The organism is Mycolicibacterium iranicum (genome assembly GCF_002101705.1).
Classification (GTDB): Bacteria; Actinomycetota; Actinomycetes; order Mycobacteriales; family Mycobacteriaceae; genus Mycobacterium; species Mycobacterium iranicum.
The window spans coordinates 57,672-173,014 of the sequence record NZ_LQPC01000026.1; the positions used below are offsets into that span (position 1 = coordinate 57,672).

The 115,343-nt window shown below is 64.1% G+C and carries 100 protein-coding genes and 1 pseudogene (2 of these 101 cut by a window edge); 49 read left to right on the forward strand and 52 right to left on the reverse strand.

Features of this window, described 5'->3' with window-relative positions:
- Both AWC12_RS07750 and AWC12_RS07755 read right to left on the reverse strand, forming a co-directional pair.
- Window positions 1-1,203, reverse strand: the 5' portion of a protein-coding gene (locus AWC12_RS07750) for an HNH endonuclease signature motif containing protein (protein WP_085173399.1). Its footprint begins 27 nt before the window's first position; only the first 1,203 of its 1,230 coding nucleotides appear in the window; it begins with the start codon at window positions 1,201-1,203; the stop codon falls past the left edge of the window.
- Window positions 1,204-1,287: 84 nt separating this feature from the next.
- Window positions 1,288-2,358: a fatty acid desaturase family protein gene (locus AWC12_RS07755; protein ID WP_085173795.1), complete on the reverse strand. Its 1,071-nt coding sequence runs from the start codon at window positions 2,356-2,358 to the stop codon at window positions 1,288-1,290.
- Between the two features lie 386 nt (window positions 2,359-2,744).
- Here AWC12_RS07755 and AWC12_RS07765 point away from each other — a divergent pair, with 386 nt between their 5' ends.
- The 4 genes from AWC12_RS07765 to AWC12_RS07785 all read left to right on the forward strand — a co-directional run bounded on the left by AWC12_RS07765 (window position 2,745) and on the right by AWC12_RS07785 (window position 4,480).
- A complete protein-coding gene (locus AWC12_RS07765; RefSeq protein ID WP_085173401.1) occupies window positions 2,745-3,038 on the forward strand; it encodes a colicin immunity domain-containing protein in 294 nt (97 codons plus the stop codon).
- A 48-nt stretch (window positions 3,039-3,086) separates the two neighbouring features.
- On the forward strand, window positions 3,087-3,347 hold the full coding sequence (locus AWC12_RS07770; RefSeq protein ID WP_085173403.1) for a hypothetical protein: 261 nt from the start codon (window positions 3,087-3,089) through the stop codon (window positions 3,345-3,347).
- 336 nt (window positions 3,348-3,683) lie between these two features.
- The gene (locus AWC12_RS07780) at window positions 3,684-4,094 is read left to right on the forward strand and encodes a hypothetical protein (RefSeq protein ID WP_234813874.1); all 411 of its coding nucleotides are present in this window, start codon (window positions 3,684-3,686) and stop codon (window positions 4,092-4,094) included.
- A 2-nt stretch (window positions 4,095-4,096) separates the two neighbouring features.
- Window positions 4,097-4,480 carry a DUF6188 family protein gene (locus tag AWC12_RS07785; protein ID WP_234813875.1) on the forward strand — a complete coding sequence of 128 codons (384 nt, stop codon included), beginning with the start codon at window positions 4,097-4,099 and terminating at the stop codon, window positions 4,478-4,480.
- Between the two features lie 13 nt (window positions 4,481-4,493).
- On the opposite strand, the gene AWC12_RS07790 is transcribed toward AWC12_RS07785, so the two are convergent.
- Both AWC12_RS07790 and AWC12_RS07795 read right to left on the reverse strand, forming a co-directional pair.
- Window positions 4,494-5,192: a mycothiol-dependent nitroreductase Rv2466c family protein gene (locus AWC12_RS07790; protein ID WP_085173407.1), complete on the reverse strand. Its 699-nt coding sequence runs from the start codon at window positions 5,190-5,192 to the stop codon at window positions 4,494-4,496.
- Window positions 5,189-5,977, reverse strand: coding sequence for a maleylpyruvate isomerase family mycothiol-dependent enzyme (locus tag AWC12_RS07795; protein ID WP_085173409.1), 789 nt, complete (start codon window positions 5,975-5,977; stop codon window positions 5,189-5,191). Before AWC12_RS07795 ends, AWC12_RS07790 begins: the two co-directional genes overlap by 4 nt.
- Window positions 5,978-6,247: 270 nt before the next feature.
- Here AWC12_RS07795 and AWC12_RS07800 point away from each other — a divergent pair, with 270 nt between their 5' ends.
- The 3 genes from AWC12_RS07800 to AWC12_RS07810 all read left to right on the forward strand — a co-directional run bounded on the left by AWC12_RS07800 (window position 6,248) and on the right by AWC12_RS07810 (window position 8,873).
- Complete coding sequence (locus AWC12_RS07800) at window positions 6,248-7,489, forward strand: NRAMP family divalent metal transporter (RefSeq protein ID WP_085173411.1); 1,242 nt, start codon at window positions 6,248-6,250, stop codon at window positions 7,487-7,489.
- Window positions 7,490-7,560: 71 nt separating this feature from the next.
- A complete protein-coding gene (locus AWC12_RS07805; RefSeq protein WP_085173413.1) occupies window positions 7,561-8,349 on the forward strand; it encodes a putative hydro-lyase in 789 nt (262 codons plus the stop codon).
- Window positions 8,350-8,546: 197 nt separating this feature from the next.
- On the forward strand, window positions 8,547-8,873 hold the full coding sequence (locus tag AWC12_RS07810; RefSeq protein WP_085173415.1) for a hypothetical protein: 327 nt from the start codon (window positions 8,547-8,549) through the stop codon (window positions 8,871-8,873).
- Between the two features lie 32 nt (window positions 8,874-8,905).
- Here AWC12_RS07810 and AWC12_RS07815 read toward each other — a convergent pair whose 3' ends face one another.
- Complete coding sequence (locus AWC12_RS07815) at window positions 8,906-9,577, reverse strand: SIMPL domain-containing protein (RefSeq protein WP_085173417.1); 672 nt, start codon at window positions 9,575-9,577, stop codon at window positions 8,906-8,908.
- A 145-nt stretch (window positions 9,578-9,722) separates the two neighbouring features.
- Here AWC12_RS07815 and AWC12_RS07820 point away from each other — a divergent pair, with 145 nt between their 5' ends.
- Window positions 9,723-10,748 (forward strand): NADPH:quinone reductase, encoded by a 1,026-nt coding sequence (locus AWC12_RS07820; protein ID WP_085173801.1) that lies wholly within the window; start codon window positions 9,723-9,725, stop codon window positions 10,746-10,748.
- Between the two features lie 65 nt (window positions 10,749-10,813).
- Window positions 10,814-11,797: a hypothetical protein gene (locus AWC12_RS07825; protein WP_085173803.1), complete on the forward strand. Its 984-nt coding sequence runs from the start codon at window positions 10,814-10,816 to the stop codon at window positions 11,795-11,797.
- On the opposite strand, the gene AWC12_RS31550 is transcribed toward AWC12_RS07825, so the two are convergent.
- The 8 genes from AWC12_RS31550 to AWC12_RS07865 all read right to left on the reverse strand — a co-directional run bounded on the left by AWC12_RS31550 (window position 11,792) and on the right by AWC12_RS07865 (window position 23,817).
- Window positions 11,792-12,652, reverse strand: coding sequence for a hypothetical protein (locus tag AWC12_RS31550; RefSeq protein ID WP_234813876.1), 861 nt, complete (start codon window positions 12,650-12,652; stop codon window positions 11,792-11,794). The two genes, AWC12_RS07825 and AWC12_RS31550, sit on opposite strands and share 6 nt — an antisense overlap.
- Before the next feature lie 169 nt (window positions 12,653-12,821).
- Window positions 12,822-13,622, reverse strand: coding sequence for a hypothetical protein (locus AWC12_RS07835; RefSeq protein WP_085173419.1), 801 nt, complete (start codon window positions 13,620-13,622; stop codon window positions 12,822-12,824).
- On the reverse strand, window positions 13,619-15,286 hold the full coding sequence (locus tag AWC12_RS07840) for an NERD domain-containing protein (RefSeq protein WP_085173421.1): 1,668 nt from the start codon (window positions 15,284-15,286) through the stop codon (window positions 13,619-13,621). The genes AWC12_RS07835 and AWC12_RS07840 overlap by 4 nt, the downstream gene beginning before the upstream one ends.
- A 70-nt stretch (window positions 15,287-15,356) precedes the next feature.
- A complete protein-coding gene (locus tag AWC12_RS31030) occupies window positions 15,357-16,334 on the reverse strand; it encodes a hypothetical protein (protein ID WP_165762784.1) in 978 nt (325 codons plus the stop codon).
- Window positions 16,335-16,679: 345 nt separating this feature from the next.
- The gene (locus tag AWC12_RS07850; RefSeq protein WP_085173807.1) at window positions 16,680-17,678 is read right to left on the reverse strand and encodes a hypothetical protein; all 999 of its coding nucleotides are present in this window, start codon (window positions 17,676-17,678) and stop codon (window positions 16,680-16,682) included.
- Window positions 17,679-17,747: 69 nt separating this feature from the next.
- Entirely contained in the window at window positions 17,748-18,206 is a 459-nt protein-coding gene (locus AWC12_RS31555) for a hypothetical protein (protein WP_085173425.1), read from the reverse strand.
- Window positions 18,203-19,075 (reverse strand): ParA family protein, encoded by an 873-nt coding sequence (locus tag AWC12_RS07860; RefSeq protein ID WP_085173427.1) that lies wholly within the window; start codon window positions 19,073-19,075, stop codon window positions 18,203-18,205. Before AWC12_RS07860 ends, AWC12_RS31555 begins: the two co-directional genes overlap by 4 nt.
- Complete coding sequence (locus AWC12_RS07865) at window positions 19,072-23,817, reverse strand: PDDEXK-like endonuclease domain-containing protein (protein WP_272937879.1); 4,746 nt, start codon at window positions 23,815-23,817, stop codon at window positions 19,072-19,074. Before AWC12_RS07865 ends, AWC12_RS07860 begins: the two co-directional genes overlap by 4 nt.
- 558 nt (window positions 23,818-24,375) lie before the next feature.
- Between AWC12_RS07865 and AWC12_RS31560 the strand changes: the two genes are divergently transcribed.
- The 3 genes from AWC12_RS31560 to AWC12_RS07875 all read left to right on the forward strand — a co-directional run bounded on the left by AWC12_RS31560 (window position 24,376) and on the right by AWC12_RS07875 (window position 26,473).
- The gene (locus AWC12_RS31560) at window positions 24,376-24,597 is read left to right on the forward strand and encodes a hypothetical protein (protein ID WP_234813878.1); all 222 of its coding nucleotides are present in this window, start codon (window positions 24,376-24,378) and stop codon (window positions 24,595-24,597) included.
- A 254-nt stretch (window positions 24,598-24,851) separates the two neighbouring features.
- Complete coding sequence (locus AWC12_RS07870) at window positions 24,852-26,138, forward strand: hypothetical protein (RefSeq protein ID WP_085173809.1); 1,287 nt, start codon at window positions 24,852-24,854, stop codon at window positions 26,136-26,138.
- A gap of 68 nt (window positions 26,139-26,206) precedes the next feature.
- Complete coding sequence (locus tag AWC12_RS07875; RefSeq protein WP_085173811.1) at window positions 26,207-26,473, forward strand: GmrSD restriction endonuclease domain-containing protein; 267 nt, start codon at window positions 26,207-26,209, stop codon at window positions 26,471-26,473.
- A 102-nt stretch (window positions 26,474-26,575) separates the two neighbouring features.
- Here the strand turns inward: AWC12_RS07875 and AWC12_RS07880 are convergent, their stop codons facing one another.
- The 12 genes from AWC12_RS07880 to AWC12_RS07930 form a co-directional block, all read right to left on the reverse strand.
- A complete protein-coding gene (locus AWC12_RS07880; RefSeq protein WP_085173430.1) occupies window positions 26,576-26,953 on the reverse strand; it encodes a hypothetical protein in 378 nt (125 codons plus the stop codon).
- Between the two features lie 33 nt (window positions 26,954-26,986).
- Window positions 26,987-28,834 carry a DUF262 domain-containing protein gene (locus AWC12_RS07885; protein ID WP_085173432.1) on the reverse strand — a complete coding sequence of 616 codons (1,848 nt, stop codon included), beginning with the start codon at window positions 28,832-28,834 and terminating at the stop codon, window positions 26,987-26,989.
- 76 nt (window positions 28,835-28,910) lie between these two features.
- The gene (brxL, locus tag AWC12_RS07890; protein ID WP_085173434.1) at window positions 28,911-31,058 is read right to left on the reverse strand and encodes a BREX system Lon protease-like protein BrxL; all 2,148 of its coding nucleotides are present in this window, start codon (window positions 31,056-31,058) and stop codon (window positions 28,911-28,913) included.
- 11 nt (window positions 31,059-31,069) lie between these two features.
- Window positions 31,070-33,562: a BREX-1 system phosphatase PglZ type A gene (gene pglZ, locus AWC12_RS07895; protein ID WP_085173436.1), complete on the reverse strand. Its 2,493-nt coding sequence runs from the start codon at window positions 33,560-33,562 to the stop codon at window positions 31,070-31,072.
- Window positions 33,555-36,965, reverse strand: coding sequence for a BREX-1 system adenine-specific DNA-methyltransferase PglX (gene pglX / locus AWC12_RS07900; RefSeq protein ID WP_085173438.1), 3,411 nt, complete (start codon window positions 36,963-36,965; stop codon window positions 33,555-33,557). Before pglX ends, pglZ begins: the two co-directional genes overlap by 8 nt.
- Entirely contained in the window at window positions 36,965-38,329 is a 1,365-nt protein-coding gene (locus AWC12_RS31565; RefSeq protein ID WP_234813879.1) for a hypothetical protein, read from the reverse strand. Before AWC12_RS31565 ends, pglX begins: the two co-directional genes overlap by 1 nt.
- Before the next feature lie 7 nt (window positions 38,330-38,336).
- Window positions 38,337-40,385, reverse strand: coding sequence for a BREX system P-loop protein BrxC (gene brxC, locus AWC12_RS31570; protein WP_234813880.1), 2,049 nt, complete (start codon window positions 40,383-40,385; stop codon window positions 38,337-38,339).
- 55 nt (window positions 40,386-40,440) lie between these two features.
- Window positions 40,441-41,046 carry a DUF1788 domain-containing protein gene (locus AWC12_RS07910; protein ID WP_085173440.1) on the reverse strand — a complete coding sequence of 202 codons (606 nt, stop codon included), beginning with the start codon at window positions 41,044-41,046 and terminating at the stop codon, window positions 40,441-40,443.
- Window positions 41,047-41,048: 2 nt separating this feature from the next.
- Complete coding sequence (locus AWC12_RS07915) at window positions 41,049-41,648, reverse strand: DUF1819 family protein (protein ID WP_085173442.1); 600 nt, start codon at window positions 41,646-41,648, stop codon at window positions 41,049-41,051.
- Between the two features lie 955 nt (window positions 41,649-42,603).
- The gene (locus AWC12_RS07920; protein ID WP_207576394.1) at window positions 42,604-43,263 is read right to left on the reverse strand and encodes a GreA/GreB family elongation factor; all 660 of its coding nucleotides are present in this window, start codon (window positions 43,261-43,263) and stop codon (window positions 42,604-42,606) included.
- 520 nt (window positions 43,264-43,783) lie between these two features.
- A complete protein-coding gene (locus tag AWC12_RS07925; RefSeq protein WP_085173813.1) occupies window positions 43,784-44,725 on the reverse strand; it encodes a DUF732 domain-containing protein in 942 nt (313 codons plus the stop codon).
- A gap of 5 nt (window positions 44,726-44,730) precedes the next feature.
- Entirely contained in the window at window positions 44,731-45,831 is a 1,101-nt protein-coding gene (locus AWC12_RS07930; RefSeq protein ID WP_085173446.1) for a hypothetical protein, read from the reverse strand.
- Between the two features lie 83 nt (window positions 45,832-45,914).
- Here AWC12_RS07930 and AWC12_RS31575 point away from each other — a divergent pair, with 83 nt between their 5' ends.
- Window positions 45,915-46,415: a DUF732 domain-containing protein gene (locus AWC12_RS31575; protein WP_234813881.1), complete on the forward strand. Its 501-nt coding sequence runs from the start codon at window positions 45,915-45,917 to the stop codon at window positions 46,413-46,415.
- 3 nt (window positions 46,416-46,418) lie between these two features.
- On the opposite strand, the gene AWC12_RS07940 is transcribed toward AWC12_RS31575, so the two are convergent.
- Entirely contained in the window at window positions 46,419-47,228 is an 810-nt protein-coding gene (locus AWC12_RS07940) for a DUF1206 domain-containing protein (protein WP_085173448.1), read from the reverse strand.
- A 121-nt stretch (window positions 47,229-47,349) separates the two neighbouring features.
- Between AWC12_RS07940 and AWC12_RS07945 the strand changes: the two genes are divergently transcribed.
- Window positions 47,350-48,315 carry a DUF2293 domain-containing protein gene (locus AWC12_RS07945; RefSeq protein ID WP_165762786.1) on the forward strand — a complete coding sequence of 322 codons (966 nt, stop codon included), beginning with the start codon at window positions 47,350-47,352 and terminating at the stop codon, window positions 48,313-48,315.
- A gap of 100 nt (window positions 48,316-48,415) precedes the next feature.
- Window positions 48,416-51,355: a serine/threonine-protein kinase gene (locus tag AWC12_RS07950; protein WP_085173450.1), complete on the forward strand. Its 2,940-nt coding sequence runs from the start codon at window positions 48,416-48,418 to the stop codon at window positions 51,353-51,355.
- Here the strand turns inward: AWC12_RS07950 and AWC12_RS07955 are convergent.
- The 7 genes and pseudogenes from AWC12_RS07955 to AWC12_RS07985 form a co-directional block, all read right to left on the reverse strand.
- Window positions 51,348-51,965: an FHA domain-containing protein gene (locus AWC12_RS07955; RefSeq protein WP_085173452.1), complete on the reverse strand. Its 618-nt coding sequence runs from the start codon at window positions 51,963-51,965 to the stop codon at window positions 51,348-51,350. The genes AWC12_RS07950 and AWC12_RS07955 overlap by 8 nt on opposite strands.
- A gap of 82 nt (window positions 51,966-52,047) precedes the next feature.
- Complete coding sequence (locus AWC12_RS07960; RefSeq protein ID WP_085173454.1) at window positions 52,048-52,452, reverse strand: hypothetical protein; 405 nt, start codon at window positions 52,450-52,452, stop codon at window positions 52,048-52,050.
- Window positions 52,453-52,737: 285 nt separating this feature from the next.
- Complete coding sequence (locus AWC12_RS07965) at window positions 52,738-53,889, reverse strand: serine hydrolase domain-containing protein (protein ID WP_085173456.1); 1,152 nt, start codon at window positions 53,887-53,889, stop codon at window positions 52,738-52,740.
- A gap of 290 nt (window positions 53,890-54,179) precedes the next feature.
- Window positions 54,180-54,431 (reverse strand): annotated as a pseudogene (locus AWC12_RS07970) (MFS transporter); the annotation flags it as partial.
- Window positions 54,432-54,490: 59 nt separating this feature from the next.
- Window positions 54,491-55,933 (reverse strand): serine/threonine-protein kinase, encoded by a 1,443-nt coding sequence (locus AWC12_RS07975; protein WP_085173458.1) that lies wholly within the window; start codon window positions 55,931-55,933, stop codon window positions 54,491-54,493.
- 194 nt (window positions 55,934-56,127) lie between these two features.
- Entirely contained in the window at window positions 56,128-57,513 is a 1,386-nt protein-coding gene (locus AWC12_RS07980) for a WS/DGAT/MGAT family O-acyltransferase (protein WP_085173460.1), read from the reverse strand.
- A 147-nt stretch (window positions 57,514-57,660) separates the two neighbouring features.
- Window positions 57,661-58,323, reverse strand: a complete 663-nt coding sequence (locus AWC12_RS07985) for a TetR/AcrR family transcriptional regulator (RefSeq protein WP_234813882.1) — start codon at window positions 58,321-58,323, stop codon at window positions 57,661-57,663.
- 178 nt (window positions 58,324-58,501) lie between these two features.
- Between AWC12_RS07985 and AWC12_RS07990 the strand changes: the two genes are divergently transcribed.
- The 6 genes from AWC12_RS07990 to AWC12_RS08015 all read left to right on the forward strand — a co-directional run bounded on the left by AWC12_RS07990 (window position 58,502) and on the right by AWC12_RS08015 (window position 65,580).
- Window positions 58,502-58,927, forward strand: coding sequence for an MmpS family transport accessory protein (locus AWC12_RS07990; RefSeq protein WP_085173462.1), 426 nt, complete (start codon window positions 58,502-58,504; stop codon window positions 58,925-58,927).
- Window positions 58,924-61,809, forward strand: coding sequence for an MMPL/RND family transporter (locus AWC12_RS07995; protein WP_085173464.1), 2,886 nt, complete (start codon window positions 58,924-58,926; stop codon window positions 61,807-61,809). The genes AWC12_RS07990 and AWC12_RS07995 overlap by 4 nt, the downstream gene beginning before the upstream one ends.
- On the forward strand, window positions 61,806-62,105 hold the full coding sequence (locus AWC12_RS08000; protein WP_234813883.1) for a DUF732 domain-containing protein: 300 nt from the start codon (window positions 61,806-61,808) through the stop codon (window positions 62,103-62,105). The genes AWC12_RS07995 and AWC12_RS08000 overlap by 4 nt, the downstream gene beginning before the upstream one ends.
- Window positions 62,106-62,128: 23 nt before the next feature.
- A complete protein-coding gene (locus AWC12_RS08005; RefSeq protein ID WP_110808600.1) occupies window positions 62,129-62,572 on the forward strand; it encodes a DUF5078 domain-containing protein in 444 nt (147 codons plus the stop codon).
- A 551-nt stretch (window positions 62,573-63,123) separates the two neighbouring features.
- Window positions 63,124-64,758, forward strand: a complete 1,635-nt coding sequence (locus AWC12_RS08010; protein ID WP_085173468.1) for a fatty acyl-AMP ligase — start codon at window positions 63,124-63,126, stop codon at window positions 64,756-64,758.
- Window positions 64,759-64,779: 21 nt separating this feature from the next.
- Window positions 64,780-65,580: a GAF and ANTAR domain-containing protein gene (locus AWC12_RS08015; protein WP_085173470.1), complete on the forward strand. Its 801-nt coding sequence runs from the start codon at window positions 64,780-64,782 to the stop codon at window positions 65,578-65,580.
- Between the two features lie 12 nt (window positions 65,581-65,592).
- Here the strand turns inward: AWC12_RS08015 and AWC12_RS08020 are convergent, their stop codons facing one another.
- The 4 genes from AWC12_RS08020 to AWC12_RS08035 form a co-directional block, all read right to left on the reverse strand.
- Window positions 65,593-66,300: a GAF and ANTAR domain-containing protein gene (locus tag AWC12_RS08020; RefSeq protein ID WP_207576403.1), complete on the reverse strand. Its 708-nt coding sequence runs from the start codon at window positions 66,298-66,300 to the stop codon at window positions 65,593-65,595.
- 2 nt (window positions 66,301-66,302) lie between these two features.
- Window positions 66,303-66,509, reverse strand: coding sequence for a hypothetical protein (locus tag AWC12_RS08025; RefSeq protein WP_085173474.1), 207 nt, complete (start codon window positions 66,507-66,509; stop codon window positions 66,303-66,305).
- Window positions 66,510-66,536: 27 nt separating this feature from the next.
- The gene (locus AWC12_RS08030; protein ID WP_085173476.1) at window positions 66,537-67,742 is read right to left on the reverse strand and encodes a fatty acid desaturase family protein; all 1,206 of its coding nucleotides are present in this window, start codon (window positions 67,740-67,742) and stop codon (window positions 66,537-66,539) included.
- A 368-nt stretch (window positions 67,743-68,110) separates the two neighbouring features.
- On the reverse strand, window positions 68,111-69,262 hold the full coding sequence (locus AWC12_RS08035) for a glycosyltransferase (protein ID WP_110808594.1): 1,152 nt from the start codon (window positions 69,260-69,262) through the stop codon (window positions 68,111-68,113).
- A gap of 237 nt (window positions 69,263-69,499) precedes the next feature.
- On the opposite strand from AWC12_RS08035, the gene AWC12_RS31035 reads away from it, so the two are divergent.
- Window positions 69,500-69,637 (forward strand): hypothetical protein, encoded by a 138-nt coding sequence (locus AWC12_RS31035; RefSeq protein ID WP_165762787.1) that lies wholly within the window; start codon window positions 69,500-69,502, stop codon window positions 69,635-69,637.
- A 30-nt stretch (window positions 69,638-69,667) separates the two neighbouring features.
- On the opposite strand, the gene AWC12_RS08040 is transcribed toward AWC12_RS31035, so the two are convergent.
- The 9 genes from AWC12_RS08040 to AWC12_RS08075 form a co-directional block, all read right to left on the reverse strand.
- A complete protein-coding gene (locus tag AWC12_RS08040; protein ID WP_085173480.1) occupies window positions 69,668-70,123 on the reverse strand; it encodes a DUF5994 family protein in 456 nt (151 codons plus the stop codon).
- Between the two features lie 144 nt (window positions 70,124-70,267).
- Entirely contained in the window at window positions 70,268-70,471 is a 204-nt protein-coding gene (locus AWC12_RS08045) for a cold-shock protein (RefSeq protein WP_085173482.1), read from the reverse strand.
- Between the two features lie 113 nt (window positions 70,472-70,584).
- Window positions 70,585-71,091: a DUF5994 family protein gene (locus AWC12_RS08050; protein ID WP_085173484.1), complete on the reverse strand. Its 507-nt coding sequence runs from the start codon at window positions 71,089-71,091 to the stop codon at window positions 70,585-70,587.
- 295 nt (window positions 71,092-71,386) lie between these two features.
- A complete protein-coding gene (locus AWC12_RS08055) occupies window positions 71,387-72,160 on the reverse strand; it encodes a hypothetical protein (protein ID WP_085173486.1) in 774 nt (257 codons plus the stop codon).
- Window positions 72,148-73,389 carry a hypothetical protein gene (locus tag AWC12_RS08060; RefSeq protein WP_234813884.1) on the reverse strand — a complete coding sequence of 414 codons (1,242 nt, stop codon included), beginning with the start codon at window positions 73,387-73,389 and terminating at the stop codon, window positions 72,148-72,150. Before AWC12_RS08060 ends, AWC12_RS08055 begins: the two co-directional genes overlap by 13 nt.
- A 246-nt stretch (window positions 73,390-73,635) precedes the next feature.
- Complete coding sequence (locus AWC12_RS08065; protein WP_085173488.1) at window positions 73,636-76,029, reverse strand: CocE/NonD family hydrolase; 2,394 nt, start codon at window positions 76,027-76,029, stop codon at window positions 73,636-73,638.
- A gap of 263 nt (window positions 76,030-76,292) precedes the next feature.
- Complete coding sequence (locus AWC12_RS08070) at window positions 76,293-76,496, reverse strand: cold-shock protein (protein WP_024447725.1); 204 nt, start codon at window positions 76,494-76,496, stop codon at window positions 76,293-76,295.
- A gap of 140 nt (window positions 76,497-76,636) precedes the next feature.
- Window positions 76,637-76,777 (reverse strand): hypothetical protein, encoded by a 141-nt coding sequence (locus AWC12_RS31040; protein ID WP_165762788.1) that lies wholly within the window; start codon window positions 76,775-76,777, stop codon window positions 76,637-76,639.
- 114 nt (window positions 76,778-76,891) lie between these two features.
- Complete coding sequence (locus AWC12_RS08075) at window positions 76,892-78,235, reverse strand: cytochrome P450 (RefSeq protein WP_085173490.1); 1,344 nt, start codon at window positions 78,233-78,235, stop codon at window positions 76,892-76,894.
- 78 nt (window positions 78,236-78,313) lie between these two features.
- Here AWC12_RS08075 and AWC12_RS31580 point away from each other — a divergent pair, with 78 nt between their 5' ends.
- From AWC12_RS31580 to AWC12_RS08085, 3 genes are all read left to right on the forward strand, one after another.
- On the forward strand, window positions 78,314-78,529 hold the full coding sequence (locus AWC12_RS31580; protein WP_234813885.1) for a hypothetical protein: 216 nt from the start codon (window positions 78,314-78,316) through the stop codon (window positions 78,527-78,529).
- 57 nt (window positions 78,530-78,586) lie between these two features.
- On the forward strand, window positions 78,587-80,515 hold the full coding sequence (locus tag AWC12_RS08080; protein ID WP_337360668.1) for an MMPL family transporter: 1,929 nt from the start codon (window positions 78,587-78,589) through the stop codon (window positions 80,513-80,515).
- Between the two features lie 92 nt (window positions 80,516-80,607).
- Window positions 80,608-80,979, forward strand: coding sequence for an ATP-binding protein (locus AWC12_RS08085; RefSeq protein ID WP_234813887.1), 372 nt, complete (start codon window positions 80,608-80,610; stop codon window positions 80,977-80,979).
- A 10-nt stretch (window positions 80,980-80,989) separates the two neighbouring features.
- Here the strand turns inward: AWC12_RS08085 and stpK7 are convergent, their stop codons facing one another.
- The gene (stpK7, locus tag AWC12_RS08090; RefSeq protein WP_024447729.1) at window positions 80,990-82,753 is read right to left on the reverse strand and encodes a serine/threonine protein kinase StpK7; all 1,764 of its coding nucleotides are present in this window, start codon (window positions 82,751-82,753) and stop codon (window positions 80,990-80,992) included.
- Between the two features lie 302 nt (window positions 82,754-83,055).
- The gene (locus AWC12_RS08095; RefSeq protein WP_024447730.1) at window positions 83,056-83,271 is read right to left on the reverse strand and encodes a hypothetical protein; all 216 of its coding nucleotides are present in this window, start codon (window positions 83,269-83,271) and stop codon (window positions 83,056-83,058) included.
- A 112-nt stretch (window positions 83,272-83,383) separates the two neighbouring features.
- Between AWC12_RS08095 and AWC12_RS08100 the strand changes: the two genes are divergently transcribed.
- The 5 genes from AWC12_RS08100 (at window position 83,384) to AWC12_RS08120 (ending at window position 88,568) form a co-directional block, all read left to right on the forward strand.
- The gene (locus AWC12_RS08100; RefSeq protein ID WP_085173494.1) at window positions 83,384-84,070 is read left to right on the forward strand and encodes an HxlR-like winged helix-turn-helix transcriptional regulator; all 687 of its coding nucleotides are present in this window, start codon (window positions 83,384-83,386) and stop codon (window positions 84,068-84,070) included.
- A 173-nt stretch (window positions 84,071-84,243) separates the two neighbouring features.
- Window positions 84,244-85,833, forward strand: a complete 1,590-nt coding sequence (locus AWC12_RS08105) for an aldehyde dehydrogenase (NADP(+)) (protein WP_085173496.1) — start codon at window positions 84,244-84,246, stop codon at window positions 85,831-85,833.
- A 30-nt stretch (window positions 85,834-85,863) separates the two neighbouring features.
- Window positions 85,864-86,793, forward strand: a complete 930-nt coding sequence (locus AWC12_RS08110) for a 5-dehydro-4-deoxyglucarate dehydratase (protein ID WP_085173498.1) — start codon at window positions 85,864-85,866, stop codon at window positions 86,791-86,793.
- Between the two features lie 4 nt (window positions 86,794-86,797).
- Window positions 86,798-88,057, forward strand: coding sequence for a glucarate dehydratase family protein (locus tag AWC12_RS08115; RefSeq protein WP_085173500.1), 1,260 nt, complete (start codon window positions 86,798-86,800; stop codon window positions 88,055-88,057).
- Between the two features lie 40 nt (window positions 88,058-88,097).
- Complete coding sequence (locus AWC12_RS08120; protein ID WP_085173502.1) at window positions 88,098-88,568, forward strand: nitroreductase/quinone reductase family protein; 471 nt, start codon at window positions 88,098-88,100, stop codon at window positions 88,566-88,568.
- Here the strand turns inward: AWC12_RS08120 and AWC12_RS08125 are convergent.
- Entirely contained in the window at window positions 88,561-89,226 is a 666-nt protein-coding gene (locus AWC12_RS08125; RefSeq protein ID WP_085173504.1) for a TetR/AcrR family transcriptional regulator, read from the reverse strand. The two genes, AWC12_RS08120 and AWC12_RS08125, sit on opposite strands and share 8 nt — an antisense overlap.
- A 117-nt stretch (window positions 89,227-89,343) precedes the next feature.
- Between AWC12_RS08125 and AWC12_RS08130 the strand changes: the two genes are divergently transcribed.
- The 4 genes from AWC12_RS08130 (at window position 89,344) to AWC12_RS08145 (ending at window position 93,246) form a co-directional block, all read left to right on the forward strand.
- Window positions 89,344-90,021, forward strand: a complete 678-nt coding sequence (locus AWC12_RS08130; protein ID WP_085173506.1) for a hypothetical protein — start codon at window positions 89,344-89,346, stop codon at window positions 90,019-90,021.
- Window positions 90,018-90,827: an SDR family NAD(P)-dependent oxidoreductase gene (locus AWC12_RS08135; protein WP_085173508.1), complete on the forward strand. Its 810-nt coding sequence runs from the start codon at window positions 90,018-90,020 to the stop codon at window positions 90,825-90,827. Before AWC12_RS08130 ends, AWC12_RS08135 begins: the two co-directional genes overlap by 4 nt.
- Entirely contained in the window at window positions 90,824-92,233 is a 1,410-nt protein-coding gene (locus tag AWC12_RS08140) for a cytochrome P450 (RefSeq protein ID WP_024447739.1), read from the forward strand. The genes AWC12_RS08135 and AWC12_RS08140 overlap by 4 nt, the downstream gene beginning before the upstream one ends.
- An 89-nt stretch (window positions 92,234-92,322) precedes the next feature.
- Window positions 92,323-93,246, forward strand: a complete 924-nt coding sequence (locus AWC12_RS08145) for a LysR substrate-binding domain-containing protein (protein WP_024447740.1) — start codon at window positions 92,323-92,325, stop codon at window positions 93,244-93,246.
- 81 nt (window positions 93,247-93,327) lie between these two features.
- Here the strand turns inward: AWC12_RS08145 and AWC12_RS08150 are convergent, their stop codons facing one another.
- Together AWC12_RS08150 and AWC12_RS08155 are read right to left on the reverse strand one after the other, a co-directional pair.
- Window positions 93,328-94,845, reverse strand: coding sequence for an alkaline phosphatase D family protein (locus AWC12_RS08150; protein WP_085173510.1), 1,518 nt, complete (start codon window positions 94,843-94,845; stop codon window positions 93,328-93,330).
- Window positions 94,846-95,257: 412 nt separating this feature from the next.
- Window positions 95,258-97,987: an ATP-binding protein gene (locus AWC12_RS08155; RefSeq protein WP_207576404.1), complete on the reverse strand. Its 2,730-nt coding sequence runs from the start codon at window positions 97,985-97,987 to the stop codon at window positions 95,258-95,260.
- A gap of 333 nt (window positions 97,988-98,320) precedes the next feature.
- Here AWC12_RS08155 and AWC12_RS08160 point away from each other — a divergent pair, with 333 nt between their 5' ends.
- The 7 genes from AWC12_RS08160 to AWC12_RS08190 all read left to right on the forward strand — a co-directional run bounded on the left by AWC12_RS08160 (window position 98,321) and on the right by AWC12_RS08190 (window position 105,692).
- A complete protein-coding gene (locus AWC12_RS08160) occupies window positions 98,321-98,881 on the forward strand; it encodes a TetR/AcrR family transcriptional regulator (RefSeq protein WP_085173511.1) in 561 nt (186 codons plus the stop codon).
- 142 nt (window positions 98,882-99,023) lie between these two features.
- On the forward strand, window positions 99,024-99,467 hold the full coding sequence (locus AWC12_RS08165; RefSeq protein WP_133057319.1) for a nuclear transport factor 2 family protein: 444 nt from the start codon (window positions 99,024-99,026) through the stop codon (window positions 99,465-99,467).
- A gap of 9 nt (window positions 99,468-99,476) precedes the next feature.
- Window positions 99,477-100,118 (forward strand): sigma-70 family RNA polymerase sigma factor, encoded by a 642-nt coding sequence (locus AWC12_RS08170; RefSeq protein ID WP_085173513.1) that lies wholly within the window; start codon window positions 99,477-99,479, stop codon window positions 100,116-100,118.
- A 30-nt stretch (window positions 100,119-100,148) separates the two neighbouring features.
- Window positions 100,149-101,093: a DUF5996 family protein gene (locus AWC12_RS08175; RefSeq protein ID WP_024447746.1), complete on the forward strand. Its 945-nt coding sequence runs from the start codon at window positions 100,149-100,151 to the stop codon at window positions 101,091-101,093.
- Complete coding sequence (locus AWC12_RS08180) at window positions 101,090-102,706, forward strand: glutamate synthase-related protein (RefSeq protein ID WP_110808595.1); 1,617 nt, start codon at window positions 101,090-101,092, stop codon at window positions 102,704-102,706. The genes AWC12_RS08175 and AWC12_RS08180 overlap by 4 nt, the downstream gene beginning before the upstream one ends.
- A 32-nt stretch (window positions 102,707-102,738) precedes the next feature.
- The gene (locus AWC12_RS08185) at window positions 102,739-104,655 is read left to right on the forward strand and encodes a thiamine pyrophosphate-dependent enzyme (protein ID WP_234813889.1); all 1,917 of its coding nucleotides are present in this window, start codon (window positions 102,739-102,741) and stop codon (window positions 104,653-104,655) included.
- Window positions 104,656-104,687: 32 nt separating this feature from the next.
- The gene (locus AWC12_RS08190) at window positions 104,688-105,692 is read left to right on the forward strand and encodes a zinc-dependent alcohol dehydrogenase family protein (protein WP_085173517.1); all 1,005 of its coding nucleotides are present in this window, start codon (window positions 104,688-104,690) and stop codon (window positions 105,690-105,692) included.
- On the opposite strand, the gene AWC12_RS08195 is transcribed toward AWC12_RS08190, so the two are convergent.
- On the reverse strand, window positions 105,689-106,633 hold the full coding sequence (locus tag AWC12_RS08195) for a 2-hydroxyacid dehydrogenase (RefSeq protein WP_024447750.1): 945 nt from the start codon (window positions 106,631-106,633) through the stop codon (window positions 105,689-105,691). The two genes, AWC12_RS08190 and AWC12_RS08195, sit on opposite strands and share 4 nt — an antisense overlap.
- A 306-nt stretch (window positions 106,634-106,939) precedes the next feature.
- On the opposite strand from AWC12_RS08195, the gene AWC12_RS08200 reads away from it, so the two are divergent.
- The 8 genes in view from AWC12_RS08200 to gudD are tightly spaced (at most 29 nt apart) and all read left to right on the forward strand, a layout consistent with a single transcriptional unit that may run on beyond the window.
- Entirely contained in the window at window positions 106,940-108,499 is a 1,560-nt protein-coding gene (locus tag AWC12_RS08200; protein WP_085173521.1) for an ABC transporter substrate-binding protein, read from the forward strand.
- A 27-nt stretch (window positions 108,500-108,526) separates the two neighbouring features.
- The gene (locus AWC12_RS08205; protein WP_085173523.1) at window positions 108,527-109,456 is read left to right on the forward strand and encodes an ABC transporter permease; all 930 of its coding nucleotides are present in this window, start codon (window positions 108,527-108,529) and stop codon (window positions 109,454-109,456) included.
- Window positions 109,457-109,467: 11 nt separating this feature from the next.
- The gene (locus AWC12_RS08210; RefSeq protein WP_085173525.1) at window positions 109,468-110,457 is read left to right on the forward strand and encodes an ABC transporter permease; all 990 of its coding nucleotides are present in this window, start codon (window positions 109,468-109,470) and stop codon (window positions 110,455-110,457) included.
- 11 nt (window positions 110,458-110,468) lie between these two features.
- Window positions 110,469-111,530, forward strand: coding sequence for an ABC transporter ATP-binding protein (locus tag AWC12_RS08215; RefSeq protein WP_085173827.1), 1,062 nt, complete (start codon window positions 110,469-110,471; stop codon window positions 111,528-111,530).
- Between the two features lie 4 nt (window positions 111,531-111,534).
- A complete protein-coding gene (locus AWC12_RS08220) occupies window positions 111,535-112,539 on the forward strand; it encodes an ABC transporter ATP-binding protein (protein ID WP_085173527.1) in 1,005 nt (334 codons plus the stop codon).
- Between the two features lie 29 nt (window positions 112,540-112,568).
- Entirely contained in the window at window positions 112,569-113,291 is a 723-nt protein-coding gene (locus tag AWC12_RS08225) for a sulfite exporter TauE/SafE family protein (RefSeq protein WP_085173529.1), read from the forward strand.
- Between the two features lie 10 nt (window positions 113,292-113,301).
- Window positions 113,302-114,102 carry an IclR family transcriptional regulator gene (locus AWC12_RS08230; RefSeq protein ID WP_085173829.1) on the forward strand — a complete coding sequence of 267 codons (801 nt, stop codon included), beginning with the start codon at window positions 113,302-113,304 and terminating at the stop codon, window positions 114,100-114,102.
- A 17-nt stretch (window positions 114,103-114,119) separates the two neighbouring features.
- Window positions 114,120-115,343: the 5' portion of a glucarate dehydratase gene (gene gudD / locus AWC12_RS08235; RefSeq protein ID WP_085173831.1), read on the forward strand. Its footprint extends 126 nt past the window's final position; only the first 1,224 of its 1,350 coding nucleotides appear in the window; the start codon lies at window positions 114,120-114,122; its stop codon lies beyond the right edge, outside the window.

The following is a 115,343-nucleotide window of genomic DNA, read 5'->3' on the forward strand; positions in this document are numbered from 1 at the left end:
GTAGGGGTGGTACCACTTCCATTGGGCGCGTTCGCCGAGTGGCCCTCGGCAGGGCTCGACGATAGGTGCCGGAGTGGTGGGCGGCCGAGCCAGCGGACCGTGGGTGAGCACGTCGCCGTCACTGTCAGTGACCACGAGGGTATCGGCGGTCCCGCTGATCGTGATGGCGCCGCGGTGGTGTTCGCGATGGTGGTGTGGGCACACCAGCACCAGATTCCACAGCTCCGTCGGGCCGCCGTCCTCCCAATGCCGAATGTGGTGAGCGTGTAGCCCGCGGGTGGCGCCGCAACCCGGAACGACACAGCAGCGGTCACGGTATTCGAGGGCGCGCCGCAGCCGGCGGCTGATCGTGCGGGTGGTGCGCCCCGCCCCGATCAACTGGCCGTGGCGCTCCAACCACACCTCACAGGTTGCGTCGCACAACAGCAGCCGCCGATCAGCATCGGAGAGCACCGGCCCTAAATGCAGCGCAGCAGAATGCTTTTCCGGGTCAAGGTGCACGACAACCGTGGTGTGCGCGCCGTGGGGCCGGCGAGCCACATCGCTGTCCCATCCGGCTTCGACCAGGCTCATGAATGCGTCGACCCGATTCGGAAACGGCGGCTTCTGATCTCCCGTGTCCTCACCATGATCGCGCGTCCACTCGGCGATCACCTTGTCGTGATGTGACTGCACCGCCGTGTCGAACTTCGCGGCCTCCACCTTCGGCAACCGTATGCGGTAGGTCGTGTATTCGTCGTCCTCAGTTCGGCTGAACTCGCGACGCGGTTCGTGTTTCGACTCGGGCTCAGGTCGGGGTTCAAGTTTGACCGCCGTCCGCAGCTGGGCAACCGTGGCGACCGCGGCCAACTGGGCATAATGCGCATCGGACCCGTCGGCCGCCCGCTCGGCGATGACCCCTACCTGGTCCAGTGACAGCCGCCCCTCACGCATCCCCTGCACGCACTGAGGAAACTCATCGAGGCGGCGCGCAATGGCGACGACGGTCTCGGCGTTGCGTGCCGTCACTCCGGTCTTCCACGCCATCAACGCCGCCACCGAACGCGCGCCCGTCCCGCCCGCCAGTTGGTCTCGCTCGATCTCGGCAGCGATTTCCACAATGCGACTGTCGATAACATTGCGCTGACCGGTCAGCTCAGCCAGCTCGTCGAACAACCCCTCAAGACGCTCCTTCGGAGCCAATATGGTTGCCGTCGCGGACATAACGCCATTCTGCCGAAGAGGTCCGACAAATCAGTCCGTCCGCGGCCTGCTGCGGCCCGACATTCGGCAGGCCTGGCACGACGCTCAGCGATCGTCTGGAACCGCCAGCTCGTGAACGATTCGCTGCGTTCGAAACAGCTGCAGGGCAAGGGAACCGGTGTTATAGGGAAGATCGTACTTCTCGCACAACTCGCGCACGCGAACGCTGACTTCCGGCAGTCGTCTGCTGGGAAGGTCGGGAAACAGGTGGTGCTCGATCTGGTAGCACAGGTGACCGCCCGAGATGGCGAGCAGCGGGCCGGCGGTGAAGTTCGCGGTCCCCAGCAGCTGACGCAGGTACCACTCACCCTTGGTCTCGTCTTCGACCACTGCCGGGTCGAAAACCTCGACACCGCCGGGGATGTGCCCGCAGATGATGTTCACGTACACCCAGAGGTTGCGCAGAAGGTTCGCGGTGGCGTTGGCGGCGAGGGTGCGACGCCACCGGCGCAGGCTCAGGGCCGGAAAGAACAGGTAGTCCTTGCCGAGCTGGCGGATGATCTTGCCGCGTAATTTGCGCTTCGCGGAGCCGAACGCTTCCGGAGAATCAGTGCCGTCGCGCTCGGCACGGATGCCGTGCAGCGCGATGCCCCATTCGAATGTCGCTGCCAGGAACAGGTTTCGCAGCGGCGTGAACAGCAGCTGCCAGCGCCACGGTTGGTGCTCGGTCACCCGCAGCCAGCGGTAGCCGATGTCGTCGTCCATGCCGAGGACGTTGTTGTAGACGTGATGCCGGTAGTTGTGCGAGTGCCGCCACTGCGCCGAGTATCCGACCATGTCCCACTCCCAGGTGTTGGAGTGGATCTCGGGGTCGTTCATCCAGTCCCACTGACCGTGGGAGATGTTGTGGCCCAGCTCCATGTTCTCCAGCGACTTCGCGTAGGCCAAAGCCGCCGTCCCGAGCAGCCAGCCCTTCTTGGACCGGCTGCCGGCGATCAGCACGCGGGCCGACACGTCGAGCGCGCGCTGGAAGCCGATGACTCGCCGAATGTAGGCCGCGTCCTTCTCCCCGAGCGACTCCTCGACGTCACGGCGGATCACGTCGAGCTCGTAGGCGATCTCTTCGACGTCTTCCCTGCTGAGATGCAGGTAGGCGGGAACGTCGGTGATCGCCATCAGGGTGTCCTCGGGTGGGCGCGTCGGAATGCGGCGCATCCGGGCAACCGCGAGATCAGACCGCAGCGTAAAGGCTGGGAGTTACCTGGGGGTAATCGCGGATCGGCGATTGCGCGAAATGGTGGCGCAGATCACGCGCCAGAGGTTCTGACGTTGGCGTCAGCGCGAATTGGCGACACGACCCCCTCGCCGCAGCTTTTAGGCTGGAAGCGACTCAGTGACCGGCCGCACGAGGAAGCCATGCAACCACTGAAAGTAGATCCTGACGTCGCGTTCGACATCTCCCGCTCGGTGAGCAACGAAGCGGTCGAACTTCATCACCAGCTGGTAGGCCTGCAACGAGACTGGGACAACCTGGCACGAGGGTGGTCAGGCACGGCTAGTAGATGACGCAGGACGAACGCTTCGACATCGACTCCTATTTGATACTGATTGACCGATTCCTTGACGGTTCGATCACCGCGCCCGAATTTCAACTGTCATACCTAGACGAGATGAAGTCCGAACGCCGCATGCTTGATCAGCCGGTGTATCTGGTACTTCAGGAGTTGTTCGAGGACGCCGATGCCTACGTCGAGTCTCCCCATCTTCGCGACGCGCCCGAGGACCTCGACGACGTTCAGCTGCGCGAGTGCGCGAGCCGCGCTCGGCAGGCGCTTCGAGACCTCGGGTACACCTAGCAGTCCCTATTCGGTTGGCCTGTCTAGTGCATCCGGATGAGAATTCCCATGGATAGCACCTTTCGCTTTCTCGGCGCCGACGCGGCCGAGCTCCTTGACGAGTTTCTGGGCCGCCGTCACCCCGATTTGCGCGAACGTGTCCGGCGATCCGGCACCGTTCCGGCGTCTGATGCAGAGCTCATCATGGTGGCGCTGAGTGAGGAATTGACGAACAACCTCGACGAAGACTGGGAACCAGCCGGTTACGGACGGACCGTCAGTGCAGTGATGGCCGCGTTCAATCGCACGCGCATTGCGGAGTGGCCATGACGGTGCGGGCAGGGTGGCGGCCGATCTCCACGGAGGAGGAAGCCGTTATCCGAACCATTCTATGCCGAGCCAAGATTCGCGGAACCCGCGTCCTCCTTGACCAACTCGAAAGGGCAATGGTCTCGCACTCGACAGAGTGGGTTCTCAACGTGGCGGCCGCAGGAGGCAGTTCTGAGCTTCCGAGCGGGCCATTTCCCGCACGTACGCTTATCAAAAGCAGCGCGGGCTACCACGGCGAAATCATTGTCTGGATCACCGATGGCCTCGTGTCAGGCTTGGAATACGCCTGGATCGGTGACAAACCCCCAATGCGGTGGCCAAGGCCCGAGGAGATCGATGTGGTATCAGAAGCGGGCGGGATCGGAACGTGAGCCGGTGATCGACTACACAGCTCTGCCCGGCCTCGCTGGGGTCTATCTTGAAGACAGCTACGTACTCGAGATCAGCGAAAGCAGGGATCGGCTGGTCTTCGATCTCGATGCAGTTTTGACGCCAGAGCACGCCGCCTACCATCCCCCTCGCCCGGGCGAGCAATACTGCTATGCGCATGCGCGCCTCGTCTTTCCGGACGTTGAACTCGTTGAGTGGGTCACCAGATCGGCGTGTTGTTTCACCGACGCGACCGGAGAAGTGGATCTCGGGAACATCGACACGCTCACCGTCGACGGCAACCTCTTTGCTGTAGCAGGCGATTGGGGCATAGTGCGGATCCAGAGCACGCCACCGCGGATCGAACTTAAGGTGTAGGAGTGGCACGGGTAGATCTCTACCTAAACGGCCGACGGGTGCAATCGGTGCTGATCGAAAACTCTGTCGTCTTCGAACTGTCCGGCCATAGTTTCATGATGATCCAGTCGGCGATCAGATTCGAACGCGGAACCGACGCAATGACTTTGTCAGCCGAGGACGATCCGGACCAAGCACTTCAGCCGATCCGTGAGCTGGTGGGATCGACCATCGACGAAGCGACGGTGGATGCCGCCGGTGCGCTCCGTGTCGATTTCAGTGACGGAACACGCCTGGATGTGGAACCTGACGACGCCTATGAGGCGTGGAACGCGTCGGGGCCGGACGGCGCGCTGATCGTCTGTACACCCGGCGGCTCGTTGGTGACGTGGAGCAAGTACAGCTAGCTCAGCCGCTACCTCACCGAAGGTCGTCGAAGCCGACGACCTTGCCGCGGTTGATCGAAACCCAGTCCCTGGCTTCCAGATACGGACGGAACGTCTCGGCGATCGCCTGCTTGTCGGCGGCGGTCTTCGGTCGCTGAAGCTCGTACAGGTGCGGAAACTCCGTCCATGCGGTGACGGCGTCCCACAACCGCAGCGCCGCCGCACCGGTCGGCGGGTCGATGAGCACCGGGCCGAACAGGCACTGTCCGTCGGGGAAGAACAGGGTCGGGACGCCGTAGCCGCCGGCGTCGACGACACGGTTGTGGTCGGCCATTACCTCGTCGCTTGTCGTGGGGTCGGCGATCGCCTCGTCGACCAGTCCCGGATCGAAGCCCAGTTCTTCGAGAAGGTCTCGGGCGATAGACTTTTCGTGCGGCTTGTGCCCTTCGACGTGCAAGGCGCGCGCGGCTCGTTCGTACCACGCGTCGACGTCGGCCATCGACTGCCGGCGCAGCAGCGCGCCGATGCGCATCATCGACCAGCCGTAGGACCACTCCCGTTCCCAGGGGTGCTTCTTGCCCTCTTGGCGGTTGATCTCCTCAAGGCTGAAGAAGCGCCAGTTCACCTGCAGGCCGTTCTGGTCGCGTACGGCGCGGATCCACCGCGACGTCTGGTAGGCGTACGGGCACATGACGTCGAAGTGGAAGTCAACGGAGACAGGAGGATTCGTCACATCGTGAACCTCAAATTGCGGGCGGCACGGTCGCCGAGTTCGTCATCGCCGGTCCAGCTGATCTTTCCCGAGTCGATCTGCGCCTGCGGATCGATGCGCCCGCAGGCGAGTTGGATGAACGTCGTCGAGTCGGTGGTCACCACGACATCCGGGTTGTCGAGCCGGTCGACCTTGGCCGCTCGCCCATTGACGGCGACATGCAGTTGACGCGTGATCGGCCCGGTCAAATCGAAGGTGATGCTCTTGCCGTCGGGAACGCCGATCTTCTTCCCGACGATGTAGCCGATCGAGTTCTCCACCTGTGCCAGCGACAGCTCCGCGCCGATGCCGGAGTCATCGGTCGTGCGTCCAAGGGGCGTGGTGATGTCGCGCTCGTGGACCCAGAAGTCGAAGACGCGGATGGCCAGGAAGCCGCCGTAGGTGCCGGGACCGACGGGCGTCCAGGAGGGCCGGCGGAAGTCGTCGTCGGTCAGGGCCGCCAGGTCGCGACGCCGCGCGTCGAACACGGCGCGGACCTTGTCGAGGTAGGGCGAGGAGTCGGCGAGGAACTCCCCCGCGCGCTCGAACGGCGGCGGCGTGGTGGTGTCGTCCGGGAGCCAGCCGGCCATGGCGGCCTCGATGCTGGTGACGTGGTCGACGACGCCGCGGACCGTCCAGTCCGGGCACAGTGACTGGGTCTGCCATTCGTCCTCGCTGAGGTCGGCACACAGCGCTTCGTAGGTGTCGAAGCAGTGCTCCAGCGCGCCGCGCACCTGCGCAGCACTGGTGATGTCGGGGCTCGCCATGCGCGTTCTCCTTCGGTGTGAGCACAGGCAGTATCGCAAGCCGGTCGCTTTCAGCATCCAGGCTCGGCGGATTTGTGGCCACTGTGCGCCGGTGTGTCACACCCGATGAGCTGGTTCGGCGCCTCACGAAGGGTGTTGCGAGCGATTCGACGATCGGCTCCTCGGGTAACCGGGCACCGGGACGGAAGAGCCCGGCCCCGATGTGCTCGACGATCGGCAGGAAGCCAGAAGCAGGAAAGACCCGTTTCAGTCACGGTGAGGATGCGACACATGGCCACTCCCGAAGGACCACCACTCAACCCGTCCGTCGACACAACTCCGCAACCCTCGGAACCCGCCAAAACCGCTCTGCTCGGGGCGATGTTCCTGATGGCGACCAGCGCGGTCGGCCCGGGTTTCATCACCCAGACCACGGAATTCACCGTCGAGCTCGGTGCGGCGTTTGCGTTCGCGATCCTCGCGTCGATCGTCATCGATTTCGCGGTGCAGATGAATGTGTGGCGGGTGATCGGGGTGGCGGGGATCCGCGCCCACGAACTCGGCAACAAGGTCCTCCCCGGCATCGGCTACGCGCTCGCTGCACTGGTGGTCGTGGGCGGGCTGGTCTTCAACATCGGCAATACCAGCGGCGCGGGGCTGGGCACCGACGCGATGTTCGGGCTCGACCCCCGCATCGGCGGCGCGCTCTCGGCGCTCATTGCCATCGCGATCTTCCTGAGCAAGCGGGCCGGTATCGCCCTCGATCGGATCGTCGTGGTTCTCGGGGTCGCGATGATCGCGATGACGGCCTACACCGCGATCGTGTCGCGTCCCCCGCTGGGTGAGGCACTGCGTAACACCGTGCTGCCCGAGCAGATCAGCTTCCTGGCGATCACCACGATCGTCGGCGGGACCGTGGGCGGGTACATCACCTACGCCGGCGCCCATCGCCTCCTCGACACCGGCATCGCCGGACCGGAGAACGTCGGCCGCATCACCAGGGGGTCGACGTACGCCATCATCGTCACCGGCATCATGCGCGCGCTGCTGTTCCTGGCCATCCTCGGCGTGACCGCCAGCGGTGTCAGCCTCGCCAGCGACAACCCCACCGCCTCGGCGTTCGAGTACGCCCTCGGCGCTGCCGGCGGAATCATCTTCGGCGTCATCCTGTGGGCGGCGTCCATCACGTCGGTGATCGGCGCCGCGTACACCTCGGTGTCGTTCCTGACCAAGTCGACCACCCCGCGCCGCAGGCAGAACATCCTGACGGTTGGATTCATCGCCCTCAGCGCTGCCCTGTTCGTCATTCTCGGCGCCGCACCGGTGACGCTGTTGGTGTTCGCCGGCGCCTTCAACGGGCTCATCCTGCCGATCGGGTTCACCGTGGTGTTGTGGGTCGCCTGGGCGCGTCGGGACCTGTTGGGCGGCTACCGCTATCCGATGTGGCTCAAGATCGTCGGACTGGCCGTGTGGTTGCTGACGCTGTACCTGGGCTGGAACTCGTTGAGCGGCCTGTCCGCTCTGTGGAGCTGACCGACCCGCATGAGACTTCTCCCCTACGGCGCGCGGGCACTGCTGGTCGAAGTCGAAGTGGCAGGGCTGCAATGACTTCCGACGAGAGCGCAATCTCACCGGCGCAGGCGCGACGGCGTTTTCGTGACGGCTTGGTAACCCCGAACGCCGGTTGGTCGGCCGGATACGCGCAGGCGAATCTGATTGCGGTGCCACGGGATTACGCGTTCGACGTGCTGCTGTTCGCGCAGCGCAACCCGAAGCCGTGCCCGGTCCTCGACGTGCTCGAGCCGGGCCAGTACGCGGGTCCGCTGCTCCCCGGCGGCGACATCCGCACCGACATCCCGGCCTACCGCATCTACTTCGACGGCGAACTCGTCACCGAGACGACGGACGCCCGCGAGTACTGGACCGACGATCTGGTCGCGTTCCTGATCGGCTGCAGTTTCAGTTTCGAAGCGGCACTGGTGGATTCGGGCGTTCCAGTGCGCCACATCGAAGAGGGCGTCAATGTCCCGATGTACCGGACCGACCGGCAGTGCCGCTCGGCGGGGCGGATCGGGGGTCCGCTGGTGGTGTCGATGCGGCCGCTACCGCCGGAGCAGGTGGCTGACGCCGTGCGCATCACGTCCCGCTACCCGTCGGTGCACGGTACCCCGGTGCATGTTGGGGATCCGGCGGCGTTGGGCATCGCCGATCTGTCCGCGCCCGACTACGGCGACCCGGTGACCATCCGCCCCGGGGAGATCCCGGTGTTCTGGGCGTGCGGGGTCACCCCGCAGGCCGCAGTCATGCAGTCCCGCCCGCCGCTGGCCATCGGTCACGCGCCGGGCCACATGCTGATCACCGATCTGCGGGACAGCGAGCTCGTGGTGCCGTAGGGCACAAGGTCGGGGCCGATATTGCTGTGCAGCGTTCAGTAGCGTGATAACACCGGGCTTCCAGTCGGCGGCGTCGAAAATGTGGAGACGAGTGGCGGACTGCTTGCGGCACAACCTATTGTCCCAGGAAGGTGTCAAGATCTTGCAGTGCCGAGGCGGCAGCGCAACGAGTGCGGGGTTTCCACGGAAGGACATAGTTGACCAACTCCACCTACATTCCCGGCACCGATGTCCGCTACCACTTCTGCTCGGAATGGGACGGCGCCTTGTGCATCGTGGTCGATGAGCGCGACATCGATCTGACCGGTTGGCTCGTCGAGATCGAGGCACACGGCAAGGTTGACCGCCGTCAGTTCACCCGTGAGATGCCGTTCTTCTGCGTCAGCGGCGGCGAGCGGTGGAATGGCATCGGCGGGGGCGAGCTACGCACCCCGTGGTCAGCTGTCGCGGGTTTTGGATCGACGATCCTACGCTGGCTGCCCCCGGACAATGACCCGCCAGCGCCGACAACCAACGGCAACTGAGCCGTTCGCCTTCGCGCTACCCGCTCCGGCAGTCAGGAAGCCGCTGCGACGAATCGTGCGTCGACGGTCGCCGACACTCGAATATCCCTGGGCACGAGTTCGACCTCCGGACTGCCCGAGGTCGGCGCCCCTTCCGCCATGACGTTTCTCATGCCGCCGTCGGATTGCGTGTGACCGCCGAGCATCCCGGCGTCGGCGATCGCGACGGGCGCCACCGTTCCGAGCCCGACAGCATCGGCATAGAGTTGCGCGCGAGCCGCTGCATCCTGGACGGCGCCGGTGCGGACGCCCCTGATCAGATCGTCGCGGCTATCCGTGGTGAGCGACCAGTCCACGTAGGAGATTTCGAAACCCTCGGTATTCGTGACGTGCTCGCCGACCCAGCGCGAAAGTGCCGTCAGGTCTCGGAACTCCACCTCCACGCCCACCTTCGCAACATGGACAAGTGGCAGCTCGTCACCAACGGGATCTAGTGGTCGATGCGACCACGTGCGCAACTGCGCCGTGGACCAGGAAGCAACGGCGCCGCTGTCTCCGTCTTCGAGCCGCTGTATCGAGTGCTTGACGACGTCGAGGTCGCGGGCCACCTGGTCGTAGACCCAGTCCTTCTCGGGTCCGTGATAGCTGACGGAGGCATGAACAGTCCCACGCTCCGGCGCCCGGAATGCGGAGAACGAACCTCGGACGGTGATCTCAGTCGACATTGTGCCGACGTTAGCCGGGCGCACCGACAGCATCACCCGTCGACCATCGCCGACCAAGACTGCGATCAGGCTCCGACCGATGATGCTCGAGCGCCACGGTGCACCGGTGGGAACATGTGTCGCCGCGCCCCGCGTTGTGGGTCCCATGAAGGCAATCACCTACTCGCGCACAGGCGACAGCTCGGTTCTCCACCTGCACGACCGTGCGATTCCCGATCCCGATGCCGGGCAGGTGCGGGTGCGCATCGTGTTTTCCGGTGTCAACCCCACCGACTGGAAGCACCGGAAGGGCACCAGCGCGGGCCAGCAGCTGGAGTTCCCCGAGGTGGTGCCTCACCATGACGGCGCCGGAGTGGTGGACGCAGTCGGTACCGGTGTCACCGACTTCGCGGTGGGTGACCGGGTCTGGGTCTTCATGGCCCAGCACCAGCGTCCGGACGGGACCGCCCAGGAGTACGTCGTTCTGCCCGTCACGTCGGTGGTCCCGCTGCCCGACACCGTCGGTTTCGACGTGGGGGCGAGCCTCGGAGTGCCGGCGATCACCGCACACCGCGCGCTCACGGTGGCTGAGGGCTGGCCGTCGCGGCTGGCGCCCGGAGCGCTCGCCGGCGCGACGGTGCTCGTCGCGGGCGGCGCCGGAGCGGTCGGCCATGCCGCCATACAGCTCGCCCGGTGGGCCGGTGCCCGCGTCATCACCACGGTCAGCACCCCGGAGAAGGAGGCGCTGGCGGCCTCGGCGGGCGCCCACCACATCGTCAACTACAAAGCCGGTGACACTGCAGCGGCCATCCGCGAGGTCGCGCCCGACGGGGTCGACATCGTTGTCGAGGTCGCCCCGGGTCCGAACGCCGCGCTCGACGCGGCCGTGGTGTCGAACCGGGCGACGATCTCGATCTACGCCAACGACGGTGGCGCCAGTGTGGAACTCGACATCATCTCGAACATGTGGGTGAACGCCCGCTACCAATTCCTGGTGCTGTACACCGTCGGTGACGACGCGCTGGCGAACGGTCGCGAGGACGTCGCCGCCGCGGTCCGCGACGGGGCGATGGGGGTCGGCGAAGCCAATGGGCTGCCAGTGCAGTCCTTTCCGCTGGAGCAGACGGCGGCGGCCCATGACGCAGTCGAGAGCGGAGTGACGGGCAAGGTGCTCATTCGTGTGAGTGAGTAGCACGTGTGCCCGGGCGTCCTCGCGTGATGCCCATACTTGTCGGCGCCGACTCGTACCGTCTTTCCATGGCAACGCGGCGATACTCCCCACCGAGCGATGGCTCGGTGTTCTTGGGGATCCTCGGGGTGCTCTTTCTCGTCGGGTTGGTCATCAAGTACATCTGGTGGTTCGTCAGCGCAGCCGTCGTGGTGGGCGTGGGTGTCGCCGTGTGGGCACTGGTGCGCGAGGAGCAGAAGCGACGGCAACTCGCCGAGGACGAGGCCGCCGACCGGGAGTTCGAGCTGCAGCGCAAGGCCGACCGACAGCACCGTTGGACGCTGATGGGCGATAGCCGGGCCATTTACGGAGAGGCGGGTAAGCCTCCGAGGATGCCGATGGTTGACGCCGACGAGGCTGCGGCCGAGAGTGATCCGACGATCGCGCGAATGGCGACCACGCCGGCCGAGGTGGATGCCTTGGTGCGTGACAAGCCGCGGGGGTGGGAGCAGGCGCTGTTCGCGTCGATCTTGGTGCAGCGGCGCACTGCCGTGGCGGCGCGTCTGCGCGACAGCGAACTGGGGTTTTCAGCTGTTGTGACGGCGCAGGTGTTCTCGGGACGTGAAGTGGCCCGCTGCGTATTGGGTTTCGTCAACGAGATGCTGTCGACGATGCGTCAGATCGAGCGGTTCATGGGGGCGCCGGCATTCATGGGTGCGTTCAGTGGCGCCGACGACGAGTCGGAGGCAGACCCGGAGGCGATTGGGCACATCGCGAACCGCACCATGGATTTCCACGAGCGGTTGCTCGAGCTCTCGGAACGCTGCCGAGGCCTGTCCGTCCCGTTGCAGTACGAGGATGTGGTGGCCGACTGTGCGTTGCTGCTGGACGGTCAGTTGCAGAGCTTTCGGGAGTTCATCGATGACTTCGCCGATGTCGTCGAGGCGCTGCCGCGGGTCCTCGGGCATGCGACCGGCCCGGTGAATCTGGGCAACCTCGGCCTTTACCTGTCGGTGGACGACATGGTGCGGACGCGAATGTTCAAGCGAATAGACGAGATCAGCGGCTCATAGCCATTCGTGGTCGCAGGCGCCGCACCGCCACTTCTCGTTTTGGAGGCAGCAGCCGCCGATGCTGAGCCACGGTCCCCAGGACTCAGGATCTGCAGGCATCCCGTAGACGATGGCGTGTGTACGGGCGGCACCGCAGCGCGGACATTCCGGGTGTTGAGCGAAGCAGTAGTCGACGAAACTCCGGTAGCCGACGGTCTCAATCCGGCGATAGCAGGGACGGCAGAGGACGGCGGGCCAGTCTCGCGCCTGTTCGCGCAGGGACGCAAGGTGAGGCCGGCGCCGGCCGGATGAGTCGGGTGCTCGGATGGGCGGATCGGGGTCCGGCCTCGGTAACGGGTCGACCGTATGGACATGCACGTGGGATGCCGCGTCCTTGCTACCGAGATCCACAGGATCGTTGCAGCCGTCGCAGTAACCGTTGAACTGCAGCAGGTTCCGAGCCGCGACCACCGACGAGTGACCCCAGCGATATGGCGGCGCACCGTAGACCGGGCTTTCGTGCAGCGCGAGGATGACGCGCTCGGCCGCGTCGTCATCGAGGCGCCAGCTCGTGAACGCGTCCGGTAGGTCGAGGACCATTGCCAGAGTGGTCAGGTCGACGAGGTCGGCACGATGGCGGGCCAGGTCCACCGTGGCGCCGCCGAGCGATCCGCCGTCACCGACGCGGGCGAGAACGGTGAGCACCGAAGCAGGGTCGGTGCCGAGGACAAGCATTGCGTAGTCGCCCGGACGCGCCTCACCGAAGGAGTAGCGCCACGGCCGAAGCGGCGAGTCCGGGTTGAGCAGCGTGATGATGCCGGCCTTCCAATCGGCGGCTTCGAGAATGTGGAGACGACGGTGAATCGGTTGCGGCACAACCTATTATCGCAGTCGGGTACGACAACTTCGGCCGTCTTTCCGAGCTAGCCTGAGTCGTCAGAAATCCCTTCGGCGCCGGACATGTACTCAGTTCAGGGGCCCGCTCGACACCCTTCATCATCAATCGACACGCGTGTTACTCCGCATGCCGCCGACGTAATTGCATTTATGAGCCGTTTGGCTGGTCACTTTGAGAAGGTGGAGGCGGTGATGCACAGTTCGGATCGCTCTCCATCTCAAAGTGGTTCGCAGTAAACGTCAGCAGTGAGGGCTCCCCCAGTGCGGCGAGGATTTCGTCAAGGCACTCCCTCACCTCGGATGCGAACCGCCCAGACATGTCACTGGCCCCTACCTCATCGAGGCTCCACAACCGGAGGATCTCGAAGCCGGGCCGAATGTGGATCTGGCGTCTCACTGGTTGTCGGCTCAACCACATGTCGAAACTCTGTCGATCGTCGCGATCCGCGTATCGGCGTTCGAGAAGCCAGTCCCAGAACTCGTTACGTTCCACGTCTTCGCGCCTACATCCCCTAGCACGGTCATCGCGAAGGTCGTCGATCCACTGGTTCAGGTACTGCGCCCCCGTGAGGTGTCGGCGAGGGTACCAACGCATCGCGGGTGCCGAGAAGGGGAATGCCAGCTGGAAGTTGGGAAATATCTCCCAGCGTGACGCGTCTTCCGCCGCGATCAGCCGTTGGACCTTCCCGGGGTCGGAGTATACGGACGTGAACTGGCTCTTCAACTCTGCAGGCCACACCGCCAGGCGCACGTCGGCATCCTCAAGCCAGAGATTGACTCGTTCCACTGACGCGACACTCCCCGTTGGAAATTTGACCGAGGTGCTTGGTTGATACACCTGGCTCGACGTGGCATTTACCGATCCGGCCAGGTATTTGCCATCCAACCCGGTCGCTCGTTGGAGCACCGTGTGTAGGCGGTCGAGCGTCAGGGGGCTCGGCTCATTCATGACGAGACCTCATGTGGAATGTTCAGGCGCCGAGCCAGATCCGGACCACCGACCTCACGGAGGAAGTCTGGATCGCCGCAGACGACGAGTTGGTCGCGGGCGCGCGACAGTCCGACGTAGAGGCGTTCTCGTGAACGCTCGAACGCTGACTCTTCGTTGACCACGAGCACGACCGCGCGGCGCTCCAGCCCCTTGAATCCGAGGACGTGCCCGTAGAAGACCTGTTCGGCGTCCCAGAAGCTGTCCCAGTAGGCGGCACTCCCAGCGGCCTGCCGTTCGCGTTGTTCGGGGTGGCGGGTGCCGGTGGTCAGCAGCGCGACATCTTCTGGTCGCCAACCTTGTTCGAGAAGCAGTTCGACTTCGTCGTCGCCGGCATTCATCGCGTCAGCCGCCGTGCACGCGACGTATTTGACGGCAGGGCCTTCGCCGCCGAGGAAGCGCATCGGGTGGTCGACGAGCGGCTGGAACGCATTGGCGATTTGGCGGGTGTTGCGCAGGTTGTGGTCGAGCATCAGCGGGACGAGGGGCACCGGTGGTGAGCCGTGTCGGTTGAAGACGCGCTGTCCCTCGTCGGAGAAGACGTACAGTCCGCCGGTCTCCTCGTCTTTGAGGGCGGCCAGCAGCGGGTCCCACCAGGCGTCCGCGAAGTCCTGGGCTTCGTCGACGACGATCGCGTCGAACCGATGCCCGGTGTCGAGTTGCGCTGCCAGATTGGCCATTTGGGCGGGAAGATCGTGTTCCCAGAACTGGACGGTGCTGTCGTTCCGCAGTGACTCGTCGGGACCTTCGGGAGCGCCCCAGGTCTTACCCAGGTCGTGGAATTCGCCGACGTAGGCGGGACGTTGGCGCCGGTTCCAGGTCTCGGTGATTCGCTCGAGGTACGAGGCGAGGCCGTGCGAGTAGCAGACCAGCGCGACTCGCTGACCCGCGCGGGCGAGCCGGCGCGCTTGTTCCATGGCGAGGAACGTCTTACCGCTACCGGCCCCGCCGCGAACCTCCACGCGGTTCAGCAGCCGGACGGAGTCGAGGATGACCGACTGATGCTCGGTGAGAATATCTGCGGCGTCCTCGTTTTCGAGGGCACGGGCGACGACGCTGCGCTGCGGCAGTCCTCGTCCGCTCAGCGACTCGCCGAGTTGGGCGATCCCCTGGGCGTCGAGGAGCGGCCGATCGAGTTCCTGACTGTGCAGGATGTGGCGGAGCTTGACGACGATATCGGGGAGGTCGGTTCGGTCGATGACCTTCCAGCGCGGGCACTCGGGCAGCGCGAAGTCCTCGGGCAGATCGGTGTTCGGCAGGACGACGACGTGGTCCCAGCGCAACCGGCCTTGAGTCCAGCGCGGGTCTTTTTCGATGAAGTCGCGCAGCGCGTAGCAGGCTTCGCGGGCTTGGCGGACGGGATTGATCTTGTGCTCGTGGCCACGGCGCTTCTGCCACCAGGTCTCGCCGTCGTGCCAGAGCTCGCCGCCCTTGACCTCGATGCAGATGATGCCGGCGCCTTCGATGGCGACGAAGAAGTCGACCTCGTGATCCTTGAGGTGATCGGTGACGCGCTTGCCGGGGATGACCAGGTCGCCGGGCTCGAGCTGGTCGATCAGCAGCTGGTACACCCGACGCTCGGCGCCGTTGGCCAGGCGTGGTGTTTCAGCAACCGTGATCGTCATCCCCGACGTCTCCCCTCCGTCGAACGCGATGGTAGCGATTCAGTCAGCCGACCGGGATAACTCCGTTGCGTCAGTTCGCTGAGGAGCCGTTGTCCTGCGATCGGCGCGAAAGCTCGATGAGATCCCCCTTGATTGCCCAACCTGGACCGGCCAGTCGGGCCGGTGGTTCGACAGGAAGCAGTTCGCCGGCAATGCACCAGTGGTCAGCAGGATTCCATTTCACACCCGATCGGTAGGCAGAGACCAGACGCGGCTCAGTCCCCAACGCGGCCCAGTGCTGGTCCAGCAGCAGCCGACGGATCTCGTCGAGCCCTGCCGGGAGGTACGTCCCGAGACGCTGCACGACATCGTCGAGGCCTTTAGGGTCAGTGTGCGCCTGAAAGGCGCAGATCACCCCATCGAAGACCTCTTTGACGAGATTGCCCCAGACCGGCTCGCGTCCCTGCGGCGGACGAAGCTGGACTCGGACAGCGAAGGGCGTTGCAGGCGCCGCTGATTCGAACACTTCGATCTCACCTCGCGCAAGGGCTCGCGCGAGTGCCAGCCACACCTTCGCTTGTCTCTTCCCGCCGGCGAACCCGTCCAACGAGATCCAATCGAACGTCGCGAGCGTCCGCACTGGTTCCCAGTCGGTGAACGTGGCCGACCGTTCCCTGAGCGCGTACCGGTAGCGGTACGGACAGTCGGTGGCATCGGGGAACGGGCGTAAAGCGACACCGTGTTCGAACCGAATTCCGTTTCGGCCTGCCGCCTTGAACGAATCGATGTTGTACAGGACCAAGTTCTCGATGTCGGCGTTGGGGCGCTTGTCGCCCATGAACACGGCGTGCAGCACCTGCTCAGACGACGGTTTGAGCTGTCGACAGCGAGTCCTGATCTCGGTGCGCAGGTCGTCCTGCCAGCGCGGGCGACGCTCGAAGCGAATGTAGTCGTCGGACCACGCTTCAACTACTCCGTTGCCGTTCGTCGGTCCCTGAACGTCCCAACGGCCCTCCCTCAGCGGAGGTGATGACGCCTGCCGTGCTGCCGGGGCAGATGAAGCAGTCAAGGCTTGGAGTGTCCCGTGACAGGTTCGGCACGACAGGATCTGCTCTCTCACCTGCTTAGTCGGCCAGTGCGCGAGTTCAGCCAAATCCTGTGCACAACCTTTGACGTAGTGGCCCGTCAACCCGACACCTCGTGAGACCTGACTCGTGAGCCACCGGCAACTCGCGCGATGGAGACGGGCATCAGCCGAGCTGTAACCGCGCGCGATATTGATCACGTGGCCATCCGGATGAGCAGCAAGCCAATCCGCATAACCTTCATCGTCGTCTCGGAACTCAATCATGAATAACCCCCTCCCGCAGAGACGATAGCGAGAGACCCCGACATCCTTGATCCTTTGGTAGGGCTACCACTTTCCGTCGGTCACGACGGTGCCACCGCCGCTGCCGAGGGTGATCACCGTGTCCGGACCGACCGGGACAAACGGTTTCTTTTCAGCACCAAGCTTTTCTCCGACCGCCTTAACCGACGAGAGGATCTCCGATGGAGTGAGGTCATCCGCGTCGGCATTGTAGAAGTCGAACCAAGGGAGACCCGCGTGGACGTAGGCGTCCCGGTCGACCGGCGTGGGCGGCGGAACCTCGCCCGTTATGGCCGTCCACTGCTCCGCCGAGCACAGCTGTACAAAGACCCGAGAGCCTGCACTATGGTCGTAGTCCGCGAGGCCCCGATCATCGGCATAGACCTCTTGCCGCATCCGCCCGCCGGCTCCCAGCCCCATACTCGCGCCCATGGGCTCCGCACCCGTCGCACCGTCCGGCGCCCCGTACAGTTCGAACGCATCGCCATAGACCGGGAGCGACTGCCGCTGGGCAGCACGCCACTGCTCTAAAGCATCTTGGGTCAGACCAACCACCCGCAACTGAACTCCGCCGTGAATCTCTTCTCCGGTGACCTGCCCTTCGACTGTTGCACCGGATCCCAGCGGTACGGCAACAAATTGGCGGATGAAGCCGTGACCGGCGTTAATCCCGTCCAGCCATGGTTGTTCCGGAAGCGGCACGTAGTTTTGGGGTTCACCAATGAGATAGTCAAGCCACGGCAGGCCACTGATGGCGCAAACCTTTCCCACACCGACCTGAAGCGCGGACGGCTCAGAAGCATGAAACGACAGCCACATCGCCTCGCGCTGGTAGATAGGCAGCATGACCCCGCCACGGGTAAGCCACTCCGCCGGAGCCGTGTCCGGGTAGTCGGAGACCCGCCGCAGCGGAAACCGGCCCAGGCCCGGTGGCAGCGGATGCAACCCGGCCTCCGGGATACGCAGTGTCCGCTGGAAACTCACGGTCACCGAGCCCAGTTCCAGCTCGTCGCGGAAGATTCGCACTGGTGGGTCGTCTGTCATCACTGCCTCCATCTTGGTCAACGCAGATATGACTACCACTAAGCTGCGACAGGGCCGGTACCAAATCGGCTATGCGCTTCGGAAGGCGTCACCCTTGCCCGCTCGATCAACGACGCGTTCGACGATGCGACCGACAACTCTGTCGGCGGTCTTCCACCGCATCGCCTTTCCGTCGTGGTTCATGCCGTGCTCGGCGACGATGTCGCGAAGCTGCTCGAGCTCGAGCTCGTTAAGACGCTCCGTCAGACCCGTCTCCCCCACTTCTGCGTAGACCGTGTAGGGATCCCACGGTCCCGGGGCGCGACGCCCACGCTTCGGCTGCGGCTTCGCGGCCCCGGCCGTCGCGGGCCGGGCAATCGCTTCCGCCTCACCATCAACGGTTGCTAGCGGCCTACTGACGCCGAGCACTTCGCTCAGGCGAGCTCGAAAGCCGTTGTTGCGGGCCGCTTCTTCGGCAACCACTGTCGCCAGGTTGGCGAGGACCGCTGCAAGATCATCGTGCGCGACGCCGGCGCCGTTCGACGTCACAGCTGGGCCTCCGCTCGTTCGGTGAGTTCGAGAGTCAGATCCTGCAGTTGCCCATAGAGGCTCGTCGGCCGCCAGCGCTGCTTCAAAGTGTTGGTCGCGACGAACTCTGCCGCCTCTTCGATCGCGCTTCCGTACGGTATAAATGCACGAAACAGCTTGGGTACCTTACCTTCATCGACACCGCGGTGTAGTGAGCGAATCGTGTTCTCGTGAATCTTCACTCCAAGGCGATACATGTTCACCACGGTGCCGAGTGGCGTAACTCGACGGTCGAGGCTGTCCGCGAAGCCAGCGACGCGGTTCATGATCTGCGGTATTCCGTACGTGCTGAGGATGTCTGGCTTGGTGGGGATCACATACCCCTGCGACATTCGGAGACCATTCAAGGTGATGATGCCGAGATTCGGCGGGCAGTCGATCAGAACGTAGTCGTATTCCGGGACCAAGGCCGACGTCGCCTTGTGGAGTAGGTCCACCGGGCGGTCGGTGTGGAAACGACCACCACGAGCGGCGGCCAGATCATCCTGTACGTCGATCAGGTCCAGGCTGCTGGGCAGCAGATCCAGAGTTCGAACGGCGGCAATCGGGGATGCCTCTCGGTACAGCGTCTTATCGAGATCAAAGCGGGGAGCGTCGCGCTCAGGGCGGATGGAGTCCTGAAACAGCGGAGCCAACGTGTGACCGGCGTGGTTGGCTTCCCTCCAAGCGTTCTCTCCGATCAACATCGTCGTTGAATTCGTCTGCGGGTCAAGATCGATTACTAAGACACGTTTATCGAACTCGCCCGCAAGGATTTCCGCCATGGCGACGGTCGTTGTGGTCTTCCCCACGCCGCCTTTGAGGTTGATGATGCTGATTACGTAGGTCACAAAGTTCCTTCTGCAGGGTGGTCACTGGCGCGTTCAGTCTCAGGGTCCGGCAATGGGACCAGCATGATCGCCCGCGTCAGCACTGCTTTCGCGTTGTCGGTGAGTCTTTCGAGGCCGAATCGGTGAAGAACCCTGCGGAAGAGCTCTTCTACAGTGCTTCCGTGTAATTCGCGCGAAATCTCCGCGAGGTGGTGCGCTAGCTCTGCGGGAGGAACCGAACGGAGCGAGCGCGGCCCAAGCTCGCGGGGGACGACCTCGGGCTGGGACGCCAAGCGGAAGGTCTTCGGCTTGACGCCCGCATCGCCTAGCGGATTGTCGGAAACGATCATTCCTCGCCGCTCAGCGCTGGTGATGGCTTGGTTCAAAATCTGCGCGATCTTCTTGCCCACCACCTGGCCGCCTGCAGCTTTGGCATACGCCTGGTGCAGCCGTTCCCCTAGTACCGGTCCTTCGACAGCGACGATCTTCGCAATGTTCGTGGAGACGGTGTCGAGTCGGCTTTCGGCAATGCCGGGAAGCGGATCGTCGAACGTGGTGTATGCCTGAAGATTGAATGCACCATGCTTCGAAAACTGTTCTGCGACATAGTCTTCGGATAGGTCATCATTGAGTACGTTGTCATGGACCGGTGCCTCGAAGTCGGCAGCTGCGACTTCGCCGCCGGCAACTTCCGCACCCTCATCCGCAGTGGCTACCGAGGTCGAGGCGTTTGATGCATTGCCGACATCGCCGGTTTCCTCATCCTCGCCGTCGAACGCAAGATCCGGCTTGATATTGCCGACATCAGATGCCCAGATACGCTCGTCTCTTGCGGCTTCCAGATCCGCTGAGGCAACTTTGACGTCGTCAGGCAAGTCGCGATTGGCACCTGCGAGCCCGACGTCGACCACTGCCCGGGAGTCCTGGACCAGAGGCGCTTCGTCCGTCGGGATTGAGTCCGACTCGTCTGCTGTGATGGCAACGTCGACGGCGTGCTCATCCTCCTCGAAGTTCGGATCGATCCAATCGGCCGTTCGGATGTCGAGCTCGTCGAGCGTCTTCCACAGCTTGCCAAGCGAACCTGCCATGTCCGCGTAGAACAGTGATTCGCGGATCCGGAAGAACTCCCAGCCGCAGCGCTCCAACTCGCGTTGTCGCGCGAGATCTGCCTCGTATGCGTCGGGCCCATGCCAGAAGTCGCCGTCACATTCGACCGCTAACTTACCCTTCGCGCCGATGATGACCATGTCGATGTTGTATCCCTGTGCGGGGTATTGCGGATGGACGGTGTAGCCGCGGTCGACGATGCGGTTGTACACCCGCTGTTCGAATAATGACCCGAAGGGCGAGACAAGACGGTCTTCGGGGACGACGCCGAGCGTCGTGGTGTCGGCGTCCTTGCGAGTCCGATTGGCTACCCCGTAGCAATAGTCGAGAAGCTGATACCGCATGCACTCGGGATTCGTCAGATCTTCGCGAGCCATTGAGTGGTACACCCACATTTGATCTTTCGCGCGTGAGGCCGCGACGTTGTAACGCTGCACGTACTGTGTCGCCGTCAATGCTGTCATGCGGCGATCCTCGGACGGGGCTTTGACCATCGACAAGAACATGATGTCGCGTTCGGAACCTTGGAAGGCCGACGCGTCACCACAACGCAGGTCGCGGGCCTTCCACTCTTCCGGCGGTACCGCGTCGAGCAGCTTGTGCTCGATGAGTCTCGCCTGCTCCGCGCCCAACAGCGAGATGACGCCCATCGTTTTGCCGTCGTACTGCGGTTCGGCAATGCATTTGAGGATCTGGTCGACGATGGCTTCGGCTTCGACCACGTTGGTTTTATTGTCAGCCTCGTAACCGTTGGGCAGGTGGACAATACGGATGGGCTCCAGCCGTTCGGCGCCGAATTGGCGCACCGGTACGAGTCGGATGCCTTCGGGTTCGTAGGCCACTCGGTTGGAGAAACCGATGATCTCGGGCACGCAGCGTCGGTGCTCGACCAGCGTGATCTTGCCGCCGAACCGCATCGTCGCCTCGTCGAAGTAGCTCCGCTTCGGATTCATCCACGATGCGCGGAATGTATCGGTCGCGAGGAATTGATTGGCAAGATCATGCAGCTGCTGCTGATCGACTCCGACTGCCGAAGGCGACACCTGCTTGTCATCACCGATGACGACGATTTTGGGTGCCAGGTACTGAAGGAAAGTTGCCTCAAGACCGGCCTGCGACGCCTCGTCAACGATCACCACGTCGTACAGGTTCGGCTCGACGCGTACCTGTTCGGCTATGCGGTAGATCGGCATGATCCACACCGGAACCGAAGGGCGGCAACGATCCATCGCATCGGTGATCTCGGCGCGCTGCTTCGCCGCGTACTTGCCGGTCCCTTTCCCCAGTGCGGCAACGAGCTGAGCGTATTGGGTGAGATTGGCACGCGCCCGTCCGGTCAACCGTCCCGGCGCCACGGCGTGGCCCCATGCGCGTTCGGCTGCGAGGCGCTCCACTTCGTTGCGGATCTGACTGTCGATGTTGTTGAGCTTCACCTTGAGCGCATTGACGTCTTCGTCGTCCTGGGCGAGGACCCACCGGCTGGTCATCTGCCAATGCCAGGCCTCTGCGTAGGTGGCGAGGCGTTCGTCCCATTCGACGGCGTCAGGCTCCGCACGGATAGTTTCTGCGATACGCGGGGCCGATGCCATGAGCAGCGTGTGAATCCGGTTGCGCTCGGCGACGGTATCGGCCACTCGATGGAGATGCTCGAGACGGTGGCGAGCAGCGTTGAAGCCACTGAGGTCTCGATCAGACACTGCACGTACGAGCTCAGCAGTGATCTCAACTAGGTTGGGACGAGGTCGACCCTCGCAGATCGCGACGGCGAGCTGCTCGATCGGATGTGACGCCGCCGCGGCAGCGTCGCTGGCAGCGGCGGCTTCGACCAGGATGGCGTAGCGCCTGATCTCTTCGAGGTCGTTCCAGTTGGGGACGGGCAGGGAATTTCGTTGAAACCAGTCGCGTTCCAGTTCGATCTGATGGCCGAGCGCGAGGACCTTGTCAAGCTGCTTGACTTCTGTCCAGTGCCATTGGACTTGTTCTTCGAAAGTGTCCTCTTGCGGTATTTGCACCGATGCCGGCCACGCCTGATCCATGGCGGCGATGACTCGGCTCGCCTCCACCCATTCGACCACTGCGGCGAGCTGCTCCGCGGTCGTGGCCGGCACTCCGTTGACTTTGACATCCCGGAAGAAGCCGTCGCTCTGCTTCACAGCCTTCGGTGTGAAGGCTCCCAGCTTGGGTGTTCCGTCCGCCTGGACCTTGATCTTGCCGCCCGATTGAAGATGCGCAAGAAGCGTTTTGGCGATGTGCTGTTGGATGCTGACGTCGCCAGCCACCGCAACGGTCGTAGTTGGGCCGAGGCGCGCGATGATGGTCGAGGCGCCGGTAGCCAGACTCTTGATCTGTTGAGATCGCTTGATCCACGTCTGCTGGCGGCCGCTGCGTACGTCGCGTAGCGCTTCGTTCATCCAGCTCTCGTGGCGCTGCTCGAGCGCCGTCGCGCGTTCCGCGAGCGCAGAAACGCGTTGCCGAAGTTCATGCCTGAGCGCGGGATGAAGTGATCTTACGAAGTTGAACGTCTCGTGGGTGAGCAGGGCGCCGAACCGCTCCTTGGCCGCGATCGCTTGCTGTTCGCGAAGCACCATGGTCGTGAACACATCCGAAGACGGCACGAGGTGCAGCGACGGCAGTTCATCGACGGCTTCTGCTTCGTGCTCGATAACGTCTGGGTCGAGAAGGATTGCGCGCCAACGGTTGATCTCGGCGTTGGACACGGTTGTTCCGGAACCACTCGGGTCGACCTCATACTCGCGGATCCACCCTAAGCGGGGCTCGTCTTGAAGGCAGCGGTAAGCGATAGCCGTAAGCGTGCCTTCGGCTGGGCCATCGGTGCGCGTCTCGATTTCCAGCCTACGGACAGCCATGAGCCGCGCGTACGTCTCGGCGCGCTCGCGACGCAGCGCGTCGAGACGCAGATGGTGTTGTTCGATGGCCCTGCGCGATTGATCAGGCTCGAACTCGTCAGCGCGCCTGGAGATGCTGTCAACCGCGGTGCGCAATTCGGCCATGTCAGAACGTGATTGGCCGATCACGGACACTGCGAGGGAGCGGATCTCCTGCGGCAGTTTGGCACGCACTTCGCGCAGTGCGCGGTCCGTGTGGGCCGTGATCAGGACACGCTTGCCCTGGGCAAGCAGATGGGAGACGAGCGCGGCGGCCGTGTGTGTTTTGCCGGTTCCGGGCGGGCCCTGCACCACGGTCTGTGCCGTGGTGTCGACGCGGTCGATGATGCGGCGTTGCTGCTCGTTGACGGGTAGCGGAAGGAAGTCTTCGTCGTCGATGGTGACGACGGCGCCCGGGCCATCGCTGGTGTGTGCCTCGGGCTGCCGGTCCGGATCAATCAGGGGCAGAACACCTGAGGGGACCTGGTTGCTTTCTAGGATCTGCGCGACGATCTGCTGGTAGATCTGGACCAGACCGCGGTTCGTTCGGCGCCGAAGGATCAGTGCGGGCGCGAAGGCACCCTTGGGGCCAATTCCCGTAGGGGCGGCGACGACATCGTCGTACGCCGCATCGGGGTCAAGTCTCAGGATCAAGCGACGGCAGAGTTCACCGATCGCAGCGGCGTCAAGCACGTGACCCGAGTAGTCCGCGGCGTCTGCCCTGATTTCGTCGACAGCGGCAGGCGACGAGATCAGTCTGGGCTCGAGCATGTCGGTTTCGATGACCAGGGATTGCGGTGACGGCACCTGGGTGACGCTGAGCGTGCCGGACGCTTCGTTGAAGGAGATGGCAACCTGTGCGGTGGCCACGTGGCGCTGAACTTGGTCATGATTCTCGGGCCGCCACGCGAGACAACCGACGCCGACGACGAGCTCGAACTCCTCGCTGTGATCGGTTGACTTCAGGAACAGCGCAAATAGTGTCTTGTAGAGGTCACGCGCGACCAGGTCATGACGCTCCCGGTCGGCCCAGGCCTGCCAGGTGACCAGCCACTCGCCGAACGGTTTGGTGACTCCGATCGCTTCGGTGAGTAGTACACGCCGCGGGTCCCGTTCCTCGTCGGGCTGGTCGTCATCCGGCGAAGGCTCTGGCCTCCACCTTTGGGGCTCGTCGGTGAAGATCTCGTCGTGCAGTGTTGGTTGCTGATCGATGTCGTCGAATGGACCTTCTACCCACTCGATCAGCGAGCTGGGCACTGCCGGCGGATCAAGCCGCGGCACGCGGTCAACTTCCAGTAAGGGTTCCTCGGCAGCAAGGTCGGACATGCCGTGGCGACTCCGGACGGCGGGATGGGCCGGCATATCGCTAAACCAGACGGCTTCCTCGAAGCCGGCGACAGTGCGAATCGGCTTGACCAGCAGCTCTTGCGTGCGTCCGAGGAACGTGAACAGATTGACCGCCTTGCGGACCAGGACATCAACGTCCGACTGCTGGTCAATCGACATCAAGACACCCCTCGGCTAGCTTTAGAAGATCCCCACGCGATCTGATTGCTGGCAGCGTATCGGGCGGGAGTGTCCCAATTATGGGAGATAGGTATGACAGCTGACAAAAGTTTGCGGAGAGTTGGCGTCAGCCCGCACGGCCGGCTCGTCCTATCGCCAGAGCGCACAGAGCCACGTCAAGTCGTGACGAGGCGCCTGCGTTTGCCTCTGTGCCGTCGGTTCGCGAACGCTTCAAGGACACGCAGCTGACGGCGCGCAAAGCTTCACCTATGGTGGGGACGCAGACTGGGGAGGATGCGATGACTGAGACCGGGGGAAGTGTGGTGCCCGTGTGGACGTTGGCGACGCGGGATACGCCGCTGCCGGCGATACCTTTGGGCAATTCCATGACACCGGAGCGACTGGCCGAGATCCGGACAGTCCTCGCCGCGGTCGCAGATGCGCCGATCGCAACCTTGGACGCACGACCCGTCCCTGCAGATTTCGACCGCAGCTCAGGGTTAGCGCTTAGTAGCGCGAGCCCCCTGGCGACCCATCTGTCGCAGCTCGTGTCCTCGGCACCAAAGACGGGTGCAGCGGCGGCGGCTCTATCCGGCGAGACGTTGTATCGGATGGTCGTGCCTGCGAAGGTGGCCGGACAGCTCGGTACCAATATGGTGAAGCCGATGGCGTCCAAGGCGGTGGCCGGTGGTGTGCACAGCGCGCTGACGGGTTCTAAGGGCATCGTGGCGCAGGCGTCATTCGTGCCTGTCAAGGCCGGATCTGCGGCGGGCGCTGGGGTGGCGGCGGCGGGCGCAGGCGCGTTGACCGTCGCTGCACCCCTCGTGATGATGGCTGTCGCTGTCGGAGTCAGTGCGCACGCGGAGCACAAGCGGCAGCAGGCGATCGAGAACATCACCGCACTGCTCGAGAAGCTCCATAGCGACGCGCTCCAACGAGAGCGTAGCGCCCTCAACGGTTGTCGGGACGCAATCGAGAAGGCACAGGCAATCTTGTTAGATCAGGGCCGTGTCGGGGTTTCGTTGGGCCTCGATTCAGCCGTATATGCCATCAACACCGCCCTTGTCGAAGCAGAGGAGCGATTGAAGAAGTGGCTTGCTGGTCTCGACGAGATCGGCGATGCCCCCGTCGAAATTGCAAAGCTCAAAAAGACTTTCGCCGGAATCGACCAAGAGACAGGTGAGTTCTACGCGCACCTCGAATTGGCGCAGTTGGCCATTGCCTTGAAGAAGCGAGTAATCCTCATCCAGGCTGTGGAACACGCGCAACACGATCCGGCAAATCCGTTCGAAAACTTTGTGCAGACGCTCCGGTCCGATCAGCAGAAAGTATCCGATTTGGAGTCTGGCGTTGAGCAGGTGTTGTTGCGATTGTCCGACCTGCAGCTCGATCGGTCGAGGGGTATCCGCGACAAGGTCTTCTCGTCAGGCGCAGTGGACAACATGCTGCGCACGTCCCATCGGCTTCATCAGCTTGGTAACCGAGTTGCATTGCCGGGCAGGTCATCCGATGTCGAGATTGAGATGGTGCGCAGCCGTGACGGCTCGGTGGTGGTCCTGCCCGCGAGGCGGGTTGACGCGGCGTAGAGCTTCACCGTCAATATGTCTCAGTGCAGCTGAGATTCGTGGTACGCCGTTGATGAGAGGATTTGCAGTTGCCAGCGCTCTATAAAGACACCGGGTACACGCTGAACCACCTTGTGTTGGATATCGGCGCGGGGCGAATTGCTCTGCCGGATATCCAGAGATCGTTCGTGTGGTCTTCGGCGAAGGCACGTGACCTACTCGACTCCATGTACCGCGGCTATGCAATCGGCACCATCAGGCTGTGGGAGACGGGCGTCGAGACCGGAACTTGGAAAATCCGCGACGGCGAGGACCGCTCGCCGCAGCATCTGATCGTCGATAGTCAGCATGGTTGACCTCCTTATTTGAGACTGCCGCACGATCAGGTGACAGTGTGACCTGACCTACCGCTCGGTTCCAGATTGACAAGTTGTCACCTATTTGAACAGACCCCGGTATCAGCGACGTCCAAGCGCATCATGAGCTTTCCTCCCCAGCACCTTGACGGCCTCGACGCGATCAACTTGCTGAGCAGTGAGCACTCGTTCGGGGCGCATGAGACGTGCGATGTCATCTTGGGATGGATCGGATAGCTCGGCGACAAGGTCGCGAGCCTCCTCCACATCGATGTTCTCGAACGAGTACAAGCCGCCTTGCGCTCCCCGAAACTCCTCGGTCACGAACCAGTTGGCAATGAACACTCGGCTGCGAGGGACGAGTGTCCAGACCTTGTCTCGATCGATCGCCGAACGCGCCCCGGGTCGCGTGATCCCAAGCCATGCCAGCTCGCCGGCTTCCCCGATCACTTTCCAGAATTCGCAGTTCGGATTACTCACTCAGCCACTCCTCTGCTTCGATGCCCGTGTCATCTACGCTTCTGCAGCGGCGATGAGGTGGGCAGGGTTCCACACGCGCTTCGCAAGCTGCTTGTACAGTTCGCCACGCTCGTCGATATCGTCCGCCTTGAAGTCCTCATACGGGCGGAAATTGAGGCCCGTTGCCGAAACGAACTTTACGAAGCCCGGATTCTTCTCGTAGGAGAGTTGATTCAGACTGGCGGCTAGTAGGTTCTGCTTAAAGTAGTGCGGAAGTTTCTTGCCGAAGGTTGAGTCGTTGTAACTCGCGTTGAATGACTTCGGAAGTAGCAGTAAGCCACCGATACGGTTGCGGTGGCGTTCAAACGCGGCTTCGTGATCGAACTCGTCCTTGTGTCGGTTGAAGTGGTCCGCCCAGATGTGCTCTACCTCGTAGCGGATGCTCTTCTTTCCGTTGTTGGCTAGCTCGTCGTATCGCGTTTCTCCGCCGGACGACGTCTCGAGGTAGTCGGCGATGCGTGCGAGGAGCAGATGTATCCGAGATCTGTTCTGCTGATGCAGGATCAGATCATCGTTGGTATCGAAAGTCTCCGTTTCCTTCTTGAGTGTGTCGGTTAGCTTCTTCGCAAGCTTCGGCACATTCAAACCCCGGATATCTCGCATGACGTTGAACATCGCGTACGACATCGTCGAGTACGCCGTGCTTCGGTTGTTCCAGATCCGCCATGCAACGAGGATGTCGACGAACCGACCGACCAACTCGAACTTCCGATCGATCGTCGGCCCGTCATCGTCCGGTGTGAGCGGAGCCAGCAGCAGCTGATCCTGCAGTGTGAAGCCGAAGTCGGTGTTGTAGGAGATAAACCTCAGCGGAGACAGAGGGTCGATCAGGCTCTTCGATGCGTCAAGAATCCGCAGGTACTGGTTGGAGTAGAAGTCGAAGTCTTCGAGTATGAAGTCGAGGAATTCGGCCTTGCTTTTCAGACCAACGCGCGAGTGGTTCGATCGCAGCCAGCGGTGAAACTCGGTGCCAATTCGATCCCAGTCCTCGGGTTGTGCTGCCTTCTTGCGCTCGCGGATCTTGTCGGCGTATTGGCTACGGAGCCATGTCTTAAGAAAGTCAGCACCCGCGTCGTCGGCGAAGTCGTTCAACTCGCGGAGCCGCCTGCGCCACAGGTCGTTCGCCTTCAATCTCGGCGCACCGTCTTCGATGTTGGCAAGGAGGTAACCCTTGAGCATGTCCGCCGGCGTGAGTTTCAGACCGCGATCGTTCATCGTCTCGAAGATCGTGTAGGCGTCGTCGTCTGCGTAGGCCGTGATCTGCACGATCTGGACTCGGTTCTGCAGCCAGTCGATGAAGAACGGCAGCGCGGGCCCGCGCAGAGGCTCGGGAAAGATCCCGGCCAACTCGTCGTAGCGAGCGACAAGGGTGAGGACCGACTCGGGCGCTGCCTTCGGTACCTGGAAGGAACCCTTGTCGTACAGGGCGACCATGCAGTCGTAGCGGTCCTCGACGTCCAGGTTGAAGGACCGTTCTCCGTAGGTTTCCGAGAAGATGAGCTCGTCGATGTCGACCTTGTCAGAACGTCCCTCTTGTAGGCGACGCAGGAATGTCAACAGCAACGTCAGGCTGGTGAGCCGTTGTTGCCCATCGACGATAAAGGGTTCTCCGTCCTTCTCCGAGATGATGATCGATCCGAGGAAGTAGTACGGGTACTTTTCGACTTCCTTGCGCGCATGGGATGGATCCCAGGCTTGCTCGAACTTCGACGTGAGGTCGTTGATCAACTCGGCCAGTTGCTTTGCTTCCCAGCGGTATTCACGCTGGTAGTAGTCGATGGAGTACTTGTTACCCTTCAGGATGTCCCGTATCGATTTGGCAACGCCGTCGATCTTCTTCATACCCTCGCCCTCACGTTACTGGCATCTCGCAACCACGCTCTACCAAGAATGTTCGGCATCGCATTGCGGCAAGCCCTCATGACGAATCTTCTGTCTGACGGATGTATGTCACTCCGAACGCAACGACCTGCCTGAACTCCTGGCGGCGGGAGCCGATATCGAACTGGCTGCCGGAGCCCTTTTGAAAGATGTCGAGACCTCGGCCGAGGAGGATCTTCCAGCCGTTGTCTGCTCGTATAGACCTGTCGTGGATAGACTCGTCCCACTCGACATCGAACTTGATTCCGACCGAGGCAGCGCCATCTTGAATGGCCTTGAGCATCAACAGTTGCTGCTGCTGATACTCAGGTTTGTCCTCTTTAGTCACCAATTTCACGGCGATCTCTTCTGCGGGGTCCTTCGCTGACGCCAGCACAGCGAGAAGGTCGACGAGATTACGTCCTTGGTGCGGAGCCCGAATATAGGGGTCGATGACGGTAATCTCCGCTGCCCCGTGAAGGTAAGGCAGCAGCAGACTTTCGTAGGAGACGCCCTTCTGATTCTCCTGGAAGTCTCGATGCCCCTCGAACAGCGGCTTAGGCTTCGGCGGGTCATCTGAAGTCGTAGCGGCGGGAGCCTTGAGTTCCTCAGCATCTGAGGTGACGCGGCCGGCTTCCTCATCCGGTCGCCGACGCTGGTGATAATAGTTCGGGTACTCGTCCTCTTCAAGCGTTGTGACAGAACGCCATTCGCCGTCCTTGTTAAGATAGCCGAATTTGACGTCAGCCATTGTGGAGTCAATGCGGAGGATCTGGTCTTTGACGCGTTTGCGGCCCTCGATAGCAAACCGCAGGATCTCCTCGATCTCGTCGGTAGTCGCCTCGCCCTGTGGGTGAAGGATCTTCATGAGACCGGAGAAGGTCTTGTGGACGCCGTCTCGGTCACGTGTCGAGATTTCGGAGCCGAGCGTAAAGTGCTGCTGGTAGCGGTCGGAGAAGTCCGAGTCACGCATGGACTTGAGCACTTCGGCGATGTAGTCGACGACGAAACCGTATCCCTCGGAGAACATCTCACCACGGATGGTGTCGACCTCCCATCCGGGGATATAGAAGTGCAGGCGGTCGAGGTAAGCCGAGTCGTGGTAGCTCTCGGGGAGTTCATCGAAGAGATCCGAGTGCTTGAGCATGTAGGGCACGTTGTGTGATGTGTTGCCTACGAACACCATGGACGCTTCGGCACCCAGAGTTTCGACACCACGGGAGAACGATTTGTTGGCCATGTAGTTCTTCATGATGTCGACGAGCGCCTTGTCGGTGCGCTTCTTCTTGCCGGCGAACTCGTCGAATGCCACCACGTCCCAGTAACCAACCAGCCCGAGACGTCCGTTGGAGTTGTTCACGAATAGCTTGGCGACGGTGATCTCGCCGCCGGAGATGAGCATGCCGTGCGGCGAGAACTCAGAGAAGATGTGCGACTTGCCGGTGCCCTTGGGGCCCAACTCGACGAGGTTGTAGTTTCGCTCGACGAATGGGATTAGCCGTACGAGTTGGATGAGCTTTGCACGCCGGCCGAATAGTTCTGGATTGAACCCGATTGACTGGATTAGCAGGTCGATCCATTCGTCGGTTGTGAACTCGCGACGCGAGGCGACATAACCGTCGAAGTCGAAGTTGGAGAGCTGGATTGGTTTGATGGAGCCCAGAATCCACGGGACGACGCGGGCGTTGTCGCTGTGCTGGTATTCGATGTCGCAAATGCACCAGACGCCGCCGACCAGCAGCTTGGGGTGGGCCTTGATGGTCGCGGGCGCGACGATCACCTGCTTGATGCCGAGGTTTGCGAACTCGGCCTCATAGGTGTCGTCCTTTTCGTTGAGCTGGACTTGGACCTTGTCGATGGCGCGGTAGCGGCCCCTTTCGCGTATGTGAGACTTCACGAGTTCGGCTTGGTTGCGGTGCACGTAGTGGTCGGCGAGGATCTTGCGAACACTGTCGATTCCGGACTGGATAGTCGCCTCATCGTCAGAAGCCGCGTATTGGCCAAGAAGGTACTCCAGCACGAATGACGGCACGATTGCGTTGCCTTTGACGGCCTTCACAAGGTCCTTGCGCACCACAGCGCCACCGAAGACACCGTTGATCTTCTCGTCGAGTGCTGACTTCTTCGGCGGCGCTGCCGAGGACACGCTGGGTACGCCGTCCGAATGGCCGTCATCCGCTACGGCTAGGTCTGTCTGCTCGGTCATATCGTCACCCGCTAGAAGTCGAAGTCCGTCATGAACGAACGCTTGATGGTGTAGTTGGCTTTCGTGAACGTCTTCCATTGGTTCGTGTTGGGGATGCGGTCTTCAAGCCGCAGCTCCACGGCGCGATTGTTGACATCGTCGGCATCCTGCGTGAGGTACAGCGTTACCGATTGGTACCTTTCGCGCTGGTCAGCTGACGAACTGTCAAAGGTCAGCACCGGCTGGTCCGAGATCGGCGTCTCTCCTGCGTAGATACCAAGCCGCACTTGGCGTGGCTGGATCTTGTCGGTGATCGCCTCACGCTGAAGCAGCTTGACTGCGAGCTGGCCGGTCGTGATCTTGTCGGTCTCGGGCATAAGGTCGACCTGGACTGCACGGATGTCGCTCCTGCGCTTCTTGTTGACCGCGATGACTGGCACGACAATTTCCTGCAGCGACGCTCCTCCGTGGACGTATCGAGTTCCAGCGCCGGGTTGCGGGATTCGGTGTATGGACTTGGGGATTTGGATGTCAATGTCGCCGTCCAGTCCGGCCTGAGGTGAGGTGAAGGTCATGAATGAAGGCGAAGGTTTCAGAGACCTGCCCAGCACGTACCGGCGATTGGTCTTGGTGATCGCGTCCCCTTGCGGAGGCTCGGACACGTAGTACGCCTGTTCCAGCGGAATGTCTTGGTAGAGGAAGCCGTGGTCTGCGGTGATCACGATGTTTGTGGCATTGGCGTTCGTCCACTTCTTGACGAGTAGCACCAGTTCACGCAGGGTGTCCTCGGCCGCTTGGAACACCGTGCGTTCGGTGGCTGCTTTGTCGCCGACTGCGTCGATGCGGTCGTGGTAGACGTAGAAGATTAAGTGCTGCTTGTAAAGCTCGCGCAGTTCATCTCCGGACATCGCCATCACGTCTAAGGCGGAGATTGCATGGCCTTTTACCGCATGCAATATCTTGTCGCGGTTAGCAGTTCCGTTTGTGGGCTTGCCGTCGGCAAGTACTGGCAGCGCCTCTGGATGGAGCTCCAGCGCCGACTGTGGCAGCAGCGCTGCCATTCCAAGCTGTGTGTAGCTAGGGAGCATCCCGAGTACTGCCGAGAGCGAGGCGTCGAATCGATCCTCACTCCGGATCAGGGATGTCAGTTCGTCCGCTACCTCGTAACGCATGCCATCCGAGATGATGACGACCGCTTTGGTGCGGCCGTCTTTGACGATCGGAGCCACATGGTTATCGAAGAACGTGCTTTGGGGCGCAAGGGAAATTGATTTCCATTGATCAGTCGGCTCCAGTGCCTGCTGCCACAATCCACCGAAACTATGAAGGAACTTGTTGGCGTACTGCTTGTCAACCTCCGCTTTCAATGCTTCGAGGGGCTTCTGAAAGTCTGCGGTTTGGTAGGCGTATGTGAACCAGCGGTACTGCTGATCGATTTGGAACCACTCGGATTGGTATTGCTGTAGACCTGCGTCCATCGATGGGATCGTGCTAGGCAGGGCAGCGATGGATGCGAGGAGTTCGGAGGCGCTGCGCGTCGCCTCGTACAGCTTGGCGTACTTGTCTTTCCAGAGGCTGTCCTGGCGCTTCCGCACGATTTCGGCTACTTTGCGGGGTGTTACCGATTGAGTTACGACTGCGGCCGCGAGATCGACGATGACCTTGCGGTCGATCTCCTCGAAAATAGTGACTGAGACTAGTTCGCGGAAATCGCGGTGCTCGATCTTCGACTTCAGGTCGAGTGCGTCAGCCGCCCGCGACGCGAGCGTCGCCATCACGCCTTGGGTGCGGACGTCGTAGCGCAGGCTGTTGAAGTCGATCCGGATATTTCGGAACTCGCCAGGTGTTTCTGACGCGAAGTCGTCGATCGCTCGGCTGTACATCCACAGCACAAAATCGTCGATCGTTGGGTTGGCGGCCGAGTACTTGTAGATTTTCGCCAGACCATCCCAAAGGAATTGGTCGAGCCCGAAGGTCGCGAGGTCATCGAACTTCGCACGCTTGTTCACAGCGTTCTCGGTGAGGAGTTCGCGAATGATGTCGGTCAGCGTGTGTCCTGACGACTTGACGAGAACCTGGGACATCTTGGCGCACATCTTGGCAGCGTCGTCGCCCGGAGAAAGAAGCTTTGCCAGAGCGAGTCTGCGAGAGCTGGCGCCGAAGAAACTCTGGTGCTGCTCAATGACGGCAGCTAGCGCGGGATCGTTGATTCCGAATTCTTGTTGAAGCATGGATGCCTTGTCTGCGGTAAAGACCCCATAGGCTAACTCAAGGTCCAGTAGCCAGTTGCTCGTTCCCCGTGGCGCCTCACCCGAGCGATAGACAAGATGCTTGGTGACGTGATCAGTGAGGATCGCGCTCTTCACACCGAATTCGTTGCCGTGCACTCGAATGACGTTCACAGCGCCGAGTTCGAGCGCTTCGACGTCGGCGTCGTACTCGCCGGAAGGGTCGTGCCAAAATACGACTCGCTGCGCAGCCAGTAGGTTGTTGATGGCGTCCTTGACCGAGTTCAGCTCAGTCACCCGACGACTCCAACCCGGCGATCTTCCTTAGCGCCTCGCCGAGCTTTGGGTAGTTCACCTTCACACCGTCGTTGAGGTCGATGACGACGTTCTCGGATGCCTTCGGATAAAGCGTGTCGTGCTCATACTCGTTCAGTTCGACGAGAATCTTGCGCAGGCGGTCTGCTTCTTTGGCGTTGCCGGCGCGCTCCACCTGTTGAAGGCTCGATTCAAGCTTCGTCACGTACTCGCGCAGGTATGTCAGCACCGTTGAAGCGGTGGACGGCCTGTAGCGGTGCAGGTAGACCATCGCGTTGAACGATCCCTTGGGGCTTGAGAACAGCCAGTAGATCGGCCGCTTCTTGTACCGCTGAACATGATCGTCGTAGAACCTCGACCTTCCTGTCCTTGTGATGAAGTACTCGCGGAGATTCTTCACGCCGAGGGATTCGAGTACGAAATTGAGGTTTGCCTCGAAGTGCTGCTCTCCGAATGCAACTCGGAGAAAGTGGCGGAAGCTACCTGCGATGTCATCCTCGAACCAGTCGCCGTCGACAATTGGGATGACACTGTCAGCGTCCGGCGCATAAGTCGGGGATGGAACTCTGGCGAGGTAGTCCTGAAGTGATGAGTCCTGGTTGGCCAGAATTAATCCTGGTTCGTCTAGGCTGTAGCGCCCAAACATGCAGCCGACTGCAAACGACACCAAGTCGGCCATCAATGATGACGCCGAGGTCTGCCGCAGCGGCTCATCTTGCCTCGCATCGTCTGTTGCCTGCGTCGCTAAAAGTGCCCCCGCGAAGAACTCATCGTTCTCTCGTTCCAGCTGACGGATCTCCGCGTGAATCTCCGCCTCATTCTTTGTCGCGGCCTCCGCACTTAGGCGCAGGTCCCCAAGCACTTGGTCATCCAGGAGTATTGACTTAAGACCGGAGAATCCACGCGAAGTCTCCGAGCGGTCAAAAAGTAGTGTCGACAACTCAACTGCGCGATTCGCGATCTCTTCGATCCGCGCAGCGCTTAATGCACCCGTTGGAATCGGCAGCTGCGCAAGTGTTCCAACACCGAAGCCCTTGGGTGAGATGAGACGGGCTAGATGTTCAAACGAGTGGCTGTTCATCAACGCCAAGAGTTGCCCAATCGTGACCGGGGCGACCGGAAAGACCATCGAGTTTTTCTGATCGAAGATCGCGCCGGGTGCCACCGACCTTGCCTTCAAGGTTCCAGCCAGACCTCCGTACGAGAGACCCGGCCGAAAGTAGTACTGGGCGTTTCTCACTACGGAACTCCGATGGGCACGGATCTCGGCACCATCACGCAACCAGTCGAGGACCAGATCTTCGCGAGCAAACCACCGCGTCGGCGAACTCGATTTCACATACGGCACCCACCGCGCAAAATCATCTGCTCCACGGATCTGGCTCGCAGACACCTCGTACCACTGACGCAAGAATCGAACATTATCTCCTGTTTGCAGGCCAGTCCTGACGTCCGCGATAGAGTTCATAGTTGCGGCCGTTGCAAACGCATCGTGAGCCCGTTCGGAAGCTGCGTACGGAGTGAACACCTTTCCGGGAAACACGTCGAACCACTCAAGCCGGTGAGTGAATCGACGTTCTTCGTCGTGAAACTGAGCGATCTTCGCCTCTACCGTCGAACCTGCTGTAGCCGCTACGAACGTGGCTCTACTGTTGCCCGCAGCGACCCGTTGGAAGAGTGAAGCCGACACCTGTACAACTTCCCCCGCGATCTCGGGGAAGGCGCGCGGCCCCAGATGAAGGACGATTCGAGGGGCAAGCTTCTCGCGGATGACCTCCCGGAACGCCGCACACTCTACGTTGCCCAGCCAGCTGTCCATATTCAGCAAGCCGATATAGCCAGCCGGCCGAAGCAAGTTGCCAGCGCGGAGCGCGAATGCCAGGTCAAGCCCAGTAGATCCTGCGGGAAACTGCGCGAGCAGATGATCGTAGAGTGCCGGGCTCATGTTTCGTGCGTCCATGTAGGGCGGATTCGCGACCACCACCGAGTATCCAGGGCAAAGGTATTCGGCTTGCGAAATCCCTCGATGAGCCCTCGCTATCGCGTCGGCCCGGTACATGTCGCCACCGTCATCAAGGTCCTCGAGATGGTTGGCGAGGCGAAGGACGAGTGCCGGATCAGGCTTCACAAGCGATCCGAACGCATCAGCATCGGCAAACTGAGTCCAGAACGCCTCTTCTGCGAGCCGGTCTCCGTCGCTGGTGACCAGGTAGTCGAGCTCATCAGGACTGAACACGATCGGTTCGAGTACACAGATATTTGGCTCAAGCGAGTTCTTAAGGAAGAGCTTGCGCTTCGCCACGGCCTTCATGGTCAATGCGAATGCCGCGAGCGCTCCAGCGCGGGGGTCGATCTCGGTGCCGTAGAGGTTGTTGGTCAAGATCAATCCGGGAATGTCCGAGGGCGCATGGCCCTCCTCCGCATAGATCGCGTACAGGAGGTCGAAGGCGTAGGTCAGCATGTGCCCCGAACCGCACGCGGGGTCGATGACCTTGAGTTCCTCTGGCTTGGCGATCTTGAGGAAGTTGATTTCTTCTTCGACGGGAGCGATGTAGTAGTCCATCTGGTGGATAAGCCCAGAGTTGGGTCGATTGAGCATCCAGAGTCGACCGAGAGAGTTCTCAACGAGATAGCGCACAATCCAGTGGGGCGTGAATAGCTGTGTAGCGGCCGGGATTTCGTCAGCGCCAGCCTTTTTGTTCTTCTTGAATCCGGCGAAGACTTCGTCTTTGCGCTCCGAAATGTAGAACTGGTAGAGCCAGCCGATGACTTCGACGTCCTTACAGGCGTCTTCGCTCAGGACGTCAACCGAACGAGTGAGCACCGAGTCACCGGCCAACAAGTTGGCAGGTATCAACAGTTCGGTCAAATCGCCTTGACGCTCGAACATGAAGGGCATTGCCTTGTGCCAGAACTGGCAATAGGCCACAAGGAGCAGCGAGTAGGCCTCCACTTGGGCGTCGACTCCCGGGCGTGGCTGGCAAGTGCCGTTGAGCAGGCCGGCGATGGCGGCCGTGGTTCGATCGTTGGACACGACCTCTTGGTCGATCTGCCCACGTTTTGCGGCGGCAAGCACCTCCGGCTGTCCTACATGATTGGCGGCTGGCGAGACCACACCGATACCCGTGTATCCATTGGCATCCATGAATCTCAGGGCGATGATCCGGTTGAACCAGGTGTAGGCGACTTTGTCTGCCACGTGCGCCTTGCCTCTGTCGCCGCCTCCGCCAACGGCGACTGCTTTCTCCAGACTGTCGACTGCCGTGGGACTTTCGACTCGCTCCGGTGATCCTTGGGATAGGACGGCTGTGATCCGCGCGGTGACTTCGCGGATCAGTTCGGTGCGAGCTGACGTCGCGAAGGACTTGAGTGGTGCGGTTTCCATCAGTTTGCAATCCGGTTCTCTTTGATCGCCTGCACCAATGAGGCCCGAAGTGCCGCGAGGTAGGCGTCGACGTCGTCCTCGGTCTCGATAATGGCGGGGCCTCCCGCCGCCTTGATGCTCGCGACGGCGACTGTTGGCTTCTGGGCCTTGCCGCCGGTGTCGGCGGACTTGGTGAGTTGGTCGATCAGTCCCGGATAGGTGGTGGATTCGAACTGGCTACCCGCTTGGTGAACGACGGCGATGAGGTTCTGGCTGTCGAGGGTCGACAGAAGTGTGTTCACTGTGTCGACTGCCGCGTTTTGGGCGTCTGCCGATGCGGCTTTGTAGAAGTGCGCCTGCAGCAGACTCTCAAGCTTGGTCTCGACAGCGCTTCTTACCGCCGTGCGAGCACTCGTTACCTGGTCATCAAGCAGATTCTTGAGGATGTCTGACGCTGCCTTGAGCTGATTCATCTTGTTGCCGCGGAACGCATTCGGGTCATCGAGTAGCGACTTGATGTTGTCTCCGGCACCTTCAGGGAGGTAGGCCAGGTTTCCCGCATTAGCAGTGAGCAGTCCGACCGCTTCGTCGTAGATCTTGGCCTGCTGCCCTTTGAGGAAGGCCTTGATGGGATCGATTGTGTCCGCCTTGGCCTCGAGGAGTTCGTCGGCCGTGTTGAATTCGGCAAGGTACCAGTCGACGGGCTTGCCGGTGACTTGATCTAGAAGAGCTACGACTGCAGCGAGTTGGCTGATAAACGGGTACCGGCTGGTACTGATGAGTGCGTTGAGTTCCTCACGCTTAGCCGCGAGCTTGTCCTTGCCGAACCGAGCGAGTTCCGCGGGGTCGCTTGGCACTGCACCCTCGTCGAAGAATTCCGTGCAGAACTTCTTGAACGCTGCCACTTTGGTTGCGTCGTAGGCCTTTTGTGGAGCGGCGACCGTGTGTTGGTGCTTCGCGGTGTTCTTAATTAGGGCGGCCACTTCGGTACGCACTACCGGGGTGCCATCGATGCTGAGGGCTATCTTTCCGGTCCCGACCAGCCAGCCCAGCACGACTTCGATCGAGCCGAGGTTCCAGCCGTATGGCTTCGACTCGAAGCGGCCGACGATTTTCTTGACTGTTACCTGTTCGCCGAGGTTGGTCTGGGAGATGATCCACGACTCCATTTCGGCCCCGGGCGAGGTCAATATCGACAAGTTATCGACACCGAACAGGCCCTGGTCGCTCTGAACAGCCCCAGCCACCTGCTGCTCTGAGAAGGCTTTACCCCCAAGAAGTGCCAGGCTCGTGTAGGTGCGGCCGACAAGTTCCTGGAAGCCATCAGACACGCGCGCCAGTGCCTCCTGAGCGCTGGAGGTGATTTCGGAGGCATTGATGATCATTTGCGCGTCACCGACGGCCTGACGCAGCCTTTCGATGACGTTCCTTCTCGCGGTCGGCGTTGACTAGCTGTTTGGCTTGAAGGATGGCCAGCATCGACGGCGTGGCGCCGGAGTTTGTGCGCTGCTTGGTGTACTTCTCGGTCTTCACAAAGAGGCGAAGGTCGGCGAGCAACCGCTTGTCGCGACCGAGGAAGACGCGGAGCTCATCCTTGCCCGCGCTTTGCATTTTGATTTCGTCGTCGGTGTAGCTCGTCTCCGGGGTGATGAAGTGGACGGTCAACTCTCGCTGGTTGCCTTGGACGATGTCATCGAGCTTGTATCCGAAGGCGAAGTCCTGGCCGTTCTTCGCGTACTTTATTTTGTTGGTCTTGAGGATGTCGGACGAGAGGTACTTGAAGAGCTTGTTGGAGATCTCGGACGAGTCGATATCGACGCCCTTTATCTCTTTCTCAATTTCCTGTTCCTCGTTCGTGAGGTACTCGTAGATGTTGCCATTGCGCTGAACGTAGGACTGAGTCTCCAGCAGGTTGAGCGCCTCCTGCACCGAGTCGCCCAACGATTTGAGGTCCAGACCGAAGCGGTCGTAGACGAGCACGGTGAGGTTGCGCGGTGTGGCTTTGAAGGTGTCGACGTACTTGACCAGGAACAGTGCCTTGAGCAGGCGGTTCGCGAGAATCGTCACGTCGGAGCTGGGATCGGGAAGGTGTTTCTCCGCCTGAAGGATGGCACTCTGGGCTGCAGATTTCAGTGCTGCACTGATGCCGGCGAACATCTGATCAAAGGTGGCCAAGTACTTCACCTGTTCGCCGCCAATGAGTTTGGCTACCTCCTGGACCACACCGAGCATCGAACGCTCGCCAACGGAGCTGTTCTTTCCCTCAAACATGTTGTGGTCGGACAGGCCTTCGATGGCAGCCTGGAACATCGGAATCTGGTATGTGACAAACGGATAGGTGCTGATGAAGCGGCTTTCATCGATGTAGTTGCGGTACGTCTTTGCGCCGTCGACAAAGTCGAAGATCGTCTTGAAGTTCGCAGAGTCCTCTGCGTAGATCGCCCTGACGGCAGCTACACCCGCATCGTTCTTCTCCAAAAGGCGCTTGCTGATGACTTCTTCGACGTCTTGACTCGTGAGCTTCACCCTGGTGCTGAACCGGGCCTGGATCTTTGAGAAGTCGTTACCCTGCTGCTTGGTTCGGTCTCCGACGACCTTGTCCATGTCCTCCTGGGACGTGACGAAGACCCACGACTGTCCCTTGCACTTCGTGTTCAGCGACTCAGCAATGGTCTGCAGATTGAGCATGAGCTTCACGTCGTCGGCGATGAACTGACCGACCTCGTCGACGAAGAAATTGAGGCGGTAGCCAGGCTCCTGCAAGTCGATCCACGACTTGACCGAGGCGGCAAAGTCTTCGATTGACACGGCGTACGACTTTTGGTACTGGGCGATGATTCCTGGATTCGCACCACCGTTGATTTCGGAGAACGCTGCGTCGATGTGGTGCGCTTCGAGTGCTGTCTGCTCACGGCCCTGAGCCCAATCAATGCCGGCCAGCTTCTGAAACGCCATCTTGAACGCTTCATACTGGCCGCGCTTGTCGAGGTCTTCCTCAAAGCGAGCGACGGCACCGTCATTACCGAAGTAGCCGCGGCTCTCGTCAAAAACTTTCACGAAGACCTTGAGGAGCGCATCGGTCTGATCTTTGGCGATCAGCGTCGCCTTCTGATCAATGTTGAACAGTAAGCTCTTCGCCGGAATGGTCGCGGCCTTCTTGAACGACGCGGACAGCATCGCGTCGTCGGTCTTGCTGAGGAAGCTGTCGCTTACCTGTCCGCGGGGGAACGCTTGGCCCTCCACATCTCCGAGAAGGTGGGCGAGCATCTTCAGCAGATGAGACTTACCCGAGCCGAAGAAGCCGGAGATCCACACGCCATTTGCGTTGGTGTAGTTGGTGTATTCCTCAAGTAGCGGCCCGACGCTCTTGGCAGCGTCGTTGGTGAAGACGTACTCCTCGACCTCAACGCCGAGGTGATCGACGTCATCGGCCTTGACCACGCCCTCGATCGAGCGGTTGACGTCCTTGAGGAAAATTTCATTGAGTTTCATCGAGTCATGCTTCCTGGTCGAGGATGCGCTTGGCGCGGTAGAAGGAGTCGTCCTTGAGTTGGCCAAACAGAACGAGCGCCGAACCCTGAGTGGCCGACACGTCGTACTTGCCAGGGAAGAACATCAGCATCGGCCGGTCAGAGACGACGGTCTGCAAGTTGTTAAGCACCGTGTGCGAGCGCACGAACGGAAACACCTCTCCTACCCCGGTGAGGAACAAGATCTGGAATGTCTCGCTTTCGACGCGCGCTTTGATGGCGGGCGCAAGGTGCATCTGAGGGTCGAGCATGTTCTGCAGCATCTTGAGGAAGTCGGGCTTATCCATTGATGCCTCGGCCGCGAGGACACGCTCCCAGACGTTGCGTTCCTTCAGAAGTTCGACGCAGAGGTCATACAGGTTGATCTCGAAAATCTTTATGCCCTCTTCGGTTTCGAGCTTGGTCTTGATGCGCTTCTTCGCTTGCGCTACGTCAAGAGCCCAGGTTGGGTCGTAGTCATAGATGAAGTGGGCGACCTCATTGCCAAGGCCCTGCATTTTGAGGAAGCGCTCGCTCTTGAGAACTTGGAAGAGGTGCTCCTCGTGCTGTGCCAGGGTGACCCGGTTTGACATTGTCACAACGCCGCCTTCGTCGGAAAGAATCGGATATCGCTGGGGGTGCGGCGGCTTAGGCAGTCGGCGACACGCGCCGAAAGCGACGTCGGTTCGATCAAGTCCTGCTTCGTTAGCAGACCGGCATCAACCATCATCTTGAACACCACCTGCCGGATTTTCTTAAACGAGGTGTCTGTGATCGTGTCCAGCTCGTCGTGCCAAATGGCCTTGCTGCGATAGAAGGAGTCGAATTCCTCGTAGGTCACCGTGCCGGCCAGGGTGAGGAACCGTTCACGCAACACTTCTTCGGCGAACTCTCCAATCAGGTCGTACTGCCGGCACGCTGCAGCCCACATCAGGTGGCCCCGCTCAGTAGACGTTCCGTCTGCGATGATCTTTAGCTCGGCCTCGGTAAGCACTTGCAGCCGTGGAATAAGCGCACCCAGCAAGCGTGTGTTTGATCGCTCCACACGAGTCTGAAGCAGGTTCTCGTCTTTGATACGGGCGCGGGTCGTCGTCCAATCACCTTCGCGAAGGTAGATCGGTACAGCGATGAGGGCTTCTTGGGCCAGCAGCGAACCGCTGGTGAACGAAAGTGCGTATCGCTGGTTGGTCGTCATCGGCTCCCTCCACAGTCGCTGGCAAGTCGATTAGGATAGCGTGACGGACCGACAAGAAGCGGGTAGCAGCTACTTGGGACGGCTTGTTTCGCCCCCGTCTTCGTATTTGGCTTCGGATCGAATGCCCACCTTCGCTTGCCTGAAATCCCAGTCGCGGCCGACCTGAGCGCGGGCATCAGATTGGTCGCATTCCGTACATAGACCATGCCCGTCGAGACAACGACCGGTCTCCCCTCTCAACGCAGGACGGTATCGAGTTGAATCTGACACACGATGCTTTCAGTTCGCCAGCTTTCCTAGGGCAGAAGAAGCATCGTCAACCTTTCTAGGTCCTGGCGAATCTTGATTCGGGAACTACCGCATCTTGCGACATAAATGACTTTTAAGGGAATCGGGGAAGTCCCTCGCTTTCGAGGTCCGCCTACGTACGAGAGATCAAGGTTGCTCGCGCTGCTACTGCCAGACCGGTGGTCGAAGTCCGCCGGGGGGCGTCCCGCCGGCCTAATCGCGGTTGACGTCACTAACGGCGTCGGTGTTGCACGGTTCACTCGCTCCAAAGCAGATTCCCACTGTCCACGTCAAGCTGACTCCACTCCCGATATATGACCTCAACTCCCTTTTCAACAGAAGAGTGCTTCGCATGGCTCCCCAAAGATTCGAGCACGGCCGCCGTGGCGCAAATAGCGCGAAGGGGCGAGCTGGCACGCGTCGATCTTGGTTCGATTGCTAATGCGCTTGCCTATTGTTTTGACTATGTGGATGGCGCCGGTCGACGCTGACGACCTTGACGACGCTGGAGGACCCGCCCGGCCAATCGGACCGAGGCCCACTTGGAGCGACATCTATTGGATCACCGGTCAGAGCAACCACGCGACACAGCGCTGCGATCCATCAGACCTTGTATTCAAGCCTTTGTGAATGCGACGAGGCGAGGGAAACCTCGGTCTTCTGCTCGTTAGCCGAATTCAAAAGCTATACGTATCGCTCGGCTGCGTACTACGACCGTGACACTCAACATTCCGCCGCGCGGCGCTTTAATCGTCCGCGTCTCACCAGTGCATGCATCGATCAGCGCTGCCCCCAATGGAGACTCAACACTGACGAGTTCGGCTGAGTTGGGAGCGGAAACGAGATGATCATGACCGATGACAAACGAGTGCGCATCCTCCGGATCGCCGTCGAAATACACCTCGACGAAGGAGCCCGCCATTACGCGCTCATATCGCTTCGCAGCCTCAATGTGTCGACGAACCTCGTCCCGGCGACGCTGAGACGCTTCGGCGTAGCGTCGGCGTTCTGCGGCGCGCAAGTGTGCTGCCTCTGCAGCGCGTTGCCGCTTCCGCCTTTCTGCCAAAAGCTGGTCACCGAATGTCACTACTCTGCCGACGATGTCGTCCCTAGTGACCTCCGTACCCAGGGTCGCCTCGTGGGGCATCTCTCCGTAGTAGCGATAGCAGGCTAACCTCTCGCGCGCGGCAAACGCCTCAACAGCTTCGCTTTCACCTCGGGCAGCGGATGCCCAATCGCTAAAGCCCGCTGAAACCGTCCTGTCATCGTTGACACACAGCGCAGAGAGCACCGGTTCGGATTGAGAATTACACTGCTCGGACACCACTCGCAACGTCTCCCGCATCCAATTCCAGTAGCCCGGACCAGGTCGTCCAGTCTTTGCCTCTACAAGGGCGCCGAGGTCGGCTACATATATGACTGACCGAAATTGTTTCGCTGTGTCTATTAGAATCTTCCTTGCAGACTTGACCCAAAGCGGCAGGTAAGGCCCCAGGTGGGCGTCTCTGTCCTCCTGATTAATCCGCGGAGGTGTTCTCCCCGGCCACTCGTTGAAGGAGCGCTCCCGCGCTCGGCGCTCCATTCGCGCGCGCTCGCGAGCAGCCCGGGGACCAATCACGTCTCGGGGCTCATCCAAGAATCACCGCCTTCTCGGCCCGTCAATTTTCGAACGGTAACTCTAGAAGATGAAGTCGACAATCCCTTCTCGGCAGGTTGACGCGTGCATTCAAGATGCGCCGCACTGGTACCCCGGTTCGATAGTGGTTCGGTCGCCATGGTGATGCCGACGAATGACCTGGTGATCAGCAGGCGGCTTGCGTTACTTCTGACGTCCGCAGCGGCCGCCCTCAGCCCAGCACCAACGCAACCCCACCAGCGCGCAACTCGTCGAACGAGTAGCTCAACTCGCCCCGATCCCCCACCTCAACGACGTAGCGGTCCTGGCCCTCGGTGACGTCGAACGTAAACCCGAAGGTGCACATGTACCGGCCGCCTTTACCTTCTTCCAGGTAGGTCGTCGTGAGGATCTCACCCTTGCCGTTCTTCACCGTCACCGGCGTCCCCGGATTCACGTCCGAGTAGCCGCTTGCTCCCACGCAGGATGTCCCGTCGACCTCGATCGCCGGCGCGTACGGGTTCGGGTCGTCGTCATTCAGCGTGAAGCTGCCCGATATCGTCGCCGTCTCCAACACGTGGAAGCCTTCGGCGAACTGCGGGCAGAAGTACTGCACCGCAACCTCATCCGCTGGCATCCCCTGCTGCGCACCGCCGCCTTCCAGTTCGCGGCACACCTGCTTGCCGTGCGCGACGGCATTCGCGTCAGAGTTGAAGTCCGCCGAGAACCCCGCCTGCTTCAACGCTGTCAGGTACCGGTCGTCGACCGTCGTGCGGTCGCGATTGAGGTACACGTATGCTCCGATCCCTCCGCCCACCAGCGCGAGAACCGTCAGCGCCGCCGCCACCGCGATCCACACCCGGCGGCCCTCCCGAACCGGCTCTACAACCGAAACCTGCTCGGCGCCAGCCTGTTCCAGCTGCTGCTTACCTATTGGGTCGAGCGCCTCCACGCCGCCGTCTCGGATCAGGTCCGTGGGTTGGCCACCCACGAAGTACCGGCCTTCATGCCGGCCCGTCGGATCCGGCATCCAGCCCCCGCCAGCAGCGCTTCCGGATCGTCCGGGCACCCCGTACGCCGACTCGTGCCACGTCCCGCCCACGTTGACCGCGCCACACGACGTGCACTGCAAAGCGTCGGTCAAACCACCGCCGCAGAATACGCAGAAGCCCATCCCCATCACTTCCTGTACACCGTGGTGCCTTCGACACCAAAAAGGGAACTGACGAACTTGGCGAAGCAGTCGTCGACCCCCAAACCTTGGGAGTCACACCACCCGTTCGCGTCTGCCGGCGCCAGCTTTGGATTGCCGATCACCGTCACCCACCAGTCCGGAGCATTGAACGTCGTCCACTGGCCCGACGACACCAACCGCACGCCGCTGTACTTTTCGCGCAGCGCAAGATGATCTCGCAGGACGTCGGCGCTCGTCAGCGTCTTGCCGTCGACCTCGATCCCAGCCTTCTTCGAACTGATCTGCGGCACCCAGCGATTCGCGATCGAACCCGACACGTACGAGTAGTCCGCATCGCGGATCTCACGTAGCACCGCCTCGGCGACACCGTCGACACTGCCGTGCTCGGGCTTGGCGACCTCGTGCGCAACCACCCGGTCTGATGTCGACGACGAGACCGCGGCCGCGACAGCTGATTCGCCTGGATGAAACACCAGCTGCGGGGCGCCCGAGAACATCGTCGTTGTGCGCCAATATGTTCCGGCGGGAAAGACGAGCATTTTGCGTGCGGTTTGACCAGGCTTCATCGTCACCGGTGCGGCGGAGAAGTCGAACAGCCCTGCGGCGATGTCACGCTGACCGTCGGCGACGGTGATTCGCACGCCTGAGCCAGCTTCGGTGTTGCCACCCGGGCATTGCGACAGGAACGCGGCACTCACAATCAGCCCGTCTGACGACATGTCGACCGACTCAGCCTGCACCACGGGCGCTGCCGAGCACTCTGGCACCAGCAGCGCCGGATCCATCGTCGCCGTGGTGAAGACGCCGCGATCTGGTGCGCCCGCTTCGTCCGGTGAGGGGTTTCCGACCATCACGGCGACCAACGCAACAACGCCGATGAACACGGCCACCCCACCGAGCAGGCCGCCGATCAGCAGACCGCGGCGGCGGGGAGGCCGGCCGACCGCCGGCGCATCGTCGTCCTCCGGAAAGGACACGACGCCGATTGGTGAGCCGCATTCTCCGCAGAATTTGTAGTTCCAGGCGTTGATGTGTCCGCGCGGGCAAATCACAGTCGGCGATGCGCCGTCGAATTTCATGCTCATCGCAGACCTCTCGCCAGTGCGGCGGGTGTCGATTCGCCCGACGCACGCAGCCCTCCAAACCTCATCCAGCAATGATTCGACAGATGGCTGACAGAAGGAATCGGGGATACCCCTCGTCCTTTGCGATTGGAACCATCATCTGCACCTCCGACAACAAGGAACCCACGTGCACCAAGCAGTTCCCCAAATTTAGGGGGATCCCCGATTCCCTCCGCCCCGCCGATCACCGCACCATTGATCCACCGCGGCCGCCGGTCGTCGTAGACGAGCTCAAGGACAACGCCATGAAGCACCTCGGTCTGGTCGGGATTGCGTGCATGGCCGCCGCCATCGCGACAGCGGCTCCCGCGGGGGCCGCACCCCAAGATGCCGCGTTCTTGAACCGGCTCAACCAGGTCGGCATCACGTCGTCCAATCCGTATGCGACCTTCCTCGAGGCGTACGCCGTGTGTCGGCACCTCGATTTCGGCACGCCGCACTCCGGGGTCGTCGGCATCGTCCTCAGCAATAATCCCGATCTCGATTACGAGAGCGCGGCCGACTTCGTGGTGCTGGCGAATATGACGTACTGCCCGCCAGCCTGACGGCTACATCCGCGAATACCGCGTCAGCGCAAAGCTGTACAACCCGTAGGCCGCGAAGCCCGCCGCCGCGACGAGCAGGATCGTGTGCCCGAACCGCGCCTCCCCCAACGCTTCGACCGCGGCATCCAATCCCCGAGCCCGGGCCGGATCGTGCAACACCGACACCCCAGCGACGAGAATCCCCGCCGCGATCAGCACCAGCCCCTCGGCGACATGCCCCACGACTCCCAGCACGGTCACCAGCGGCCCCGCCGGCTTTCGCAGATCCCCGAGAAACCTCCGCCACGCGCCCTTGTAGACGAAGTAGCCGCCGAACGCGACGATCACCGCACCGACGGCGACCAGGACAGCCTTTCCACCGTCCGTCTGCATCAACCGCGCGCTCAAGCCCTCCGCCCGTTCCCCACCCTGGCGGCCCACCCCGAGCGCGAACTGCGCCGCCGTGAACGACAGCACCAGGTACACCAGCGCAAGCCCAAACGCTTTGAGCCGATTGACAAGTGGCACGTCACGGTGATGGGCGTTTGTGTGCTCTCCCGGGTGCAGTCCCACGATGGTCTCGGCCAGCCGCCACAACGCGAGCGTCAGCATGCCGAACGCGACGATCCACAACGTCCACGACCCGCCCGGTTGAGCCGCCAGCGTCGCCAGCGCACCCGTCTGGTCGGCGTCGCCGGTCAACCCGGACGCGATCCGCGCAATCGTGGACGCGATCAGCAGATGCAGTAGCCCGTTGACCGGATAGCCGATGCGGGCCAGCCACTCCACGGTGCGGCTTCCGGTTGCGCGATTCACCGCCCCCTTGAACGTCATATCGTCATTGCCGAGTCCAGCACCGGACCGTTCTACCCGGCTGCATGTTTGCGAAAACGTGGCTGGAGCAGCCAACGGCCGGTCGTCCCGGTTGTCGGAGGGCAGTCCTACCCTCGGGATCGTGACGGAAAGTCTCGAACCGCGCGTCGCCCGCATCGCTGAGGCCACGCTGGCCGATCAGCGGTTCGTCGCGCCCACCGACGTCCTGATCGGGTTGGGTTGGCTCGACGCGGCCAAGACCGATCTGTGGCGAAAGGGCTTCGTGACATCGCTGGACCGCTGCATCCGCGCCAAACCCGTCGAGGTCACCGACGCCCTCAAAGTGCTGAGCACCTGGGCTCTGGCCCGCGACTTGAATCCCTGGGCCACCGACTACGGCAACCTCGCATTCACCGCCGACCGCGATCCGCAGACCGAGCGTGCCTCTCGCATCCGTTGGGCGGCAACCGAAGATCCGGCGCCGACTCCCCCTCCGCCCCGCCCGAAGCAACTCAAGGTGTTCGCGTCCTGGCTCGTGTGGTTCTGCGCCAACTGCGGAGGCATTCACGATCTGATCCTGGATGACAGCGGCCTCTGCCGCGACTGCGCGGGGCTCGGCCACCTCGTGTTCCTGCCCGCAGGTGCCGCCGCACTAACGCGACGCACAGTGAAAGCGGCGAGTACGTCCGCCGTTGTCTTCCGTGCCAACACCCGCAACGTCCGTCACGGGATTCTTGCCGACCAGCGCGCCATCGAGCTGGCAGCACTTCAGTGCCTCCGCGATCAGCAGTATTTGAGTGGTGTTGGCGAGGAGATACGCCGCGACATCGCCGATGCGATCCGCGCCGAGTTCCCTGGCTGTCCACCGCCGCGCGCCGATGCCATCGCGTACGACGCTGCAGTGCGCCGACGCAACGCCCGCAGCGGCGCAAGGGATCCCGGCTACATCCACGAGATAGTCCAAGACTCCGTTCGCCGGGTCGACACCGAGTACGACGACCTGTCTTTGACGGGGCTTGACCGCGTCGAGGCTGAACGCAGGACTCAGGCCCAGGTCGACGACGCCCTCGATACGTGGCGCAGCGGCATCATCCTGCTGGACGGCTAGCCACCGCCGAGTCGAGGTGAAATCCCATTTGGGGCGCTTGGGGAGCCCCGGCTAGGTACGGTAAACGCACTACTCGCACTTCACCGGAGGACGTGAGGCGATGGCGGGCGAAATAGCGTATGAGCTGGCATCCGCCGGGTTCGTCGACGCCGTCGAAGTGGGCAGAGGCGGTGGCGGCGTCGTCTACCGCTGCCACCAGCAGTCACTCGGTCGCACCGTCGCCATCAAGGTCCTCGCCTCCAATCTGGACCAGGACGACCAGGAACGATTCCTGCGCGAGGGCTACGCGATGGGCGGCCTGTCGGGCCACCCGAACATCGTCAACATCCTGCAGGTCGGCATGACCGAACGGGATCGGCCCTTCATCGTAATGCCCTATCACGCACGGGGTTCGCTCGCCGATCAGGTGCGGCGGGAGGGCCGGATCCCGTGGCCGGACGTATTGCGCATCGGCGTGAAACTGTGCGGGGCGCTCGAAACCGCCCATCGGACAGGCACTTTGCACCGCGATATCAAACCCGCCAATGTGCTCGTCAACGACTATGGCGACCCGCAGCTCAGCGACTTCGGCACCGCGCGCATCGTCGGCGGGTACAAGACTGTCACCGGGTTCTTCACCGGCACACTGTCCTACACCGCGCCCGAGGTGCTCACCGGAAAGCCACCGACGGTCATGGCCGACGTCTATTCGCTGGGCGCCACGCTCTACGCGTTGATCGCAGGCAAGGCCGCCCACGAGCGCAACACCGACGAGGAACTGATCGCGCACTACCTGCGGATCACCTCGCAGCCGGTGCCGGACCTGCGCCACCTCGGGATCCCGTCCGATGTGTGCTCGGCGATCGAGAAGGCGATGGCACTCGATCCGGCCGAGCGGTTTGAATCGGCGGCGGAAATGGGTCGCGCGCTGCAGGAAGCTCAGCGGCACAACGGGTTGACCGCGGACGCGATGGCGATCAGTGAAGCACCCCCTCCTCCTCCGCAACCCGAAGGCACACAAGCACTTCCGCTGCCGGAACCGTCCTTCTCGTCCGTCGCGCCACCGATCCCGGTCAACGTGCCACCGCCACCGCCGCCGGCCCCGCCCCCACCCGACATGTTCGCTCGCAGCCCGTCGAATACACCGTGGAACCCCCCTCCCGTCACGCCGACGAAGGGCCGCCGAAAAACGGTGATCGCGCTCGCCGCCGCGGCGGCCGCGGTGCTGCTGGTGATCGGCACGGTCGTGATCGTGGCGGCGACCCGGGACACCGGCGGCGGTGGCGGCACGACGCCCTCGGCGCAGCCGACCACCCAAGCGCAACCCGGGTGGCGGCCGATCGCCGACGCCCGCACCGCGCTCGACGCGGCAGCGGCCACGCAGGCCGACGGCACCATCTGGATCTTCGGCGGCATGGGCGCCGACAACCGGGTCAGCGGCGCCCACGAGGGCTACGACCCCGCGATCGACAGCTGGAAGGGCGGCCAGGACCTTCCTGTTCCGGTGCAGCGGGCGATGTCGGTGACGTGGCAGGACACCCCCGTCGTACTCGGCGGCTGGCGCACCGAGGGCGCCAACACCGAGGTCGCCACCGACCAGGTGTGGCGGGTGGTCAACAGTCGCTGGGTGCAATTGCCGCCGCTGCTACAGCCGCGCGCCGCAGCGGCGGCCGCCGTGGTGGGCGACCGCATCGTCGTCACCGGCGGCGTGGACGCAGCCGGCAAGGTGCTCAACACGACCGAGGTGTACGACGGCAGCGGGTGGACGCCGGCCGCGCCGATGCCGACGCCACGGCAGCTGCTGGCTGCGGCGTCCGACGGCACGCTGGTCTACGCGATCGGCGGCACGAACGGGTCGGCGGACCTGGCAACCGTCGAGGCGTATGACCCGGCCGCCGACACCTGGACGTCCATGCCCGCGCTACCTGAGCCGCGCAGCGACTTCGGGGTCGCGGTCACCGACGCCCGACTCGTGGCGGTCGGCGGCACCGCCGGAGGGCGGCCCCTGAAAAGGGTTACCGCTCTGGATCTGACGACGTCGACGTGGTCCGACCTCCCGGACCTGGGCACCGCCCGCCGCGGTGCGGCCGTGGCGGCCGTCGGCAAGACGGTCTATGCGATCGGCGGGTCGACCGGCGCCGGCGAGGGCGAAGCCACGTCGTCGGCCGAAGCGCTGAAGCTGGCGCCGCGCACGCCCCAACCCGCGGCGCAGTGGCGCTCGCTGCCCGACGCGCCGACGGCTCGGTTGATGATGGCGGCAACCGTGCTCGACGACAAGATCTGGCTCATCGGCGGTATCCGCGAGGGCGAGACGCTGCAGACCGTCGAGACGTACGACCCCGCCACCAAACAATGGCAGCCGCAGCCGTCGCTGCCGATCCCGCTGAACCACGCAGCGGCGGCGACCTACCGCGGCGAGGTCGTGGTGGTCGGCGGCGCTACCGACACCGTCACGCAGGCCTCGGACAAGGTGTTCGCGCTCCGCGACGGCACGTGGGTCGAGTTGGCGAGCCTGCAGCACGCGCGGGCAGCACCGGCAGTGGCGGTGGTCGACGACAAGCTCGTCGTGGTCGGCGGGCAGAACGACAAACAGATCGTGCCGCAGACCGAGGTGTTCGACGGCCAGTCGTGGACCTCGGCGGCCGACATGCCAACTCCCCGTGAGCATCTCGCGGCGGTATCCGACGGCGTGTATGTCTACACCGTCGGCGGTCGGGTCCTCAGCGCCGACGAGAACTCGGCGGCTTTCGAGCGATTCGACCCGGCGTCCGGTAACTGGGAGACGTTGCCGGACATGCCGACTCCGCGCGGCAGCTACGGCGCGGCATACCTCGACGGCCACATCGTGGCCGTCGGCGGCGAGGAGCCGACGCGGGTGCTGGCCACCGTCGAGATCTATGACATCGCCAACCGCAAATGGAGCACCCAGGCGCCGCTCAACACGCCGGTGCACGGCCAAGCGGTCGCGGCGGTCGGCGCCACGGTGTACTGCATCGGGGGCGCCGACCGGCCGACCCACGAAGGACCGGTAGCCACGGTCGAGGCGCTGGACTTCACGTAGCGCCGTCGCGCAGCTGCGCGAGGGTGACCACGCCGCGGCGCAGCGCCTCGTTGGCCAGCCGGACACGGCGGTCCCCTTCGGCGGGGATGGCGAACTTGTCATAGAGGTTCTGCAGGTGCTGCTTGACGGCGGCCTCGGTGACAAAGAGCTCTCGGGCCATCGCCTTGACCGACGCCGGTTCGGGAAACGGGTCATCGGAAACCAACGGTCGGCACAAGGCCACGAGCACGTCGTCTTCGCGCCGGGTCAGCCGCGGCGGCGCCTCCACGGGTTGGGACGTGACGGTCTCCTCGTCGCGGCGGCCATCCGCGGAGTCGTGCACCATCCAGAAGATCAACCGCGACTTGCCCACCCGGACCTCGTCACCGGAGTGCAGGACGCGCTCGGCGGTGATCTTCTCGCCGTTGAGGTACGTGCCGTTGCGGCTGCCCATGTCGCGGATCGACCATGCGGCCCCGAGGTTTTCGAAGACGGCGTGCAGCCGGGAGACGGTGTCGTCGTGCTCGAGCGCGATGGCGTTGCTTGAAGCCTTCCCCAGCGTCACGCGCGGGCCGGCCAGCGGGACGAGCTCACGTCCGGTCGGTCGGAAAACCTCCAGGTGGGAAGACATGCGGACCTCCTCTGAAGGGCATTCTGGCGTACGACTGTCGGCCCGTCACCACTTCGGGGGACGGGCCGGGTCGCTGTTGCGGTCAGGGCTGGGCGAGGAGCGGCACGCGGTTGATCACCGGCGGTCGGACGGCGCCTCCGCGCTGGGGCTCCGCCGGTTCCAGGACGCTGCCGCTGTCGACCACCGGCGGCTGGAAGATGCCGCCGCCCGCGGGCCCGGTCGGCTGGAAAATGCCGCCACTCTGGGGCGCCGTCGTGATGGTGATCGTGCCGCCGCGGCAGCTGACGATCTTGCCGTCGACGAAGACGTCCTGGCCGTCGTCGATCGGGATCGGGTAGCCGTCCGCGTCGGTGTAGGTGCAGCTGCCGCTGGGCGTGGGCTCGTTGTCGACGGCGAAGGCGGTGGCCGGGGCGACGGCGAGAACGGCGAAGGCGCCGAGGATGGTTGCCGCGTACTTGACGCCCGTGCGGGTGGTCGATGCGCTCATGATGTTTCCCTCTCAGGTGGTGCGGGTTGTGTTGTTGAGAGGAATACTGCTGGTCAGAGCGCCCCGGCGTAATCGCCGGCAGGCCAGAGTCCGGTACAGGAACAGGAAGGATTTCCTATCCCGGAAGCAAGGGCCCTACGCAGTCGGCCACCGCGCCGTCCGACACCGTTCCCGCGACAACCGAGGTCGCGGCAGGCCAACTGGGCGAACTTGCGAGCGAGGGCGACGGCACCGGCGTTCCGTCCGCACGGGCTTCGACGGCGATGCCCATGGCGTCCTCACGCTCTAGGAGGCCGGCGCGCCGAGTTCTGCGTAGATCGCGGCCTCGAAGTGCAGGATCGTCTCGACCACCTTGTCGTCGAAGAACGGCAGGAGCTGAGTTGCGATCACCGCACCGATCCCCGCCTGGCGGTCGATCCAGAAGAAGCTGTTGAACAACCCTGACCAGTCGGCAGAGCCGGCGCTGCGCATGCCGGGCAGGTCGACCAGATATAGGTGGAATCCCAGGCCCCACCCCTGCGGCACGTCGAGCAACTCGACCGGCTTGGTCAGCTCGGGGATTGTCGGGTCCATCTTCTTCGGCAGCGGTGCCCCGTCGAGGTGGTCCCGCAACGCCAACTCGACGGTCTCCTCTTTGAGGATGCGCGTCCCGTCGAGCTCGCCGCCGTTGAGCCAGGCACGCACGAAGCGCCCGTAGTCGGCGACCGTCCCGTACGACCCGTGGCCCGCGGCGTCCCACTCCGGGGCGGCCGGCAGGTCGAGGGGAGTCGCCACCAGGGTGCCGTCCGGTGCCCGGAAGCGGACAGGCAGCAACCGCGCGCGCTGCTCCTCGGTCGGGTCGAACGTCGAGTCCGTCATGCCGAGCGGGCCGTAGACATGTTCTGCCAGGTAGTCGGCCAGTGTCTGGCCGCTGACGGCCTCGACGACCATGCCGAGCCAGTCGGTGCTGACGCCGTACTCCCACACCGTGCCGGGATCATGGACCAGCGGCGCACTGATGCTCTGCTTGATCCCCTCCAGCGGGTTGGGAAAGTTCTGATCGGCGCAGTAGGCGAAGAGCTTCTCGTTGAGAAAGTGGTAGCCACAGCCGGCCGTGTGGTTCATCAGCTGCCGGACAGTCGCCTGCGTCTTGGGTGCACGCAGGACCGGCTCACGGCCGTCGAAGTGGTCCAGCACCTGGAGTTCGCCGAACTCGGGCGCGATCGACGCGACGGTCGCGTCCAGATCGACGCGCCCCTGCTCGACGAGCTGCAGCGCCGCGGTGGTGGCGACAGCCTTGGTCATCGACGCGTTGCGGAACAGCGTGTCGGGCTTCGCCTCTCCCGCTGCGCCCTCGTAGAGGACACCGTCGCGGCCGACCACAGTCGCGGCGACGCCGTGCAGCGACCCATCGGCCGTCACGCCATCCAGAAGCTCGTCAATTCGTTCGAACCCCATTTCAAGCTCCTTTGCTTGCACCCGATGTACGAGCCATCATTGCACGGGGTGGGAGGTACGCCCAAGGATCCGGACGCCCATGCCTGCAGCACCTCCGCGAGTGTCGCCGGCATCCTAATTTCCCTCGGCAGCAACGGCATTCATGAGTTCGTCCCCACCGCTTCGGGGTGTCGGTACGCGCGAGCCTCCGCGCCGACTCTCGGTGGCCCGGTTGACCGCCAGCGCAGTAGCGGAACCCACCGAAATAGCAATGAGGGTCGTGATCGAGGGCAAAGCCACAGCCCTCAGCGCTATCTCGGCGCCAAAGCCCTTCTTGAGAAGAAGACGTACACGAACAGCGGCACACGCCCCTGCTCCTTGGCCGCCTGGTAGATCAGCGGGGCTGTCCCACCGAAGATCGAGTTCGCCAGCGCATACCCGACCCCGACACCCAGCGCCCGCACCCGCTGCGGGAACAGCTCGCTCTTCACCAACGCATTGATCGAGGTGTACCCCGGTCAAGATCACGTAGCCGACCGCCACCAACGCGAAAGACACCAGGGTGACCGAGTTTCGGGCGGGAATGTGGCGGTGTTCGCGGTCAACGGACGCCCTCCCACTGTCAGTTCGCCGAGCCGTACTCCAACGCCGGCTCTGCCGAATCCACCTTGCCACCACTGGAAATCGTCAACTGGTCCGGCTGCACGTCGTAGCGCGCCCCGTCCGAACCGGTCACCGTGAACCCGTCACCGGAACGGCGCGCTCCGTCGATCTCGCGGTTCGCGCCGTCGCGCAACCGCTCCCCGCGGTAGTAGAAGTCGCCCGAGTCCCGCTCGCAGATGATCGCCAACGACAGCGACGTCCGGATCAGCGCCGCCGGAGTGTCCCCGGAGTCGCAGCGCGCCGTATGCCCCACGAAGCCTTGCGAATCCGTGCCCGACACACCCTCCACGGCGGACCTTGTCGTGGTGCTCGACGGCGCTTCGGACGACGACGAGGACGCCGGAATCCGGGGTTGCGGATCAGGTCCGCCGCCGCCGAACACCAGGATCACCGCCAAAATGATTGCGAGAGCGAACAACCCGATGATGCCGCCGACTAGGGCGGCCTGACCCCGGCCGGACTTCGGAGCGGGAGGCGCCGGCATCGGCGGCGGGGTTTGATAGACCGCCGAGTACTGCCGCGTCGACGGCGGCGTCACCGGCGCTACAGGCTCGGCAATCACCGGTGCTTCCAACGCGGCGGCCGCGGCGCGGGCCAGCTCACCGGCCGTCTTATAGCGGTCCTGCGGCTGCTTGGCCATCCCGCGCGCGATCACGTCGTCGAACGCGCGGCTGATCCCGCGCCGCATGATGCTCGGCCGCGGCGGTGGCGCGAACATGTGCGCGCTCCACACCTGCCGGACATCGCCCGCCTCGTAGGGCGCTCGGCCCGTCAGCATCTCGTACAGCAGGCATGCCAGCGAATAGATGTCCGACGCCGGGCCTCCTCGGTCACCGTTGAAGCGCTCCGGCGCCATGTACGCGCTCGATCCGACGACGAGCCCCGTCGACGTCACCGACGCCTCGCCGCCGCCGTGCGCGATCCCGAAGTCCACCAGGTACGCGAAGTCCGTCGACGTCAGCAGCACGTTCTCAGGTTTGATGTCGCGATGGATCAGCCCGTTGGTGTGCGCGTCATCGAGTGCTGACGCGACCTGACCGATGATGGACGCCGCCCGCGCCGGCGGCAGCGCCCCCGCGGCGCGCAGCGTTTCCTTGACGCTCTGCCCCTCGACCAGCCGCATGTCGATATAGAGGACGCCGTCGATCTCGCCGAAGTTGTGGACAGGAATGACGTGCGGTTCCTGCAGGCGCGCCGCGATGCGCGATTCCCTGCGGAACCGCTCCTGGAAGCTCTGGTCGGCGGCCATCTCGGGGCGCAGCAGCTTGATCGCGACCATGCGCTCGCGCAGCGTGTCGTAGGCGCGATACACCTCGCCCATTCCCCCGACCCCGATGACAGACTGCAGCTCGTAGGGCCCGAAACGCGTACCCAGCCGCGAGCTGCCATTCCGGGTGCTCACATGCGATCCTTCCGTCGTTGACCGGCGGCGACGAATGAGACTTCCCGGTTCGCGGGGCGCCCAAGCGCCAACCTGCGACGGGATTCGCCGGTCTACGACGGTAGTGGGATTTTTCCCATACCGCTAAAGGCCCAGATCACCGCTGGAATCGAGTTCCGCTCCCCCGGACTGTGGTCCGGAACACAAAGCGCGGTTCAGCAGCGGCTGAGCAGCTCCTTCAGTTCGACCTCGAACCGGTCGGCCAGGTCCCACAGGTCGTCGACCAGCTGCGGGCACGAGATGATGCCGATGTTGAGCTTGCCGTCCAAAGACATCACCGTGATGTTGAGACCCGCGCCGGGAAAGACCGGCCCGAACGGATAGAGACCGGTGATCTCGGCGCCGGCGCTGTACAGCGTCGTCGGCGGACCCGCGACGTTGGAGATGACGACGTTGGTGATCGCCGTCGTGCCCAACGGCGTTCGCGACAGCAGGCCGAGCGCCAAGCCGAACATGTTGCGGGACAAGCTCTGCGCCAGGTCCAGCAGCATCGTCGGGCCCATCGAACTGCTGTGCTCTTTGGAGCGCACATTTGATTCGCCGATGGCGCGCAGTCGATCCAGTGGGTCCTCGATGTCGGTGTGGAGGTTGCTGAACATCCCGGACAACTGGTTACGCCCCGGCCGATCGGATTCGTCGTGCACCGACGCGGGCACGAACGCGATCAGCGGCTTGGCCGGCAACTCGTCTCGACCCTCCAAATAGCCGCGCAGCGCGCCGGCGCACAGAGCCATCACCACGTCGTTGACCTTGACGTCACAGTGGTCCTTGATCTTTTTGACATCCTCGAGTGGCAGCTGCGCCATCGCGAGGTTTCGCTCGGCCGTCAGCGCCTTGTTGAACGGCGTGTTGGGTGCGGAGAACGGCGCAGCCATTGCGCTACCGCCCACCGCGCGGTTGACGGTGTTGACGATCATCGACGCCGTCGTCGGTACCACGCGGGTCAGCTGCCACGGACGCGTGACGAATCGCCAGAGCCCGTCGGCCGCGATCTCCCACGCACTCGCCTGCTTCGGACCGTCGACGGGGTCGGGTGGCGGGGCCTCGGGTTCGGTGTCCAACAGCTGACTGAGCAGATTCGCCGCCGACACGCCGTCGACGACGGCATGATGCACCTTCAGCAGCATCGCCAGCCGTCCGTCCTCGCGCGCCGCACTTCCTCCCACCCCTTCGATCACCCACATCTCCCAGAGCGGCTTGCTGCGTTCCAACGGCATCGCGACGATGCGCCCACAGAGAGCGGCGAGCTCTTCTCGGCCACCCGGCTCCGGCAGCGCAATGCGGTTCACATGCCGGGAGAGCTGAAAGTCGTTGTCCTCCAACCAGACCGGATGATCGACGTTGAAGTCGTTGTCGGCGAGCTTGGTGCGGAACTCCGGAATCGCGGGAATTCTCGACGCCAGATGGTCACAGAGTTTCTCAAAGGTGTAGCCGCCGGGCACGGTCGATGTGTCCAACTCCGTGATCGAGCACACCTGCAACGGCACGGTCGACGATTCGCTGTAGATGAACCCTGCGTCGAGGCCACTCAACCGTTCCACCGGAGCGGGCTACCCATTGTGACCGCCGTCTCAAACAGCGTTTACCTGCGCAAGCGTTCGGCAGTCCGCCGAGCTAGCACTCACGGTCGTGAATGAGCGGAGGTTCACAGCCCTGAGAGCTATCTCGGCGAGTCATCCGCCCACTGCCTACGCCTGGCCCGCTCCCGGCTGCCACGTCGACATCGCCGCTTCCATCTGGTCCTCGCTCAGCGGCGCAACCGGCAGCGGCGCCTGGCCAGGCTGGCACCGCAGGCCCTGCAACAGCACCGCCACGTAGCGTCGCCACAGATCCGACGACACCTCGCCGGCGTACTCGCTCACCGCACCCGCCATCAACCCGCACAGCGGCATGTCGGTCGCCGACACCTCGGGCCGCAGATAACCGTCGCGTTTCGCGCGATCCACCAGCTGCGCCACTCGCGGATGGAGCCGGGTGCGACCGGCGTCGACACGGCCGCCGCAGTGCGCCCTGCTAAACGCGATCTCCCGCAATCCGCGGTCCGTCGCGGTCATCTGGCACATCTGCCACATCCACCAGGACAGGCCCTCCCAGGAGTCCTCGGACTCCAAAGCGGTGTCAGCCAGCGCGACGAGCTGATCGACGCCGTCCTCGAAAATCGCTTCGAACAAGGCCTCTTTGGTGGGGAACCGCCGATACACGGTGCCGACACCCAGACCCGCGTGGTGCGCGACCTCGTTGAGCGTCGCGTCCAACCCCCGCGTTGCACAGAGGTCGCGCGCGGCTTCGATGATGAGCCGCCGGTTGCGCTCGGCATCCTTGCGCAGGCCACCGCAGGGTTTGTCAATCACGAGCGCCAGTTTAGTGACGTCCCTTACCAAAACGCCACAAACGGATTGACTCTATCCACTTACAGGCTTAGATTCCCTACACAAGATCAAACGCCGACTGGTGGCTTGCGGCGTCCCCCACCCCGAAAGGCACGACCATGCCTGCAGTATTCGTGCGCCCAAAATCATTGAGCTGCACGTGATTACCGTCGTCAAACGGGTCTGGCTGCCCGTCCTGGTGGTCGTCGCCATCGCCATCGGGGGGTTGACTGTCTCGAACCTTCGCTCGGTTTTCGGATCGCACGGCGCGATCGTCACCCCGATCGATGCCGACACCGCCGAGAACTTCAACCCCAAAGTCGTCGTCTACGAAGTCGTCGGGACCGGCTCCACCGCGACCATCAACTACGCCGACCTCGACGGAAAGCCGCAGCGCACGGGCGAGGTGAGCCTGCCCTGGACCTTGCGCCTCGAGACGACGTTGCCGTCGGTGATGCCCAACATCATGGCCCAGGGCGACGGTCAATCCATCACCTGCCGCGTCACCGTCGACGACGAGGTCAAAGACGAAAGGACGGCCGAAGGCATGAACGCCGCCACCTACTGCCTGGTGAAGGCCGCATGACGACCGAAACTGACGAGGCGCGCACCGACGTTTTGCCCAAGCATGCGGCCGTCAAGCGCCCGCTGCTGCCGCGGTTCATCCGAATGTTCGCGATCCCGATCGTGCTCGGCTGGATCGCCATCGTCGCCTTCTTGAACACCGCGGTGCCGACGCTCGAAGAGGTAGGCAAGCTGCGCGCCGTGTCGATGAGCCCCAACGATGCGCCGTCACTCATCGCGACCAAGCACGTCGGCGAGAAGTTCGAGGAGTACGACACCAGCAGCTCGGTGATGATCGTCTTGGAGGGCGAGAACGAGCTGGGGCCCGACGCCCACGCCTACTACGACGAAATCGTCCGCAAGCTCAACGCCGACACCACGCATGTGCAGCACGTCCAGGACTTCTGGGGCGACACGCTAACCGCAGCCGGCGCCCAGAGCATCGACGGCAAGGCCTCCTATGTGCAGGTCTACATCGCCGGTGACCAGGGTGAGGCGCTGGCCAACGAATCCGTGCAGGCCGTGCGGGACGTCGTCGACGGGACCCAGGCCCCACCCGGCGTCAAGGCCTATGTGACGGGTCCCGCGGCGCTGACCACCGACCAGAACATCGTCGGCGACGCCAGCATGAAAACCATTGAGGGCGTGACGATCGCGATCATCATCGTGATGCTGCTGATCGTCTACCGATCCGTCGTGACGATGCTCGTCACCATGTCGATGGTCTTCATCGGCCTGCTGTCAGCGCGCGGCATCGTGGCGTTCCTCGGGTTCTACGACGTCTTCGGGCTCACGACGTTCGCGACGAGCATGGTGGTGACGCTGGCGATCGCCGCGGCCACCGACTACGCGATCTTCCTGATCGGCCGCTATCAGGAAGCCCGCCGCTCGGGGATGGACAAAGAGTCCGCCTACTACGACATGTTCCACGGCACCGCCCACGTGGTGCTCGCCTCCGGCATGACGATCGCTGGTGCGACGCTGTGCCTGCACTTCACGCGCTTGCCCTACTTCCAGAGCATGGGCATTCCGCTGGCGGTCGGCATGACGATCGTTGTCGCCGCTGCCCTGACGCTGGGACCGGCCCTGATCTCGATCGTGACCCGGTTCGGAAAGGTGCTGGAGCCCAAAGGTAAAGGACGCGCCCGCGGCTGGCGTCGTCTCGGCGCGGCGACGGTGCGCTGGCCGGGCGCCATCCTGGTCATGGCCACCGTCCTGTGCATGGTCGGCCTGCTCGCGTTGCCGGGCTACCACACCACCTACAACGACCGCATCTATCTGCCCGGCGACGTGCCCGCCAACATCGGCTACGCCGCAGCCGACCGGCACTTCTCCGACGCCAAGATGAACCCCGACCTGCTCATGGTCGAAGCCGACCACGATCTGCGGAATCCCGCGGACTTCCTGGTGATCGAGAAGATCGCCAAAGCCCTTGTCCGCGTGCACGGTATCGCGTCGGTCACCACGATCACCCGCCCGGACGGCAAACCGATCAAGCATGCCTCGCTGGCATACACGGTGAGTCAGAGCGGCAATGGGCAGATCATGAACAACGACTTCCAGCAGACGGTGCTGGCGAACACCCTGCAGCAGGCCAACGAGATGCAGGTGACCATCGACTCGATGGAGAAGATGCAGAGCATCACCCTCGAACTTGCCGATGTGACCCGGCGGATGGCCGACAAGATGCAGGACACGTCGGCCAATCTCAACGAAGTGCGGGACCACCTCGCCGATTTCGACGATCAGTTCCGGCCGCTGCGCAACTACTTCTACTGGGAACCGCACTGCTACAACATCCCGATGTGCTGGGCGCTGCGCTCGATCTTCGACAGCCTCGACGGCATCAACGTGATGGCCGATGACTTCGCCGAACTGGTGCCCGACATCGAGCGGATGGCGCAGCTGACGCCGCAGATGGCCGCGCTGATGCCGGCGATGATCCAGACGATGAAGAACCAGAAGCAGATCATGCTGAATCAGTATCAGGCGCAGAAGATGCAGCAGGATCAGAACATCGCCATGCAGGAGGACAGCACGGCGATGGGCGAGGCGTACGACACCGCCCGCAACGACGACACGTTCTACCTGCCGCCGGAGGCCTTCCAGACCGCCGACTTCCAGCGGGGTATGAAGCTCATGATGTCGCCGGACGGAAAAGCGGTGCGCTTCACCGTCTTCCACCAGGGTGACCCGCTGACCGAGGACGGTACCGAACGCATCGAGCCGATGCGCATCGCCGCGGCGGACGCCATCAAGGGCACCCCGCTTGAGGGGTCGACGATCTATGTCGGCGGCAGCGCGGCGATGTACAAGGACATGCAGCAGGGCGCCGACTACGACCTGCTGATCGCCGCGGTCGCATCACTGATCCTGATCTTCCTGATCATGGTGATCCTCACCCGGGCCGTCGCGGCGGCCGCCGTGATCGTGGGCACCGTCGTCCTGAGTCTGGGCACCTCGTTCGGACTGTCGGTTCTGGTGTGGCAGCACATCATCGGCATTCCACTGAGCTGGATGGTGCTGCCAATGTCGGTGATCGTCCTGCTCGCCGTCGGTGCCGACTACAACCTGCTCCTCGTGTCGCGGATGAAGGAAGAGATCCACGCGGGCGTGAAAACCGGCATCATCCGATCGATGGCCGGCACCGGATCAGTGGTCACCGCAGCAGGATTCGTGTTCGCGTTCACGATGATCGGCATGATCGTCAGCGACATGATCACCATCGGGCAGGTGGGCACCACCATCGGTCTGGGCCTGCTGTTCGATACGCTGATCGTGCGATCGCTGATGACCCCGTCGATCGCGGCGCTGATGGGCAAATGGTTCTGGTGGCCGACGCACGTGCGTCCACGCCCGAAGCCGAAGCCGTGGCCCAGCGTCCGCCAGGAGGTGACCGTGTGAAGCGGCTGATGATTTTCCTGGCTCTTCCAATCCTGCTGGCACCCAATGCCTCCGCCGACACCGATACCGACTTCGCTGCACAGATGCAGGCCGTCGGAATCTACGGACAGAAGGACTACAACGCATGGTTGGCGAAGATCACCTGCAAGCGGTTGACGACCGGCGTGGATGCCGACGCGCGCGAGTCCGCCGCGTTCCTGTTCGGGAATCTGGACGCGAACACCGATCAGGTCTGGCAGTTCCTCGGCGCGGGTGTACGCGCGTACTGCCCGGAGCATCTGGCGAAGCTGTCATGAGCGCACGCGACGTCCGGTGGGCGATGCGGGCACTGCTGCTGATTGTGGCGGCGGCGATGGTGGCGGCGATGGCTGCGCCGAGGGCTTTCGCTGATTCGACCGAGGATTATCCGATTCCGCGCCGCATCATCCACACCACCTGTGACGTCGAGCAGTATCTGGCCGCGGTGCGCGACACCAACCCGGTGTACTTCGAGCGCTACATGATCGACCGCAGCAACCGACCCGCCGACGTCCAGCAGATGGCCTTCGACCGCATCCACTGGTTCTTCTCACTCGACGCCGTCGGGCGCCGCCAGTACTCGGAGAACACCGCCACCAACATCTACTACGAACAGGTGGCGACGCGGTGGGGCAACTGGGCCAAGATCTTCTTCAACAACAAGGGCGTCGTCGCCCACGCCACCGACGTCTGCATGAACTACCCGCGCGGTGACATGTCCGTGTGGAACTGGGTCGTCCGCTAGCCCTCGCCGAAACTGAGGTTATGCAGGGGAAGTACGAGTAGACGCCTGCATAGATTCAGTTTCGACGCTAGATGAGTGCCGGCATCCCTTTGATTGCGTCGTCAACGTTCGACGCTCCATCGACGACGCTCTGACCATCCCTATGCGTCGATTCACCAATTTCAGGTCCCGTGACGCGCTAGGGTCTAGCCAGGTTGACCCTCAGCCTCACGGACAACGCCGCGGCGGCGATGCGCTGTCCCCGTCGGCGAACGTCGACGTCAGCGGCTATCCACGGTCGACACGCACACAGGAATGCGTGCCGAAAGTCGCCGGATGCGGTGCCGAGAGGCACATATTTGCGCCCAGCCAGGCGCGGTTGACCCCCTACCGTCGGCCCACGACGTACAGTCGGTAGGTCAGACAACCCCCGTCAGGTCCACCCGGACCGGGGACCATCTGGAGTGGACTCAAGGGATCCACGCTTTACTGCGCTCCGGTCGAATTCCAGCGGCTCTCCCACCTTCTTTCAGACCATCGGCGCGCCTGCGCCAGAGCACTAAGGGCCGTCTATGAGCCGATTCACCGAAACAATGTATGCCAACGCCCAAATCAGCACGAAGGGCTTCAACACCGGCGAGCCCCACGCACCGATTCGCCATAGCTGGGCACAGGTTCACGAGCGAGGCCGTCGCATTGCCGGCGGGCTCGCCCTCGCCGGCGTCGGCCACAAGGACGCCGTCGCCATGCTTGCGGGTGCCCCTGTCGAGATCGCTCCTGCCGCACAGGGGATTTGGATGCGCGGAGCGAGTGTGACCATGCTGCACCAACCCACTCCCCGCACCGATCTCGTGCGCTGGGCCGAAGAAACCACCGCGGTCATCGACATGATCGCGGCAAAGGCCGTCGTCATCTCCGATCCGTTCATGCCCGCTGCCTCCGTTCTCAGCGACCTCGGTATGACCGTGCTGACCGTCGAATCCTTGCTCTGCGCAGATCCGATCGATCCGATCGACACCGACGACGACGACATCGCGCTGATGCAGCTGACGAGCGGGTCGACGGGATCCCCCAAGGCCGTGCAGATCACGCACGCCAACATCGTCGCCAACGCCAACGCCATGACCGTCGGCTGCAAGTTCGATATCGACACCGATGTCATCGTGAGCTGGCTGCCGTGCTTCCACGACATGGGCATGACGGGGTACCTGACCGTGCCGATGTACTTTGGTGCGGACCTGGTCAAGGTCACTCCGATGGACTTTCTCAGCGATATTCTGCTGTGGCCCAGGCTGATCGACAAGTACAAGGGCACCATGACCGCCGCGCCGAATTTCGCCTACAACCTTCTCGCCAGGCGGCTGCGCCGACAGGCAGCACCCGGCGAGTTCGACCTGTCATCTCTGCGGTGGGCACTGTCAGGTGCCGAACAGGTCGACCCCCTCGACGTCGAAGAACTCTGCGACGCCGGCGCACCGTTTGGCCTCAAACCCGAGGCCGTCGTCCCCGCCTACGGGATGGCCGAGACCACGGTGGCGGTGTCGTTCTCTGAATGCGGTAAGGGCATGCTCGTCGACGAGGTGGACGCCGATCTGCTCGCTGTCCTGCACCGCGCCATCCCCGCCGTCAAAGGGAACACCCGCCGTCTCGTCACACTCGGCCGACCTCTGGATGGACTGGAGCTTCGTATCGTCGGCGACGATGGCGCCGAGCTGCCCACGCGTGGCGTCGGTGTCATCGAGGTACGCGGCGAACCGGTGACCAAGGGTTACACGACGGTCGCCGGATTCATTGCCGCACAAAATGATCGCGGCTGGTACGACACCGGTGACATCGGTTATCTGACCGAGCTCGGTGACGTCGTCGTCTGCGGGCGACTCAAGGACGTCATCATCATGGCCGGGCGCAACATCTACCCCACTGACATCGAACGGGCGGCAGGCCGCGTCGAAGGTGTCCGCCCGGGCTGTGCCGTCGCGGTACGGCTGGATGCGGGCCGCTCCCGGGAATCCTTCGCCGTCGCGGTGGAATGCAAGGAATTCGACGACGATGTGCACGTGCGCCGCGTCGAACGGCAGGTCGCCCACGAGGTGTTCGCCGAAGTCGACGTCCGGCCGCGCAACGTGGTCGTCCTACAGCCGGGAACCATCCCCAAGACACCGTCGGGCAAGCTGAGGCGCGCACATGCGCTCTTGCTGGTGAGCTGAGCGGAGTACGGTCAGTGGCCTATGGCTGATTTCGACGCACAGCCTGGCCGGGCCCCGCAGCCAGATCTGTCGGTCGCGCAGCGCGACGCCGACGAAACCGACCTGCGCGCAGGCTTGGCCGGGGTGGCGAGCCTGGTGGCGGGCGTCCGGCCCACCGCCGAACTGCTCAGCGACGTCGCCGACTTCGCCGTGCACGCCGTCCCCGGCGCCGACGGCGTGAGCGTCGCTGTTCTGGCGGTGCGCCCCGCCGGAACGGACGTCGAACTCCGCTCTACCACTGCCGATTTTGTCACCGAGATCGACCGCGTTCAGTACCAGGAGCTGCGCGAGGGACCGTCCCTGACCTGCATGCAGTCTGCTCGCGTGGTTGTGAGCGGCTCGCTGGGAAGTGATGTCCGCTGGACCCATTTCGGCGGCAGCGTGGCACGAATGTCGGTGCATTCTGCGCTGTCGCTGCCGCTGATCGTCGACAACGCAGTCCATGGCGTCCTCAGCGCGTATGCGTTCACCCGCGACGCATTCGGCGACCACGCCGTAGAACTGGCCACCCGCTTCGCCGCACCGGCGGCGGTGTCGCTGTACAACGCACAGCTTCTTGCGTTCGCACGGGATCGGACCGAGCAGCTGCAGCGGGCCCTGGACAGCCGTGCCGTGATCGACCAGGCCATTGGCATCATTCGCAGCCGCTCAGGTGTCACTGCCGAGGAGGCGTTCGACCGGCTCCGACGACGAAGCCAGTCAGACAACGTCAAACTCGTCGTGGTTGCCGAGCATCTGGTTGACGAGGCCGTCCGCCGGGCGCGAGCCCGAAAGAGTCAGTAAACCCCCGTCCGATCAGTCGCTCTCCAGCTCCAGCGTGTGCTCGAGAATGTCGCGGGCCACATCGGCTGCCGTGCGGCCGGTCGAATAGGCGTGGGCGCGCAGTCGTAGCAGGGCCTCGGCAGCACCGACATCCAGCTGGGCCACCAGCATGCCGGTGGCCTGGCTGACCTCGGCACGGGAGAGGGCATTCAACTCGCCCCACGCCTCGCTGGCCGGGTCGTTGACCGCGGCATGCATATCCGTGTGGAGAAGATCGAGGAGCGGCACGCGGGCCAGCTGGGCGGCCAGCGCTGCGGTGCTGACGTCCTCGGCGGTGATCGGGCCGGGTCTGGCGCGAAACAAACTGAGGGCGCCGATGTACTCATCGGCGATGATCACCGGCAGGGCGAAGACGCTGTGGATTCCCAGCTCCAGCATCGCGGGTTCATACAAGGGCCAGCGGGTGCCGGATGGTTCGGCGAGATCGTCCACCAGCACCGGAACTCGTCGCGCCACGGACTCCAGTGCCGGTCCCTCGCCGAGGATGAACTGCAGCTCGCCGTAATCGCGAGCGCGCGCGTCGCTGGAACCCAGCATGCCGGTGGTGACGCCGTCGAAGACGAGACAGATCGCGACCGCATCGACATCGAGCAGCGTCACACACGCCACACACAGCGCGTCGGCGGCGTCTTTTCCACGCCGACCGTGTACTGCCGCCAACAATTGCTCGGCAGTCGTCACGCTCAACTGAAGAGGGAACGAAAACGAGGCTTTTTCCAGCGCTTCTCGTCACCGTCAACCGCGGTCCACTCCCCCGCGGCATAGCTGTGCGGGTGCCGGGAACCTCCGCGCACCACGTCGAGGCTGCCGTCGTCGTGCTTGACGAACTCGTCGCCGAACCTCATGTATTTGTCGACGCGACCATCTCGACAGGTCACCATGACTGTCATCCCAACTCCTCGCTGAACACAGATCTGCTACGCGGCTTGCCGCCGTCGTCGGACACTTGCCCCCCTCGCCAGTGCGGACCGGAGTCCGCCCAGGCCGGGGCGCGCATCGTTGAACTTGCGTTCAGAAGCTGTCTCCGGCGCGTCGTCGCATGTCGCAGTGAGGAGTCGGTCAGGCAGGGCAAGCTTGTGGATCGTGCGCAGCGTCAGAAGATACTGGCGCACAAGCGAACCCGTGGTGTAAGGAAGGTCGTATCTGTCGCAGACATCCTTCACCCGAGCCGCGATCTCCGCGTAGCGGTTGCTCGGCAGTTCGGGGAACAGGTGGTGCTCGATCTGGTAACACAGATTGCCACTCGCGAACGCCAGGAGCGGGCCGGCCCGGAAGTTCGCGGCTCCGAGGATCTGCCGCAGATACCACTGCGCTCGGGTCTCTTCAGCCAGTACGTCGGCGGTGAATTTCTCGGCACCGTCGGGAAAGTGGCCACAGAAGATCACGACGTACGCCCACAGATTGCGCGCGAGGTTTGCGGTGACGTTGGCAGTCAGCGTACGTCGCCATCGGCGTCCGCTGAGTGCAGGGAAGAACACGTAGTCCTTGGCGGCTTGTCGTGCGATCTTGCGCACCAGCGTCGACCTCTCTTCGGCGACCCTGCCGGTGTCGGGAAGAACACGGTCCCGTGCCGAATGGACACCGTGGAGGGCAATACCCAACTCGAAGACGAAGGCCAGCAGCATGTTTCGAACGGGCTGCAGAAGGTGGACGGGTTGCCACGGCTCGTCACGGGTCAGGCGCATGATGCCGAATCCCAGGTCGTCGTCGACACCCACGACGTTGGTCAAGACGTGATGACGGTAGTTGTGCGAGTACTTCCACTGTGCCGACACCGCCATCATGTCCCACTCCCAGGTGGTGGAGTGGATCTCGGGGTCGTTCATCCAATCCCACTGCCCATGGCTGACGTTGTGACCGATCTCCATGTTCTCCACGCTCTTGGCGAAGGCGAGGGCAGCCGTGCCCGACAGCCAACCCTTCCGAGAACGACTCACGGCGATCACCAGTCGGGCGACCAGGTCCAGCGTCCGCTGGAACAGGATCGTGTGCCGGATGTAGGCGGCGTCTCGCGCACCCAACGACTTTTCGATGTCGCGTCGGATCTCGTCGAGCTCGTCGCCGAGATCGTTGATGTCCTGTTCGCTCAGATGTGCGTAGGCAGCAATATCGGCGATAGCCACGGGATGTCCTGCCGATCCTAGGTCGAAATCATGACTGGGCTGCTAGACGAACCAGAATGTTTGCGGACCATCAGCCGAGTCTCGATAGGCAACGGCAGCACGTCGGCGTACCACCACCCTACGGAGGCGCGCCCTATACGTCAATGCACCTCTAAAACTGTTTGCCCACAACTACTTCGGCAGTCGCTTCTGGTCGCACGCTGTCGACAAGCCGCGGTCAGACCGTCGTAGCCGGCCCCGCCGGCCGGATCCCACATCGACTCGCCCACATCGTTGCCGCCAAGGAACCATACCGCAGCTGCCCCTATCCCGTTCCGCCACAAAGGGTCATCGTCGGCAGATAGTCGAACTTCGGTTGCGGGTACGTGTCATTCACTCGTCCGCCTCTCCAGAAGCATCTGCGCCGCCAGCTGCACATACGACTGGGCCACCACGGGCCATGCCATCGCCGGCGCCAACTGCCGCGCCTCCGCCGCCATCGCCCCCGCCAACCGCGGCTGGGTGAGGACTCGGCGCAACGCACCGGTCAACGCCTCGGGATCATCGTGCGGCACGATGATGCCCGCGCCGTCGCGCAGCATCTCGACGGCGTGAGGAAAAGGGGTGGCGACAACGGGCCTGCCGCTTGCGACGGCATCGACGAGGACACCGGAGGTCACTTGGTCGGTCGAGTCATACGGCAGCACGATGACCGCAGCCGATTGGATCAAGGCGGTCAGCGATGCTCTGTCGAGGTAGCGGTCGTCGAACGACACCGAATCTGCGACCCCGAGGTGATGAGCTTGCTGGATTCGGGCTTCTCGGTAGGCCTCGCCTTCCCGTACCGCCACTCGCGGATGCGTCTGACCTGCGACCAGGTAACGGGGACGTCCGGCAACGCTGGCCAGCGCCGGCATGACGTCGATGACTCGCTCAACACCCTTCCCCGGTCCCAGCAGTCCGCACGTCAAGATGATGGGTCTGCTCGTGCGCTTCCCCCTCGGCTGGGTAGGCAGCGACGCACCGTGCGGGATCGTGACGATCTTTCGCCGGTCCACGGCGTACTCGCGGCACAGTCGCTCGCACGCCACCTCGGACATCACAACCACCCGGCCCGCCATGGTCGTCACTTGCTCGAGTACCCAACGCTGATGTGGCGCAGGGTCTTTCATGACATTGTGAACGACGACTATTGACGGGACACGCAATCCACCCAGAATGGTCAGCAGTTCGTCGCCGTGCGTGCCACCATAGAGGTCGTAATCATGCTGAATGATCACGGCTTCGTGTTCATTGAGCGATTCCACGCAGGCAGCCGATGACAGCGACGACCCATTGACGAGTTCCGCCACGACCCTGCCATCCGACGACGATGAGCCGTCGGCGATGCGTACGACGCTGACCTCGGAACCACGACTGCTCAGCGATGCAGCCAAGGCCGAGCTGAAGCTTGCCAGCCCACAGGCCGTCGGAGGAAAGGTGCTGAGAATCCCGAACCGAACTGTCCGGGCCAGAGGCCGATGCGCAGCCGGCGAAAGCATGGAACGGAAAGTGGGCACAACGTTCAAGACAATCCCGATGGACGATGGTACCGGCGCGGCGGCGTGAGCGGTTGCTCGTCGAGATCAGCGGACGTCAGCTGACACATCCCGGATCGGCTGGGTTCCCAATACCTTGAGGCTACACCCGATGGCGGTGCTGGAACGACCCACCAATTCGATTACAGGCGTAGCGTCAGACGTCAGGGACCATACAGGGCCCATGATGAAGGGCCAGCGATGTCTGATAAGTCTCCCCGTCAAGCGATGTCCAAGAAATCGGGAAAATCCCTCAAGGAGAAACGCGCCGACAAGCACGCCAAATCCGCAGCCAAGACTTCGGCGGCCGAATCCAGCTACGAAGCCAAGAAGCGCTGACGGGCAGTGGATTTCGTTACTGCCGCCGCGTCAGCAGTTCCGAGCGGTGGCAAGCAGTGAATCCACGTTCGATGCGTCATCGAGGGTGGCGGCGGCCATCATGATGCCGTGGGCCTCTTGCGCGTGTGTCTGTACCGGGACGGTCAACAGCACGACGCTCCAGCCACTTCTACCCGTCACACGGAGAGTGTGTGCGGGCTGGCGGTCATAACCGTCAAGCTGGACAAGTTGATTCTCGATATGCAGCTTTCGCGGCGCCATCGTCCACTCGGCATGGCTGTAGGCCACGCGTGCGATCGCGCCGAGTCGTACAGAGAGAACGGCCAACAGGTCCGGCAGCTCTGCGGCGAGATCGTTACTGTGCGGCCACCAGGCACCGTCGACGTATCCGCTCCTGGAGGCTTTGCGTTTCAGCCTCAGGCGCGGGGTGTTTCGAGGTCCGTTGTGGGACCGGTCAAAACCGGCTCCTCTTTCATGTTGTGCCATAGGGCATCCCGACCGGGTCTCATCAGACCCTGATTGACGGGCGATGATTTCGCCGACATCGTCAACTGTACGCGGTCGCGACGGCCCGAAACGGAATGTGGGCCGGTGGAAATCCACCGGCCCACATTCGCTCTTTGAAGTCTTTTAGATCGCGCTCACTCGGACGGCTTGCGGGCCTTTGTTGCCCTGCTCGACCTCGAAATCAACGCGCTGATTCTCTTCCAGCGAGCGGAATCCGCTCCCGCTGATCTCCGAGTAGTGAACGAAGACGTCTGCCTCGCCACCATCGGGAGCGATGAAGCCGAAGCCCTTTTCGCCGTTGAACCACTTCACAGTTCCCTGTGCCATACTTTTCCAACTTCTTTCATTGTGACCGGATGTAGAAGAACATCCGTGGCGTAGCGTAACACCGAATTCTGCGATGTTCTGCATTCCGATTGAGGTACGAGGGATTACCGCTGCTAATGGCTGCTGGTATTCAGCTCTCGACGACGGGCATCGTTCCATTTGATGCTTTCGTCCTTCGCCACCCCGACGACCAACTGGGCCATCTCGTAGAGCTTGTGATCCCCGCTTCCGCCCGACGTCGGGAGGCCCGCCGCGGCGCGCATGACGATGGCTCCCAATGTCGGTGATGTCATGCTCGGCACCACAAGCAGTTTCGCTGTCGCCCGGCGCCCGGCCACCGCCATCAGGCGTGGCCGCCGGAAGGTGTCGCCCTCTCTCTGCAGCCGAACGCCGGCGACGATCGTCTGGAGGTCGGCATTCCCGTCTGACGGCGACCAGTTGATGCGGATGTCGACGATTTCTCCCAGCGGCTTGTGCAGCACTCCGACAAGATCTGGCAGCTCAGCTGCGATCATCCCCGTGTGCGGCCACCACGCCCCGTCGATGAGGCCGTCCAGCTCGCCGGCGAGAGTCAGCCTGACAGGTTTCGACGATCGGCGGGAGCCCGCCAGACCGTTCACGACAGCCTTGAATCGGAGCGCGTCTTTCGGCCGGGCTGGTCGGAGAAGACGGGCGCGTGCACTGGTTCGGCAGAAATCGAATCAGCACAGGGGATTTGAGGCGCCTGAAGATGCGAAAAAAGTTCAAGCGATTCCATAAACAACGTCCTTGCAGAGGTGCGAGAAGACTCGTACGGTGACCGGGCGAAGCTCTTCGCACGGGGCTGTGAACAATCACGTGAGAAGCCCTGGCGTCGGAAAGACTGCGGACGTGAAAACGGCCTGTCTTCGACTGTACACCCTGGGACCTAAACGGTCAGCTGACGTCGTATTTCCGCTGATGGAAGCGCTGCAGCGCGCGCTCGTCGACCAACTCGTCGCGATCCTCGGGATGCTTCCAGTAGTGCCGCACCATCCAGTAGAGAACGGCACCGCCCGGCACGTAGACGTTGGCGTTGCCGATGACTGCTTCTTCGCCATTGCGCAGGCGCAAGACCACCGCGCGATGCGCCCTCATCGACTCAGCACGTCCGGACACCTCGACGATGTCGTCCCATTCGAAGAGCTTCGTGCTCATGACGTCAGCGTTCTCAACCATGGCAGGGGTGAGCGTGACATGACCGACGTCGCCGCGCCGCCACGTCCTGGTCAGTCCGGTGATCACAGTGACGAGAGCCAATGCGGCAAAGATGGGCCAGAAGACCTGTAGAGCGCGCGTCGTTGCAAAGTCGATGGCGCCCATCGGAGCAAACACAACGAACAGCAGGGTGCTCGGTATTGTCGCGAGCAAGCCCGCCAGGATCAGCTTGCTGAACCTGAGATCCGGCCGCAGAGTGAAACCAGTTCTGTCACAGACGATTTGCGGTGTCATTCGGCCCGACATGACCAGCGCAGCCCCCAGAGCCAGGAGCAGCAAGAACACAGCCCAACCCACCGATACGACCGTTGTCAGATACCGGCCGTGGAAGGCGGCCACGGCACCCAGGACGCAGTACACGCCAGCGACAACGACAGACAGCAGCACCAGGACGTACCCGACGCCTCGACTACGTCGCCAATCCGGTGGGTCGGGCAGCTCTAGTAAGGACATACGACATCTCCGATGAACTGGCCCAACTTCGCCCCGCCGAACGTGCCAACGCCGCCGAGGATGACCGCACCCAGCGGAACGGTGACGGGAGCCAGGGGTCCGCCGATAGTGCCTGCTGCCGCGCCCAATTCGACACCGCCCCAACCGCCGCCGCCGCTGACGACACCAGCCACGAGAGCGATACACCGGTCCTTGCCCGAATCAGCCATGACCATGTCGAAAACCGTGGTGGCCGCGGTGAGGGCCGGCCCACCGAACTTCATCGTCTTGCCGATGTTGTCCACCGACTCCGCGGTGAGCATCGGCAGTGCACCACCCCGGGCAATGTGTTTCTCCAACCCGCCCATCCCGGTAGTCGTCGCCATCGACAAGTTGTCGATCATCTCGACGGGGACCGCGCTATGCCTGCCGTCAGCAGTGGTGAACCCCGCGGTGCGGTGCCCTGTCGAGTCCATCGACATCGTCAGGTGCGAACCGTCGGCGTAGGCGATTGTCGTGTAATCACAGTCATTGCCCAGGTCATGCCACGAGCTAGTCCTTGCGACGAAATTCCCGTCCTTGTCGAACTCCTCCATCATGTAGAAGTTCATCTTGCTCGGATACTCGAACGGATCCATCTCGGTGGTTACGGCTTTGCTTCCGTCTTGTTTGATGACGGTCGTCACCTCTTCGCCGTACTCGTTGGTCGAGTAGCTGACCTCGCGGATCTGCTGTTGTTGGTCCGCCGCACGAACTGCTTCCTGCTGCATCATCCCGACCGGACTGCGGGGGTCGGGCACCTGGTCGGCTGGGCGTTGGGCCGTGGGCAACAGCAGGTCCTCTAGATCGCTAGGTGAATCCGGCGCGACGAAGCCGTTCTTCGTGCCGGCTGCCACGATGGCATCGGCAGTCGCATTGTCGGCGTCACCGACCGCGCACAGGAGGCTGTTGATCTCGGCCTGTTCCTGCAACGCCAACGCCTGCAGTTTGGCCATTTCGGCTTCGGTTGCCATGACGGGATCGATCAGCACGACCCACTGGTCGGTTACGTTTAAGGGCCCGTTGTCCACGGCGTCTGCCTTTGCGAGCAGCGCTGACCTCGCTGCCCCAATCGCGTTCGCCCCGTTGCTCAGCGCGGACGCCACCGCGTCCGTGTATCCGGCGAACTGCTGCGCCGTGGTGTCGGCGCGGCCGAACATCCCCGTCGCCGCGTCATGGGCTTGCCCCGACCACCCCCGTGTCTCCGGCATGCGGTTGATGGCGTCGTCGAGGTTCGACACTCCATCGCCGACACTCTGACCTGCCGACCTGACCGCGCTTCCAGAACCGCTCAGCGAGTCGGGATTCCACCCTTGCAAGGTTGAACGCGACGGCAGCACAGGTCCCATTCTGCGTCATGTCGGCAGGGTCTCAGCACACCAATTCACCCGCCGAAACTGAAGTTATGCAGTGAAAGATCGAGTAGCGGCGTGCACAGCTTCAGGTTCGGCGAAAGGCTATGCCGCGACGACGGGTTCCTCCGCCGCTTCAGCTTCGGCAGCCCGCGTCGGCAACTCGATGCTTAGCTCCTCGATCTTGATGGCGCCCCACGAGTAATAGTTGATGAACTTCGCCGTGGACGTCACGATCTGCACTGTCAACGTCTGCCCCGGCTGAAGTGTGTGCGCAATCTGCTCCAGTGAGAACGTCGCGGTGTGCGACTCTCCGTCGAGCGTGACCGGGATCGGCGTCGCATGGTTGCCCAGCACCAAACCCGTTTCGTCGTCGATGATTTGGGCGTACACATGCTTGGCCGTTCCGTCGCCGGTGTACTTCATCGTCACCACAGGCGCACCCACCAGGTACGTCAGCTCCTCGGCAGCTGGGACTTCGAGGTTGACCGCGTTGTACGCCGCGGCCGCCGACGGCAGACCCAGCAGCGCCGCGATCAGGCCCCGCGTGATGATCAGCGGGTTCGGCCCGGATCCGAACAGCGCCGGGATGATCGGCATCACCCTGCTGTCTTCTTCCCGCGTCGCCACGATCGGCGTCGACTCCGTCGCCGGGTACGTCTCGTCGCTGTGCCAGACCCCGTTCTGGTCGACCCACTCGAATTGTGCTCCGGTGTCGACGTTTTCGTTGCCTTTGACATAGCGGTCCAGCCAGCTCAACGTGCGGCCGATGACGAACTCGCCGTCGTTGAAGTCGCTCAGGCATGCGCCGTGGCCGCCGCAGTACCAGATCACCTTGGTCGTCGTGCCCGCCTCGATCAGGTCGAGTGCATTCTTGTGCGCCTGATCGAGAGTGAACAGCGTGTCCACCGTGCCCTGAATCAGCAGCGTCGGCGCGGTGATGTCCTTAATCTGGTCATCGAAGCCGAAGCTGTTGACCAGGTCGATGTCGGCCTGTTCGGCGATGCCGAACAGCACACCCTGGATCGCGACCGGGAAGATCCGCGGATGCTCGCGGGCGAACGTCAGCGCCAGCACTGCGGGAAGCAGTGTGCCCCAGCTGCTGTTGACCGCGTCGCGCGGGAACAGCACGTCGACGAGGTTGTTCCACGCGATCGTCGGGACGATCGCATCCACGCGGTGATCGATTGCCGCCGTGGCCAATTGGATACCGCCGCCGTAGGAGGCACCCGTCATGCCGATCCGCGGGTCGTTCACCGCGTCGAGCTCGACCTCGGGCAGTGTGGCCAGGAAGCTGATGATGTGCGACATGTCGCGGCCCTCGACATCCGGCGAGTTCAGGTGCATGACACCTTCCGATCGCCACTCCCCGCGCGGATCCCACGTCAGGACGTTGTAGCCGTTCGCACGCAGGGTGCCGACGCCGACGACGTCGTAGGGCAGGAAGCTGTCCTTCGGCAGTTCGAGCGCCGTCGACCCCGGCAACCCGAGTCCCGGTCCGTTGAGGATCGTCGGCGCCGTCTCACCTGCTTTCAAGCCTTTGGCGGGCATGAAATTCACGAAGATCCGCGCTCCGTCGAATGACGTCACCCGGTAGTTGCGTGCCCGTGGGGTGCCTGGGGGCGCCCAGTGATCGATCGGGAAGCCGATGACCGGATGGATGAGGTCGCCGACGAACGGGATCACATGCACCACACCGACGATCGGGGTCACCAGCAGCGGTCCGAGCACCGGGATCCGCTGCAGCCATTCCAGCGGTGGCGTCCACTCCTCGACCGTCACGCCTTCCGGGATCGGGTACTGGGTCGCCTCGGACTCGGCCAGGCTCGTCGAGACCTGCGCTCCGATGGCCGTCGGGGATTCGTTGGTCGCTTCGCGCCCAGCCGCCAGGATCGAGCTGAACAGAGTCGCAAGCCCGGGCAGCACGGGATCTTCGGGATCCGCGGCGGGCAGTTCCGGCGCAGCGTCGGCGAGATCCGTCGTTACGGTTTCTGCCGGGACGACGTCCTCGACAGCGGGCTCTTCCTCGACGGCCGGCTCTTCCCCGACCACGTCCTCTGACTCGACGACCTCGTCAACGACCGCGGGCGCTTCCTCGGCCGGCGCCTCTTCCGCCGGCGGGGCGTCCTCGACCACATCGGCCGGTTCGTCGTCCTCCGGATTGACCTGGGGCTCTTCGGGTTCGTCAGCGTCCCGCTTGCTGCGGTGCCTGCGATCGGAAGGCTCCTCGTCGGCGGCGGGCTCGGCCTCGTCGGCCTCAAGATCGTCGGCGTCCTCGGAAGTGGATGCGTCTGCTGCCGAGGTCTCAGCTTCCGAGGCCGCTGAGGCTTCTGTGGATTTTGTGGATTTGGTGGATTGCGACGATGTTGCCGCAGTCTTCGACTCCGATGCCGCAGTGTCGTCGGCGTAGGCCACGCCCCCGCCCGCAAAGAGTGCGGCGCCGATTCCCAGCGCGACTGCCAATCCACCGACCCGACCCACATACGTTCCCGCACCCATGGGCTAAATGTTTACCCTGCCTAAACGTCGCCGCGGAAGGGGTTTGCTGTATTTCTTACTATTGAGTCAGTTCAATACGCCGTGACCGACTGATTCCATCGGCGAATCCGCACATTCACGACGAATTCCATACAACCGCCGGGCGGGGGACACTGGTTTCGGGCCCGAAAGCGCCCAAACATGTTGACCGCGTTCAAGATCAACGCCAGAAGAGAGAAGTGGGCTGGCAGGAATTCCTGCCAGCCCACATTCGCTTGAGTCTCTTAGATCTTGGTGACCCGCACGGCCTGAGGACCCTTCTGGCCCTGTTCCACCTCGAACTCGACGCGCTGGTTCTCCTCGAGCGACCGGTATCCGCTCCCTCCGATTTCGGAGTAATGAACGAACACATCCTTAGAGCCGTCATCGGGGGCGATGAAGCCGAAGCCCTTTTCGCCGTTGAACCACTTCACAGTTCCCTGCGCCATACTTTTTCTTCTCTCATTTTCCTTAGATGTCAGAGAGACATCCGGGGATAGGCTAGCACGGGTAGATCACCAGGCCAGGGGCTAAATCGCGAATCCGGCAGCCCGGAACTGATGCCGCGCAACGACTCCCGCACGACTACTCAGGATGGCGGCAAATCGGCCGATCCGGCCTGCGAAGGACTGTCGGAGAAGACGGGATATTGCACGCCTTCTTCGACCGCATCGCGCGGCGCAGTGGGCTGCACGACCGGACGGTGGGAAAACAGGTCAGACGATTCCATGGGCTCAGTCCCTTGAGTGGTGTGGGTGACCCGGACGATGTCCGAGTGAAGACGTCGCGTCATCGCGGCCGATGAGGCCGCGGACTCGACCTGTTGCCGACCTTACACGCGGCCTCAGACAGGACGATGCACCGGACACGAGGGCGCTTCGTCGGCGACGAGCGTGCGCACAGAATGCTTCGCCGTGACTCGGATGCGCGCGCCGCGGTGCGGCACGAAGATGACGTGCTTGAGCCGGCGACGCTCGCCCCGGGCCGAGGTGGTCTGCAGTTCGACGCGGCGCAAGATCTCGCGCAGCACCACACGGAACTCGACCATCGCGAACGTCGCGCCCAGACATCGCCGGTTACCGCCGCCGAACGGCAGGTACGACGACGGGCTCAGCGTCGCGCCGATCATGCGGTCCGGGTCGAACCGGTCGGCGTGCGGATACACCTGCGAATCGGCGTGCACCAGCACCATGCCGGGAATCACCATCACGCCAGCAGGCAGGGGGTGGCCCCCGATCTCGACGGGCTCTTTGAGCACCCGCCCGACGTCGAACACCACGGGCCGGATCCGCAACGTCTCCTTCGCGACCGCGTCCAGATAGTCGTCGTCCCCGTCGCGCGCGGCACGGGCGGCCCTGGCGAGCAAGCTCGGGTGCCGAGTCAGCCGCTCCAGCGCCCAGGACAACCCTGTCGCGGTGGTGTCGTGCCCTGCGACCAGCAAGGTCATCAGCTGGTCGCGCAGCTCCTTGTCGGTCATGTCTCCCGCGCGGACCAACATCGACAGCGCGTCGGTCCGCTGTGCAAGATCGGGGTCGTCGCGACGGTCTGCGATCTCCGCGTACAGCAGCCGATCCGCCTCGGCGATGGCGTCCCGCATCGCGTGCCATGGGCGCCAGCCCAGCAGCGCCTCGTTGGCGAGCGCGACGGTCTCCCACGGGCCGACGCTGAGCACGCGCGGCATCACCTCGCGCAGCGCCGCGAGCCGCGCCGGATCACTGGCGCCGATCACCGTGCGCAAGATGATCTCCAGCGTGATCTCGGCCATCTTCGGCGCGGCGGGGAACGTCTCCCCTACCGGCCAGCCGTCGATGTTCTCGGCGGCCACCTGCGCCATCACCGACGCCTGCGCGGCCACGGCGTCGCGGGCGAACGGCGGCATCATCAGCCGCCGGCGATTGCGATGCAGATCGTCGTCGACCACGAGCACGGAAGTGTCGCCGAGCAACCCCTTGAGCATCGAATTCGCTTCTCCGGCATGGAAAATCCGTGGATCACCGGCGAACACAGTCTTGATGTCGGCGGGATCGGTGACGTAGACGGCCGTGCCCATCCCGGCGACGCGGAGGGTGAACGTGGATCCGTAGCGGCGGCGGCATGCGCCGATGAAGCGCGGTCCGTACTTGAGCATGAGCAGCGCCTGCACACCGGCGGGCAGGCGCGGACCCGGAGGCAATGACGTCGTCGTCATCGCCCCAGCGTACGAGCCGTCACCCAAATCACACCGGTTCTGCGCGTAATCCCGAGATGACGGGGCATAGGAGTGCACATGTCGCGATTTCTGTTCACTCTCGGTGCCGCGAGCTTCCGCCGGCGCTGGTTGGTCCTCGGTACGTGGCTGGCCGTTCTGCTCGGTGTAGCCCTGGCGTTCGTCGGGTTCCGCGGCGAGCCCAGCGACAACTTCACGATCCCCGGCACCGAGTCTCAGCGCGCCGTCGAGCAGCTCCAGCAGAACCTGCCCGAATACAGCGGCGCGCAGACGTAGATCACCTTCGCCGCGCCGCAGAACCTCACCGTCACCGATCCGCGCTTCGCCGCGCCGATCGACCAGGCAGTGCAGACGCTGAACGCCATTCCTGACATCGCAGCTGCTGCCGGACCGAATCAGACGAAGCAGATCTCACCGGACGGCCGGATCGCGCTGGGCACCGTGCAGTGGAAGGCGCCGATCGGGGAAGTCAGCGATGGCGCCCTGACCGAGTTGGAGAACGCAATGAAGCCGGTGCAGGACGCCGGTCTGCAGGTCGAATACTCCGGGGCCGTCTTCCCCGGCTACAAGGTCGCCGTGCCCCACCTGCCCGAGATCATCGGAATCGGCGCCGCGTTCCTGATCCTGCTCATCACCTTCGGCGCCGTCGTCGCCGCAGGCCTGCCGATCGTGACCGCCGCGATCGGGGTCGGCATCGGCGCGCTCGGCATCTTCGTGGTCGCCGCCTTCGTCGACATGCCCACGGCCTCTCTGTCGCTGGCATTGATGCTCGGCCTCTCCTGCGGAATCGACTACGCGCTGTTCATCCTGAACCGCTACCGCAACAACCTGCTGCTGCTGATGCCCCGCCAGAAGGCGGCTGGGCTCGCTGTCGGAACTGCCGGGGGCGCCGTCGTTTTCGCGGCGCTGACGGTGATCATCGCGCTCTGCGGACTGGCCGTCGTCGGCATCCCGTTCCTGACCTACATGGGCATCTCCGCCGCGGTGTCGGTACTCATCGCGATGTTGATCGCCCTGACGCTGCTGCCCGCGCTGTTCGGCTTCGCCGGCGGCAAGGTCGCCAAATTCATCGAGCCGCCGCTGCAGCCCGGCCGTCCTAAGGAGGTCGCGCAGGTCGCCGCGTACACACCACAGCGCACGATGGGCGCGGCCTGGGCGCGCTTTGTGGTGCGCTTCCGCAAGCCGCTGCTCCTCGGCGGGTCGGCGGCGCTGATCGTCATCGGATTGCCGTCGCTGGGAATGCATTTGGGCCTGCCCAGCGGTTCGTCACAGCCCGAATCCAACACTTCGCGTCAGGCCTACGATCTGACCGCCGAGCACCTCGGGCCCGGCTTCAACGGCCCTCTGCTCGTCGTCGCCGACCTGACCGGCGCGACACCGGACGCGGCGCAGACCATCGCAGCCAACATTGCGCGGGAGGACGGCGTCGTCGCCGCGACACCGGCGGGTGGAGACCAGCGCACCGCCGTGATCCAGGTGATCCCCGAAACCGGGCCCAACGACACCGCCACCGCTGACCTGGTCCGCCAGATCCGCGCCGACCGCGACGCAATCCAGGCCGACACGGGCGCGACGTTCCTCGTCGGCGGAAACACCGCCTCCAACATCGACACCTCCGACAAGCTGGCCGCCGCTCTGCCGGTCTTCCTGGTCGTGGTCGTCGGCCTGGCGTTCATCCTGCTCACCATCGCGTTCCGCGCTGCCCTGGTGCCGATCACGTCGATCGTCGGCTTCCTGCTGTCGGTCTTCGCGGCGATGGGCGTCCAGGTGGCGATCTTCCAATGGGGTTGGGGCGCAGACCTTCTCGGGGTGACGCCCGGTGAGACGATTAGCTTCCTGCCGATCATCGCGCTGGCCATCATCTTCGGCCTGTCCAGCGACTACGAGGTGTTTGTGGTGTCGCGGATCAGGGAGGAGCTTTCCAACACCGATTCGGACTCGGCCGCGCTGGACGCTGTCCGAAGTGGCGTTGGGCTCTCCGCACGCGTCGTGACGGCGGCCGCGCTGATCATGTTCGGCGTGTTCATTGCCTTCCTCGCCGCGGGCGATCCGATCATCAAGTCGGTCGGGCTGACACTGGCCGTCGGTGTGTTCCTCGACGCGTTCGTCGTCCGGCTCACGCTGATCCCCGCCGTCATGGCCATGCTCGGCGACCGGATGTGGTCGCGGTCGAAGTGGTTCGACAGGTACGTGCCTGATCTTGACATCGAAGGCACCGCACTGGAATCCGAGCGTAAGGGTCTTGTCACAACTTCGGCATGAGGCGTCTAACGCGCCGCGGAGGTGGGTACGAACAAAGCATGAGCATTACAGCGGTGGTGTCGCCCACCTCAGAGCAACTGACAGTGAGGGGGGTGGCGACCGCCGCTAGCGCCGCGCAAGTACGCGACCAATTCGGCTCTTGGCTGCGGGATCGCGGAATCGGCCCCCAGCAGACGAACGAAATTCTTCTTGCCGTATACGAGGCGCTGGCAAACTGTGTTGATCACGCGTACGCCGACCAGCCGACGCCGGGCACCATGGCGATGCGCGCCGATCTCGAACCCGACAGCGGGTGCCTCAGCGTGTGCATCACCGACCACGGGACGTGGCGCCAGCCCGGCCCTGCTCGGGCCCAGGACCGTCGCGGACGCGGCGTCGCGCTGATGCATGCGATGGCCGACCACTGCACCATCAACGGCCGCGACGACGGCACGACCGTCTGTCTCGACTATCGCTGCCGTTAACCCAGCAGTCCTACCGGGTCGCCCCGTTTATCTGGGGTTTGTCGATCATTCCGCGTTCGACGCCCCACATCGTCGCGATCGCCCGGTACTCACCCGTCTCCATCAGGTGCTCCAGCGCAAGCCGCAGTGATTCCGAAAGCGCCGACCCCTTCGCGACCGGCCAGCCGTAGGGAGCGGAGTCGAATACGTCGCCGGCGGGCACCAGATCGCCACGGCTGAGCTTGATCGCAAATCCCGTCACCGGCGAATCCGCCGACATCGCGTCGAGTTCGCCCCTGATCAGCGCGGTCGTGACCTCGTCCTGGCTCTTGAACACCGCGACGTCGATCGGCTCCATCCCCGCGGCCGTGCACTGATCGCTCTTGGCGGGTAGCTCCTCCGTCTGCTGCAACGTCCCTTCGGCCACCCCGACTCGAAGCCCGCACGCCGAGGCCGGGCCGAGCGCGGTGCCCGGCCTGCGGGCCCACTGCGTGCCGGCCTGGAAGTAGGTGACGAAGTCGACGAGCTCCTCACGCGCCTTGGTGTCGGTGACCGACGACATCCCGATGTCGAAGCTGCCGTCGACGACCGAGGGCAGGATCGTGTCGAACGACGTGTCGCGATAGTCGGGCACCAGACCGAGCACCCGCGAGACCGCATTCATCAGTTCGACGTCGAAACCGACGAGCTGGCCGTCGGTGTTCTTGAACTCCATCGGCGCGTACGGCACGTTCACCCCGATGACGAGCCGGCCGGTCTCCCGGACGTCTGCCGGCACCGTCGCGGCGATCTTCGGCACCGCACCCGCGGGCAACGCGGCGCTGTCACCGTCGTCCTTCCACGGCGCCCACTGCCACAGTCCGAACCCGCCCGCCGCGATGACGAGCGCGGCGACACCGGCAGCGATCAGCGCCTTGCGGGATCCCGTGCGCGAGGCTCGCACCGCCGAGTGCCGCGAACTGCTGCCGGTCCGGCGCACCGGCGCGTTGAGTGCGCGCTTGGCGGCTTGGGCCAGCTCGGTGGCCGACTGATAGCGCTTCGCAGGCTTCTTGGCCATGCCCTTGGCGATGACCTCGTCGAATGCGGCCAGTCGCGGATCGATGTCCGACGGGCGCGGTATCGGCGAGACCATGTGGCCCGCGATCTGCTGCTCGAGGCTGTCGGCGGGATAAGGCCTTGAGCCGGTGAGACATTCGTAGAGCACGCATGTCAGGGCGTAAATGTCGGAGCGGGCATCGACCTCACCGCCTTCGAAACGCTCCGGCGCCATGTAGGCCAGGGTGCCCAGCGTGCTGCCGGCCGTCGTGAGGCCTTTCTCCCCCGCCGTGCGAGCCAGACCGAAGTCGATCAGATACACGAAGTCCCGACCGGTGATCAGGATGTTCGACGGCTTGATGTCGCGGTGGATCAGCCCAAGTCTGTGCGCGGCATCGAGGCCGTTGGCCACCTGCTCGACGACCGTGACGGCGAAGGCGGCGCCGAGCGGCTTCTCGGTGTCCTGCAGCATCGTGCCCAGATTGCGGCCCTCGATGAGCCGCATGTCGAGGTAGAGCCGGCCGTCGATCTCGCCAAAACCGTGAATCGGAACGACGTGCGGGTCGTTGATGCCGGCGGCCGCCTGCGATTCGCGGCGGAATCTGGCCTGGAACGTCTCGTCCTGCGCCATGTGGTGCGGGAGGACCTTGAGCGCAACGACGCGGTCGGTCTTGGTGTCGTAGGCCTGATAGACCTCACCCATCCCGCCCTGGCCGATCAGCTTTTGCAGCCGATAGTGCCCGAATGGTGTCGCATTCACCGGTGTTCTCCTCGGCTGCGGCCAATCGGATAGTCGATTGAAGCTACATGATGTTTGCCGGGGCTGCCCGGACGCATGTCAGCCGCCTTGCCACCGATTTGCCCGATCTGGACGTCCCGGCGCGAGACGACGCCACGGCGTGCTGCTGGGGTGCAGCATTCTTACCACGAGCAGACGACACGGGAGCGGTGTCGGCGCGGGCCGGACGTGTGGTTCTACTGCCCGATTGGGCACGCTGCAGCAGGAGAACGGTTACCGCAGCGGATCAACCAGCAGGTTTATCGTGGCCACCCGGGCACCGATCAAAGCCGGTACATCTCCCGTCGCATCGCCGAATTCTCCAGGAACGCATCGCGTGCCGGTGCGTACGTGCGCCGCTTCCTGAGGTCGGGGCGAGTCTTCGCCTCCACCTCGACGGAGACGGACTCGACCGTCAGGTTCGGGCTTCGGCCAAGGAACCCAGCCCACAGCCAATGCGGCCATCCCCGGAATCCGGTGATCCCTGTTATCCCAGCCATGACGTCACCCTTCTTTCGCAGTTCAGCGCCTTGCGCTTATAAAACTGGAACGTAACATAAGATTTAGAAGTAGAAAACAGATAATTGAGTTGAAGTCGGAAACAGGAGTGCGATGGGTACGCTTGCCGACGTGTCGAGACGGACCTACGGGCAGTACTGCGGGCTTGCTCATGCACTCGATGTGGTGGGCGAGCGCTGGACGCTGCTGATCGTGCGCGAGCTGGCCTCTGGACCGAAGCGCTACAGCGAGCTGGCCGACGCGCTGGCCGGCATCGGCACGTCCTTGCTGGCCAGCCGGGTCCGACAGCTGGAGTCCGACGGCGTCGTCACGCGGCGGCTGGCACTCGACCAGCCCGGCTCGGCCGTCGTCTACGAATTATCCGACGCTGGAAGGGAACTCGCGGCCGCCGTCGTCCCGCTCGCGATGTGGGGCGCTCGGCACCAGATGAAGGACGCCGACGTCGACGAGGAAGCATTCCGCGCCGAGTGGCTGCTGAGCTTCCTGGCTGCCGACGTCCGCCGCGACGGCCCACACGACCTCAACGCCGTCTACGAATTCCGCATCGACGACAGCGTGGCGTGCCTCCGCCTGCTCGACGGCCGAGTGACCGTGACCCCGGGCCCGCCGGCGACAACCGGCGACGTGACGGTGCGTGCGTCGGCCTCGACGGTGGCGTCGATCGTGGGCCGCAAGATCGCCGTCCACGACGCGCTGGCGGACGGGCGTCTCGAGGTGACCGGTGAACCCGCGGCCGTCGCGGCGCTCGTCGGCGTCATCGAAAAGCGCCTCGCCCGATAGGCCAATACCTCGCGCGGTAGGCCGCACCCCGCCGAAACTGCATTCCGTGCGGTGTTTCGGGCGGAAACACCGCACGGAATGCAGTTTCGGCGAGGTGATTGATGCCCTTAGTGCATCAGTGATGTGCGAATCGGTCTTGGACAGGCATGGATATCGCTCCTACCGTTTAAGGCATGACTGCGACGATCCCAGGAACTCTCACCGGAGAGATGCTCATCGCCGGCACGCCCGTCCGGGGCGCCGGCACGGAAGTTCGCGCCTTCAACCCCGCCTCCGGCGAAACGTTGGAACCGGCCTACCGGCACGGCGATGCCACGCACGTCGACACCGCGTGCGCCGCGGCCGCCGAGGCGTTCGCCGCCTATCGCTCGACCACCTCGGAACAGCGCGCCCAGTTCCTCGAGGCGATCGCCATCAACATCGAGGCGATCACAGACGATCTGATCCCCCGCGCCGTCGCCGAGTCCGGACTGCCGCAGGCCCGCATCACCGGTGAGGTCGGCCGCACCACCGGCCAGCTTCGCCTGTTCGCCTCGGTGCTGCGTGAGGGCAGCTGGAACGGCGCCCGCATCGACACCGCACTTCCTGATCGCAGCCCGCTGCCCCGCCCCGACCTGCGCCAGCGGTACATCCCGCTCGGGCCCGTCGCAGTGTTCAGTGCCTCCAACTTCCCGCTCGCCTTCTCGGTCGCCGGTGGCGATACGGCGTCGGCCCTCGCCTCGGGTTGCCCGGTGGTGGTCAAGGCCCATGACGCCCACCCCGGCACCTCCGAGCTCGTCGCCCGTGCGATCACCGACGCCGTCGCAACGTCCGGACTGCCCGCGGGCACCTTCTCGCTGCTGTTCGGCAGCGGCCCCGAGCTCGGCATCGCGCTCGTCACCGACCCGCGTATCAAGGCGGTCGGGTTCACCGGATCCCGTTCCGGCGGACTCGCCCTTGTCGCCGCGGCCGCGGCGCGGCCTGAGCCGATCCCGGTGTACGCCGAGATGAGCTCCATCAACCCGGTGTTCCTCCTCGACGGCGCGCTGAACTCTCGCGGTGCTGAGCTCGGCACAGCGTTCGTCGGCTCGCTGACGATGGGATCGGGCCAGTTCTGCACCAACCCCGGTCTCGTGATCGCCGTCGACGGCCCGGGACTCGACAGCTTCGTGGCCGCCGCCGCCGAAGCTCTTGCCGCCTCACCCGCAACCCCGATGCTGACACCGACCATCGCACGCAACTACACCTCGGGTGTCGAATCACTGTCCCAGGAAGCCGAACTGATCGTCCGCGGACAAGCGGGCAGCGAAACCTGCGGCCAGGCAGCATTGTTCACCACCGATGCGGCCAGCTTCCTGGCCTCGGATGCGTTGCAGGCCGAAGTTTTCGGTGCGTCGAGCCTGATCGTGCGCTGCACCGACGCCGACGACTTGCGCGCCGTCGCCGACGGCATCGAAGGCCAGCTGACCGTGACGGTGCACGCCGACGAGTCCGACCTCGACGCGGCCGCCAAACTCCTTCCGGTGCTGGAGCTCAAGGCCGGCCGGATCCTGTTCGGCGGCTGGCCGACCGGGGTCGAGGTAAGCCACGCGATGGTGCACGGCGGACCGTTCCCCGCCACCTCGGATTCCCGCACCACGTCCGTCGGCTCCCGCGCGATCGAGCGCTTCCTGCGTCCCGTCTGCTACCAGAACGTCCCGACGTCGTTGCTGCCCAGTGCAATCGCCGACGGCAACCCCGACAAACTGTGGCGTCGCATCGACGGCCAGCTCCGCCAAGACTGACCCCAATTCCCAACCCGCGAAAGGCCTGTAATGCGTCCCGACTTTGACGGCGTCCTGTTCTTCCCCGTCACCCCGATGACCGCTTCCGGTGACGTCGATCTCGACGCTCTCGCCCAGCACATCGCCAAGGGTGTCGAGGCCGGGCCCGGAGGCGTCTTCATCGCCTGCGGTACAGGCGAATTCCACGCACTCGAGGACGAGGAGTTCGGCGCTGTCGTGCGGACCGCCGTCGACGTGGTCGCCGGACGGGTCCCGGTCTACGCGGGTGCCGGCGGCTCGGTGGCACAGGCCAAGCGTTTCGCCCTGGCCGCTAAGGCCGCAGGTGCCGACGGCCTCCTGCTGCTGCCGCCGTATCTCGTCGAGGTCCCGCAGCCGGGGCTCGTCGACTACACCCGCGCCGTGGCCGAAACGACCGATCTGCCCGTCATCGTCTACAACCGCAACAATGCGCGCTTCACCGAAGCGTCGGCGGTCGCCGTCGCCAAGATTCCCAATGTGGTCGGATTCAAGGACGGCACAGGCAATTTCGATCAGGTCGCCCGCATCGTCGCGGCCGTCACCACCCAGGTAGACCCCGACTTCCTGTTCTTCAACGGGCTGCCGACCGCCGAGACTACGCAGCTGGCCTACCGCGCGATCGGTGTCCCGCTGTACTCGTCGGCGACGTTCGCCTTCGCGCCCGACCTCGCGCTGGCGTTCTACAACGCCCTGGAGTCCGGCAACACGCAGCTGGCCGGCGCGCTGCTCAACGCGTTCTTCATCCCGCTGGTGCGACTGCGCGACACCGTTCCCGGCTACGCGGTCTCGCTCGTCAAGGCCGGCGTGACCATGGAAGGAGTACCGGCCGGACCGGTGCGCCCGCCGCTGGTCATGCCCAGCACCGAAGACCTCACCGAGCTCGCCTCCATCGTCGCTGCCGGCCGCGCCGTCCTGGCCGACGCGCTGACCCAGGTCGTCTGAGGTCGTGGCCCAGATCCGCATCACCGGCGCACGCATCACACCCGTCGCGTTCGCCGATCCGCCACTGCTGAACACCGTCGGGGTGCACCAGACCTACGCGTTGCGCGCGATCATTCAGCTCGACACCGATGCGGGACTGGTCGGCCTTGGCGAGACCTACGCCGACACTCGACACCTTTCCCGGCTGCAGGCCGCCGCCGAGGCAATCGCCGGTCTGGATGTGTTCTCACTCAACCTCATCCGCGCAGCCATCGACACGCGACTCAAAGGTGACACCGCCGCGGTAGGCACCGCCGGCATGATCACCACCGCGTCAGCGGTGGATCAAGTGCTGTCGCCGTTCGAGGTGGCATGCCTCGACGTGCAGGGACAGTCACTCGGCCGGCCCGTCTCGGACCTGCTGGGGGGTAAGGTCCGAGACGCGGTGCCGTTCAGCGCGTACCTGTTCTACAAGTGGGCGGCCCACCCCGGCCAGGAGCCGGACTCCTTCGGCGAGGCGCTGGATCCCGACGGACTGGTCGCCCAGGCCCGTCGCATCGTCGGTGAATACGGCTTCACCGCAATCAAACTCAAGGGCGGCGTCTTTGCACCCGAGGAGGAGATGGCGGCGATCGAAGCACTTGCGGGTGAATTCCCCGGCATGCCCCTGCGCCTCGACCCCAACGCGGCCTGGACACCGCAGACCTCGGTCAAGGTTGCTTCCGGACTGGCCGGCATCCTCGAGTACCTGGAAGACCCGACGCCCGGACTCGACGGCATGGCCGAGGTGGCTGCACAGTCCCCCATGCCGCTGGCGACCAATATGTGCGTCGTGGCCTTCGACCAGCTGGCACCGGCAGTCGACAAAAAGTCTGTGCGCGTGGTTCTTTCGGATCACCACTACTGGGGCGGCCTGCAGCGCTCCCGCCTGCTTGCCGGCATCTGCGACACCTTCGGACTCGGGCTGTCCATGCACTCGAACTCGCACCTGGGCATCAGCCTGGCCGCGATGGTGCACCTGGCCGGTGCAACGCCCAACCTCACCTACGCCTGCGACACGCACTGGCCGTGGAAGACCGAGGACGTCGTCAAGAACGGTGCGCTGACCTTCGTCGACGGGTCCGTGCCGGTGCCCACCGCGCCCGGGCTGGGTGTCGAGATCGACGACGACGCACTCAACGCGCTGCACGAGCAGTACGTCCGCTGCGGCATCCGTGAGCGCGACGACACCGGCTACATGCGCGCCGTCGACCCGTCCTTCGAGTTGGCCAGTCCGCGCTGGTGAATCCGCCCCCGGGCCCGGCCCGGGGTCCTACGGTTGGCCCATGACAGATCAGCCGGCCATCGATGCCGCACACCCACCGGACGTCATGCTGTCGGTGGTCAACCCCACCCTGAAAGTGTTGCTGAGGACCCCGCTGGGCGGGCTCATCGGCGACTTCATGCTCATCAGCTTCACCGGCCGCAAGTCCGGCAAGAAGTACGCCACCCCGGTCAGCGCGCACCGGATCGACGGCGCCCTCTACGTCATCCTGGAAGCGCAGTGGAAGCACAACTTCCGCGGCGGCGCCGATGCGCAGGTGTCGTTCCGCGGTAAGACCCGCACGATGCGGGGTGAACTCATCACCGACAAGGCGACCGTCGCCGAGATCTGCGAGCGGATCGCGACGTCCTACGGCGCCAAGAAGGCGCAACGCCAGATGGGCATGAAATTCCGCGATGACCGTCTGCCCACCGTGGCGGAATGGACGGAGGCGGCAGGCCGGCTGAAGATCGCGGCGATCAAGCTCAGCTGAGCTCTTCGCCCAGTCTCAGCCGGGCCACCTCGGCGGCGCCGTTTCCGGTAATCAGCCACAGCGCCGTGAGGCTGGAGATCAGGTCGTCGACCGAAACCTTCGCCCTTCCGTCGACGAACGCCAAGATGGCGTCCGCGGTGCCGCCGATCAGGAACGCCGGCGCCACCTGCGCCAGCGGATCGCGCTCGAGCTCGACGTCGTGGATGGTGCGGGCATGCGCCATCAGCACGCCCGTCAGACCGACCATGACCGCGCTGCGATGCTGGTGCAGCACAGGAGAACTCGTCACGCCGCCGAGGAGTACGCGGGCCCGCCGGGGGTCGGCCACGAGTGTGCGCACGAGCGCGTCGACCACCGCGGCCGCCTGCCCTGCCACGTCGTCGCTGCCGGCCTGCGTGAGCGCCGCCATCGTGGACGCGCGCACCTCGTCGGCGATGTCGTCGACGACGGCGGCACCGACCTCGTCGAGGCCGGCAAAACTCTCGTAAAAGTAACGCTTGTTCAATCCCGCTGCGGCACAGAGCTTCTCGACGGTGACGCTGCGCCATTCGTTGGCGACCATGGCCTCGATCGCGGCGTCGAGCAGCGCTGAGCGCCTGCGCTCGCGGCGGGCCTCGGCGGACTGCCCACCGTAACTGCGTTGCGGCGTGGCGTGCATTGCACGATATTCGCACCTTCACCAGCCGATCCGCCAACCCCCTTGACATGCATGCGCGCTTTTGGGACGGTTCTGTACCAGATATGTGGGACAGTTTCGTACCAAATAGGAGGTCATATGAGCGCCAGTGTCGAGTCGAAGCCGACAACCGTCATGAGGTCCGAGACAGTTCTCGGCGAGCTGCGTGAGATGGCCGAGACCGCACCTGCGCTCGCCCGCCGGCTGGCCTGGGATTACCTGCGCGACCTCGGCGACAGGGCCAGACGCGACCAACTCGCCGAGCTGTTCGCCCGAGGCACCGCACCCGAAGGTCCGAATGGAGCGATGGAAGGCCTGATCGTCGGCAACCTGTTCGGAATTCCCGAGGCGTACCTCGCCAATCCCCTGATGAAAATCGACCCCACCTGGCGGGGCAAGACGTTCGACATCCGTTCGGGCACGGGCTTCAATCGGCTCAGCCCACTGGGCAAATACACCTTGCGCGCCGTCGCCCCGCACTACCGCGGACTGCGCACGGCCGGCTCGGAAACGATGGGTTTCGGATTCGATCACCGCATCGACACCGCGGCCATCCATCCCTACATCCCGGTGCGGGCCCTTGACTATTCACCCGAGAAGTACGGCAACCCCAGCGTGCGGACCTTCCCGATCAAGCGCACCCGCGACGAGGTCGTCGAGCTGATCCCGGGCCTGTACCTGGGCCGCGCGCTGCTGACGATGCCCGACGGCGAGGTGCGCCTGATCGCCTACTTCGCACTGCGCGAGTTCAGCGACGAGCGCGGCGCGACAGCGTGATTCGCCTCGACGGAGCGGTCGCGTGTGTCACCGGGGGTGCACGCGGGATCGGCAAGGCCACCGCCGCAGACCTCGTCCGCCGAGGTGCCATCGTGTGGATCGGCGCCCTCGACCTGGCCGAAGCGGAACGAACGGCCGCCGAGATCGGCGCCCACGCAGCACAACTCGACGTCTGCGATCCCGGAAGCTTCGCCGACTTCCATGCCGCCGCCAGCGTGCACGGTCTACCGGCGATGCTGGTGAACAACGCGGGGATTCAGGTGATGGGCCCGTTCGCCGAGCAACGCCTCGACGTGTACCACCGGGAAGTCGCGGTCAACCTGATCGGGCCGATCAACGGGATGCACACTTTTCTGCCCGGAATGCTGGAGCGCAACCACGGCCACATCGTCAACATCTCCTCGATGGCGGCCAAGGTGACCACGCCCGGCATGTCGGTCTACAGCGCGACCAAGTACGCGGTCGCAGCCTTGTCACGGGCGGTACGCGCCGAAATCACCGGCAGCGCAGTCACGATCAGCACGGTCATGCCCACCGCGGTGCACACCGAGCTGACCGCGGGCGTGAGCCTCGCGCTGCTGCCCACCCGGGAGCCGGACGACGTGGCCACAGCGATCGTCGACACCGCAGAACATTCCCGTCGCGAGATCACCGTGCCGCGGTGGCTCGCGGCGTTCGGAGTGGTGGAGGAGGTGGCGCCGGAGCCGCTGCTGCAGCGGCTCAAGCATCTCGCAACACTGCGCCAACCGCCGGGCCATTTCGATGCGGAAAGCAGACGCGGCTACCTGGACCGGATCGGGCAATGATCACCAAACACCAGCTGCAGGCGTTCGGCGCAACGCTGAGTGCCCGGTACCCCACCGTTGTGCAACCCTTGGCGACCCCGCCACCGGGATCCGGACTCAAGCCCGTGATGGGCGACTACGGCGTCCCGTTCCTCGGGCACATCATGAGCTCCATAGTCGAACCGCTCGACTTCGCACGGCGCCGCTACCAGCGGTACGGACCGGTGTCCTGGGCGGGCGGCGTCGGCTTCCGCATGGTCACGCTGATGGGACCGGAGGCGTTGGAGACGGTCTGGATCAACAAGGACAAGGCGTTCTCCAGTACCCGCGGGTGGGCGCCGGTCATCGGTCCGTTCTTCCACCGGGGCATCATGCTGCTCGACTTCGACGAGCATCGAGACCACCGCCGCATCATGCAGCAGGCGTTCACCCGCACCGCGTTGTCCGGCTATCTCGAACTCATGCAACCGAGCATCGACCGCATGCTGAACTCCTGGCCCGCAACACAGACGATCCCGTTCTACGACGCCATCAAGCACCTGCTGCTCGACCAGGCCACCGAAGTGTTCGTCGGTGCACACCTCGGGCCCGAATCCGACCAGCTGTCAGCCGATTTCGATGCCACGGTGCGCGGCGGCCAGGCCATCGTGCGCGCCGACGTGCCCGGCGGTACGTGGGCCAGAGGCCTGCGGGCGCGTGAACGTCTCGAGGAGTACTTCCGCAAGCAGCTTCCCGACCGCCGCAGGAGCGACGGCGCTGACCTGTTCTCGATGCTGTGCCACAGCCGCGACGAGGACGGACTGCGATTCAGCGATCAGGACATCGTCAACCACATGATCTTCCTGCTGATGGCCGCCCACGATACGAGCGCTATCGCGCTGTCGATGCTCACCTACGAATTGGGGCGAAACATCACATGGCAGAGGGCTTTACGTGACGAGGCTCTTGCACGACCCAACGATGCGCCTGCACTTGCCGATCTGGAGGACTACCCACTGCTCGATTTCGCGTTCAAAGAGATCCTGCGGATGTACGCGCCTGCGGGCACGTTGTTCCGCCAGACCGTCAAAAACACCGAGATCGCCGGTCATTACATCCCCAGGAAGAGCCAGGTGGCCATCAACGTCTACGCGTCGATGCGTCTCCCCGACTGGTGGAAGGATCCGGATCGGTTCGACCCCGGCCGTTTTACCGACGCGGGGGCCTTCAACTCCGTCAGCCGCTACGTGTTCGCACCATTCGGCGGAGGCGCGCACAAGTGCATCGGTCAGCAGTTCGCGGACATGACGGTCAAGGCGACAATGCATCAGATCCTGCGACGCTTCGAGTGGTCCGTGCCATCGGGCTACATTCCGCGCATGACCTGGGGCACCGGGCCGACGCCTGCCGACGGGCTGCCGATGAGCGTGCGCCGGAGAACCGGCTGATCCAGAATTCGTCATCCAGCACTTCGCGACCAACCTAAACTGATGCCTGCCCGCTCTAAGTCGAGCGGTTTCGATACGAGGAGTGCATCGTGTTTTCGCTGGCGCGGCTGTCCTGCTTCGTCGCCGTTGCCGAAGAATTGCACTTCGGCCGCGCCGCAGAACGTTTGCACATGACGCAGCCGCCGCTGTCGCGCCAGGTGCAGCAGCTGGAGAACGAACTGGGCGTGCAGCTGATCGACCGCACCACCCGGACCGTCACGCTGACTCCTGCGGGTGCGGCATTTCTTCCGGATGCTCGGCGCATTCTGCAGCTCGCCGAGGGCGCCGCGCAGACCGTCAAGCGCATCCCCGCCGGCGACCTCGGCACCGTCGTCGTCGGCTTCACCGCCGCGTCGGCGCACGCCGTGCTGCCCCGGCTGCTGGAGCGCATGCGCGAGCGGCTGCCCGACGTGAAGCTCGACCTCCGCGAGATGGTGACTGCCGCGCAGATCGAAGGGCTCATGACGGGCGAGCTGGACCTGGGGATGGCGCGTCCACCGCTGAAGCGACCCGGGTTGGTGTCGCGGCCGCTCCTGCACGAGCAGTTGGTCGCGGCGCTGCCCGACGGGCATCCGCTGACGGACATGTCCCGGCAGCTGACGCTCACCGACCTCGACGGTCAGGACGTCATCATGTATTCGCCGGTGCAGGCACGGTATTTCAACGAGCTGCTGATCTCGACGTTCACCATCGCCGGCGCCACACCGCGCTATGTGCAGTACGTGACGCAGGTGCACACGATGCTGGTGCTCGTGCGGTCCGGCATCGGCATCGCGCTGGTGCCCGCGTCCGCGGCGACCCTGCATCCCGAAGGCGTGGCATTCCGGTCGATCGGCGCGTTCCGCGAGCGCCCCGTCGAGCTCGACGCGGTATGGCGGGGAGACTCGACGAACCCGGCGCTGCTGCGGGTGCTCAAAGATGTTTTGCCGCAGCAGGAGTGGACGACCGACGACCTGGTGGAACGCGTCGACTGATTGGTGCCTTCGCGCGCCGAAACTGCATTCCATGCGGTCGTTTCTCGGATTTCGCCACACGGAATGCAGTTTCGGCGGTGGTCAGGTGAGCTGCGGGACGCCGTCAGGGATCACGAACGACTTGCCCGTCTTTACCGGCGCGCCGGGGCGGGTGACGTAGGGGACGGTTCGGAAGTCGGCCGTCACCTGCTCGGGGGTGATGCGGGTCCGGACGTAGCCGCGGCGGTTGCTGAAGTACTTGACATGCGGGTTCTCGGGCAGGATCGCCGCGGTGTCCTCGCGGGTGTCGCCACCGTCACCGCCGGACGAGATCGACGTCGTCACCAATTCCGTTGCAATCCTGCGCCCTCCGGGACGCTGGCTGATCTCGGCGGCCCAGTGCGAATGCACGTCACCGGTCAGCACGACAGCGTTGCGAACCGGTGAAGCGACGAGGCCCGCGATGATCCGGTCACGGTTGGCGACGTAACCGTCCCAGGCGTCGGGATTGACACCCGTCGCCGGTCCTTCCTTCAGCTCCACACCGGCGAAGAACACCTGCTGTCCGAGAAGATCCCAACGTGCCCGTGACTCACGAAAGCCATTGATCAGCCAGCGTTCCTGCTCCGCGCCGGTCAGCGTGGCCGACGGGTCGAAACGTCCGGCGCAGTCGGCGCGGAACTTATCGCCGCAGGGCTGGTCGGTGCGGTACTGGCGGGTGTCGAGCATGTGGAACGTCGCTAGTTGACCCCAGCCGACCCGGCGGTAGAGCTGCATGTCGATGCCCCGCGGGAACGCCGCCGACCGCAGCGGCATATTCTCGTAATACGCCTGCAGCGCGGCGGCGCGGCGTGCGCCGAAGTCGGGCTGGGGTTTCTCCGGGATTTCGTCGGCCCAATTATTTTGCAGCTCATGGTCATCGAAGACCACCAGCCACGGCGCCGCGGCATGCGCCGCCTGTAGATCGGGATCAGACTTGTACTGGGCGTACCGCTGTCGGTAGTTGGCCAGCGTGACGGTCTCAGGACCTATGTGTGCACGGACGCCGCCGTCGCGTGGTCTGTACTCGTACTGGTAGTCGCCGAGCTGCAGGACCAGATCTGGATTCTCCTCTGCCAGATGGCGATACGCGGTGAACCAGCCTTGCTCGAAGTGAGAGCATGACGCGAAGCACATCGTCATCGGAGCCAACGACGCCGCGTCGGGTGCGGTGCGGGTGCGTCCCGCCGCAGAAATGTCACCGCCGGTGCGGAAGCGGTAGAAGTACTCGGCACCGGGATTGAGACCCGAGAGTTCGACGTGCACACTGTGTGCGAATTCAGGGGTGGCGGTGACGACGCCTCGCTGCACGATGCGGGTGAAGGCCTCGTTGTCGGCGACCTCCCACTCGACGTCGACGGCACGCGCAGGCATCCCGCCGAGCCCGTCGTCGGCCAGCGGGTCGGGCGCCAGTCGGGTCCACAGCACCACACCATCGGCGGCGGGTTCCCCGGAGGCCACACCGAGCGTGAACAGATTGGCGGGGAGTTGCGTGCGGACCTGCGGTGAGCACCCCAGGAGCGGCAGAGCTGCAAGGCCCGCTGCTCCTTTGAGGACTGCGCGACGGCTGACGTATGGCACCGGTCCATAGTGTCAGCGCCCGGGGTTGCCCCGAGGCGACAGTTTTGTGTCGCCCAGGTGTTTTCATGCCCAAATGCGCTTATGTACATGAACCGATGGGTCTAGCCTGAGCGAAAAGCCGACGAAGGGGTCCGCTATGAAGCCATCGCGCCGTGGCGACGATCACGAGGTCTCCGAAACGCTGAAGCACAGGGGCTGCCGCTGCCACTGCGCAGGCTGCAAGTCCGAAGACCACTGCCACAACATCGCCGCGGGCTGCAACGTTCCGCGGTAAACCTCGTCTGACCGATTCGATGTGGCGTCCCCACCGGGCGACGAGCGTCCCGGTGGGGAGGAAGCTGCCGAGGTTGCGCACTTTCAGCGCCTCCACCGCGGCTCGGGCTCGACCAGTACCGCCGACCAAATGCGGCGCTCAGGGCAGTTTCAGCTCACGGAGTTGTCTGCGGGAGGTGATGCCCAGTTTCCGGAAGATGTTCCGCAGGTGCGCTTCTATTGTGCGCGGACTCAAGAAGAGCTGTTCACCGACTTCACGGGAGGTGGCCCCGGTCGCCACGAGTCGCGCGATGGTCAGCTCTTGGGCAGTGAGCGCGTCGCTGGGTTGGGAGGTCCGTTTGCGTGCGCGTTCACCAGTGGCGCGTAGCTCGCGGGCGGCGCGGGCGGCGAACGGCTCTGCACCCATCCCGGACAGAAGGGCATGAGCGGTACGCAGCTCGTCGCGCGCCTCGCTACGGCGGCTTTCGCGGCGTAGCCATTCCCCGAAGACGAGGTGGGTGCGGGCGAGAAAGGCGTTCATCCGGCAGTTCTGCAGCCGCTCGATCGCTTCCCGATAGAGCTCTTCTGCTTGCACACCGGCGCTGGTCAGCGCTCGGGAGCGCGCAGCAACACCGAGCGCCCATTCGGTGCCGCTGGCGTTCGCTCTCATGCCGAGCTCGTCCATCGCGCGAGAGGCGGATTCCGTATCACCGGCACGGGTGGCCGCCTCGACGAGCTCGTGCAGCGCCTGCCACCTGATCGCCGGCTCGTAGGTTTCACATGCTTGGGAAGCGGCTTTTTGTGCTGCCGGATAATTACCGCGGCCGTTGTCGAGCACAGCCATCGCACACAGAGACACCGTGGCTTCGATCCCCCGCATGCGTTCTCTCGGCTCGCCGTCACGGATGTCATACCGATCGGCGGCCTCCGACTCAATGCCGCGCCAAGCGCCCAGGTACGTGTGCGCGAAACTCATTGGCACAGCACCCGAAACCTGTGAAATCGCCGCCGCCTCGTCCGCCAACTCGGTGGCGAGCGCGAGCTCGCCGGTGTAGACCCGCGCACATGCCGAGACAAGCAGAGCAGCCGGTAGCGTGGCCAGGGCGCCGGCTTCGCGCGCGAACCGCACGTAGCGGTCGGCCAGCTCGATGGTCAGTTCATCCTCGAACAGTCCGATAGCGGTCCGTGTCGCCAACCACAGCCAGTCCCCGGTGTCGCCGGCTCGGGGGGTCTCGATCGGGAACGCGTGCTTGCGGAACGCCTGAAGAGCTCGCCTGAGGACGGGCGCACCGGCTTCGAATCCATGGGTGTGCGCAGCCACCAACCCGCTGAGCAGCAAATCCGCCGGGCCCGGTTCTCCAGTCGGCGCTGGTGCGGCACCGACAGCTTCGGCGATCTCCGGCAGACCAGGGTCGACACCCGCGCTCCCGGTGATGGTGGCCGCGTCGAAGGCCTGCAGGTAAGTCTCACGAGCCAGCGAAGAGTCCAGGGGAGCCAACATCCGAGCGGCGCCCAAGAGCATCCCCGGCACCTCGCTGCCCTGGGTGAGGTGAAAAGTGATTCGAGCGCGGAGCAGTTCCAGGCGGGCGCGTTGCAACGGGTCCAGTTTTTCGGCATCCAGACCGTCGAGCAGCGCCAGGGCTGCTTCGGGCGCACCGGCACAGTGCTCGGAATAGGCGGCCTCCAACGCACGTCTGGCCCGGCGTGCTGGATCCGGGGTCAGATCGGTGGCTCGCCGGAGAAACGCGGCCGCGGCGCAGAAACCACCGCGGGACAGCGCGCGGTCGGCTGACCGTTCCAGGTCCGCGGCGGCGTCTTCGTCGGTGCCCAACACCGACTGCGCGCGATGCCACGCTCGGCGGTCCGGGTCGGTGTGCGGGTCGGTCGCGGCAGCCAGGACGGCGTGGGCGTGACGGTGCTCCGGTGCCGTGGCGGCACGGTATACCGCCGAGCGCACCAACGGATGGCGGAACCGGACTCGGGTGTCGATCTCAAGCAGCCCTGCGGTTTCTGCAGGCGCGGCCGCTTCGCGGTCGATCCCCATATGATCGGCTGCGCGCCACAGGAGCGTCGCGTCGCCGGTCGGCTCGGAAGCTGCCACCAACAACAGCTGCCGCGTATGCGACGGCAGACTGTTCGAGCGCCGCGCAAAGTTGTCCTCGATTCGGCGCGGGACGCTCACGGCGTCGGGAAGTCCGAAGCCACCAGCCAACTGCAGGCTGCTGGGAAGTTCGAGCAGCGCCAACGGATTACCGCGCGCTTCGGCGACGATACGGTCGCGAACCCCTTCATCGAGTGGGGCGCTCACAGCTGTGTGCAACAACGCCCGAGCGTCCGCCTCCTCAAGCCCTTCCAGACGCAACTCGGGCAATCCTGCCAGCGGGTCACCGGTGCTGTCGCCGGTGTCTCGCACCGCGAACATCAGCACCAGCCGTTCGGCCCCCACCCGCCGCGCGACAAACGAAAGCACTTGCGCGGAAGCCAGATCCAGCCACTGAGCGTCGTCGACGAGGCACAGTATCGGCCCCTCCTCGGCGAGGAGGTTGAGGACGGCCAACCCGACCAGGAACCGATCCGGCGCGGCTCCGGCCCGGTGGCCCAGCGCGACGTCGAGTGCGGCTCGCTGTGGTTCAGGCAGGGTCTCGGTGCGGTCGAGCAGCGACGCGCAGAGCTGGTGCAAGCCGGCGAACGCGAACTGCGTTTCAGCTTCCACACCGACAGACGATTCCACCCGGATCCCCGACGCAAGTGCGGTGTCGCGGGCGTACTGCAGCAGTGCAGATTTCCCGATGCCCGCTTCCCCGCGCACCACGAGCACCCCGCTGCGCCCCGCGGCCGCATCGGCCAGTACTCGGTCGATCGCTTCACGCTCTGCGCCTCGACCCAGCAGACCGCTTTGCTGAGCCCGGGCTCGGGCCGATCCCTCCTCCGCCTGCGCGGGGGGCTGCTCCACAACAGTCACCCTAGGACCTCCGGCGTTCAGACACGCCGAGCCCGCAAAGAATTTGTCGGGTGGACGGTGCGTCTCTCAGTTCGACGACTTCGGCGGTCACGGGCTGGTGTCCTCCTCCGAGGCGACGCCATCAGTGCTGATCACTGACTTTGGCGCTCTGCCGGTGGCGCCGCGCCGACCCTCGAAACGATACGAGACGGTCCACTCGACGTCAATACGGACCGGACCGTATTGCATCGATGAGCGGGTGTCGTCGCCTACGGTTACGGAATGCCTGCCAACCGCAACGAGCAATCGCGACGCGCAATCCTTGACGCGTCCTTCTCGATGATCGGCGAGCTCGGGTACGACAAGATCTCGATCGAGGCGATCGCCAGGCGGGCAGGGGTGTCCAAGCAGACGATTTACCGCTGGTGGCCGTCCAAAGGCGCCGTGATACTGGAAGCTGCAACCGAAAGCCTCAGCACGGTGGTCACTCTCGCCGACACCGGTGACATCGTCGCCGACATCCGGACCCAGCTGACAGCGATCGTCGAATTGATCAACACCACCGGATTCGGACCGGCGTATCGGTGTCTGATTGCTGCCGGCCAGTCCGATGCCGAACTTCTGCGCCATCTCTTCGATCGAATCATCAAACCCAACATCGAGGACTTCGGCGCCCGGGTCACTCTGGCGCAGAAGCGCGGCGAGATGCGCGCCGATGCCGATTGGCAGACGATGCGCGACCTGCTGTACGGGGTCGTCGAGTACCGGCTGATCCATGCGATGCCACTCGAACCGGAATACATCGACGGCGTCCTCGCGATCGTGTTCGGCGGAGTGCGCTGACGGAAAGGCCTTTTGCCCACGCGGTCACCCACGACGGTGACTAGGTAGGTGACTTTCACCGACGCGAAGGTCGCCTCGACGCTGGCAATGTGAGGGCACGGAACGAGACCGTTCCGCCGACTCGCTCAAACGTGCACCGTCGGTGAGCGCGGAAACCAACGGAAAGCCAACAACTGTGGAGGAGATTCCAGCAGGCCTATCGGCGTTCTTGACGGCTCTGGCAGCACGCGACGGCGTACGCGCAGCAGCTCGATTCGCCGAGTACGTGATCCTTGAGAGCCCGATCGACATGGAGCCTGTCGTCGGCCGCGAACAGGTGGCTGAGGCCGTGTCTCAGATCCTCGATGTCCTCGACGTCTACGTAGTCGCGCACGTCATCGCCGGGGACGGATGCTTCGCCGTCGCGACGAACATCACGATCGGCAGCACAGAGCTCGACGGCATGGACCTGATCGGCATCAACGCCGAGGGCAAGGTCGCCTCGCTGGTGATGCATTTGCGACCGATGCCGGCCGTCGTCACCTTGCAGAACCGCCTCGCAGCTGCCAGCGGAGAACCGTTGCTCGTACTCACCGAAGAGCCTTAGGAGGACGCCATGATCAGCGTCGGAAGCGCTCAGCCACAGGACACCACGGGTCACCTCGGCGCGGTATCAGACGAGACCGAGGCCGAATTGGCGGCGCGCTTCGTGCGGGACGTCACACCCCTTCTGAACACGCTTCTCGGTGGGGCCGTTCGCATCACCGCGCAGCGCGCCGATGCTGAGGATCTGGTGCAGGAAACCATGGTGCTGGCATACAAGAACTTTCGAACCTTCCAGCAAGGGACAAATCTGAAAGGGTGGCTGTTTCGCATCCAGGCCAATGCTCACATCAGTGGTTACCGCAGGCGGATTCGCAGGCCCGCAGAGCTGCCTGTTCCCATGAACTTCGACTGGCAGCTGCCACCGGATGCCCGGCGCTCGCCCAGACTCCTGCGCTCAGCCGAGGCGCAGGCGTTGGAGTGGTTGCCCGACGACGGAGTCAGGAACGCTTTGGCCGCATTGTCCGTCGAGTTCCGGATGACGGTGTACTACGCCGATGTGGCAGGCCTCACCTATAAGGAGATCAGCGAGATCATGTGCATACCAATCGGAACCGTCATGTCACGCATCCACCGCGGGCGGTCCCGGCTGCGCAACCTGCTGGCTGATCTGGCCACCGACCGCGGGTACGCCCGAGAACAAGAAGCAGGATAGCTCCACCACCACAACGAAAGGTAGGTTCGAATGACCGACAGCCGGGCCGGTGAGGGTTGGCCGACTCTACTCGTCGATGACTGGGAACCCACGCGAAGGTCGCTGCACATGTGGAGCCAGATCGTCGGCAAGGTGCGAATGGAACACGCGCCGCTGCTCAATCATTGGTGGCAAGTTCCGCTCTACGTGTCGCCGCGAGGATTGACGACGTCGACGATCCCCGTCGGGACAGGGGCGTTCGACATGGAGTTCGACTTCGTCGACCATGCGCTCAAAATGCGGGTGAGTGACGGACGCACGGCAGGCATCGATCTGCATGACTTGTCGGTGGCCGGCTTCTACCACGCGGTGCTTGACACCCTCGGCGGTCTCGGCATACCCGCACGAATCTCTGCGGGGCCCAACGAAGTACACCCCGCGATTCCGTTCGCCGAGGACACCCACACCGGTTACGACCCCGCCGCAGCGAATGCATTCTGGCGACAACTGATCCAAGCCGACCGGGTAATCGGCCGGTTTCGTAGCCATTTCATCGGCAAGGTCAGTCCCGTGCACTTCTTCTGGGGTTCCTTCGACCTCGCATGCACCCGGTTCTCGGGTCGTGGCGCACCCCGGCACCCCGGTGGTGTACCGAACTGCGGTGACTGGGTGATGGAGGAGGGGTACTCGCACGAACTGAGCAGTTGCGGGTTCTGGCCGGGCGGCGCCGCCGAAGGAGCGTTCTACTCCTACGCCTATCCGGAACCGGCCGGGTTTGCCGACGCCGCAGGCATTCCCGATGGCGCTTTCTACGACGCCGGTCTGCGGCAGTACCTGTTGCCATATGAGACGGCCCGCCAAGCGAAGGACCCGGACGCGACGGTGATGCGCTTCCTCGAGTTCACCTACAGTGCCGCAGCCGACCTGATGAACTGGGATCGACACGCCCTTGAGAGCAATCCCGATCGTTGGACGCACAAAGCCTCGTCGCGGTGACCGAGAAGATCCGGGTGGCCTCATTCGATGACCTGGTCTCCGACCGACCGCATGCCGTCACTGCCGGTGGGGTGGACCTGATCCTCATCCGCCGAGGCGGGGACGTGCATGCCCTAAACGGACGGTGCCCGCACCGAGGGGCTCTGATGGGTGACGGACGTGTCGAGGGGCCCCTCGTCGTATGTGGCGTACACGGATGGCGCTATGACATCGCGACGGGCGTGTCGCCGGTGAACCCGGCGGTGGCACTCGCCAAGTTCCCGACCTGGGTGTCGGACGGGGTTGTCTACGTTGACGAATCGTCGGTGACGGAGTTCAAGCGCGCCCATCCGTCGACACACGAGGATGACGGCTATCAGGGCCGCTGGATCACGCCGGCCGATACACCCGAAGAGCCGTTCGTCACGCAGATCCACGAGCTGGCCGCGCACGGCCTGGACAGGGTCGGCCACCACGGGCCGATGGCGGCCATGGGCGTGCCCAGAGATCAGCTGCCGAAGTGGGAGTCGATTCAACTGGTGACCGGTCAACTGGCACAGCTACCGCTGCTTGAGGACGAACCGGTTGCCACGGAGACCGTGATCGGTCCGGCAGCCAAACGTCCGCTGGTGTTGGATATCCCACTGTTCGTCAGCGATATGAGCTTCGGTGCGCTCTCCGAGGAGGCCAAGGTCGCCCTCTCTGCGGGGGCCCGGATGGCCGGCACCGGCATATGTTCAGGCGAAGGCGGCATGCTTCCCGAAGAGCAACAGCACAATTCGCGGTATCTTTACGAGCTCGCCTCGGCCCGCTTCGGATGGAGTTTCGAGCATCTGCAGAAGGTGCAGGCGTTTCACTTCAAGGGCGGTCAGGGCGCCAAGACCGGCACCGGCGGTCATTTACCAGGAAGCAAGGTGACCGGGAAGATCGCTACAGTGCGCGGTCTGTCGGCGGGTTCCGCCGCCATCTCCCCAGCCCGGTTTCCCGATTGGACCTCGCTGGATCAGTTCCGTGATTTCGCCGCGGAGGTCCGGGCGGTGTCCGGAGGAATCCCGGTGGGCTTCAAAATGAGCGCGCAACAGATCGAACGCGATATCGACGCGGCTCTGGAAGTCGGTGTCGACTATCTCATCCTCGACGGCCGCGGCGGCGGAACAGGAGCTGCACCAACCCTGTTCCGCGACAACATCTCCGTGCCGACGATCCCAGCCCTCGCCAGAGCGCGACGGCACCTGACCGCGTCCGGGGTCGACCACGTCACCCTGGCTGTCACCGGCGGGATCCGCACCGCGGCGGACATGGTCAAGGCGCTCGCGCTGGGCGCAGACGCCATCGGCTTGTCCAACTCGGCGCTGCAGGCAATCGGATGCGTGGGCATGCGCGCGTGCAACACCAACGCCTGTCCGGTAGGGATCGCCACTCAGAAGCCCCACCTACGCGACCGGCTGCCCGTGGATCTGGCCGCCCTGCGCCTGCAACGCTTCCTGCACTCCACCGTCGAGCTCATGACAGTCCTGGCCAGGGCGTGTGGACACCGGCGACTCGCCGACTTCAACCTCGACGACCTCGTCACCTTCGACCGCGACTTCGCCCATCTCAGCGGGGTCCCCTACGCAGGAGTGGTGCCGTTGTGACTGCCAATCAGCGAGAAACACAGTGGCACAGGGTGATCGATCCGGACTCGCTCGACGAGGGCGAGGTCATGGTATGCCCCGTCGGCCTGAAGTCCGTAGCACTGACCAAGCTGGGCGGCGAATTCGGCGCCATTGACAACCGCTGCCCCCATCAAGGCGGGCCGCTGGGACAGGGCACTCTCGAGAACGGCAAGATACGGTGCCCCTGGCACGGCTACGATTTCGACCCATTCACGGGTCAAGCCGCAGGCGGACCCGATTTCGACGTCACGACATACCCTGTCGAGGTCCGCGCGGACGGTGTCTACGTCGGCACGCCACCACCTGCATCACCCGTCCGTACGGTCAGCGATGTGTTGATCGAGACGATGATCGATTGGGGAGTCGACACGGTCTTCGGGATGGTCGGGCATTCCAATCTCGGCCTGGCAGAGGCGATGCACCGCGCCGAGACCGAGGGCAAGCTCCGCTATTTCGGTATCCGCCACGAGGGTGCGGCGGCCTTCGCAGCATCGGCGTACGGCAAGCTCACCGGCAAACCCGCTGCGTGCTTCGGCATCGCGGGCCCAGGTTCGACGAACCTGCTGACGGGTCTTTACGACGCGAAGGCAGATCGTGCACCGGTGCTGGCCCTCTCGGGCAACGTGGACTCATCCGTCGCCGGCAAGGGCGCCTTCCAGGACATCGACCTGCTCGCCGCGTTCGCGGACGTCTCAACCTTTTCGGCCATGGTCCGCTCAGGATCCGACCATGCCGAATTGATGGCGATGGCGATCAAGCACGCCGTGCTCGCTCGCGGAGTCGGACACCTCGTGCTGCCCGACGAGGTGCAGGTGCTCGCGGCACCGCCACAACCCGGCTCCGGCCCTGCCGGGCGGATGCCCGACCTCCGCGTCGCCCCGCCCGCCCAGGCGCTCCGAGACGCGCGCGCCCGGATTGCTGTCGCAACTCGGCCGGTCATCGTGGTGGGCGCCGGCGCCAAAGCCGACATGGCACAGATAACTTCGCTCGCCGAGCGGTTGAATGCCCCGATTCTGACCACATTCAAGGCCAAGGGGCAGATCTCCGACAGGCATCCACTGGCCTGCGGCGTGCTGGGCCGCTCCGGAACGCCCGTCGCCTCCTGGATGATGAACAAGGCCGACCTCCTGCTGGTGTTCGGCGCGTCGTTCTCGAACCACAGCGGCATCTCCCCTTTCACGCCCACCGTGCAGGTGGACACGGATCCCTTGATGCTCGGACGGTTTCGGCCGGTGACGGTGCCGGTACTCGGCGACGCGGGCGTCACTGCCCACGCGATGACAGAGGGACTGCGCCTCCACCCAGCGATCGTCGACCAGCGCCCCGAGATCGCCGAACGCTGGGCGGTGTGGCGCACGGAAAAGGCTCGCCGCGCCGCCGCAGACCCGGGCAGCGGGCGGGTGTCCGCCGCAGCCGTCTTCCACGAACTGAACGAGCTCGCGCCCGAGAACGCCGTCATCACAGTGGATGTGGGGAATCACGCCTACTCATTCGGGCGGTACTTCGAACCGACGTCACAGTCAGTCCTCATGTCGGGCTATCTCGGTTCGATCGGCTTCGGGTTCCCGGCTGCACTGGGAGCGTGGGCGGCGGTGCCGGACCGTCCCGTCATCGCCGTCACCGGTGACGGCGGGTTCGGCCAGTATCTCGCCGAAGTCACCACCGCGGTGAAGTACGGCATGAACATCACTCACATCCTGCTGAACAACGGCGAACTCGCCAAGATCAGTGAAGAACAGCGCAGCGCCGAGTACGCGGTCTGGCAGACGTCGCTGCTGAATCCCGACTTCTCGGCACTGGCCCGTGACTGCGGCGCCTTCGGCAAGCGTGTCAGCGATCGTGCCGACCTCGCGACCGCACTGCGAGAAGCGCTCGACCACCCTGGCCCAGCCATGGTCGAGATTCTGACCGACCCCGGATCGCACTGAGCGACAAGCGACCACGACAACGAGGAACCCTAATGACTGATTCGATGAAAGCCGTTGTGCTCAACCGATTCGGCGGGACTGATGCGTTCGAGCTGGCCGACGTCTCGGTGCCGCACGTTGGGCCACGCCAGGTTCGGGTGCGCATCCACGCCACCGCCATCAACCCACTCGACTATCAGATTCGTCGCGGCGACTACGCCGATCTTGTGCCGCTGCCTGCGATCATCGGGCACGACATCTCGGGTGTGGTCGAGGAGGTCGGATTTCATGTGACCGAGTTCCGCGCAGGCGACGCCGTGTATTACACGCCTCAGATCTTCGGCGGCCCGGGCTCTTACGCCGAGCAGCACGTCGCCGACGTTGACCTGGTCGGCCGAAAGCCCGAGAATCTCAGCCACCTGGAGGCGGCGAGCCTGACCCTTGTCGGCGGAACGGTCTGGGAGTCCCTTGTGACACGAGCTCAGCTCACCGTCGGCGAGTCGATCCTTATCCATGGCGGCGCGGGCGGCGTCGGCACGATCGCAGTCCAGGTCGCCAAAGCATTGGGCGCCCAGGTGATCACCACTGCGAGAGCCGGGGATCATGATTTCGTGCGCTCACTCGGCGCGGACGTGGTGATCGACTACGCCTCGACGGACTACGTCGACACCGTCGCGGAGGTGACCCGCGGCAAAGGGGTCGACGTCGTCTTCGACACCATCGGAGGCGACACACTCACGCGAAGCCCGCTGATACTCAGCGACGGCGGACGCGTCGTCAGCATCGTCGACATTGCACAGCCGCAGAATCTCATCGAGGCGTGGGGCCGCAACGCCGCCTATCATTTTGTGTTCACACGACAGAACCGAGGAAAACTGGACGCCCTCACCACCCTGGTCGAGCGTGGCCTTGTGAAGCCGGTGATCGGCGCGACCCTTCCGCTCGCCCGGGTGGGCGATGCTCACGAAGTCCTGGAGAACAGGCGCGCTTACGCGCTGCGCGGCAAGGTCGCGATCGACGTGGCCGGTGGCACCGTGGAGATCCCGCCGCGCACCTAGACCGGCGTGACGAGCTTTCCCGTCGCGAGGAAGCTGTCGAGGTTGCGCAGTGTCAACGCCTCCATCGCGGCCCGGGTCTGCTCGGTACCGCTCGCCACATGGGGTAGAAGCACGACATTATTCAGGGCGAACAGCTCCTCGGGCACCTTCGGCTCGTCGGCGAACACGTCGAGGCCCGCACCGGCGAGCTTGCCGTTCAACAGGGCGTCGACCAGTGCATCCTGGTCGACGACGCTGCCGCGGGCGATGTTGATCAGATAGCCACGAGGTCCGAGCTCCTCGATGACCTCGCGGCTCACCAGCCCGCGCGTGCCTTCACCGCCGGCCGCGGCGACGACAAGTACGTCCACGTTCGATGCGAGATCCAGCGGCGATGCCTCGTAGAGGTACGGCGAGTCCGCGATCGCGTGGCGGTTGTGGTAGCTGATACGGCAGCCAAAGGCACTGAGCCGCAGTGCGATTGCTTTACCGATGCGACCCAGGCCGATGATGCCCACCCGGGTGTTGCTGACCTGCCGGGTCAAGGGGTAGTTGCCGTCCACCGGCCAGCGGCCGGCCCGGACGTAGCGATCGGAGGCCGAGAACTGCCGCAGGGTGTCGATCATCAGCCCGACGGCGGTGTCGGCCACGCAGTCTGTCAGGACGTCGGGGGTATTGCTCACCCCGACGCCCCGAGTCTCAGCGGCCGCGACATCCGTGGTGTCGTAGCCGACGCCGAAGTTGATCACCGCGCCCAGATTCGGCAGCGCAATCATCAGGTCAGCGTCCACCCCCGTGCGCCCCGAGGTCACGGCGGCCGTGAACTCCGCACCGCGGCGGGTCAGAAAGTCGGCGCGCTCGGCGGCCGAATCAGGCAGCACCGCAGCCGCGTAGTCCTCGGCAAGCGTGCGCTCCAGCGACGGCTTCAACGGTCCGACCTGCAACACGGCGTGAGTTCCCACGATCCTCACGGTACGGCGAGCTGGGGATACCGGTCCACGTCCGAAATAGCATGGACTTATACCCAACGCGCATAGCTGCGCCTGCACGGGCGGCGGCACAGCATCACTGCGTTGACAGATCGCGCAAAACCGCTGTTCAAAGGGCATTTTGCAGAACCCGAATCTGCCGCGCCGAAGCCCTCCATGGGCGTGAAAACGGTGTTTAGCCGGGGTTGACGCTCCTTCTCGGACGCTCTTACCGTGTGGTTGCCATCACAGCCCGCATCTACATACGTGGACGTCACTACCCATAGCCCGGGAGGACCGATGAACTCCAGCACCAGGCGCCTGAGCGCTCTGGCCTTCGCAGCGGTCACCGTCGCGGCCAGCGGCTGCACCGTCGCCAACACCGGCAGCGGCGGCTACGACCCCAACACACTGCGCATCGTGCTTCCTCAGGAGCCCCCCACGCTGGAACCCTGCGAGGGCTCGCTCACCTCCACCGGCATCGTGACGCGCTCCAACATCACAGAGCCACTGGCCGAGCGCGATTCCAACACTGGCGAGCTGCTGCCGCTGCTGGCCACCGGGTGGGAGCAGACCTCGCCGACGGAATGGACCTTCACGCTGCGCGACGGCGTGACCTTCTCCGACGGTGCGCCGTTCACGTCAGCTGACGCCGCCTTCTCCATTGATCGGGCCGTGAACTCCGATCTGCAGTGCAACGTCGACGGTTACGTCTTCGGCGACGAGGTGCTGAGCCTGCAAACACCCGATCAGCGCACCGTCGTCGTCGGCACCACGAAGCCTGATCCGATTCTGCCCCTGCGGATTTCGTTCGTGGAGATGGTGCCCGTGACCACCAGCATGACGGAGAAGGTCCGCGAACCCATCGGCACCGGCCCCTATGCGATCGAGCGCTGGGACTACGGCCAGAAGCTCACACTGGCGCGCAACCCCACCTACTGGGGGCCGGCTCCGGCCTTCGCGAAGGCCGAGTACCAGTGGCGCAGCGAGGGAAGCGTGCGGGCGGCAATGCTCACCAACGACGAGGTCGACATCGCGACCGGACTCGGACCAGAGGACGGTGCGGGTGATCTGGGCGTGCCGTTCCAGAACAACGAGACCACCGCGCTGCGGATCACCGGTACCGAGGCGCCGCTGAACGATATGCGCGTGCGCCAGGCCATCAACTACTCGGTCAATCGCACCGGCATCGTCAAGGCGTTGTTCCGAGGACTCGGAGAGCCTGCAGCGCAACTGATCCCCGAAGGCGTCGTCGGCTACAACTCGGAGCTACCGCTGTGGCCCCACGACCCCGACAAGGCCCGTCAGCTCGTCGACGAGGCGCGTGCCGACGGTGTTCCCGTCGATCGGGAGATCCGGCTTATCGGCCGCAACAGTCAGTTCCCTGGCGTCACGGAGACGGTCGAGGTGATCCAGAGCGAGCTGGCCAATGCCGGGCTGAACGTCAAGATCGAGATGATGGACACCGCAGCGCAGCTCGAGTATCAGCTGCGCCCGTTTCCGGCCAATGCCGGACCGTTCATCGCTTTGATCCAGCACGGTAACCAAGCCGGCGATGCCGCATTCTCCGTCGACCAGTACATGAAGAGCGAAGGCGCGCAAAGTTCGTTCGGAACACCAGCTTTCGATGCTCAAATCGATGCAGCGGGCGAGCTCACCGGGGAGGCGCGCCAGCAGGCATACGCACAGATCTTCGCCGACGAGCCGCAGAAGATCATGCAGTTCGCCTACATCGCCCACATGCGCGGCATCCTCGGCAAGTCGGCCCGCGTCGACTACACCCCGAATCCGGCCACCGGCGACGAGATGCTGCTGGCCACCATGACACCGGCGTCCGCCGACCGCACCGACCAGTCCTGACTGCCGACGTTATAGAAGGGCCAGCCCATGTTCTCTTTCGTCCGGCGCCGGATGTATTCCAGCGCACTGCCATTGATCATCGTGCTGCTCGGCGTGTTCCTGCTCGCCAGGCTCACCGGTGACCCGATCAACCTCTACCTGCCCGAGTCGGCGACACCGGAGCAGCGCGAATCATTCGCTGCCGCGAACGGATTCAACGACCCGCTGATCACCCAACTGATCGACTACTTCAAGGGTGTCGCCCATCTCGACTTCGGCACCTCGCTGCGCACCGGAGAGTCGGCCGCCGACATGGCGTTACGCGCTTTCCCTGCCACACTGCAGCTGGCGATCACCACGATGCTGCTGGCCATCGTCGGTGCCGTCGTCATCGGCTGCTGGGCCGCCTACCGGCCCAACTCTCTGGCTGACCGCTTCTCATCGCTGCTGTCGATGACCGCGGCAAGCATCCCTGATTTCTGGTTCGCCATCACGGGCGTATGGCTGTTCGCCGTGCTGCTCGGCTGGCTGCCGACTTCCGGCACCGACGCCGGCATGCTCTCGTGGATCTTGCCGATAGCCACGCTGATGATCCGGCCGCTCGGTGTGCTGACCCAAGTGGTCCGCGGCGCCATGGTCTCGGCGCTCTCAGCACCGTACGTTCGGCTGGCCCGCAGCAAGGGCGCCAGCGACTTTCGCGTCGTGAGCCATCACGCGCTGCGCAACGCGGCCGCCCCCGCACTGACCGTGGCCGGCGACCTTGCGGTCGGCTTGATCAACGGCGCGGTCGTGGTCGAGGCCATCTTCGGCTGGCCCGGCATCGGCAAGCTGATGATCGACGCCATTCTGCAGCGCGACTTCGCGGTGCTGCAGGCGGCGGTCCTACTCACCGCGGTCAGCATCTTCCTGCTCAACCTCATCATCGACGCCTGCTACGCGCTGCTAGACGCGCGTGTCCGGGAACCCGCAAAGGTCTAGGGAGACAGAACATGAGTACCTCAATCGACCTGGTCCCGGTTAAGCCGACGACCGCCATCGTCGGTGAAGACGACACCGCATCCCGCAAGTCCGGCGGCTCGAAGTGGTTCCGGCTGCTGGTCAACGATCGCGTCGCCGCCGCGGCCGCCTGCGTCCTCGGATTCGTGTTCCTGACGGCGATCTTCGGCCCGATGATCGTCGGCGACCTCGCCACCAGGATCGACCTCGACAACTCCAACCAGGCGCCGTTCACGCTGACGCACGGGTGGGTGAACGTCCTGGGCACCGACCCGCTGGGTCGGAGCATGCTGGCCCGCCTGATCGTCGCCTGCCAGACCACACTGTCGGTCGCGATCCCGGCGGTGGTCATCTCCGCGATCGTCGGGTCGGCCATCGGTATGTGGGCCGGCTACTACCGCGGCTGGCGCGAGACGCTCGCAATGCGCATCGCGGACGTGATTATGAGCTTCCCGTCGCTGCTGCTCGCGGTCGTCGTCCTCTACGTCTTCTCCCCCAGCGCCGCGAACATCGTTCTGGTACTGGCGATCACGCGTATTCCGGTGTACCTGCGCACCGCCCGCGCGGAGTCCGCCGAGTTGCAGAGCCGGGTGTTCGTCGACGCGGCGCGCACCTTCGGCGCCGGCGCCAACTCGATCATCTTCCGTCACGTGCTGCCGATCGTGCTGCCCACGCTGCTGACCGTGGCGACGCTGGACTTCTGCTACGTCATGCTCGCCGAGAGCTCACTGAGCTTCCTGGGCATCGGCATTCAGCCGCCCGACGTCAGCTGGGGCCTGATGGTCGCTCAAGGCCGGACCTATCTCCACACGGCGTGGTGGCTGTCGTTCTTCCCCGGCCTTGCCATCGTCATCACCACGGTGTCGGCCACCATCCTCGCCGCGTGGGCCCGCATCGCCACCGATCCCGCCCAGCGGTGGCGCCTCACCGTCCCGCAGAAGCGGCTGGCCAAGTTCGCCAAATCCGGAAAGCGCCTCTCGTGAAAGGTTTCAGCATGACTGCACTTGCCGATCATGACGTTCCCCAGGACGCGGTGGACTCCACACCGGTGCTCGATGTCGACGGGCTGACCGTCGAGGTCCGCACCATCACCGGAACGCTGCGCGCCGTCAACAACGTCTCGTTCCAGGCCCGCCGCGGCGAAACCCTGGCGCTGCTCGGCGAATCCGGCTGCGGCAAATCGATGACGGCCACTGCGCTGGTTGGATTGCTGGAACCGGTGGCCGACATCGTCGGCGGCACGGCCCGGCTCACCGGCCAGAAAGACTCGGTCGACCTGCTCACCGCCGACCGCAAGAAGCGGCGCGAGATCGCGGGCACCGAGCTGGCAATCGTGTTCCAGGACGCGCTCACCGCACTGAATCCCCTCTACACCGTCGGAACTCAACTGGCCGAACCGTTCCGGATCCACCAGGGCCTCAGCGCCAAGGACGCCAAGCGCAAGGCCGTCGACCTGATGGCCCGCGTCGGTATCCCCCAGCCCGAGACGCGCCTGAACTCCTACCCGCACCAGTTCTCCGGCGGCATGCGGCAGCGCCTGCTCATTGCGATGGCCGTCGCTTTGAACCCGAGCGTGCTGATCGCCGACGAGCCGACCACCGCGCTCGATGTCACGGTGCAGGCGCAGATCATGGCGCTGCTGCGCGACCTGCGCGCCGAGTATCACATGGCCGTCGTCCTCATCACGCACGACCTGGCGCTGGTTGCCGAGGAAGCCGACCGCGTGGCGATCATGTACGCCGGCAATATTGTCGAAACCGGCACCGTCGCTGAGGTTTTCGCCGACCCCAAACACCCCTACACCAAGGGGTTGCTGAACTCCGTGCCCGTCAACGCCCAGCGCGGCGACGCACTGAAGTCGATCGGCGGCTCTCCGCCGGACCTGCACTCGATTCCCGAGGGCTGTGTGTACCAGGCGCGCTGCCCGCTGGCCGCCGACATCTGCCGCACCACCCGGCCCGCCCTGGCCGACGTCGGTGGGGGCTCAAGCCACATTGCCGGCACCGCCGGCCGCAAGGCCGCCTGCCACTTCCCGGAAGAGGTCTCCAATGTCTGACACGATGTCTGAAAACCTGCTTGAAGTCCGCAACATCCGCAAGAGCTTTCGAGTGCCGCATGCGGGAAAGAACAAGCTCTGCGCGCTCGACGGCATCACCCTCGACCTCAAGCGCGGCGAAACGCTGGGCCTGGTCGGCGAATCCGGCTGCGGCAAGTCCACGCTGGCACGCACGTTGATGATGCTGGAGCGTCCCGACGAAGGAACCGTCAGCTTCGACGGCGTCGACCCGTTCAGCCTCAAGGGCGCCGACCTGCTGAAGTTCCGCCGCCGCGTGCAGATGGTGTTCCAGGATCCCTACGCGTCCCTGAACTCGCGGATGTCGGCAGCCGAAATCATCGCCGAGCCGTGGCGCAGCCACAAAGGCATCGTCGGCAACAGGCAGGACCGTGACATGCGGGTGCGCGGTCTGCTCGACCTCGTCGGCCTCGGCGCCAAGGCGGCAGGCAGGTACCCGCAGGAGTTCTCCGGCGGACAGCGCCAGCGCATCGGCATCGCCCGGGCTCTGGCCCTGAATCCCGACGTGATCATCTGCGACGAGCCGGTGTCCGCGCTCGACCTGTCGGTGCAGGCTCAGGTGCTCAACCTGCTCAACGATCTGCAGGAGCAGCTGAACATCTCCTACATCTTCATCTCCCACGACCTGTCGGTGGTCCGCCACGTCGCCGACCGCGTCGCGGTGATGTACCTCGGCCGCATCATCGAAAATGGCCCCACAGAGGACGTTTTCGCGCGGTCCAACCACCCTTATACTTCCGCGCTGATGTCCGCCGCGCCCACGCTGGACAGCACGGCGCGCAAGCAACGCATCCTGCTCGAGGGCGAGGTGCCCTCGCCGATCAACCCGCCGTCGGGCTGCCGCTTCCGCACCCGCTGCTGGAAGGCGACCGAGGTCTGCGCGACGACGACGCCTGCACCAGCCCTGGACCCTGAATCCGCCGACCATACGGCGCTGTGCCATCACCCGATGCTGACGGAGGGGAGTGGACGTGAAACCGTACCGGTATGAGTACGAGCGAGTAGCGGAGCGGATCGCGCATGAGTCCAGCGTCCTATTGCATTCTCGCGGTGGCGGTCTTGCTCGCTTCGGCGCTGCAGTCCTCGATCGGGTTCGGGATAGGGATGTTCGCGGCGCCGATCGTGGCGCTGATCGAACCGGCGTTGATCCCGGGCACCCTGATCATGATCGCAACGCTGGTGACCTTGATCGTCGTGGTGCGCGAACGCGAGGCCATCGACCTGCGCGGCACGGGGTGGGCGCTGCTGGGCCGCGTGCCGGGCACGATTGCCGGAGCGCTTCTGCTGGCTTCGCTTCCGGAACGCGGTGTGGCCATCATGCTGGCCGCAGTCGTTCTCGGCGGGGTGATACTGACCAGCGTCGGGTGGATCCCGGCAGCGAGGCGACGCAACGTGGTACTGGCCGGGGCTGCATCGGGAGTGCTCGGCACGGCGACAGCGATCGGCGGGCCGCCGATGGCGCTGGTGTGGCAACGCAGCACCGGCGCACAGCTGCGGGGCACGATGAGCGGCTTCTTCCTCATCGGCTCGCTGTTGTCGTTGGTGATGCTGGGTTTCACCGGTGCCATCGACCAACGAACCTGGTGGGGTTTCGCCGTGCTGGCACCCGGGGCTGTCGTGGGTTATCTCCTGTCCAACGTGCTGAACAGACACCTGAACCCGAAACGACTGCGCTGGTTGGCGATCGCGGTCTCGGCCGCGGGAGCGATCCTGTTGATCGCGCGCGAGCTGCTGACGTTCTGAGGTGCGGGCGATGACCGAGCCCGACATCTCCGTGCGCAAGGTCAAATCGGCGGTCCGCACCGTGGAGCTCCTGGAGTACCTTTCGGCGCGGCACGACGATCCAGCGCGGCTGAGGGAGATCAGCGACGCGCTCGACATGCCGCGCAGCAGCGCCCATGCGCTGCTGCGCACTCTGGTGGCACAGGGCTGGGTGCGCAGCGACCCGTCCGGAACCCTGTACGGCATCGGTATTCGCGCGCTGCTGGTCGGCACCAGCTATCTCGACAGCGACCCGTACCTGCCGCTGATCACACCGTTTCTCGAAGAATTGCGCGCCGACCTCGACGAGACATTCCACCTCGGACGTCTCGACGGCATCGATATCGTGTATCTGGCCACCCGGGAATCCCAGCAGTACACCCGAGTGGCGAGCCGTGTCGGCCGCCGGCTGCCCGCGTATACGACGGCACTGGGCAAAGCGCTGCTCGCTGAACGGTTCGGCGCCCAGCGCGACGAGCACGTCCCGTCGGCGTTGAAAAGCCTGACACAGCACACCATCACCGACCGCGTGCAGCTCGACCACGAACTCGACGAGGTGCGCGTGCGCGGGTACGCATGCGACAACGAAGAGAACACCGAGGGCCTGCGATGCTTCGCGGTACCGCTGCGCTACTGCAAGCCTGCACAGGACGCGATCAGCGCCTCGGTGCCCGTCGACCGGCTGACCCCGCAACGTGAACGCGACATCATCGATGCGCTGCGCACCATGGGCGACAAAGTATCCCGAGTGGTGCGCCCCCTGGCCAACGGCGACAAGTGGTTCGCCTCATGACAATCGGAGAGACCACCATGAAGACGCCCTCGAAGACACCGACTGTCACCGACGTCACCGTCGTCCCCGTCGCCGGTCACGACAGCATGCTGCTGAACCTGTCTGGAGCCCACGGTCCGTTCTTCACCCGAAACCTGGTGATCCTGCAGGACTCGGCGGGCAACACCGGCGTCGGCGAGGTACCCGGCGGCGAGCCCATCCGCAAGACGCTCGAGGATGCCCGCAGCCTCATCACCGGCCGCGGTATCGGTGACTATCACGCCGTCCTCAACGACGTCCGGCGTACCTTCGCCGACCGCGACGCCGGTGGACGCGGCGCCCAGACCTTCGACCTGCGAGTGGCCATACACGCCGTCACCGCCATCGAGTCCGCGCTGCTGGACCTGCTGGGCCAGCACCTCGATGTCCCGGTAGCGGCTTTGCTCGGCGACGGGCAGCAGCGAAACAAGGTGCAGGCACTGGGCTACCTGTTCTTCGTCGGTGACCGCACCAAGACCGACCTCGCCTACCGCTCCCCCACCGACGAAGCCGCGGACACAGACGAGTGGTTCAAGGTCCGCCACGAGGAAGCCCTCACCCCCGACGCGGTGGTCCGGCTGGCCGAGGCAGCGCGGTCCCGGTACGGGTTCGTCGACTTCAAGCTCAAGGGCGGAGTGCTGCCCGCACCCGAGGAAGCCAAGGCCGTCATCGCGCTTGCCGATCGCTTTCCTGATGCTCGAATCACGCTGGACCCCAACGGCGGCTGGCTCCTCGATGATGCCATCACCACCTGCCGCGAACTCAGAGACGTGCTGGCCTACGCCGAGGACCCGGTCGGACCCGAGGGCGGTTTCTCCGGCCGCGAGGTGATGGCCGAATTCAAGCGGGCCACCGGCTTACCGACAGCCACCAATATGATCGCCACCGACTGGCGCGAGATGGGCCACGCCATCCGCACCAACGCGGTGGACATCCCACTGGCCGACCCGCACTTCTGGACCATGGCAGGTTCGGTACGCGTCGCGCAGCTCTGCGATGTATGGGGCTTGACGTGGGGATCGCACTCCAACAACCACTTCGACGTCTCGCTCGCGATGTTCACCCATGTCGCCGCCGCCGCGCCCGGTGACATCACCGCAATCGACACGCACTGGATCTGGCAGGACGGCCAGGCGATCACCACGAACCCGTACACAATCGTTGACGGGTACCTCACGGTGCCCGACGCGCCGGGTCTCGGCGTTCAACTCGACGACACCGCC

Excerpts from the sequence above, each read along its gene's own strand:
- AWC12_RS07755 (WP_085173795.1), bottom strand. The coding sequence starts at position 2,358 with ATGGCGATCACCGACGTTCCCGCCTACCTGCATCTCAGCAGGGAAGAC.
- AWC12_RS07765 (WP_085173401.1), top strand. The coding sequence starts at position 2,745 with ATGACGCAGGACGAACGCTTCGACATCGACTCCTATTTGATACTGATT.
- AWC12_RS07770 (WP_085173403.1), top strand. The coding sequence starts at position 3,087 with ATGGATAGCACCTTTCGCTTTCTCGGCGCCGACGCGGCCGAGCTCCTT.
- AWC12_RS07780 (WP_234813874.1), top strand. The coding sequence starts at position 3,684 with ATGTGGTATCAGAAGCGGGCGGGATCGGAACGTGAGCCGGTGATCGAC.
- AWC12_RS07795 (WP_085173409.1), bottom strand. The coding sequence starts at position 5,977 with ATGGCGAGCCCCGACATCACCAGTGCTGCGCAGGTGCGCGGCGCGCTG.
- AWC12_RS07800 (WP_085173411.1), top strand. The coding sequence starts at position 6,248 with ATGGCCACTCCCGAAGGACCACCACTCAACCCGTCCGTCGACACAACT.
- AWC12_RS07805 (WP_085173413.1), top strand. The coding sequence starts at position 7,561 with ATGACTTCCGACGAGAGCGCAATCTCACCGGCGCAGGCGCGACGGCGT.
- AWC12_RS07815 (WP_085173417.1), bottom strand. The coding sequence starts at position 9,577 with ATGTCGACTGAGATCACCGTCCGAGGTTCGTTCTCCGCATTCCGGGCG.
- AWC12_RS07820 (WP_085173801.1), top strand. The coding sequence starts at position 9,723 with ATGAAGGCAATCACCTACTCGCGCACAGGCGACAGCTCGGTTCTCCAC.
- AWC12_RS07825 (WP_085173803.1), top strand. The coding sequence starts at position 10,814 with ATGGCAACGCGGCGATACTCCCCACCGAGCGATGGCTCGGTGTTCTTG.
- AWC12_RS07835 (WP_085173419.1), bottom strand. The coding sequence starts at position 13,622 with ATGAATGAGCCGAGCCCCCTGACGCTCGACCGCCTACACACGGTGCTC.
- AWC12_RS07840 (WP_085173421.1), bottom strand. The coding sequence starts at position 15,286 with ATGACGATCACGGTTGCTGAAACACCACGCCTGGCCAACGGCGCCGAG.
- AWC12_RS07850 (WP_085173807.1), bottom strand. The coding sequence starts at position 17,678 with ATGACAGACGACCCACCAGTGCGAATCTTCCGCGACGAGCTGGAACTG.
- AWC12_RS07865 (WP_272937879.1), bottom strand. The coding sequence starts at position 23,817 with ATGCTCGAGCCCAGACTGATCTCGTCGCCTGCCGCTGTCGACGAAATC.
- AWC12_RS07870 (WP_085173809.1), top strand. The coding sequence starts at position 24,852 with ATGACTGAGACCGGGGGAAGTGTGGTGCCCGTGTGGACGTTGGCGACG.
- AWC12_RS07885 (WP_085173432.1), bottom strand. The coding sequence starts at position 28,834 with ATGAAGAAGATCGACGGCGTTGCCAAATCGATACGGGACATCCTGAAG.
- brxL (WP_085173434.1), bottom strand. The coding sequence starts at position 31,058 with ATGACCGAGCAGACAGACCTAGCCGTAGCGGATGACGGCCATTCGGAC.
- pglX (WP_085173438.1), bottom strand. The coding sequence starts at position 36,965 with ATGGAAACCGCACCACTCAAGTCCTTCGCGACGTCAGCTCGCACCGAA.
- AWC12_RS31565 (WP_234813879.1), bottom strand. The coding sequence starts at position 38,329 with ATGATCATCAATGCCTCCGAAATCACCTCCAGCGCTCAGGAGGCACTG.
- AWC12_RS07910 (WP_085173440.1), bottom strand. The coding sequence starts at position 41,046 with ATGTCAAACCGGGTCACCCTGGCACAGCACGAGGAGCACCTCTTCCAA.
- AWC12_RS07915 (WP_085173442.1), bottom strand. The coding sequence starts at position 41,648 with ATGACGACCAACCAGCGATACGCACTTTCGTTCACCAGCGGTTCGCTG.
- AWC12_RS07925 (WP_085173813.1), bottom strand. The coding sequence starts at position 44,725 with ATGGGCTTCTGCGTATTCTGCGGCGGTGGTTTGACCGACGCTTTGCAG.
- AWC12_RS07930 (WP_085173446.1), bottom strand. The coding sequence starts at position 45,831 with ATGAGCATGAAATTCGACGGCGCATCGCCGACTGTGATTTGCCCGCGC.
- AWC12_RS31575 (WP_234813881.1), top strand. The coding sequence starts at position 45,915 with ATGGCTGACAGAAGGAATCGGGGATACCCCTCGTCCTTTGCGATTGGA.
- AWC12_RS07940 (WP_085173448.1), bottom strand. The coding sequence starts at position 47,228 with ATGACGTTCAAGGGGGCGGTGAATCGCGCAACCGGAAGCCGCACCGTG.
- AWC12_RS07950 (WP_085173450.1), top strand. The coding sequence starts at position 48,416 with ATGGCGGGCGAAATAGCGTATGAGCTGGCATCCGCCGGGTTCGTCGAC.
- AWC12_RS07955 (WP_085173452.1), bottom strand. The coding sequence starts at position 51,965 with ATGTCTTCCCACCTGGAGGTTTTCCGACCGACCGGACGTGAGCTCGTC.
- AWC12_RS07960 (WP_085173454.1), bottom strand. The coding sequence starts at position 52,452 with ATGAGCGCATCGACCACCCGCACGGGCGTCAAGTACGCGGCAACCATC.
- AWC12_RS07965 (WP_085173456.1), bottom strand. The coding sequence starts at position 53,889 with ATGGGGTTCGAACGAATTGACGAGCTTCTGGATGGCGTGACGGCCGAT.
- AWC12_RS07995 (WP_085173464.1), top strand. The coding sequence starts at position 58,924 with ATGACGACCGAAACTGACGAGGCGCGCACCGACGTTTTGCCCAAGCAT.
- AWC12_RS08005 (WP_110808600.1), top strand. The coding sequence starts at position 62,129 with ATGCGGGCACTGCTGCTGATTGTGGCGGCGGCGATGGTGGCGGCGATG.
- AWC12_RS08010 (WP_085173468.1), top strand. The coding sequence starts at position 63,124 with ATGAGCCGATTCACCGAAACAATGTATGCCAACGCCCAAATCAGCACG.
- AWC12_RS08015 (WP_085173470.1), top strand. The coding sequence starts at position 64,780 with ATGGCTGATTTCGACGCACAGCCTGGCCGGGCCCCGCAGCCAGATCTG.
- AWC12_RS08025 (WP_085173474.1), bottom strand. The coding sequence starts at position 66,509 with ATGACAGTCATGGTGACCTGTCGAGATGGTCGCGTCGACAAATACATG.
- AWC12_RS08035 (WP_110808594.1), bottom strand. The coding sequence starts at position 69,262 with ATGCTTTCGCCGGCTGCGCATCGGCCTCTGGCCCGGACAGTTCGGTTC.
- AWC12_RS31035 (WP_165762787.1), top strand. The coding sequence starts at position 69,500 with ATGTCTGATAAGTCTCCCCGTCAAGCGATGTCCAAGAAATCGGGAAAA.
- AWC12_RS08040 (WP_085173480.1), bottom strand. The coding sequence starts at position 70,123 with ATGGCACAACATGAAAGAGGAGCCGGTTTTGACCGGTCCCACAACGGA.
- AWC12_RS08045 (WP_085173482.1), bottom strand. The coding sequence starts at position 70,471 with ATGGCACAGGGAACTGTGAAGTGGTTCAACGGCGAAAAGGGCTTCGGC.
- AWC12_RS08055 (WP_085173486.1), bottom strand. The coding sequence starts at position 72,160 with ATGTCCTTACTAGAGCTGCCCGACCCACCGGATTGGCGACGTAGTCGA.
- AWC12_RS08060 (WP_234813884.1), bottom strand. The coding sequence starts at position 73,389 with ATGCCGGAGACACGGGGGTGGTCGGGGCAAGCCCATGACGCGGCGACG.
- AWC12_RS08065 (WP_085173488.1), bottom strand. The coding sequence starts at position 76,029 with ATGGGTGCGGGAACGTATGTGGGTCGGGTCGGTGGATTGGCAGTCGCG.
- AWC12_RS08070 (WP_024447725.1), bottom strand. The coding sequence starts at position 76,496 with ATGGCGCAGGGAACTGTGAAGTGGTTCAACGGCGAAAAGGGCTTCGGC.
- AWC12_RS31040 (WP_165762788.1), bottom strand. The coding sequence starts at position 76,777 with ATGGAATCGTCTGACCTGTTTTCCCACCGTCCGGTCGTGCAGCCCACT.
- AWC12_RS08075 (WP_085173490.1), bottom strand. The coding sequence starts at position 78,235 with ATGACGACGACGTCATTGCCTCCGGGTCCGCGCCTGCCCGCCGGTGTG.
- AWC12_RS31580 (WP_234813885.1), top strand. The coding sequence starts at position 78,314 with ATGTCGCGATTTCTGTTCACTCTCGGTGCCGCGAGCTTCCGCCGGCGC.
- AWC12_RS08095 (WP_024447730.1), bottom strand. The coding sequence starts at position 83,271 with ATGGCTGGGATAACAGGGATCACCGGATTCCGGGGATGGCCGCATTGG.
- AWC12_RS08100 (WP_085173494.1), top strand. The coding sequence starts at position 83,384 with ATGGGTACGCTTGCCGACGTGTCGAGACGGACCTACGGGCAGTACTGC.
- AWC12_RS08105 (WP_085173496.1), top strand. The coding sequence starts at position 84,244 with ATGACTGCGACGATCCCAGGAACTCTCACCGGAGAGATGCTCATCGCC.
- AWC12_RS08110 (WP_085173498.1), top strand. The coding sequence starts at position 85,864 with ATGCGTCCCGACTTTGACGGCGTCCTGTTCTTCCCCGTCACCCCGATG.
- AWC12_RS08120 (WP_085173502.1), top strand. The coding sequence starts at position 88,098 with ATGACAGATCAGCCGGCCATCGATGCCGCACACCCACCGGACGTCATG.
- AWC12_RS08125 (WP_085173504.1), bottom strand. The coding sequence starts at position 89,226 with ATGCACGCCACGCCGCAACGCAGTTACGGTGGGCAGTCCGCCGAGGCC.
- AWC12_RS08130 (WP_085173506.1), top strand. The coding sequence starts at position 89,344 with ATGAGCGCCAGTGTCGAGTCGAAGCCGACAACCGTCATGAGGTCCGAG.
- AWC12_RS08140 (WP_024447739.1), top strand. The coding sequence starts at position 90,824 with ATGATCACCAAACACCAGCTGCAGGCGTTCGGCGCAACGCTGAGTGCC.
- AWC12_RS08160 (WP_085173511.1), top strand. The coding sequence starts at position 98,321 with ATGCCTGCCAACCGCAACGAGCAATCGCGACGCGCAATCCTTGACGCG.
- AWC12_RS08170 (WP_085173513.1), top strand. The coding sequence starts at position 99,477 with ATGATCAGCGTCGGAAGCGCTCAGCCACAGGACACCACGGGTCACCTC.
- AWC12_RS08175 (WP_024447746.1), top strand. The coding sequence starts at position 100,149 with ATGACCGACAGCCGGGCCGGTGAGGGTTGGCCGACTCTACTCGTCGAT.
- AWC12_RS08190 (WP_085173517.1), top strand. The coding sequence starts at position 104,688 with ATGACTGATTCGATGAAAGCCGTTGTGCTCAACCGATTCGGCGGGACT.
- AWC12_RS08200 (WP_085173521.1), top strand. The coding sequence starts at position 106,940 with ATGAACTCCAGCACCAGGCGCCTGAGCGCTCTGGCCTTCGCAGCGGTC.
- AWC12_RS08205 (WP_085173523.1), top strand. The coding sequence starts at position 108,527 with ATGTTCTCTTTCGTCCGGCGCCGGATGTATTCCAGCGCACTGCCATTG.
- AWC12_RS08210 (WP_085173525.1), top strand. The coding sequence starts at position 109,468 with ATGAGTACCTCAATCGACCTGGTCCCGGTTAAGCCGACGACCGCCATC.
- AWC12_RS08215 (WP_085173827.1), top strand. The coding sequence starts at position 110,469 with ATGACTGCACTTGCCGATCATGACGTTCCCCAGGACGCGGTGGACTCC.
- AWC12_RS08220 (WP_085173527.1), top strand. The coding sequence starts at position 111,535 with ATGTCTGAAAACCTGCTTGAAGTCCGCAACATCCGCAAGAGCTTTCGA.
- AWC12_RS08225 (WP_085173529.1), top strand. The coding sequence starts at position 112,569 with ATGAGTCCAGCGTCCTATTGCATTCTCGCGGTGGCGGTCTTGCTCGCT.
- AWC12_RS08230 (WP_085173829.1), top strand. The coding sequence starts at position 113,302 with ATGACCGAGCCCGACATCTCCGTGCGCAAGGTCAAATCGGCGGTCCGC.